This window comes from Biomaibacter sp. TOL, from assembly GCF_059717795.1.
This window is the reverse complement of sequence record NZ_AP046092.1, coordinates 820001-935343: the sequence shown is the minus strand read 5'-3', so window position 1 is coordinate 935343 and position 115343 is coordinate 820001. Positions and strand designations below refer to the sequence as shown.

125 protein-coding genes, 5 pseudogenes and 2 riboswitches (2 of these 132 running past the window's edge) are annotated in these 115343 nt (G+C 43.4%); of the genes and pseudogenes, 123 read left to right on the top strand and 7 right to left on the bottom strand.

From position 1 onward, the window contains the following. The 26 genes from AC6I1H_RS04710 to AC6I1H_RS04585 form a co-directional block, all read left to right on the top strand. Positions 1–1040, top strand: the 3' portion of a protein-coding gene (locus AC6I1H_RS04710) for an ISLre2 family transposase (protein WP_497739052.1). 370 nt of this gene lie to the left of the window's left edge; only the last 1040 of its 1410 coding nucleotides appear in the window; its start codon lies off the left edge, out of view; it ends in the stop codon at positions 1038–1040. Between the two features lie 309 nt (positions 1041–1349). Continuing rightward, a riboswitch (SAM riboswitch) is annotated at positions 1350–1463 on the top strand. A gap of 102 nt (positions 1464–1565) precedes the next feature. Beyond that, on the top strand, positions 1566–2765 hold the full coding sequence (locus AC6I1H_RS04705) for a homocysteine biosynthesis protein (protein ID WP_497739821.1): 1200 nt from the start codon (positions 1566–1568) through the stop codon (positions 2763–2765). A 15-nt stretch (positions 2766–2780) separates the two neighbouring features. After that, a complete protein-coding gene (locus AC6I1H_RS04700) occupies positions 2781–3182 on the top strand; it encodes an NIL domain-containing protein (protein WP_497739820.1) in 402 nt (133 codons plus the stop codon). After that, the gene (locus AC6I1H_RS04695) at positions 3183–3923 is read left to right on the top strand and encodes a UPF0280 family protein (protein WP_497739819.1); all 741 of its coding nucleotides are present in this window, start codon (positions 3183–3185) and stop codon (positions 3921–3923) included. A 188-nt stretch (positions 3924–4111) separates the two neighbouring features. Next, entirely contained in the window at positions 4112–4825 is a 714-nt protein-coding gene (locus tag AC6I1H_RS04690; protein ID WP_497739818.1) for a ComFC family protein, read from the top strand. A 14-nt stretch (positions 4826–4839) separates the two neighbouring features. After that, entirely contained in the window at positions 4840–5244 is a 405-nt protein-coding gene (locus AC6I1H_RS04685) for a TIGR03826 family flagellar region protein (protein ID WP_497739817.1), read from the top strand. A gap of 140 nt (positions 5245–5384) precedes the next feature. Continuing rightward, positions 5385–5684 carry a flagellar biosynthesis anti-sigma factor FlgM gene (gene flgM, locus AC6I1H_RS04680; RefSeq protein ID WP_497739816.1) on the top strand — a complete coding sequence of 100 codons (300 nt, stop codon included), beginning with the start codon at positions 5385–5387 and terminating at the stop codon, positions 5682–5684. Between the two features lie 35 nt (positions 5685–5719). Beyond that, a complete protein-coding gene (locus tag AC6I1H_RS04675) occupies positions 5720–6229 on the top strand; it encodes a flagellar protein FlgN (protein WP_497739815.1) in 510 nt (169 codons plus the stop codon). 12 nt (positions 6230–6241) lie between these two features. Further along, complete coding sequence (gene flgK, locus AC6I1H_RS04670) at positions 6242–7669, top strand: flagellar hook-associated protein FlgK (protein WP_497739814.1); 1428 nt, start codon at positions 6242–6244, stop codon at positions 7667–7669. 9 nt (positions 7670–7678) lie between these two features. Beyond that, complete coding sequence (flgL, locus tag AC6I1H_RS04665) at positions 7679–8890, top strand: flagellar hook-associated protein FlgL (RefSeq protein WP_497739813.1); 1212 nt, start codon at positions 7679–7681, stop codon at positions 8888–8890. A 38-nt stretch (positions 8891–8928) separates the two neighbouring features. Further along, positions 8929–9504 carry a DUF6470 family protein gene (locus tag AC6I1H_RS04660; protein ID WP_497739812.1) on the top strand — a complete coding sequence of 192 codons (576 nt, stop codon included), beginning with the start codon at positions 8929–8931 and terminating at the stop codon, positions 9502–9504. Between the two features lie 103 nt (positions 9505–9607). Then, positions 9608–10063 carry a flagellar assembly protein FliW gene (fliW, locus tag AC6I1H_RS04655; RefSeq protein ID WP_497739811.1) on the top strand — a complete coding sequence of 152 codons (456 nt, stop codon included), beginning with the start codon at positions 9608–9610 and terminating at the stop codon, positions 10061–10063. Continuing rightward, the gene (csrA, locus tag AC6I1H_RS04650) at positions 10057–10275 is read left to right on the top strand and encodes a carbon storage regulator CsrA (protein WP_497739810.1); all 219 of its coding nucleotides are present in this window, start codon (positions 10057–10059) and stop codon (positions 10273–10275) included. Before fliW ends, csrA begins: the two co-directional genes overlap by 7 nt. A gap of 121 nt (positions 10276–10396) precedes the next feature. After that, positions 10397–10747 carry a nucleotidyltransferase domain-containing protein gene (locus AC6I1H_RS04645; protein WP_497739809.1) on the top strand — a complete coding sequence of 117 codons (351 nt, stop codon included), beginning with the start codon at positions 10397–10399 and terminating at the stop codon, positions 10745–10747. Continuing rightward, the gene (locus tag AC6I1H_RS04640; RefSeq protein ID WP_497739808.1) at positions 10728–11126 is read left to right on the top strand and encodes a nucleotidyltransferase substrate binding protein; all 399 of its coding nucleotides are present in this window, start codon (positions 10728–10730) and stop codon (positions 11124–11126) included. Before AC6I1H_RS04645 ends, AC6I1H_RS04640 begins: the two co-directional genes overlap by 20 nt. A 60-nt stretch (positions 11127–11186) precedes the next feature. Next, on the top strand, positions 11187–11549 hold the full coding sequence (locus tag AC6I1H_RS04635; RefSeq protein WP_497739807.1) for a nucleotidyltransferase family protein: 363 nt from the start codon (positions 11187–11189) through the stop codon (positions 11547–11549). After that, positions 11546–12016, top strand: a complete 471-nt coding sequence (locus AC6I1H_RS04630) for a ribonuclease toxin HepT-like protein (protein WP_497739806.1) — start codon at positions 11546–11548, stop codon at positions 12014–12016. Before AC6I1H_RS04635 ends, AC6I1H_RS04630 begins: the two co-directional genes overlap by 4 nt. Positions 12017–12263: 247 nt before the next feature. Continuing rightward, complete coding sequence (locus AC6I1H_RS04625; protein ID WP_497739805.1) at positions 12264–13226, top strand: DNA adenine methylase; 963 nt, start codon at positions 12264–12266, stop codon at positions 13224–13226. A gap of 19 nt (positions 13227–13245) precedes the next feature. After that, positions 13246–14169, top strand: coding sequence for a type II restriction endonuclease (locus AC6I1H_RS04620; RefSeq protein ID WP_497739804.1), 924 nt, complete (start codon positions 13246–13248; stop codon positions 14167–14169). Beyond that, entirely contained in the window at positions 14157–14930 is a 774-nt protein-coding gene (locus AC6I1H_RS04615) for a TRM11 family SAM-dependent methyltransferase (RefSeq protein ID WP_497739803.1), read from the top strand. The genes AC6I1H_RS04620 and AC6I1H_RS04615 overlap by 13 nt, the downstream gene beginning before the upstream one ends. Before the next feature lie 734 nt (positions 14931–15664). Then, positions 15665–21019 carry a glycosyltransferase gene (locus tag AC6I1H_RS04610; protein ID WP_497739802.1) on the top strand — a complete coding sequence of 1785 codons (5355 nt, stop codon included), beginning with the start codon at positions 15665–15667 and terminating at the stop codon, positions 21017–21019. Positions 21020–21152: 133 nt separating this feature from the next. Beyond that, positions 21153–21584 carry an IS200/IS605 family transposase gene (gene tnpA / locus AC6I1H_RS04605; protein WP_497739801.1) on the top strand — a complete coding sequence of 144 codons (432 nt, stop codon included), beginning with the start codon at positions 21153–21155 and terminating at the stop codon, positions 21582–21584. Positions 21585–21812: 228 nt separating this feature from the next. Beyond that, positions 21813–21980: a hypothetical protein gene (locus AC6I1H_RS04600; protein WP_497739800.1), complete on the top strand. Its 168-nt coding sequence runs from the start codon at positions 21813–21815 to the stop codon at positions 21978–21980. A 9-nt stretch (positions 21981–21989) separates the two neighbouring features. Next, complete coding sequence (locus tag AC6I1H_RS04595; RefSeq protein ID WP_497739799.1) at positions 21990–23039, top strand: site-specific integrase; 1050 nt, start codon at positions 21990–21992, stop codon at positions 23037–23039. Then, positions 23036–23800, top strand: coding sequence for a tyrosine-type recombinase/integrase (locus AC6I1H_RS04590; RefSeq protein WP_497739798.1), 765 nt, complete (start codon positions 23036–23038; stop codon positions 23798–23800). Before AC6I1H_RS04595 ends, AC6I1H_RS04590 begins: the two co-directional genes overlap by 4 nt. After that, positions 23800–24840, top strand: a complete 1041-nt coding sequence (locus tag AC6I1H_RS04585) for a tyrosine-type recombinase/integrase (RefSeq protein ID WP_497739797.1) — start codon at positions 23800–23802, stop codon at positions 24838–24840. The genes AC6I1H_RS04590 and AC6I1H_RS04585 overlap by 1 nt, the downstream gene beginning before the upstream one ends. Here AC6I1H_RS04585 and AC6I1H_RS04580 read toward each other — a convergent pair. Next, the gene (locus AC6I1H_RS04580; protein ID WP_497739796.1) at positions 24837–25649 is read right to left on the bottom strand and encodes an IS3 family transposase; all 813 of its coding nucleotides are present in this window, start codon (positions 25647–25649) and stop codon (positions 24837–24839) included. The genes AC6I1H_RS04585 and AC6I1H_RS04580 overlap by 4 nt on opposite strands. Positions 25650–25842: 193 nt before the next feature. On the opposite strand from AC6I1H_RS04580, the pseudogene AC6I1H_RS04575 reads away from it, so the two are divergent. The 6 genes and pseudogenes from AC6I1H_RS04575 to AC6I1H_RS04550 all read left to right on the top strand — a co-directional run bounded on the left by AC6I1H_RS04575 (position 25843) and on the right by AC6I1H_RS04550 (position 31496). Next, positions 25843–27100, top strand: a pseudogene (locus tag AC6I1H_RS04575) (IS110 family RNA-guided transposase). 448 nt (positions 27101–27548) lie between these two features. Next, positions 27549–28379 carry a flagellin Hag gene (gene hag / locus AC6I1H_RS04570; RefSeq protein WP_497739795.1) on the top strand — a complete coding sequence of 277 codons (831 nt, stop codon included), beginning with the start codon at positions 27549–27551 and terminating at the stop codon, positions 28377–28379. A gap of 168 nt (positions 28380–28547) precedes the next feature. Further along, positions 28548–29735, top strand: a complete 1188-nt coding sequence (locus tag AC6I1H_RS04565) for an MBL fold metallo-hydrolase (RefSeq protein ID WP_497740709.1) — start codon at positions 28548–28550, stop codon at positions 29733–29735. 448 nt (positions 29736–30183) lie between these two features. Further along, positions 30184–30627 (top strand): hypothetical protein, encoded by a 444-nt coding sequence (locus tag AC6I1H_RS04560; protein WP_497739794.1) that lies wholly within the window; start codon positions 30184–30186, stop codon positions 30625–30627. A 42-nt stretch (positions 30628–30669) separates the two neighbouring features. Further along, positions 30670–31035, top strand: coding sequence for a helix-turn-helix domain-containing protein (locus AC6I1H_RS04555; protein WP_497739793.1), 366 nt, complete (start codon positions 30670–30672; stop codon positions 31033–31035). Then, positions 31032–31496, top strand: coding sequence for a preprotein translocase subunit SecB (locus tag AC6I1H_RS04550; protein ID WP_497739792.1), 465 nt, complete (start codon positions 31032–31034; stop codon positions 31494–31496). The genes AC6I1H_RS04555 and AC6I1H_RS04550 overlap by 4 nt, the downstream gene beginning before the upstream one ends. Before the next feature lie 156 nt (positions 31497–31652). On the opposite strand, the gene AC6I1H_RS04545 is transcribed toward AC6I1H_RS04550, so the two are convergent. After that, complete coding sequence (locus AC6I1H_RS04545; protein WP_497739791.1) at positions 31653–32390, bottom strand: hypothetical protein; 738 nt, start codon at positions 32388–32390, stop codon at positions 31653–31655. Between the two features lie 207 nt (positions 32391–32597). Here AC6I1H_RS04545 and brxF point away from each other — a divergent pair, with 207 nt between their 5' ends. The 6 genes from brxF to AC6I1H_RS04515 all read left to right on the top strand — a co-directional run bounded on the left by brxF (position 32598) and on the right by AC6I1H_RS04515 (position 38820). Then, a complete protein-coding gene (gene brxF, locus AC6I1H_RS04540) occupies positions 32598–32804 on the top strand; it encodes a BREX-3 system P-loop-containing protein BrxF (RefSeq protein WP_497739790.1) in 207 nt (68 codons plus the stop codon). A 105-nt stretch (positions 32805–32909) separates the two neighbouring features. Continuing rightward, positions 32910–33116, top strand: a complete 207-nt coding sequence (locus AC6I1H_RS04535; RefSeq protein ID WP_497739789.1) for a hypothetical protein — start codon at positions 32910–32912, stop codon at positions 33114–33116. Positions 33117–33144: 28 nt separating this feature from the next. After that, positions 33145–33609, top strand: a complete 465-nt coding sequence (locus tag AC6I1H_RS04530; protein ID WP_497739788.1) for a PglZ domain-containing protein — start codon at positions 33145–33147, stop codon at positions 33607–33609. Further along, the gene (locus AC6I1H_RS04525) at positions 33594–33836 is read left to right on the top strand and encodes a hypothetical protein (RefSeq protein ID WP_497739787.1); all 243 of its coding nucleotides are present in this window, start codon (positions 33594–33596) and stop codon (positions 33834–33836) included. Before AC6I1H_RS04530 ends, AC6I1H_RS04525 begins: the two co-directional genes overlap by 16 nt. Continuing rightward, on the top strand, positions 33791–34276 hold the full coding sequence (locus tag AC6I1H_RS04520) for a hypothetical protein (RefSeq protein ID WP_497739786.1): 486 nt from the start codon (positions 33791–33793) through the stop codon (positions 34274–34276). Before AC6I1H_RS04525 ends, AC6I1H_RS04520 begins: the two co-directional genes overlap by 46 nt. A 44-nt stretch (positions 34277–34320) precedes the next feature. After that, entirely contained in the window at positions 34321–38820 is a 4500-nt protein-coding gene (locus AC6I1H_RS04515) for a PDDEXK-like endonuclease domain-containing protein (RefSeq protein WP_497739785.1), read from the top strand. Positions 38821–38928: 108 nt separating this feature from the next. Here the strand turns inward: AC6I1H_RS04515 and AC6I1H_RS04510 are convergent. Together AC6I1H_RS04510 and AC6I1H_RS04505 are read right to left on the bottom strand one after the other, a co-directional pair. Continuing rightward, positions 38929–39213, bottom strand: a pseudogene (locus AC6I1H_RS04510) (type II toxin-antitoxin system PemK/MazF family toxin); the annotation flags it as partial. After that, positions 39210–39380, bottom strand: coding sequence for a toxin-antitoxin system protein (locus AC6I1H_RS04505; protein WP_497739784.1), 171 nt, complete (start codon positions 39378–39380; stop codon positions 39210–39212). The pseudogene AC6I1H_RS04510 and the gene AC6I1H_RS04505, both read right to left, overlap by 4 nt. A gap of 422 nt (positions 39381–39802) precedes the next feature. Between AC6I1H_RS04505 and AC6I1H_RS04500 the strand changes: the two genes are divergently transcribed. The 8 genes from AC6I1H_RS04500 to AC6I1H_RS04465 all read left to right on the top strand — a co-directional run bounded on the left by AC6I1H_RS04500 (position 39803) and on the right by AC6I1H_RS04465 (position 45903). Next, positions 39803–40177, top strand: a complete 375-nt coding sequence (locus AC6I1H_RS04500; protein WP_497739783.1) for a flagellar protein FlaG — start codon at positions 39803–39805, stop codon at positions 40175–40177. A 33-nt stretch (positions 40178–40210) separates the two neighbouring features. Further along, positions 40211–42091, top strand: a complete 1881-nt coding sequence (gene fliD / locus AC6I1H_RS04495) for a flagellar filament capping protein FliD (RefSeq protein ID WP_497739782.1) — start codon at positions 40211–40213, stop codon at positions 42089–42091. Positions 42092–42111: 20 nt separating this feature from the next. Beyond that, positions 42112–42486: a flagellar export chaperone FliS gene (gene fliS, locus AC6I1H_RS04490; RefSeq protein WP_497739781.1), complete on the top strand. Its 375-nt coding sequence runs from the start codon at positions 42112–42114 to the stop codon at positions 42484–42486. A 9-nt stretch (positions 42487–42495) separates the two neighbouring features. After that, the gene (locus tag AC6I1H_RS04485) at positions 42496–42939 is read left to right on the top strand and encodes a flagellar export chaperone FlgN (RefSeq protein ID WP_497739780.1); all 444 of its coding nucleotides are present in this window, start codon (positions 42496–42498) and stop codon (positions 42937–42939) included. A 201-nt stretch (positions 42940–43140) separates the two neighbouring features. Beyond that, positions 43141–43446, top strand: a complete 306-nt coding sequence (locus tag AC6I1H_RS04480) for a zinc-ribbon domain containing protein (protein ID WP_497739779.1) — start codon at positions 43141–43143, stop codon at positions 43444–43446. 130 nt (positions 43447–43576) lie between these two features. Beyond that, positions 43577–44473: a basic amino acid ABC transporter substrate-binding protein gene (locus AC6I1H_RS04475; RefSeq protein WP_497739778.1), complete on the top strand. Its 897-nt coding sequence runs from the start codon at positions 43577–43579 to the stop codon at positions 44471–44473. Between the two features lie 55 nt (positions 44474–44528). Next, on the top strand, positions 44529–45188 hold the full coding sequence (locus AC6I1H_RS04470) for an amino acid ABC transporter permease (protein WP_497739777.1): 660 nt from the start codon (positions 44529–44531) through the stop codon (positions 45186–45188). After that, complete coding sequence (locus AC6I1H_RS04465) at positions 45181–45903, top strand: amino acid ABC transporter ATP-binding protein (protein WP_497739776.1); 723 nt, start codon at positions 45181–45183, stop codon at positions 45901–45903. Before AC6I1H_RS04470 ends, AC6I1H_RS04465 begins: the two co-directional genes overlap by 8 nt. A 93-nt stretch (positions 45904–45996) precedes the next feature. On the opposite strand, the gene AC6I1H_RS04460 is transcribed toward AC6I1H_RS04465, so the two are convergent. Continuing rightward, complete coding sequence (locus tag AC6I1H_RS04460; RefSeq protein ID WP_497739775.1) at positions 45997–46581, bottom strand: Uma2 family endonuclease; 585 nt, start codon at positions 46579–46581, stop codon at positions 45997–45999. Between the two features lie 266 nt (positions 46582–46847). On the opposite strand from AC6I1H_RS04460, the gene AC6I1H_RS04455 reads away from it, so the two are divergent. The 4 genes from AC6I1H_RS04455 (at position 46848) to AC6I1H_RS04440 (ending at position 49893) form a co-directional block, all read left to right on the top strand. Continuing rightward, on the top strand, positions 46848–47675 hold the full coding sequence (locus AC6I1H_RS04455) for a histidinol-phosphatase (RefSeq protein ID WP_497739774.1): 828 nt from the start codon (positions 46848–46850) through the stop codon (positions 47673–47675). A gap of 5 nt (positions 47676–47680) precedes the next feature. Next, entirely contained in the window at positions 47681–48163 is a 483-nt protein-coding gene (trmL, locus tag AC6I1H_RS04450; RefSeq protein WP_497739773.1) for a tRNA (uridine(34)/cytosine(34)/5-carboxymethylaminomethyluridine(34)-2'-O)-methyltransferase TrmL, read from the top strand. Positions 48164–48350: 187 nt separating this feature from the next. Then, positions 48351–49505 carry a homocitrate synthase gene (nifV, locus tag AC6I1H_RS04445; protein ID WP_497739772.1) on the top strand — a complete coding sequence of 385 codons (1155 nt, stop codon included), beginning with the start codon at positions 48351–48353 and terminating at the stop codon, positions 49503–49505. 100 nt (positions 49506–49605) lie between these two features. Further along, positions 49606–49893: a hydrolase gene (locus tag AC6I1H_RS04440; protein ID WP_497739771.1), complete on the top strand. Its 288-nt coding sequence runs from the start codon at positions 49606–49608 to the stop codon at positions 49891–49893. A 40-nt stretch (positions 49894–49933) separates the two neighbouring features. Here the strand turns inward: AC6I1H_RS04440 and AC6I1H_RS04435 are convergent, their stop codons facing one another. Beyond that, positions 49934–51904, bottom strand: a complete 1971-nt coding sequence (locus tag AC6I1H_RS04435) for a methyl-accepting chemotaxis protein (RefSeq protein WP_497739770.1) — start codon at positions 51902–51904, stop codon at positions 49934–49936. Positions 51905–51973: 69 nt separating this feature from the next. Next, positions 51974–52065, bottom strand: a riboswitch (cyclic di-GMP riboswitch). Positions 52066–52257: 192 nt separating this feature from the next. Here AC6I1H_RS04435 and rlmD point away from each other — a divergent pair. After that, a complete protein-coding gene (gene rlmD, locus AC6I1H_RS04430) occupies positions 52258–53634 on the top strand; it encodes a 23S rRNA (uracil(1939)-C(5))-methyltransferase RlmD (protein ID WP_497739769.1) in 1377 nt (458 codons plus the stop codon). Between the two features lie 31 nt (positions 53635–53665). On the opposite strand, the gene AC6I1H_RS04425 is transcribed toward rlmD, so the two are convergent. Further along, a complete protein-coding gene (locus AC6I1H_RS04425) occupies positions 53666–53875 on the bottom strand; it encodes a hypothetical protein (RefSeq protein WP_497739768.1) in 210 nt (69 codons plus the stop codon). Between the two features lie 143 nt (positions 53876–54018). Between AC6I1H_RS04425 and AC6I1H_RS04420 the strand changes: the two genes are divergently transcribed. The 72 genes and pseudogenes from AC6I1H_RS04420 to AC6I1H_RS04065 all read left to right on the top strand — a co-directional run. Then, complete coding sequence (locus AC6I1H_RS04420; RefSeq protein ID WP_497739767.1) at positions 54019–54561, top strand: RNA polymerase sigma factor; 543 nt, start codon at positions 54019–54021, stop codon at positions 54559–54561. Next, complete coding sequence (locus AC6I1H_RS04415; RefSeq protein ID WP_497739766.1) at positions 54551–55246, top strand: DUF4367 domain-containing protein; 696 nt, start codon at positions 54551–54553, stop codon at positions 55244–55246. Before AC6I1H_RS04420 ends, AC6I1H_RS04415 begins: the two co-directional genes overlap by 11 nt. A gap of 185 nt (positions 55247–55431) precedes the next feature. After that, positions 55432–56985 (top strand): amidase domain-containing protein, encoded by a 1554-nt coding sequence (locus tag AC6I1H_RS04410; RefSeq protein WP_497739765.1) that lies wholly within the window; start codon positions 55432–55434, stop codon positions 56983–56985. Positions 56986–57116: 131 nt separating this feature from the next. Next, complete coding sequence (locus AC6I1H_RS04405; RefSeq protein WP_497739764.1) at positions 57117–57701, top strand: hypothetical protein; 585 nt, start codon at positions 57117–57119, stop codon at positions 57699–57701. Further along, complete coding sequence (locus AC6I1H_RS04400) at positions 57686–57973, top strand: DUF4367 domain-containing protein (protein WP_497739763.1); 288 nt, start codon at positions 57686–57688, stop codon at positions 57971–57973. Before AC6I1H_RS04405 ends, AC6I1H_RS04400 begins: the two co-directional genes overlap by 16 nt. After that, entirely contained in the window at positions 57970–58527 is a 558-nt protein-coding gene (locus AC6I1H_RS04395) for a DL-endopeptidase inhibitor IseA family protein (RefSeq protein ID WP_497739762.1), read from the top strand. The genes AC6I1H_RS04400 and AC6I1H_RS04395 overlap by 4 nt, the downstream gene beginning before the upstream one ends. 261 nt (positions 58528–58788) lie before the next feature. Continuing rightward, on the top strand, positions 58789–59091 hold the full coding sequence (locus tag AC6I1H_RS04390) for a hypothetical protein (RefSeq protein WP_163193675.1): 303 nt from the start codon (positions 58789–58791) through the stop codon (positions 59089–59091). Positions 59092–59747: 656 nt separating this feature from the next. Then, complete coding sequence (locus tag AC6I1H_RS04385; protein ID WP_497739761.1) at positions 59748–61328, top strand: hypothetical protein; 1581 nt, start codon at positions 59748–59750, stop codon at positions 61326–61328. Between the two features lie 11 nt (positions 61329–61339). Further along, positions 61340–62218, top strand: a complete 879-nt coding sequence (locus AC6I1H_RS04380; RefSeq protein WP_497739760.1) for an ATP-binding cassette domain-containing protein — start codon at positions 61340–61342, stop codon at positions 62216–62218. Beyond that, positions 62199–63008, top strand: coding sequence for a hypothetical protein (locus tag AC6I1H_RS04375; RefSeq protein WP_497739759.1), 810 nt, complete (start codon positions 62199–62201; stop codon positions 63006–63008). Before AC6I1H_RS04380 ends, AC6I1H_RS04375 begins: the two co-directional genes overlap by 20 nt. Beyond that, positions 62998–63678, top strand: a complete 681-nt coding sequence (locus tag AC6I1H_RS04370) for a hypothetical protein (protein ID WP_497739758.1) — start codon at positions 62998–63000, stop codon at positions 63676–63678. The genes AC6I1H_RS04375 and AC6I1H_RS04370 overlap by 11 nt, the downstream gene beginning before the upstream one ends. A gap of 241 nt (positions 63679–63919) precedes the next feature. Next, positions 63920–64351: a hypothetical protein gene (locus tag AC6I1H_RS04365; RefSeq protein WP_497739757.1), complete on the top strand. Its 432-nt coding sequence runs from the start codon at positions 63920–63922 to the stop codon at positions 64349–64351. Positions 64352–64717: 366 nt separating this feature from the next. After that, complete coding sequence (locus AC6I1H_RS04360) at positions 64718–64987, top strand: CPCC family cysteine-rich protein (RefSeq protein ID WP_497739756.1); 270 nt, start codon at positions 64718–64720, stop codon at positions 64985–64987. Positions 64988–65187: 200 nt separating this feature from the next. Further along, complete coding sequence (locus AC6I1H_RS04355; RefSeq protein WP_497739755.1) at positions 65188–65508, top strand: hypothetical protein; 321 nt, start codon at positions 65188–65190, stop codon at positions 65506–65508. 1362 nt (positions 65509–66870) lie between these two features. Continuing rightward, positions 66871–68127: a group II intron reverse transcriptase/maturase gene (gene ltrA / locus AC6I1H_RS04350; protein ID WP_497740708.1), complete on the top strand. Its 1257-nt coding sequence runs from the start codon at positions 66871–66873 to the stop codon at positions 68125–68127. Positions 68128–68278: 151 nt separating this feature from the next. Beyond that, entirely contained in the window at positions 68279–68680 is a 402-nt protein-coding gene (locus AC6I1H_RS04345) for an RNA polymerase sigma factor (RefSeq protein ID WP_497739754.1), read from the top strand. A gap of 81 nt (positions 68681–68761) precedes the next feature. Next, positions 68762–68953 carry a hypothetical protein gene (locus AC6I1H_RS04340; protein WP_497739753.1) on the top strand — a complete coding sequence of 64 codons (192 nt, stop codon included), beginning with the start codon at positions 68762–68764 and terminating at the stop codon, positions 68951–68953. After that, the gene (locus tag AC6I1H_RS04335) at positions 68916–69086 is read left to right on the top strand and encodes a hypothetical protein (protein ID WP_497740900.1); all 171 of its coding nucleotides are present in this window, start codon (positions 68916–68918) and stop codon (positions 69084–69086) included. The genes AC6I1H_RS04340 and AC6I1H_RS04335 overlap by 38 nt, the downstream gene beginning before the upstream one ends. Continuing rightward, positions 69034–69582 carry an HNH endonuclease gene (locus AC6I1H_RS04330; protein ID WP_497739752.1) on the top strand — a complete coding sequence of 183 codons (549 nt, stop codon included), beginning with the start codon at positions 69034–69036 and terminating at the stop codon, positions 69580–69582. The genes AC6I1H_RS04335 and AC6I1H_RS04330 overlap by 53 nt, the downstream gene beginning before the upstream one ends. Positions 69583–69634: 52 nt before the next feature. Beyond that, positions 69635–70960: a DEAD/DEAH box helicase gene (locus AC6I1H_RS04325; protein WP_497740707.1), complete on the top strand. Its 1326-nt coding sequence runs from the start codon at positions 69635–69637 to the stop codon at positions 70958–70960. A 4-nt stretch (positions 70961–70964) separates the two neighbouring features. Continuing rightward, positions 70965–71366 carry a gp33 family protein gene (locus AC6I1H_RS04320; protein ID WP_173571575.1) on the top strand — a complete coding sequence of 134 codons (402 nt, stop codon included), beginning with the start codon at positions 70965–70967 and terminating at the stop codon, positions 71364–71366. A 121-nt stretch (positions 71367–71487) separates the two neighbouring features. Further along, the gene (locus AC6I1H_RS04315; RefSeq protein ID WP_497739751.1) at positions 71488–72240 is read left to right on the top strand and encodes a hypothetical protein; all 753 of its coding nucleotides are present in this window, start codon (positions 71488–71490) and stop codon (positions 72238–72240) included. A gap of 56 nt (positions 72241–72296) precedes the next feature. Continuing rightward, on the top strand, positions 72297–74219 hold the full coding sequence (locus tag AC6I1H_RS04310; RefSeq protein WP_497739750.1) for a bifunctional 3'-5' exonuclease/DNA polymerase: 1923 nt from the start codon (positions 72297–72299) through the stop codon (positions 74217–74219). Between the two features lie 4 nt (positions 74220–74223). Next, entirely contained in the window at positions 74224–75045 is an 822-nt protein-coding gene (locus AC6I1H_RS04305; protein WP_497739749.1) for a phage antirepressor, read from the top strand. A 15-nt stretch (positions 75046–75060) separates the two neighbouring features. Next, a complete protein-coding gene (locus AC6I1H_RS04300; protein WP_497739748.1) occupies positions 75061–75486 on the top strand; it encodes a DUF7768 domain-containing protein in 426 nt (141 codons plus the stop codon). Beyond that, positions 75483–77117 carry a phage NrS-1 polymerase family protein gene (locus AC6I1H_RS04295; RefSeq protein WP_497739747.1) on the top strand — a complete coding sequence of 545 codons (1635 nt, stop codon included), beginning with the start codon at positions 75483–75485 and terminating at the stop codon, positions 77115–77117. The genes AC6I1H_RS04300 and AC6I1H_RS04295 overlap by 4 nt, the downstream gene beginning before the upstream one ends. Positions 77118–77138: 21 nt before the next feature. After that, the gene (locus AC6I1H_RS04290; RefSeq protein WP_497739746.1) at positions 77139–78038 is read left to right on the top strand and encodes a hypothetical protein; all 900 of its coding nucleotides are present in this window, start codon (positions 77139–77141) and stop codon (positions 78036–78038) included. Between the two features lie 300 nt (positions 78039–78338). Next, positions 78339–78626, top strand: a pseudogene (locus AC6I1H_RS04285) (VRR-NUC domain-containing protein). Between the two features lie 106 nt (positions 78627–78732). After that, positions 78733–79188: a hypothetical protein gene (locus AC6I1H_RS04280; RefSeq protein WP_497739745.1), complete on the top strand. Its 456-nt coding sequence runs from the start codon at positions 78733–78735 to the stop codon at positions 79186–79188. A 238-nt stretch (positions 79189–79426) separates the two neighbouring features. Next, the gene (locus tag AC6I1H_RS04275; protein WP_034844757.1) at positions 79427–79837 is read left to right on the top strand and encodes a hypothetical protein; all 411 of its coding nucleotides are present in this window, start codon (positions 79427–79429) and stop codon (positions 79835–79837) included. A 39-nt stretch (positions 79838–79876) separates the two neighbouring features. Beyond that, positions 79877–80875, top strand: a complete 999-nt coding sequence (locus AC6I1H_RS04270; RefSeq protein ID WP_497739744.1) for a type II TA system antitoxin MqsA family protein — start codon at positions 79877–79879, stop codon at positions 80873–80875. 145 nt (positions 80876–81020) lie between these two features. Continuing rightward, on the top strand, positions 81021–81251 hold the full coding sequence (locus AC6I1H_RS04265) for a hypothetical protein (RefSeq protein WP_497739743.1): 231 nt from the start codon (positions 81021–81023) through the stop codon (positions 81249–81251). Positions 81252–81384: 133 nt separating this feature from the next. After that, the gene (locus AC6I1H_RS04260; RefSeq protein ID WP_497739742.1) at positions 81385–81744 is read left to right on the top strand and encodes an HNH endonuclease; all 360 of its coding nucleotides are present in this window, start codon (positions 81385–81387) and stop codon (positions 81742–81744) included. A 223-nt stretch (positions 81745–81967) separates the two neighbouring features. Beyond that, positions 81968–82519, top strand: a complete 552-nt coding sequence (locus AC6I1H_RS04255; RefSeq protein ID WP_003515999.1) for a P27 family phage terminase small subunit — start codon at positions 81968–81970, stop codon at positions 82517–82519. Positions 82520–82675: 156 nt separating this feature from the next. Continuing rightward, positions 82676–83974 carry a site-specific DNA-methyltransferase gene (locus AC6I1H_RS04250; RefSeq protein ID WP_497739741.1) on the top strand — a complete coding sequence of 433 codons (1299 nt, stop codon included), beginning with the start codon at positions 82676–82678 and terminating at the stop codon, positions 83972–83974. Positions 83975–83979: 5 nt separating this feature from the next. Continuing rightward, positions 83980–85233: a site-specific DNA-methyltransferase gene (locus AC6I1H_RS04245; protein ID WP_497739740.1), complete on the top strand. Its 1254-nt coding sequence runs from the start codon at positions 83980–83982 to the stop codon at positions 85231–85233. A 116-nt stretch (positions 85234–85349) separates the two neighbouring features. Then, the gene (locus AC6I1H_RS04240; RefSeq protein ID WP_497739739.1) at positions 85350–86042 is read left to right on the top strand and encodes a virulence factor; all 693 of its coding nucleotides are present in this window, start codon (positions 85350–85352) and stop codon (positions 86040–86042) included. Beyond that, entirely contained in the window at positions 86035–86370 is a 336-nt protein-coding gene (locus tag AC6I1H_RS04235; protein WP_125475701.1) for a DUF6329 domain-containing protein, read from the top strand. The genes AC6I1H_RS04240 and AC6I1H_RS04235 overlap by 8 nt, the downstream gene beginning before the upstream one ends. Continuing rightward, on the top strand, positions 86367–86597 hold the full coding sequence (locus tag AC6I1H_RS04230) for a DUF4314 domain-containing protein (RefSeq protein WP_004400071.1): 231 nt from the start codon (positions 86367–86369) through the stop codon (positions 86595–86597). The genes AC6I1H_RS04235 and AC6I1H_RS04230 overlap by 4 nt, the downstream gene beginning before the upstream one ends. Before the next feature lie 141 nt (positions 86598–86738). Continuing rightward, entirely contained in the window at positions 86739–87638 is a 900-nt protein-coding gene (locus AC6I1H_RS04225) for an amidoligase family protein (RefSeq protein ID WP_497739738.1), read from the top strand. A gap of 61 nt (positions 87639–87699) precedes the next feature. After that, a complete protein-coding gene (locus AC6I1H_RS04220) occupies positions 87700–88167 on the top strand; it encodes a gamma-glutamylcyclotransferase family protein (RefSeq protein ID WP_004400073.1) in 468 nt (155 codons plus the stop codon). A 3-nt stretch (positions 88168–88170) separates the two neighbouring features. After that, the gene (locus AC6I1H_RS04215; RefSeq protein ID WP_028992635.1) at positions 88171–88365 is read left to right on the top strand and encodes a DUF5049 domain-containing protein; all 195 of its coding nucleotides are present in this window, start codon (positions 88171–88173) and stop codon (positions 88363–88365) included. Positions 88366–88419: 54 nt separating this feature from the next. After that, positions 88420–90072, top strand: coding sequence for a terminase large subunit (locus AC6I1H_RS04210; RefSeq protein WP_014256685.1), 1653 nt, complete (start codon positions 88420–88422; stop codon positions 90070–90072). Then, the gene (locus tag AC6I1H_RS04205; protein ID WP_497739737.1) at positions 90069–91391 is read left to right on the top strand and encodes a phage portal protein; all 1323 of its coding nucleotides are present in this window, start codon (positions 90069–90071) and stop codon (positions 91389–91391) included. The genes AC6I1H_RS04210 and AC6I1H_RS04205 overlap by 4 nt, the downstream gene beginning before the upstream one ends. After that, the gene (locus AC6I1H_RS04200) at positions 91330–92055 is read left to right on the top strand and encodes a head maturation protease, ClpP-related (RefSeq protein WP_213997491.1); all 726 of its coding nucleotides are present in this window, start codon (positions 91330–91332) and stop codon (positions 92053–92055) included. Before AC6I1H_RS04205 ends, AC6I1H_RS04200 begins: the two co-directional genes overlap by 62 nt. Before the next feature lie 13 nt (positions 92056–92068). Beyond that, positions 92069–93271, top strand: a pseudogene (locus AC6I1H_RS04195) (phage major capsid protein). Between the two features lie 20 nt (positions 93272–93291). Beyond that, a complete protein-coding gene (locus AC6I1H_RS04190; protein WP_497739736.1) occupies positions 93292–93600 on the top strand; it encodes a head-tail connector protein in 309 nt (102 codons plus the stop codon). Positions 93601–93602: 2 nt separating this feature from the next. Beyond that, entirely contained in the window at positions 93603–93938 is a 336-nt protein-coding gene (locus AC6I1H_RS04185; protein ID WP_497739735.1) for a head-tail adaptor protein, read from the top strand. Between the two features lie 17 nt (positions 93939–93955). Next, on the top strand, positions 93956–94387 hold the full coding sequence (locus tag AC6I1H_RS04180; protein WP_497739734.1) for an HK97 gp10 family phage protein: 432 nt from the start codon (positions 93956–93958) through the stop codon (positions 94385–94387). Beyond that, positions 94384–94728, top strand: a complete 345-nt coding sequence (locus AC6I1H_RS04175) for a hypothetical protein (RefSeq protein WP_003516028.1) — start codon at positions 94384–94386, stop codon at positions 94726–94728. The genes AC6I1H_RS04180 and AC6I1H_RS04175 overlap by 4 nt, the downstream gene beginning before the upstream one ends. Before the next feature lie 5 nt (positions 94729–94733). Then, complete coding sequence (locus AC6I1H_RS04170; protein ID WP_013782353.1) at positions 94734–95333, top strand: major tail protein; 600 nt, start codon at positions 94734–94736, stop codon at positions 95331–95333. Then, positions 95333–95716 carry a hypothetical protein gene (locus AC6I1H_RS04165; RefSeq protein WP_003516030.1) on the top strand — a complete coding sequence of 128 codons (384 nt, stop codon included), beginning with the start codon at positions 95333–95335 and terminating at the stop codon, positions 95714–95716. Before AC6I1H_RS04170 ends, AC6I1H_RS04165 begins: the two co-directional genes overlap by 1 nt. After that, on the top strand, positions 95713–95904 hold the full coding sequence (locus AC6I1H_RS04160) for a hypothetical protein (RefSeq protein ID WP_003520671.1): 192 nt from the start codon (positions 95713–95715) through the stop codon (positions 95902–95904). Before AC6I1H_RS04165 ends, AC6I1H_RS04160 begins: the two co-directional genes overlap by 4 nt. 27 nt (positions 95905–95931) lie before the next feature. Next, positions 95932–98118: a phage tail protein gene (locus AC6I1H_RS04155; protein WP_497739733.1), complete on the top strand. Its 2187-nt coding sequence runs from the start codon at positions 95932–95934 to the stop codon at positions 98116–98118. 13 nt (positions 98119–98131) lie between these two features. After that, positions 98132–98905 (top strand): distal tail protein Dit, encoded by a 774-nt coding sequence (locus tag AC6I1H_RS04150; RefSeq protein ID WP_497739732.1) that lies wholly within the window; start codon positions 98132–98134, stop codon positions 98903–98905. 4 nt (positions 98906–98909) lie between these two features. Continuing rightward, positions 98910–101432: a phage tail spike protein gene (locus AC6I1H_RS04145; RefSeq protein WP_497739731.1), complete on the top strand. Its 2523-nt coding sequence runs from the start codon at positions 98910–98912 to the stop codon at positions 101430–101432. Between the two features lie 10 nt (positions 101433–101442). Then, positions 101443–101637, top strand: a complete 195-nt coding sequence (locus AC6I1H_RS04140; protein ID WP_003520677.1) for a hypothetical protein — start codon at positions 101443–101445, stop codon at positions 101635–101637. Between the two features lie 76 nt (positions 101638–101713). After that, positions 101714–102592 carry a helix-turn-helix transcriptional regulator gene (locus tag AC6I1H_RS04135; protein WP_497739730.1) on the top strand — a complete coding sequence of 293 codons (879 nt, stop codon included), beginning with the start codon at positions 101714–101716 and terminating at the stop codon, positions 102590–102592. Positions 102593–102664: 72 nt separating this feature from the next. After that, positions 102665–103099, top strand: coding sequence for a DUF3788 domain-containing protein (locus tag AC6I1H_RS04130; protein ID WP_497739729.1), 435 nt, complete (start codon positions 102665–102667; stop codon positions 103097–103099). A 1-nt stretch (position 103100) separates the two neighbouring features. Beyond that, entirely contained in the window at positions 103101–103646 is a 546-nt protein-coding gene (locus AC6I1H_RS04125; RefSeq protein ID WP_497739728.1) for a ClbS/DfsB family four-helix bundle protein, read from the top strand. Positions 103647–103743: 97 nt separating this feature from the next. After that, positions 103744–104328 carry a hypothetical protein gene (locus tag AC6I1H_RS04120; RefSeq protein ID WP_497739727.1) on the top strand — a complete coding sequence of 195 codons (585 nt, stop codon included), beginning with the start codon at positions 103744–103746 and terminating at the stop codon, positions 104326–104328. Then, positions 104325–106793, top strand: a complete 2469-nt coding sequence (locus AC6I1H_RS04115; RefSeq protein ID WP_497739726.1) for a glycosyl hydrolase family 18 protein — start codon at positions 104325–104327, stop codon at positions 106791–106793. Before AC6I1H_RS04120 ends, AC6I1H_RS04115 begins: the two co-directional genes overlap by 4 nt. Positions 106794–106880: 87 nt before the next feature. After that, complete coding sequence (locus AC6I1H_RS04110; RefSeq protein ID WP_433436443.1) at positions 106881–107300, top strand: phage holin family protein; 420 nt, start codon at positions 106881–106883, stop codon at positions 107298–107300. Further along, entirely contained in the window at positions 107297–108301 is a 1005-nt protein-coding gene (locus AC6I1H_RS04105) for an N-acetylmuramoyl-L-alanine amidase (RefSeq protein ID WP_497739725.1), read from the top strand. The genes AC6I1H_RS04110 and AC6I1H_RS04105 overlap by 4 nt, the downstream gene beginning before the upstream one ends. Positions 108302–108354: 53 nt before the next feature. Further along, complete coding sequence (locus AC6I1H_RS04100) at positions 108355–108573, top strand: SHOCT domain-containing protein (RefSeq protein ID WP_012208274.1); 219 nt, start codon at positions 108355–108357, stop codon at positions 108571–108573. A 61-nt stretch (positions 108574–108634) separates the two neighbouring features. Continuing rightward, on the top strand, positions 108635–110203 hold the full coding sequence (locus AC6I1H_RS04095; protein ID WP_497739724.1) for a recombinase family protein: 1569 nt from the start codon (positions 108635–108637) through the stop codon (positions 110201–110203). Continuing rightward, a complete protein-coding gene (locus AC6I1H_RS04090; protein ID WP_081743197.1) occupies positions 110167–110658 on the top strand; it encodes a recombinase in 492 nt (163 codons plus the stop codon). The genes AC6I1H_RS04095 and AC6I1H_RS04090 overlap by 37 nt, the downstream gene beginning before the upstream one ends. Beyond that, positions 110621–112189 (top strand): recombinase family protein, encoded by a 1569-nt coding sequence (locus tag AC6I1H_RS04085; protein ID WP_497739723.1) that lies wholly within the window; start codon positions 110621–110623, stop codon positions 112187–112189. Before AC6I1H_RS04090 ends, AC6I1H_RS04085 begins: the two co-directional genes overlap by 38 nt. A gap of 76 nt (positions 112190–112265) precedes the next feature. Beyond that, positions 112266–112489 (top strand): annotated as a pseudogene (locus AC6I1H_RS04080) (recombinase family protein); the annotation flags it as partial. Between the two features lie 316 nt (positions 112490–112805). Continuing rightward, positions 112806–113180 carry an ArsR/SmtB family transcription factor gene (locus AC6I1H_RS04075; RefSeq protein ID WP_005584884.1) on the top strand — a complete coding sequence of 125 codons (375 nt, stop codon included), beginning with the start codon at positions 112806–112808 and terminating at the stop codon, positions 113178–113180. 114 nt (positions 113181–113294) lie between these two features. Further along, on the top strand, positions 113295–114581 hold the full coding sequence (locus AC6I1H_RS04070) for an IS110 family RNA-guided transposase (protein WP_497739722.1): 1287 nt from the start codon (positions 113295–113297) through the stop codon (positions 114579–114581). 421 nt (positions 114582–115002) lie between these two features. After that, positions 115003–115343, top strand: the beginning of a protein-coding gene (locus AC6I1H_RS04065; protein ID WP_497739721.1) for a heavy metal translocating P-type ATPase. 2257 nt of this gene lie beyond the right edge of the window; the window shows 341 of its 2598 coding nt (coding positions 1–341); it begins with the start codon at positions 115003–115005; the stop codon falls past the right edge of the window.

Below are 115343 nucleotides of genomic sequence, written 5' to 3'. Positions count from 1 at the left end.
ATATAACAGATCTTTCCACGATACTCTCATACCAAAAGAGCACCCAGGAACTCAAAAGGGGCGGGGCAAACTGCAACATCAGCCGTCAAACAGTAATGAACACATTAAGAAAAATCGACAACCTTCAAGCCTACGAAAAACCGAAGAAGAAGAAACAAATACAGACTCTATACATAGAAGCCGATGAAGATCACATTCACCTTCAAAACGGCAAAGCCGGCATGGTCAAACTAATATACGTTCATGAAGGAAAACAAACAATAACAAAAGGCAGAAATGAATTAAAAAATCCCGTATACTTTTCCGGAGTTTACGAGAAAGAAAAAATAGAAGACCTATGGAAACAGGTCTGGGAGTACATCACAAACACCTATGACGAAGACCAAATAAAGCGCATATACATATCGGGAGACGGAGCCGAATGGATAAAATTCGGAGCAAAATACCTGCCCAATGCCATATACGTATTAGACCTTTTCCACCTTCAGAAATACATAACAGCGGCTCTAAAAGACGACAAAAACTCCAAAAAAGCATTATGGAAAGCCATTTTAAAAACAGATAGAGAAAAAGTCAATGAAATATTAACACAAAAATATAATGAACTCGGGCTAAAAAACCCTGAAAACCCCGTAACAAAATGCCAGGCCTATATCAATAACAACTGGAATGGAATATGTTCATACAGCCTTTACAAAAATGAAATAGCAGGCTGCAGTGCAGAAAGCCATGTAAGCCATGTACTTTCAGAAAGACTCTCCCGAGGACCCATTGCATGGAGCAAGGACGGAGCCCACAAAATGGCCCAATTAAGAGCAATAAAAGCAAACGATATATCACTCAAAGATGCCATATTAAAACAGCAATATGAAGCCTTAAAACCGATTGAACTACCAAAGCAAACCCTATATAAAGCAAAACAGCAGCTCAAAAAGATTCAATCAATATATGGGACCATAACAAACCTGCCCATTCTGTTAAACAAAAAGACATTTACAAGCATGGCTATAAAATCTTTATTGTCGCAATGCATGATTTAAAGGGCCGTTCATCGTAGCGTAGCGAAGACCCTTGACATGGAGAATGCCCATGTTAGCCTTCAACGGCTCGGGCCACTAAAGCGAAGCTGGGTGGCCCTCTGGCCCCAAGGAAACATGGGTGCGAGGCTCCATGTCAAGGTCGGCCCTGAGTTTAAGTTAAATACATTCTCATCCGCAATATGATGGTGAGTCTTTTTCAAAAAAAACCTAAAAATACTTGACACGATCGACTTTCGAAATATGTATTGACAACAATTTCTTCTGTTGATATAATTTAAAAAACTGAATACGATAAAGGTTTATTATGACCTCTTATCAAGAGTGGTGGAGGGACTGGCCCGATGAAACCCGGCAACCTTCAGGAGCTTTGTTCCTGAAATGGTGCCAATTCCTGCAGAAGCATCGTCTTCTGAAAGATAAGAGACGCGATGATTAATTTTGGGCCTCTTGACTTTCAGAAGGGGCCTTAAATTTTTTATGGCGTTATTGCCGAAATAAAGTTTGCGAAAGGAGAAATTTTTTAAAATGAGTCTGGAACGCAGTTATAAAGAAATCAATGAACGCATCAAAAAAGGGAAAGCGGTGGTCCTGACCGCCGAAGAAGTCATCGAGAAAGTAAAGGAAAAAGGATTATCGGCCGCAGCCAGGGAAGTTGACGTGGTCACTACGGGGACGTTCGGCCCCATGTGTTCCTCGGGAGTATTTTTGAATTTCGGCCATTCCGCACCGAGAATCAGGATGCAGAAGGTGTGGCTTAACAATGTACCCGCCTATTCCGGCATTGCCGCCGTTGACGCGTATCTCGGCGCCACGGAACTTGCGGAAGACGATCCGTTAAACAGCAATTACCCGGGCGAATTCCGATACGGCGGAGGCCATGTGATAGAAGAACTTGTGTCTCGAAAACCAATCAAATTGAAGGCGGTAAGCTACTGCACGGACTGCTACCCCCGCCGCGAGATTGAAACGACAATCACTCTCGACGATATTAACGAAGCTTTTCTATTCAATCCGCGCAACTGCTACCAGAATTACAACTGTGCGGTTAACCTGAGCGACAGGACAATTTATACCTACATGGGCACTTTAAAACCCAACCTGGGCAATGCACATTTTTCAACGTCGGGGCAGTTGAGCCCGCTGCTGAAAGATCCGTATTTTAGAACGATTGGTATTGGTACCCGCATATTTCTGGGAGGCGGTATAGGATATGTGGCATGGAATGGCACCCAGCATTTCCCATCCATGATGAAGGACGAAAGCGGCAGAGAATTGACCGGCTCGGGTGGGACCCTTGCCCTCATAGGCGATCTCAAGCAGATGAAAGCGCGATGGCTTATGGGCACGAGTTTTCGGGGATATGGGGCCACTCTGACAGTGGGAGTTGGAATACCAATTCCCATATTAAACGAAGAAATTTTGTATTATGCGGCTAAAAGCGACGAAGAACTGTTTGCCCCGATAGTGGATTACGGCGACGCTTATCCCAACCGCAAACCCGGAAACCTGGGCATCGTAAGCTACGCTGAACTGAAGAAAGGGACCATTCGTGTGCTGGGGAAAGATGTCCCCGCTGCTCCTCTCAGCAGTTATCCCAGGGCCCGCGAAATCGCCGGTATTTTGAAAGAATGGATACAAAAAGGGGATTTCCTTCTGGGAGAGCCCGTTCAAAACCTGCCCGGTCCCGAAGCGGGTATAAAAGCCAAGCTGCTCGAAGAAAAATGAGAGGAGGATTTTATTATGACAAGCAAAAAAGTCGTTTTAAAATTCAGTGCCGAAAATGCGGATAAACCCATTATTTATCATCTTGTCAAAGATTTCGACCTTATCATAAACATATTAAAAGCATCCATAAACCCGCACAAAGAAGGGACTATGGTGCTGGAAATATCGGGAGACAGATATGAAGAGGGAATTTCTTTTCTTGAAGAACAAAGGGTTTCCGTTTTGCCCCTGAACCAGGAGGTTGTGCGCAACGAGGAGCGCTGCACCAGCTGCGGAGCATGCACGGTCCATTGCCCCACTCAAGCCCTGTATATCGACAGGCCTTCTATGGAAGTGAAATTCGATGACGACAACTGCATACTGTGCCTGATGTGTGTAAAAACCTGTCCCGTGAAGGCCATGGAGGTAAGAATCTGAGTGAAATACGAACCCCGCACTTACCGAAATATGTATAATCAGGAGGATCTTCGACATTTTAAGGTCATGGTGGAGGAAACGGATCTCGACATTGCCGTAAGAAAAGATAGGTTCGACGAAAAAATAAAAAACCTTGCTTATGCTATTGTCCGCGAGGAGCGAGAACTTCTGAAAGAATATATAAAGCGCGATCCCGTTTTTCTTTCCACCCTGGAACCGTACCGACCGCTCCCGGGTGCGCCCTTTTCGGCTGAGAAGATGAGCGAGGCCGCAGGACTCGCCGGCGTGGGTCCGATGGCGGCGGTGGCGGGGTATTTTTCGGAGGCGGTGGGCAGGAAGCTTTCGGCTTATTCCAGCGAGGTCATCGTGGAAAATGGCGGAGACATATGGCTCAAGACAAAAAAGATCCGGCGGGTGGGGATATTTGCCGGCGATTCCCCTTTTTCGAACCGCATAGCACTGGAAGTATATCCTGTTCATTCGCCGCTCGGTATATGCACATCTTCCGGCACGGTGGGCCACAGTTTGAGCTTCGGCAGAGCCGACGCCATGGTGATTGTATCTGAATCGGCAATCCTGGCGGATGCGGTGGCCACCGCCGCCTGCAACATGGTGAAGACCGAAGAGGACATGGAGGCAGCCGTAAACTTTGCCCTTGATATTCCCGGCATTACAGGAGCCCTGTGCATTTTGGGCGAAAAAATGGCCGCTGCTGGAAACATCAAACTTGTTCCCATCTAAAGTGAGTCAGGGGACGGTTCCTTGACTCATTTTTGAGTCAAGGAACCGTCCCCTGACTCACCTGACTCACACCTGATTTGTTCAAAGACCTATGAAAAATAGGTCTTTTTTATTAAGGGCAAAAAAAGGGAAAACGGCATTTCTGGTAGAATATTGTAGATGATATCAAACAGTTCAGGAAGATAATCATGGATATTTTCAAAAAGATAACCGGCGGCATTCTTGATTTGCTTTTCCCGCCGGAGCCCTTCTGCATAGTATGCGCAAAAAAACTTGAGGCGGGAGAACGTACTATTTGCGCTGAGTGCGAAAACAGGCTGGTTCCCATTTTGCCGCCCGTCTGCAAAAAATGCGGCAGGCCCCTGGGCGCCGCTGCTCTATGCCAGGACTGCCGCTTGAAAAACCGCTCTTTTGTGGAAGCCCGTTCTTTCGGGCATTATGAGGGTGTTTTAAAACAACTCATTCATCTTTTTAAATACGGCGGAAGGCGGGAACTGGCAAGCCTCCTCGGCGGCAGGATGGCAAGGACGCTGGAGGGGCTTTCCTGGCCTGCTTTCGACTATATTGTGCCGGTGCCCCTGCATGCCATAAGGGAGCGGGAGAGGGGGTTCAATCAGGCGTACCTGCTGGCATCCGCAGTATCCCGCAGCACGGGCGTTCCCATTTACAGCGGGCTTATAAGGGTAAAGCCCACCGAACACCAGACTTTTCTTGACAAAACATTGAGAGAACAGAACCTTGCAGGAGCTTTTAAAGTTAAGGATAAAAGCAGGATAAAAGGAAAAACGCTGCTTTTGATAGATGACGTTTATACCACCGGCTCCACGGCGGATGAGTGTTCCCGAACCCTGATGAACGCCGATGCCGAAAATGTATTTGTATTAACCTGCGCCCGGGGATGAGAGGAGGTGGAACAATGGAGCTTCGAAATTGCCCTGTCTGCGGCAAGCTTTTCGTATATACCGTGAGAAACATGTGCCCGCAGTGTGCGAAAAAGGATGAAGAGAATTTTGAAAAGGTGCGGCAGTATCTCTACGACGTTCCTCAGGCGACACTGGAAGAAATAACGGAAAAAACCGGCGTACCTGCGAAAAACGTGCTGGAGTACTTAAAGGAAGGCAGGCTCATGCTGAAAAAAAGCAACAGAAACATTTTAAGCTGCGAGAGATGCGGTGCTCCAATACTAACCGGCAGATACTGTGACAAATGCGCTGGAGAAATAAAAAAACAAATGGATCAATTAAAGAGCAAGGCCATCGGGATAAATGAAGACATGAGAGGAAAACTTCATCTTTCAAAACTACAAAAACGTGAAAAATAGAAAAACAACCCGTAAAGTCAATGAAATAAAGAGATAAATAAGTATAATCAAGCTCACGCTTCAATTACCACAGTTATTTTTTTGCGGAGTAATATCGATAAATATAACGACTGAAAGAAATAAAACCAGGGGGCAGATTTATGAATATTTCCCGAAGTCAGCTGGACAGTTACATCAGAATTTACAAGGAGCAGAGCGGAAAGATCCGCAAAGACAGCGAAAAAGAAAAACCCAGAGGGGCCGGTACCGACAGCATAAGCCTTTCTGCCGAAGCGCTGGAATTGATGAATGCCGTAAAATCTGCGGGCGCCGACCAGGATGTGAGGGAAGAAAAGGTAGCCGCATTAAGAGAAAAAATAAACAGCGGCACATACAACATCGATGGGGAGTTGGTGGCTGAAAAGTTGCTGGAGGAGCATTTCGGCGATCTGTTTGTTTAAAAGCATAGAGAATTAAGGGGATGGGGGCTTTTTCGATGGAAACCGAAAAAAACATATATTTTTCGGAACTCATTGAAGAATTGAACAATGAACTTTCAATATACAAAGAATTTCGGTCTTTAGCCGAGAAAAAAACCGGGGTGCTTGTAAAAGGAGATGTGAAAACTCTTTCCGAAATAACCGGCATCGAGCAAAATCTGGTTTTGAAACTGGGCAGGATAGAGGAAAGGCGGCTGAACATCGTAAAGAAAATAGCGGCTTCATCCGGCAAAGATATAAATGATATTAACACCGAATTTTTTGAAGAAGTCTTATCCTCCGATGAGCTGGCGCAATTTAAACGTGCGTTTGGCGAATTGAAAAGCGTTTTATCCGAGCTCAAGCAAAAAAATAACACGAATGAAAAATTGATAAAGCGGGCTCTCGACTATATCAAATTCTCACTGGAGGTTATAACCGAAGCTGGCAAAGATATGTCGGGATATGACGCCCGGGGGAATAATTCCGGGCAGGGAGCCCTGCGCGTCATTGATAGAAAAGCATAAGGCGGTGAATCCATGTATTCCAGCTTTTTCGGCATTGAAATCGCAAAAAAAGCCCTGTTCACACAGCAGGCGGCCCTGAACAACGTGGCGCACAATGTGGCCAACGCAAATACCGAGGGCTACTCCCGCCAGAGGGCGGTGATGGAAGCCACATACATGACGCCTTACGGCGGGGCGGGCTTTACCGGTTTGGGCTTAAAGCAGCTGGGGACAGGCGTCGAAGTCCAGGATATAGCAAGGCTAAGGGATGCTTTTAAAGATATGCAGTACCGCCAGGAAAACTCGGACCTGGGCTTCTGGGAATTTCAGGCGGATTCTCTACAGCAGATCGAATCTGTTTTCAATGAGCCGTCCGATGACGGCATATCCTCGGTGCTTTCGGAGTTCTGGGATTCACTGGAGGAGCTTTCCAAAAATCCGGAAGCCTCAGAAGTGCGAGAGACGGTAAAAGAACAGGCAGTTAATTTGGCTGATTTGATAAACAGCACTGTAAATCAGCTCAAGGAAATATATGATGACGTAAATTACAGAATATCCGTCAAGGTGGATGAGATAAACACCATTGCAAAACAAATATCCGAGCTGAACGCCCAGATACAGAGGACCGAGATTACGGGAATTACGGCAAATGACCTCAGGGACAAGCGTGACCTCTTGCTGGACGATTTGTCGAAACTGGTAGGCATCAATACTTATGAAGATCAGAACGGCAACTTTACTGTGACAGTAGGCGGAGCCATTATGGTCAAAGGCTCGAGCTACGAAACGATGACTTTTGATGCACAAAATCCTTCAGACGGCGTAAGATGGCAAAATTACGGTACAAAAGTGAACATGTCAAGCGGCGAGTTGAAAGGCCTGGAGGACCTGAGGGACAACAAGATTCAGGTTTACATAGACAAACTCATAAATTTCGCCACCACCTTTGCAACCGAGTTGAACAATATACATACCGCTGGATATGACCTTGACGGCAACCCGGGCGTGGAATTTTTTAAAATATCAACGGACGGCGATGAAATCATTTCGGTAAACGAAGAAATAGTAAACGATACGGACAAAATCGCCGCATCGGGAACGAGCGACGGCGTGCCCGGGGACAACCAGAATGCGCTCGCTCTGGCGAATTTGAGGTACAAAAAAGTGAATATTACCGAAAATGGCAGTACCATCACCTGCACGCTGGACGATTACTACGGCACGCTCATATCGAAGCTGGGCGTGGATTCCCAGGAAGCCCAACGCATGGTCGACAGCCAGGAGGTGCTGGTGAGCCAGTTGGACGAGCAGAGGCAGGCGGTTTCCTCTGTATCCATCGACGAAGAGATGTCTAAGATGGTTATGTACCAGCATGCATACAATGCAGCGGCGAGGATGGTCACCGCCATGGACGAAATGCTCGACAAGATAATCAACAGTATGGGCGTAGTGGGAAGGTAGTGATGTGTTATGCGTATTACCCAGGGAATGATAACCGAAGCTTTCATGCGAAATCTTACCAATAACCTTAAAAGGATGAGCGACAGAGAGGATATGCTTTCGTCGACAAAGAGGGTGAGGAAGCCCTCCGACGATCCTGTTGCCGCAGTGCTGGCAGTTAGGCTGAGAAATACCCTTTCGAGCATCGAACAGTACACCAAAAATGTGAACGACGCCCTCACGTGGCTAAAAAGCACGGAAACGGCCCTGACAAATACAAACGACATTTTGCAGCGCATCCGGGAACTGACCGTAAAGGCGGCCAACGGCACCCTCACCAGCGATGACAGGCAGACCATCCTCGACGAGATATCTCAGCTCAAACAGCAGCTACTGCAGGAAGCCAACACCAGCTACAACAACAGATACCTTTTCGGCGGATATATCACCGATGAGAAACCTTTCGAAATGGTGGACGGCAAAATTGTATCCAATGCGAAATTGTCAGCGCCGTATTACGCTTCTGTCATAACGAGCGGAGGTACCGGTATATCAAAGGCAGAGCAAATAGGCGTAAATTCCCTCGGCAGCAGCGTCAAAGTCGGCACATACAGCATAGTAATATCGAATTATGATTCTGCTGCAGGCACCGCAGACATTGAGATAATAGACGCAGATGGCAATACCGTGGCAAAAAGCACAGGCATTTCGACAGACAGCGATAATCAAATAATCGCCGGTGAAGTAAACGGCACACCCGACAGCTCCTGGGACTTCGTGCTGAATCTATCCTCCAATCCCATCACTGGCGATGGCACCTGCGAGATTAAACTCTCTTCTGGCAGCATAAAATACAACCTGGGGCTGAGCAACGACCTGGATGTAAATATAATCGGCACCGACTTTTTTTCAAAAATTTTTTCCACTATAGAATCCATCGAAACCGATATCAACAACGACGACGCCGCGGCGCTGTCGGAGAGGCTCACGGATATCGACGGCAACATAAGCGATGTGCTCAAATACCTGTCCCAGGTGGGAGCCAAGACCAACCGCCTGGAAAATACCAAATCGCGGCTTGATACAAATTACAACGACTATACTGAACTTTTGTCCAATACGGAAGATGCGGATATAGCAAAGACTATAATGGAATTAAAAATGGATGAAAATGTTTACATGGCTTCGCTCGCGGTAGGCGCCAAAATCATACAGCCGACCCTAGTGGACTTCCTCAGCTGACGCCAGCCTGCGCATAAAGCCCGATAAAGAGTGATAATATGCTTTCTTACGAACTTTATATAAAAACAGAATTCGGCCGGATAGGCATCGAAACATACAGGGGCGACTTCTCGCTGATTAAAAAAGACCCGGGCTTTGACATGAAGGTAACAAAGCCCGAACTTTATATTTCTACGACATACCCCGAAATTGACATAGATTCCTCCCGATGCAGGGCGGAGATGGGTAATCCGTCGCTGCCCGAGGCGGCTCTGAACTGGAGGGACGAAGGTAAACAGACAGTGGTGGAGTATATCGACAAAAAAGTTGCCGAAGGAAATCTGCTGGGCGATATAAGAAAAAAAGTTTCCATCGGCGACATTGCCTACAAAAACGCATTTCCCGAGCCGCCGGAGTTCAACATCGACGCCATCCCCAAATCAAGACCCCGCATAACCGTGCGGGAGGGACGCACCGACATCGATTTTGTTCCGGGAAACGTGGAGGTTTTCATAAACGCATCCCGCGCAAGATTCCACTACGAAAGAGCGCGGGTGAATATTTTTCTCGAAAAAGAGCCGTATATTGAAATTAAAGCCGTTTACGTGGGAAAACATCTGGATGTAAAAGCGTAACGTTCAGTACCTTCCTGCCGGAGATGGCCCGGCAGCGGACCTGGTTTCTATAATTTCTATAATAAGAATTAAATGTAGATTATTATAAATGGGGGCTTCAAAAATGTTCATAGACAGCAAGAGATTCGGACACCTGGAAGTGGATGCTTCAAAAATAATCATATTCGTAAACGGCCTCATGGGCTTTGAACACTTGAGGAAATACGTCATACTGGACCATCCCGGCAGTGATGTGATAAAATGGCTGCAGTCCGTTGACGATCCCGATATTTCCCTGCCTGTCGTCGACCCCACGCACTTTTATCCCGATTATTCTCCTCGCATCCTTGCCGATGACCTGGATCTGCTCGGGATAAAAAATATTGAGGACGCAGTTATCCTCAGCATCGTCACAGTCCCCGCGGATATTGAAAGAGCCACCATAAACCTCAAAGCTCCGGTAGTTTTGAACCCCGCCTGTCGCCTGGCGGATCAGCTTATCGCCGAAAACCCCGAATATCTCGTGAGACACCCGCTCAAACTAAATAAAAGTTCGCAAGGGCGGTGTTCCGGATGCTGATACTGTCGAGAAAGACCGGCCAGAGTTTCTCCATCGGCAAACACATAACCATAAAAGTCCTAGAAATAGAAGGCGACAGAGTGGGGCTCGGAATAGAGGCTCCGAAGGAAATGAAAATCCTGCGCACGGAGCTTTATGAAGAAATCATAAATGAAAACAAACAAGCGGTGAAAGTTTCGGACGACGCGCTGAAAAAATTTAGAAGTACGTAATTCGCAACCCTGAGACGATGATATTCCACGGCATGGAATTTTTTGTGCTTTCGCCATGAATATTGATATAAAATTTTAAAATGTGGTATGATAACAAAAGAGACATATTGAGGTGATACTTATGGCTTCAATAAAACCTGCAGCCTGTCAAGAGGATATAGCGAAAACGCCTTTGGAAGGCGACATACTGGACAAACTCGTGAAAATCTTTAGAAAATATACCTCTATTGAAAAAGTATTGCTTTTCGGCTCAAGGGCAAGAGGCGATTTCAGCAAAACATCCGATATAGACATTGCTGTTTTTTCAGAGGATATTTCTGATAGAGACTTTAATCTTCTGATTGATGAAATAAATCAAATAGATATCGCATTATCTTTTGATGTCGTTCATTACGATAAACTGACCAAAGCGTCTTTAAGAAATGAGATACTGAAAGATGGAGTGGTAATGTATGAAAGAGAGAATCATTGAAAGATATGAGGATTACAGGAAAGCTCTCAAAAGCCTGGAAGAAGGGCTGCAAATCGAGCCGTATGATGATATTATCGTCGATGGTGTCATTCAGAGATTTGAATTCACTTTTGAACTGGCATGGAAACTCATGAAAGACTACCTGGAATATGAAGGTATTGAAGCAAAAAGCCCCAGATCTGCTATCAAGGAAGCTTACCGGATTGGGATGGTAAGTGATGGCGACGGCTGGATAGATATGATGATCGATAGAAACAAAACGTCTCATATTTATGATGAAAATGAAGCAAAGGCGATATATAAAAAAATAAAAGTAAATCATATACATCTGTTAAAAGAGCTTTTGAACAAAATCCAGCAGAGATTGGAAGGATATTAAATGGTATAATAATACTGCAGGTAATTATTGAGAAAATATTTAAAAAACGGAGGAATATACATGCCTTCGACAGAAATGACAGACTATAGAGAGTACATGAAAAAGATGTTAGAGATGGAAAAACAAAAACTGGATAAGCGATATGAAAAAGCCTGGGGAGTCGCAAAGCAAATTGCCTATCTTCTTCGCCAAAAATACGGTGCAAACAAGGTTTGGGTTTTCGGCTCTCTTACGAATAAAGAGATGTTCAACCAGTGGTCCGACATTGATATTGCTGTCGAAGGAATACCAAGCGAATATTATTATAAAGCCGTGGCTGAAGTTATCTCATTCTCACAGGAATATAAAATAGACATGGTAGACATTTTTGAGTGCAGCCCCTTGATGCAAGAAAATATTAAGAGAGAGGGGATATTGATATGATTAACAAATATCTAACTCTATCCGCCAGAATAAAACAGGAATTATCAGAAATAAACTTAAGCCTTGAGCGGGCAAAAAAAGCATGGGAAAAAGCTCATCTTCAGTCAGATTCGTTATTTTTGGACAGTGTGGCTTTAAATATTCATGACTTTTACGGCGGGCTTGAGCGAATCTTCGAACTGATAGCTGAAAGCCTCGACGGAATAAAACCGTCAGGAGCAAACTGGCATCAGGAATTGCTCCGTCAGATATCTGCCGAAATACCCAAAATAAGACCTGCAGTCATAGATATCGATTTAAGAAAAGAGCTGGATGATTACAGGGCATTCCGACATATCGTGAGAAATGTTTATGCCCATAATTTTCTCCCCGAAAAAATGAAACCCTTAGTAGAAAAAATAGATGAGATTTACAGCAAACTCAAAGAACAGTTGGAAAAATTCTGCGATTTTTTGGAGAAGATGTAGATGAAGCATTATCCTTTGCCGCCAGAGCTTATAAAATAGATAAAATGGACGCCGATAATTATACGTTTATATATAAGATCTACAAAGCCATGGGAAAAGATAACGAAGCCTAAGAAGTCAATATGGAAGTCAATATGATAATAAAAGAGATATATCCTGAAATAGATCTTGCGGAGATGGTTATCTAAAAGAATGTATGATATAATGATTTAAAAGGATTTGTACAAGTTTAAGGATGGGATCTAAGATGCAAAGCAGTGAACTAAAATCATGCGAAAATATAAGCATAATTGAATCCATAAAAGCAAAGCCGTTTTTGAAATGGGCTGGAGGCAAAACACAGTTATTAGACGAATTGGATAGTAGATTGCCGTCACATATTAAAACAAGCAGGATTATTGATAGGTATGTGGAACCATTTGTTGGCGGTGGTGCGTTTTTCTTTTTTTTAAAAAGGAATTATATTATAAAAGAATCATTCTTATATGATTCAAATAAGGAATTAATAATAGGCTACAAAACTATTCAAAACAATGTATACGATTTAATATTTGAACTTGATAAGATTGAAAACAAATATCTAAAGATGTCGGAGGCTGAAAGAAAAAAGTATTATTACCAGATAAGAGACGAGTATAACAGGCAGCGGGATACGTTTAATTATGAAAATTATAATGGCAGCTGGATAAAAAGAGCTGCGTATTTAATATTTTTAAATAGGACATGCTTTAATGGTTTGTTCAGGCAAAACAAAAAAGGGGAATTCAATGTGCCGTTCGGTAGATATAAAAAACCCAGCATCTGCAATAAGGAAAACTTACTGGAGGTTCATGAAGCCTTAAAAAACACTGAAATATTTTCTATGGATTTTGAAGAAAGCAAAAAAGTCATTCAAAAAGATACATTAGTTTATCTTGATCCTCCATATCGACCCTTAAACCAAACATCGAATTTTACAAGTTACGATAAAGATGGTTTCACTGAACAGGACCAGATCAGGCTGGCAAATTTCTTTAAGCAGATGGATAGAAATGGTGCTTTTTTAATATTGAGCAATTCTGATCCTAAAAATGAAGATGCAAATGACGATTTTTTTGATTTGCTTTATGCTGGGTATAAAATAGAACGAGTAAATGCCAAAAGAAGTATCAATAGTGATGCCGAAAAACGTGGGAGCATCAGTGAATTGATTATAAGAAATTATGAGTGAATAAAAGGCGGGGAGCAAAATGGATTCAGTATATTTTGAGATATTAAAGGTCAATGATGTGGAAGATGTTATAAACAGATTTCATGACACATTAATAGATACAAACAGAGGTTATAACTTTTTCGTGGATTGGCCTAAGATCAAAAAGAATGTAGAAAAGTATAAAATCGAATTGAACATTTTAAATACCCTGATTGGTAGTAAAGATTTTGAATCTGACTTAAGAAACATATTAACAAAATATCCTCAGGTTGTCCCGGCTATTCCGATTTTAATTGCAATACGGGAACAGAAGTTAAAGGTTGTTAAAAATTTTATCGATGAAAATTCTGATATAGTAAATTACGATTTTGGTAAAAAGAAATTATCATCTAAAGATATAGACGAAATTGTGGAATTTTTTGATAAAACGGGATTAAAACAATTCTTTCTTGAGATATCATCGAAAAGCATCCAGGATTATGTGACAGGTGTTGAAGTTGGCATGGACACTAATGCTAGGAAAAACAGAAGCGGCAATGCCATGGAATTGGTTTTAAAGCCTATTATTGAAGGCATAATTTCAAAACATAAATCGTCATACATAATGTTATTTCAAAAGAATTTTAAGTATTTGGAGAAACAGTATGGTATCAAAGTAACACCTTCGATAGCAAATAGAAAAGCAGATTTTATTATTATTAAAAATGCTAATAAAGTCATCAACATCGAAGTGAATTTTTTCTCAGGGTCAGGTTCAAAACCTCAGGAAATCGTCGATTCTTATATAGAAAGGCAAAATGAATTAAAGGAAAATGGATTTGAGTTCATATGGGTTACGGACGGTATTGGATGGAAAGAACAGAAAAATCAATTGCATAAAGGGTTTGAAAAGGTTAAATATCTGCTAAACCTTCATTTTGTCCGCACAGGGTTACTGGAGGAAATTTTATGGAGGATATAGCTTTTAAAAAAGAGATTACCACCGTCTGGTCATTTCCTGAAAGGGGCCATTGGAAGACACATAACGGGAAATACCGGGGAAATTTTGCACCACAGATACCTAGAAATGTTATATTAAGATATTCCCACGAAGGGGACGTAGTCCTTGATCCTATGGTGGGGAGCGGGACAACTCTCATAGAAACGAAAATATTAAACAGGCGCGGAATTGGATACGACATAAATCAAGATGCTGTTGAAATAGCAAAAAAGAATCTGCATTTTGAAGGCGATTATAAATATGAACCGACTATAAAAACAGGTGACATAAGGAACCTGAGCGAAATCAGTGATGCAAGTATTGATCTTATAATAACACATCCACCGTATTTGAATATCATAAAATATTCAAATGGTATTGATGGGGACTTATCAAATATATCGGGAGTTAGAAAATTTTGCGATGAACTGGAAAAAGGGGTAATGGAGTTATACAGGGTATTGAAAGAAGATAAGTACTGCGCAATTTTAATAGGAGATACCAGAAAGAGCAACCATTATGTGCCCCTTGCATTTTATGTAATGAATCTTTTTCTTAAAAATGGATTTATATTGAAAGAGGATATTATAAAAGTTCAGCATAATTGTAAATCTACTCCATACTGGGAAAGTCGGGTTGAAAAATACAATTTTTACATGATAATGCATGAACACCTCTTTATTTTCAGAAAACCCAAAAAAGGCGAGGATTTAAGCAGGGTTAGATATAGTATGGGATTATAGGAAAGTTCAAGATTATATGGTGACATGAGAACAACATTGATGTATTGTAGGTTGTATTATTTTAGTATAGAGGTAGTAGATATGAAGACTACAGCTCTTCATTACGGAAAAATATTCAAAGGGGGAGTATTTATCCTAATTGATTATGATGAAGGATCAGTCTTTTTCGCGAATTTTTTTTAAATCTAATATTTCGGCTCATTACAGTGTAACCTCCATGGTTGTAATGCTTTAATGTTTTATCAGATTCTTAAGAAATAATATCAATGGCTTTTCATTGGGAACAACTTTAAAATACCATAACCTTGTGAATACACGATATTATAAGATGTTATACAAATTTGCAATGTAATGACCAGGTAACCTTTTCCAATTACGCAAGCTTTAAAAACAGGCTACGAAGGCAATATGAGAGTGAAATTAGATAAGTATAAAACAAAGATAAATATGAGGGTAAATTTTATTTATTGTGCAACAATCAGGTGAAAAAAGGGGAATCCGTTTTTTTTCGCCATTAATTTTATTTGGATATATAGCGATATTTTATAAATGAAAAGACGATTTTATTAAAATTCCGTTTTTAGATAGGCTGCAGATCAAATGCATGGAAGCCATCAAAAACCGGCATAGATAAAAAACGGCATAGATTTAAAAGGATAAGTTAAACTCATAGACCAATAATCTAGTTTGTAGATCATAATTAGATAAATATCTTCATAGTTGAGGTGAACGACTTGATAAAAGTCTTATTAAAAGAAAAGTTAGCTATGTTAAATTCAAATGATGACCCATCAATTTTGAAGGATTTGGCATTACTTAATGCCTCGGTTGGAAATAATGAAGTTTCAAAACTTTATCTGAATGAATATAGAAAGTCATGTAAATGTAATGATAATATTCAGGTTCCTAATGACATTTTTAATGCTATCATTGATGATAGGTTTCATAATAAATGGGCCAACTATAGAAGAAATAGAAATCAAAATGAAAAAAAGAGATTTACTGTGACTGCCTCTTTATGTAAAGGTGATGTACTCGAAATCGGTTGTGGTAATGGCGACTTGTCATCATATATATCGATGTATGGGCATCGGCTTTTCGGCATTGATTTGGATCCTGTAGCCATTGAGCTAGCCAGATATAAAATATGGGATTTCGGCTTGGGGGATTGCTTTTTTAAAGTTGATGATGCAAATCATCTTTCTGTTCCGGATAGTTCTTTTGATACAGTGATAATGGCAGAAATTTTAGAGCATGTACAAAATCCCCAGAGGGTTATAAATGAGGCTAGACGTGTTTGTAAAAACAATGGGATAATTATAATCAGTGTGCCGAGGGGATATAGAATTCCTTCACCCGATCACTTGCATATATTTAATACAGACAAAATAATAGGGCTATTAAAAAGTGTCGGCATAGATGAGAATGATATCCACTGGAATACTTATATTCCTGATGAATGGATACTGTGTTGGTTTTACAACGATAAAAAAGAAGACAAGCCAATAAATAATGATATTTCTATGCAAGAATATTTTCTTCCACCACATCCTCTGGAACCTTTAGGCAATGCAGGTATGGTTTCTATCATTTTACCTACATATAATGGAGAAGCCTATATAAACGAAGCAATAGACAGTTTATTAAAACAAACATATAAAAATTTTGAGTTAATAGTCATAGATGATGGTTCAATAGACAGAACCCATGAAAAAATAAAACCGTACATAGAAAAGGGACAAATTAAATATTTCTATCAACAAAACCATGGTAAACCTTTTGCCATAAACGAAGGTATAAAAATATCCAAAGGTGAGTATATTTGGATATTTGATGATGATGATACGGCTTTGCCCCGCAAACTGGAAGTACAGATGAGACATTTTCTAAGGAATCCGAAAGTAGATATATTGCATACCGGGGCAGTGTATACAGATTCTAGTAACACGGTGCCTTTACTTGTTTGGGAACCATCTAAAGTCGATAAAAAGGATATTTTAAAGAATGAACTCCACAACTGTCCATTTCACGGTGGTTCAGTAATAGTAAAAAAACAATGTTATTCGAAGGTAGGTAAGTGGGATGAACGATTAATTAGAACCCAGGACTATGATATGTGGATAAGATTGACAAGAAATTTTGAAAGTGACTGTATTTTGATACCGACTGTTACCTATAGGCAACATAATAAAGTCAGAGGATCAAAAGATAATCCTATACCCCATGATAATGTTGTTGTAGCCGCAAAACAATACGAAAAAATTATCATGGAGAAGGTTTATAAAGATATCCGCCTAGGGGAAATTTTCCCAGAAATAGATGAACACCCCGGTGATAAGAGTTTAAAGGTTTCTGCACTGATTGAAAGAGCGTATGCTATGGCAGAAAGGGAATTATTTGATTATGCGTTAAAAGATCTAAAAAAAGCCTTCGATTTGGCAGTAATTAATTATCCGATTAATCTTACTCAGCGTGCGTTATTTTTTATCAACAAGTTTAACCAAATGAAAAAAAATATATTTAACAAATATATAACCGATATAATAAATTATTTTATGCTGTTAATAAATATTGAGAAAAAAACTGATTTAGAAAAAGGCAAGAACGTTATAGATGGCGACATGAGTAGTTTGCATAGTCTGAAAGATATAAATCAAAATAAACAGTTATGGCCTATGATAATAAATGATTCGGTCAAAAACATCAATAATAAGATTAGATTGTTAGATAACGAAACAAGTAAATATATCCGTATAACTACAATGATCATAGACGGTAAATATGATGATGCATTGTTAGAAATAAGTAAATTAGATAAGAATTTTATTGAAAACTACACTGATGTTTTTAATTATATTTATTCAATGATATATCTTAAACTAGAAGATGTAAATGGTGCACTATATCATATAGAAAAGGTAAAACCGTTTAATAACGATAATTATAGCTTGCTATATGGAGATATATTATTGCTAAATGGCGATTGTTTGGAAGCTATTAAGATGTATGACAAAGTAAATGATGTCAAGTTAAAGGAAATTCGACAATCTCTGTGTGACTTTGTTTCTCAAGGATACATAACACTAAAAAACCATGATGATTTAGTAAAAAAGTGCGCAGAGATTTTCAAAGAGAATAAATATAAATTAAAGATTACGTATTTACCGATAGTGAACGGTGTAACGGGTGGCATGAGGATTATATATGAACAAATAAATAGATTGCATGATAGGGGCCATGAAATAGATGCCATTAGTCATTATGGCAATCCGGATTGGTTTGATTTAAAGGTGAATGTACAAAAAGTAAATATAAATGATAATATATTAAGATATATAAAAAACACCGATGCTATTATATATACTTTTTGGAATCAATGGTATGAGATAAATAATTTAGATAACACTTTATTTTTAATCCAAGGAGACGAATTCCTTTTTGATGACAGCAAACAAAATGCTGTTTTAAAGGAGGCTGTTACTGATAGCCATTTATATTCTGAAAGTAAGTTTTTAGCCGTATCCAAGTTTTTAAGTGAAACTATACAAAAAAAATATAGTAGGAATTGCACAGTGATTAAAAATGCAATAGACAATGAAAGGTTCCATTATGTTTTTGATAAAAAGAACGATAAAATAAAGATAATAATTGTCGGCAATGCGATGCTTAAATTCAAAGGATTTGAGGATATCTTAAAGGCTTTTGACATTGTTAAAAATAAAGGTTACGACTTTGATGTAATATGGGTTACCCAGACCCAACCGGGAAATTGTCCTGAATATATTAATCTGGTAATAAATCCACCCCAGGATAAAATACCGGAGCTATATAGAAATGCCGATATTTATATTTGCGGCTCACATTATGAGGTATGTCCGCTGCCACCTCTGGAAGCCATGGCTTCGGGGTGTGCCGTGATTACCACAAAAAACGGCGGGGTTAGTGAATATGCAATAGAAGGATATAATTGTTTGATGTCCGAAGTAGGGGATTATAACAGCATTGCTGAGAATATAATAAAGCTCTTGACTGATAAAGAATTAAGAATGAAACTTATTAAAAATGGTTTGGAAACAATAAAAGAGTTTACATGGGATAAAGCAATAGATAAACTTGAAGATGTATTAATATACAATTATCTTGATGTTAAACCCATTAAATATTCTCAACTTACATCAAATACCCTCTCCCTCTGCCTCATCACAAAGGACGAGGAGAAAAATATCGCCCGTTGCATAAACAGTGTCAAGGATATTGTGGATGAGATCGTGGTGGTGGATACGGGCTCGAAGGATAAGACAGTGGAGATAGCAGAAAGCTTTGGTGCAAAGATTATACATGTGAAGTGGGAAGATGATTTTGCCAAGGCCCGGAATATTGCCATAGAAAATGCCAAGAGTGACTGGATACTTTTCCTTGATGCCGATGAGGAAATAAAGAAAGAAGATGTGGGAAAAATACGACCGTTGCTGAATGATGACACGGTTGAAGCATACATATTGAAGTTTGTAAACTACGGTGGCACCAATGTTTCTAACGGCATGAAAGAGATACATTATAACTTTAGGATCTTTAGAAACAATGGCAAACTCAAATACATTTACCCCATCCATGAAAATCTCAGAAATATTGAAGATGACCGAGTCCCGGTATTTAAAAATGCTGACATTACGATATTGCACTATGGCTATTTAAATGAAACCAGGATCGAAAAGAGAAAGACCGAAAGATATATAAATATCCTGTTAAAATATCTCCTGGAACACCCCCAGGATAAGTTCCAGCATGGCAACCTTGCGGTGGAGTATTTCAATGCCGGGGATTATCATAAGGCACTGAAGCATCTATTGATAGCCACAAAGGGTATGGATGTAAATTCATATGCCGCCACGAGGCTTTTGAGATATTTAATATCAACATACACGGCTTTGAAGGATTATGACACGGCACTGAAGATTATAAATGACGCCAAGGCATATTATATGGATGTGCCGGATTTCAAATTCTTGGAAGGCATGATTTATATAAATCAAAAAAGGTATGAAAAAGCTATTGAAATGTTTAAAGAATGCCTTGCCATGGGTGAATATAACGGCATATTTGTAACCATGGGCGGGACAGGCAGCTATAGGGCAAGATATATGATCGGCATCTGTTATGAAAAATTGAACCGCCTAAATGATGCTGTAAAAGAATATATGGAGATATTGAAGGAAAATCCAAATTACCAGGAGGTCTTTATAAAGCTTTTTGATATTTTTGTGAAAAATGAAAAGCCCGAGGATGTAAAAGAGTTTTTTGACAAATATGTAGATAAAAAGTCTCCTGTAAACTATGCAATCCTAGCAAAGCTTTATATGAATGTGGGCAGATTCGATATTGCAAAGGAATATCTCGAAAATATAAATATAGACATTGAAGGGTTGAATAATTTAAGAGGTTTGGCATGTATTGGTATGAATGACTATGAGAATGCTATAAAGTATTTTGAGATGGAGTTTGGCAAAGCTAAGGAAGAAGCCCTATACCATGAAGTTTTATGCCATATGATATCGAAAAATATTGATAAGGCAAAGGAATTGTTGTGGAAGATACCAGATTCATCGGATAAGAAGCTCTATATGACGATGATAGGCGAAATGAGAGCAAAATATGATGATGTCAAGGACAGTTTCTTCAATCTGCTGGATGTCCTCATTAAGATAAAAGAATATGATTTGTATAATACTGTCTTAAACCTGTATGTCCCGCAATTTGCAAGAGAAGATTTTGAAAGATACGGGCAAATGATGATAAATTACGGCCTGGAGGAACTGGCAATAGAAGCTTATGTTAAAGCTGCTGGTTTAAACAGCCAGAATCCTGAAGTCTACAGATACCTTGCTCAAAAGGCAATGGATAAGAACATGTTTGATGAAGCATTATCCTTTGCTGCCAGAGCTTATGAAATAGATAAATTGGACGCTGATAACTATACGTTGATATATAAAATCTATAAGGCTATGGGAAGAGATGGTGAAGCTGAAGAAGTAAATTTGATGGTAAAAGAGTTATATCCTGAAATAGATCTTGCAGAGATGGTTATATAAATATGATAGCGATCAACATTTTTTAGTTAATAAACGCTTGGTTTAAACCCACGGGCTTTCAGCCCGTAAATCCTTTCAGGACTTGCAGATACTTCAGTATCATCTGTATAATCTAAGATAGGGGTGATACTGAATGGGAGATCTAAAAAAAGGAAGTCATACCGTATATGATATACAGTATCATGTGGTATGGACAACGAAATACAGATATAAAGTATTGACAAAAAACATAGCTGAAAGACTAAGGGAACTATTAAAGCAAGGATGCGAGGCACGAGGAATTAAAATTATCCGTGGTGGCATAGGAAGCGATCATGTACATATGCTAATATCCTGTCCGCCTACACTTGCACCATGTAAAATAATGCAATATTTAAAGGGAAGATCATCAAAGATAATGCAAGAAGAATTTGCAGAGTTACGAAGGAGGTACTGGGGTCAACCTCTATGGTCGGTAGGATATTTTTGCAGAACAGTTGGGACAGTGACAGAAGAAATGATAAAACAGTATATAGAAGGACAAGGAAATGAAAACATTGAAGAAATCTTTAAGATAACGGAATGAGTTTCAGTCATTATCTTCAGCTTGCTTAAGCAAGAGGGCATTTCAGTAAACTTAAGTTTATAGTATGATTTTCAATCAGGTTCTTAAGCTGGCTTCAGCCTGAAAAGCGACTTTCAGTCGCAAATAATTCCCTGCACTTCAGTGCAGGGTGGTTCAATTGTTTGCAGCAACCATATATCCGGTATAATTATTTTGGATTACCAAAATAATTATGCAAAGGGGATATGCTTGATAATGGAATATTTAAATCTCGAAGAACTTATTGAAAACTTGCTCGACAGCATGCACGAGCAGGGTTACATGGAATCAACCATCAGCATGTACCGGCGTCCATTCAAAAAGCTGCTCAATCTATCAAAACAAATGAGTACTAACAGACTGACTCTGGAATTGTAAGGTGCATTTGTGAACGATACGCTTAATGAAAGTACTGGTCAGTACAGCTCAGAAAAAGTCCGGCTACGAACAAGATATATAAAACTGCTGGAAGACTATCTTGCTAATGGAACGTTTGTTTTTAAAATCTACAAAAAAAGCAAGAAGCAACCGTTTTGCTCGAAGTACAGCGATGAAATCTATTCTGGATTTGAACAATTCCTGAAAACAGAAAATATCGGTGATTCAACAACATATTGTGCTCTCTTTATTGCATACAGGTTTCTTCATTATCTTGAAAGCGTTGGTATCGAATCAATAGACGATGCTCCTCATTGGGTTATTCCAGGTTTTTTCGCTGAAATGTCGAAAACATGGAGCCGCAGAGGGATGCATATCATAATTGACGGCCTGAAAAGATTCCTGAAATTTGCTGATAAAGATAGTCACCTTTTGCCATGTGTCCCAAAGGCCAGAAGAAGCAGGCCTATTATTCCGACGCTGACCGAAGATGAGGAATCGGCTTTATGGCGCATAATTGATTCAGGGCTTGTTGCGTCAAGAGACAGAGCAATCATATTGCTTTCGATGCTGACAGGTTTACGGGCGTCTGATATTGTCAACCTGGAAATCAAAGATATTGATTGGACAAACGATACCATAAGTGTTATTCAAAGGAAAACAGGAACTCCATTGATGCTCCCACTGGTACCTGTTGTTGGCAGTGCAATAATGACCTATCTGCTGAATGACCGGCCAAAATCAAGCAGTCCGAAACTTTTTCTGCGTTATGATGTGCCATACAGGCCGCTTGAAGGGCACTCGTCATGTTATGCCATAACCAAAAAGGTGTTTGCCTTGGCCGGCATCCGCGAAGGAAACCAACGGAAGGGATTACATCTTTTGTGGCACCATACAGCTTCCAAGATGCTTTCAAAGGGTGTTGCAATACAAACTATTTCATCTCTCCTGGGGCATACGGATCCTGATACAACAAAGCTTTATCTCTCGACAGACCGCGAAAAACTTCTTGGCTGCTGCCTGCCGCTTCCAGCAAAGGTTAAGGAGGCGCTGAGATGAAAAGGAACTTGACAAGCAGCATCGGCCCTCAAATAGAACGGTTTCTGGAATTTAAACGCTCACAGGGCTTTAAATACGACACAGCAGAATATTATCTCTCCAATTTGGATGACTACTGGGCTGCAAACGGATACGATAATAATTTTTCAAAAGAGCATATAAAAGGCTGGTTCATAAGAGGGGAACATGAAAATCCAGATACGCATAATTTCCGCACTTCATATTTGAGAGAATTTGGCCGCTTTCTTCAATCACAGGGATACCACGATGCATATATTATTTCAACTGGCTTGAGCAAAAGAGTGCCCAAATATATGCCCTATCTCCTCAGTGAAGATGAGATTGAAAAATTTTTTGAGACATGTGACAGGATAACGCCACAAAAAGAGAATCCCGGTAAACCTTTGGTGTTGCCTGCATATTTTCGCTTTTTGTATTGCTGTGGCGTCAGAACGGGCGAAGCAAGACTGCTTAAGACAGATGATGTAAATCTCGTTCAAGGCTATGCGGACATCATTAATACCAAAGGAGGCAAATGCCGCAGGCTGTTTCTCAGCAATGAGCTGATAAAATTACTTGACGAATTTGACAGCAAAATCAGCATTTATTACCCCAGCAGAACCTATTTCTTTCCCTGTAATGATAATGATCCCTACAGCAGTCAGGCAATTTCACGTGCTTTCAACAAAATCCCCGAATTTTTCGGAGTATATTCCGAAAAGACAAAAGCTCTGGAAAGTATGATTCCGGAGGTGGGATAATGGCGGGAACAAAAAGAAACAACGGCAATTTTTGGCCATTAGCACATAAATTCCTCGGTAGCTATCTTCCACACGTACGCAATCTAAGTCAAAATACGATTGACGCCTACAAACAGTCATTAAAGGATTTCGTGGACTATCTCGAAAAGCAGAAAGGCATTAAACGAAAAAACATTTCTATTGGAGCCTTTAATAGAAACACGGTTCAGGAATATATGGCATATTTAAATACCCAAAGGAAGCTCGCTCCAAAAACCTGCGGTCTGCGTCTTACGGCTATTAAATCATTTCTCAAATATTGTTCCGATGATGACCTTCTATTTGAAGCACGTTTTCATGAGGTCGACAGCATAAACGGAATGAAATCAGCGAAGAAACCGGTCAATTACCTTCCTGAAAACGCGATGAGCACACTGTTAAAAATGCCGAAGAACGACATAGATAAAGAACGCCGCAATCGGATGCTGCTCATATTTTTGTATGATACGGCGGTCAGGGTTCAGGAACTAGCGAACATGGAGTTAAGAGATTTACACCTTAACAGAACAAGCCCGTTTGTTACCGTCAGAAGCGGCAAAGGCAATAAGCTTCGCAACATCCCGCTGATGGCTAAAACAGTCAATCATCTTAAACATTACATTGCAGAGTTTCATCCCGGCAGAACACCGAATTCAAACAGGCCGTTGTTTTATTCAACAAGAGATAACTTACCTCATAAATTGACGACAGATGCTATCAGAATCATTCTGAGCAAATATGTGGATATGGCAAGAGAACTTTGCTCGGATATTCCTGAAAAAGTCGGTTGCCATACGATAAGAAAAACCAGAGCCATGGATTTATACCGGAACGGAATTCCGCTTCCATACATAATGGAACTGCTTGGCCACGAAAGCGAAGCAACAACCAAAACATTTTATGCTTTCGCTACCGTCGATATGCTGCATGACGCTATAGCCAAATCAAATCCGGAAATCGCCAACGATAAGCCACAATGGAAAACTCCAGAAATATTATCCGGCCTCTATAGCTTTGACTAAAAAACTATGCCAAATTTTTCGAAGAAATCCTTAGTGACACAGCACCTTCTAACATTTTTCGGCATAGTTTCTTTTTCAACATAGTCGCTGTTTACAGCTACAAGATACAGCCAACCGTTCTTAAGGGGAATATAGGTTATATCTGTGCCCCAGATATGATTTGGCTGGCCTGCCGTAATGCCACGAAGAAGATAAAGGTATATTTTATGCTCATGGTTACGGCGTGAAAGGTTCGGCCTGGGTCTGATTGCCGATATCCCCATTTCCCGCATATATTTTTGTACCGTTGGCCTGCTGATTTTAAAGCCATTGCGGTTGAGTATGGCTGTAATTGGCCTTGAGCCCATATATGGGTCATCTGTGTATATACGGTCAATTTCGTGCTTTATAGCGATTTCCTCAGGTGAAGGTGGTACAGGCTTGTAGTAAATACTTGAACGGTTTAATGAAAGAAGTTCTGCCTGGACCGTAAGTGGCAATTTCCGGTTTTCAAAGTCCACAAGTTCAATTCTTTCAGCTCTAGTCGAGCTTGATGCCAGATTTTTTTTTGAGCCAGTTGAGCTTAGTTTAAGCTTTCCGATTTGTGTGTAAAGTTCTTGAATATGGTTTTTTAATGCCTCTTTTTCTTTATCCCTCTTTCTGCGGCCATCTTTAAGAAGTTGAGGAAGAGCTTCTAATGCCTCCTTTTTCCATTTTAACCTCCATTCCGCCGCTACCGCTGGCGGCACAAATAGTAATGAAAAAAAATGGTGCGCGGCTTTCACCACTTTGTTATTATTAGCTTGAGGAGAAGATACACTACAAAGCACGGTGAGGTGAGTCGTAGACTGCTCTTTGCGGCTTAAATCAGTAGTTTAACCAGTGTAAGAACCATCTTTCAAGCACAAATAAGTGGTTCTATAAGACCGCAAGCTAATCATTGTTTTAGCTCTTTGTTAATTGTGTGATGGTTCAGTCAATGTCTTCCTCCTCAACTACTAAATTAGCAAAGGAGGCTGTGCAATGAAAGTTGTTTATCCCATTTGTTGTGGTGTCGATGTGCATAAGACTTTTCTCGTCGCCACACTCATTACTTCAGAGGGGATAATTCCCCATTACTCTAAAAAGAGGTTTTCAACTTTCAACAATTCCATCCTCAAGTTCAAGCAGTGGCTGATTGATAACAACTGCTATGATGTGTGCATGGAATCCACGGGAAAGTATTGGGTGCCCATCTACAACCTTTTGGAAGATACTATCCATATTACCGTCGCCAATCCCAAATGGGTGAAGGCTGTAAAGGGAAATAAGGATGATAAAAAGGATTCCAAGTGGATTGGCGATCTTTTCCGCCTTGGTTTAGTTCCAGGTAGTTATATCCCAGATAAGCCAATTCGTATTCTTCGTGAATATACTCGCTATCGATCTAAACTTGTTTCTTGCAGAACCAGTGAGAAGAACCGTTTCCAGAATGCCTTCACCGTCTGTAATGTAGCCCTTGATGCTGTCGTTTCCGACATGTTTGGCAAATCTGCCTCATCCATCACGGACTACTTGATTTCTTCTGATACCTTCGACCCGGATTACTGTACTTCTCTTCTTCAAAAATCACTGAAGAAAAAAGCGGATGCTGTGGTTGAATCTATCGAAGGATATCAGATGACCAGGGAACAAAAAGAGCGTATGGTAATGGTTCGTTCTCATCTTGAATACGTAACTAAATCCATTGCTGAATTGGATGAAAAGCTTGATAAAATGGTTAAACCTTATGAAAGTGCTATCAAACTCCTTTGTACCATTCCCGGAGTTGATAGGACATCTGCCATCACTATCATCTCCGAGATTGGCACCGATATGTCTCAGTTTTCCAACTCCAAGGGTTTGTGCTGCTGGGGGGGGACTTACACCTGGCAATAATGAATCTGCCGGTAAGAAGAAATCTGTCCGTATAACACGTGCCGGTGTCTACCTCAAACCTGCATTGGTGCAAGTTGTCCATGCAGCCGTGAAGTCGGATAAATCTTCTTACTACAGAATCAAGTATGAACGCATTTGCAAAAGGAGAGGCAAGAAAAGAGCCATTATCGCTATCGCAAGGATGATTCTCACCGCTATATATCATATGCTTGTTACTGGTGAAGTATGGAATCCAAGCGATTTGTATAAGATTGATATGCCACAAGAAATATTAGAAAAGCAGAAGGACAAGGCTATTAAACAAGCAGTGAAACTTCTGATTTCCAATGGTGTCATAAAAGCTTCTGATATTTCTGTGGCGTAAATTATAGCTTAAAACTGAGATTTAATTTTTTGGGCTTTCAAAGGCCTTGGTTTAGTGCGCCCTTTTTTACCTTATGTTGTGTTATTTTTCAAGCTATCACCTTAAAGGAAGTCATTTTTTTGTCTGAATTTCTTTATCCATTATAAAAAGTGAGGTGATATTGTAGTGGGCAGCGATAATATTGTTATTTTATTGTATATCTTAGGTTTTATATCAATAAGGTTAAAGTTTAATTTTGAAATAAAGATAGAAAAAAGGCAATATTAATATTTAAATTTGACTTAATGGCATAAGACATGTAATACTGGCGAAAAAAACGTCATTTTTCGCCATTAATTTATGTATGTTTGTTTCGATAATATTTATGAAAAGAAATTTTCGATCCGGCCGGTCGAAATAATTATCCTGCATGGAAGCGGGAAAATAAAAAATCAGGGAGGATGATTATATGATTATCAATCACAATGTCAGCGCTCTTAACGCTTACAGACAGCTCAGCATCAATAATTCATCAATGCAGAAGTCTCTTGAAAAGTTGTCATCCGGTTACAGAATCAACAGAGCAGGCGATGATGCAGCAGGTTTGGCAATAAGTGAAAAGATGAGAGCACAGATCAGAGGATTGAATCAAGCCCAGAGAAATGCTCAAGACGGAATATCGCTTATTCAAACGGCTGAAGGTGCATTGAATGAGACTCATTCTATATTGCAGAGAATGAGAGAACTCGTCACACAGGCTGCAAATGATACATTAACATCGGAAGATAGAATGAATATACAAAAAGAAATAACTCAATTAAATGCAGAAATAGATAGAATAGCAAATCAAACACAATTTAACACGAAGGTGTTACTAAGTGGTTCATTTGCTACTACTGGATTAGAATTCCAAGTTGGAGCAAATTCTGGTCAAAGTATTTCTTTAACATTAGGTATTATGACTAGCACTTCTTTAGGTGTTGCTGGTCTAGATGTTTCAACTTCAACATTATCTTCAGCAAGCATATCAGCTTGGCTGACTACTATTGATGCCGCCATAAATACAGTTTCTGGAGAAAGAGATAAGCTTGGTGCCCTCCAGAACCGCCTCGAGCACACCATCAACAACCTGGGAACAGCCTCAGAGAACCTCACCGCAGCTGAGTCACGTATCCGCGACGTAGACATGGCGCAAGAGATGATGGAATTCACAAAGCAGAACATCCTGAGCCAGGCGGCAACAGCAATGCTGGCACAGGCAAACACGTTGCCCCAGTCGGTCCTAAAGCTTTTGAGCTAAGGCGAGGTGGACTTAAGCGGCCCCGGCAATGCCGGGGTCATATTTTTAATTTTTTTAAAACCCAGCCTTTTATATATTGTTTATTAAGCGCCTGTGAGTGATAGATTTAAGCCTATATAAGGTGGTAAAAATGTGTAGTGGTAAGCTGGTTAAAACAGTCCGCGTTTTATCGCATTAGCTGTAGGTCAGGGGGATGCCTTCTTCTTCGAAACACGATCTATTTCAGTTCTTGTAGATGGGGGAAAGTCTTCTAAATTCTTTGATAACATTTTTCAAATGTATACAAAAAGAAAAGATGTAGACATTTTAATCTGCACTCATAATGATGCTGATCATGCAAATGGAGTTTTGGGGTTTATTGAATCCGGCCTTGAATGTGGTGAAATTTGGCTTCCTGGCAGATGGGCTGCTGTTTTGCCTCATTTGAATCAACCGTTTGAGGAAGTTGTAGAAGAACTTTATAGGCAGTCTGCAAGGATAATGGAAAAAATGGGGGAATCTTTTTTACGCAATGAGCGGAAGCTTGATGACTCGTTGTTTGAAGCTTATGGAGATTTTTTTTCGAAAGAAAAATCATATGAATTAGTAGGCCAATATGAAGATTATGATATGACTTTTAAAGAAAGGCGGTCTGAAGATTGGGACACTGGATTGAAATTCATAGAAACCTGGCCGGAATGGGAGGATATCAAATGCCAATTGTTGAAATGGGTTGTAACATGGGAATTGTCAAGCTGGCAGAAAAGATTTTTATGGCAGGCTTTAGAAGCTGGTGAACGCATCCGCGGGATTGCGGAGGCGGCATACAACAGAGGCATAACTGTTCGCTGGTTTGAGTTCTGTCATAACTCTCAAAAGCATTTACAGGGTCATTGTAAAATCATCAATCCCTTGAATTCAAGGGAGATTTTACGAATAAAACATTGTAGGAAAGAAAACCTACTCGATTTTTTAGCACTGACTACCTCAAATTGCGAGAGCTTAGTATTTTTTGTCCAACCAACCGATGAATATCCGGCCGTTCTCTTTACCTCAGATTCAAACTTGAGAGGTGTCAATCTAAAGAATTTAGATCTAAAAAATGCTATTATTACAGCGCCGCACCATGGCTCAGAAAACAATGCATGTGTATACAAGCAGGTAGCTAATGAGGTATATCCATATGAAAATTCTCTTATATGGGTAAGAAGTGATGGTAGATTTATTAACAGACCAGGGGACTCTCTTTTAAAAAATGCAACTGGAATAAAATATTGCACAATATGCCGTAATTCAAGGCGACAAAAGCAGCCAGTTATATTAGAAGCGATAAAAAGTCATTGGATATCTTGCTCCAAAAAATGTCCTTGTCGATAGGTCATGGTCTGTTATTACGGCGGTGCCATGATGATTGAAAAGTTAATCACTATAAAGGAAAAGGTATAGGTTTGCTTCATAACGCGCTTTCTTCTGGAGCGCTCGCCATAAAAAAATCAATGCGATATACATCGAGAACGGAACGAGGAAAGTCGACATTTGCAGCCATGTATTGTTCTTGTACAAAGGCAATGCCCAGACATCCTTGTAAAGAGGTCGTTGACTTTGCTGGAGATTATTCTCCAGATTTTTTATTTAAAATCTTCCTCCGCATGAAGGAAAATGTTGAGAAATATCGAATCATAAATTATGTGAAAAATCGATGTAAAACCTACGGTATGAATCAAAACGATGAGGAATCACAATATTAGACCGAAAAATATATCTTGATTTAAATAAATTGGCCTTGACTAATATAACTTATAAGTTATATAATAGGGGTGCAAGGATGACGGAGAAAAAGCAGACAAAAAGCAAAATTATTTATCCGGAAGAGTTTAACTCAAATTATATTTTTACTTATTTTTCATTTAACGAGGAGTTAAAAGTCCTATTAGAAGAGAGCGGCCAAAAGAAAAATTTTTCGCGAAAATATAAAATCAAATTATCGTTTTTAGAAAAACTAAAAAAACAATGTATTTACCAGAAATCATTTGAGCAACTAAAAGATAATGGAATAATATATTCTATGAGGTTTGTTGATAAACTGAATATACGGATATTATTTTCTTTCTTTAACGATAGAGGAAGAGAAATTATAATATTATTAAATTGTTTCCAGGAAAAGGATAACAAAAAGAAACAAAGCAGCAAAAGTTATGCTAAAGCGATGATCGAAGTTGCAAAAGAAAGAATAAATGAACTTGTCAACTCAGGTCTAAAACTCAGTTAAAGGGGAATAATTAAAAAGTAAAGGTTAAATGGAGGGTTGAATATGGATTATAAAAAAGCACTGGGAAATCCCTATGAATTAATCGATGAAATAGCTGATGATGAAGAAAAAAAATATTTTGAATTAGATGATATATTGGTTGATATTGCAGTTACTTTAATAAACTATAGAGTAAAAAATAATTTAACACAGAAAGATTTAGCACAAAAATTAGGATGCACCCAGGCGATGGTTTCCAAACTGGAAAGCGGAGAGTATAATCCAACTATTGAACAATTATGGAAAATATCATCGGCATTAGGTCTGGAGTTTAAAGTCATTTTTAGAGAAAAAGAGCAAAATGTAACTGTTTGGGATGTGCCTGAAGATAATATTTTGACTTTTAATTTTGTAGGTGAAGCAGCATGATAGACTCAAACAAAATAATTGCAAGTTTCCAGATGATTTCAAGCAGAGTTGTAAAATTTGTACTGGAAACTAAAGAAGTGAGTAATAGCAAGGAAAAAGTAAATATAAAGAATGACTTCGATTATGAGGTTATAAAAAACGAAGAACATGATGAGGCTTATTATGGTGTAGTTCAGTTTAAATCTAACTTTGTTGCAAAAATGGGTAAGAGCATTTTATTTAAAATAAATATTGTCTACGAAGGGAAGTTTATAGGCGATAAAAATGCGTTAAAACAAGAAGATTTTAAAAAAATGCTGGAATTGAATGGGGTTGTTGCTCTTTCCCAGTTCACGAGATCATATGTCTTGTCTGCCACAGCACTGGCAGGAATTAACCCCCCTGTAAGAATGCCAATGATAAATATTCATCAATTAAGAAAGCTGAAAGAAGAAGAAATGAAACAATCAGAAAAAGCATAAATCTACATAATAAGGAAGCCTATATAAGATTCAGAGTTAATAGATACTGCCAAGATGTTGGATATTCCGGTGGCAGCGATTGACTAAGTAGTTACCATTGAATTTTAAACGGCATAGAATGAATTCCATCTATTCCATATCGTGTCATGGACGTATTCAGCTACCTTTGAGTGCAAGAGTCGATAAATTAAAACTCTTAACTCTTTCCAAAATATCGTCTACCCTTTCCACGTATTCTTTCAGCTCCTGCAAAAAACGGCTCAGTTTTTCCCGGGTGTACCCCTTGAAGCTTTCAGTAAAGATCTGTTCAAAGCGCTTTTCTATGAGCTTTTCAGAAAGATTTTTTATCTGAAGTATAACCTGGGGTTCTAGTAATTCGGTGACAAAGCGCCGCCTTACATTTTCTACGTCGATGCTCATCGAAAGGTCGATGTCCTTTTCTTTGCCGGAAAATTTGTTGAAAAGGGCGAAAATAGTTCCTACTATAAGTCCTATGGGGAGGAGTGTGCTTAAAGCTCCTATAAAAGTAACGGACAGCAGAATGGAGAGAAAGGCAGAAAAAAGGTTTGCTCGCCTTTTTTCGTCGTTTTCTAACCTTTTTTGATATTCGTCGGTGATTCTTACGACCTCGGAGGTAAATCCTTTAAATCCGAGAAGCTTGGATTTTTTTTGAAGATGCAGGGCTTTTGATAGGAAGTTTTTTTCTATGGATTCCAAAAGGACAAAGTAGCCGCTCTGTCTTAGCCCCTCTGTATCGCCGCTTTCTATGGATAAAAGAGCTTGTTTTGCGGAAAAAGCCACGATATCGCAAAATACATTTCCGAAAATGCGATGGACTTCCTCCAATACCAGTTCCCTTTTTGAGGAATTTATAAGGTCTATCCTGTTTAACACGGCGAGAATGTCTTCGGTTTTCCCTCCGATTTCCTTTAAGTGCGTCTTCTAGGCTTTTAATCTGATGCTGGCTCAGATAGACCGAGAAATTGCGAAGGTGAAGGAAAGAATAAATGTGACGGAAAAAAGCTTGAAAGATTCGAGCCGCGAGATGGAGCAGTCTATAGAGCGTTTAAAAGTTGAATTCGAAGGTAGGTTGCAAGGCTTGTGGACAACACGGAGATTTTATTTGAAAAGCATTTGAAGTTGAATCCTATCGGAACATTAAAAAACATAAGCAGGTACAAGAAAATAATTGCTTCGACAAGAGGAATTATAAAAGATGATTGTTTGGTCTACGCAAGGCCTGGCGAGGAATTTGGATGTCGAGGTTTTGATGGAGATAGAAAGGGAATATTACGACGTGATATATGAGAGATCTTCAAAGCTCAAAAAAAGCTAGACTTTGATGAAACCTGCGCTTTTATATTAAAAAGCGTTTTTCAAGTCGATGCGGCTTTAATAAATTCACTGGGAGATTTGGTAAAAAAACTGTTGAAGCTCTACTACAAAGGAATCGAGCTTCCACCTGTATTGCGGCGCTATATTAGAAAGAGTTTAAATACTGTAAACGAGAAGGATATCGTAGAAAAAATTTTAAAGGGAAAGGAAGCGTTTTTCGATTTTTTGCAGGAGCAGTGGAGAATATTTCTTGAAAGTTTTGGCGGAGACTTAAGAAAACCTTAGGATAAATGAAAAGTTTAAAAATTGGCTTATGGACAACTACGGCAAACTTACCTTCTTGTCTTTTACAAGTTCGCCGGTCATGGTGCATCATGTTCAACATTACATCGTAAACTTGTTAAGAAGAGAAGGGAAGGATAAGGTAATTTTGATTGTCTTTGACGGCATGTCGGAGTTCAATTGGTGTATCATAAAAAATTTCTTAAAAGAGCGCAGTTTTCTTCTGGAGGATAAAGCTTGCTTTGCCTGGATTCCCACCATAACTTCTGCTTCGAGGCAGGCTCTTTTTTCGGGAGAGATACCGGTCAGCTTTAAGGATACGTTATTTTCGACCGATCACGATGAAAAGCGGTTTAAGAAATTTTACATCGAGCACGGGTATAAAGAAAGTGAAATCGCTTATTTGAGGAGTATAAAGACATTTAAAGAGGAGGCCTTGCTGGAAAGTATAAGAAGCGGTATAAAAATAAAAACGGCTTTTTGGCGGAGTTCTTAGAAGAATCAGAGCAAAGGGGCTATGAGATTTTCATAACTTCGGACCACGGAAACATATCGACGGTGGGCCAGGGAGGCGAAAAAGAGGAGGTTGTGTTGGATACATTGTCAAATAGGATTGCGGTTTACCAAAATAAATACGGCGATTTCGGTGATTTATTGAGAGAAAAACAGGTTATAGAGTGGAAGGGAGATGGACTGCCCAAGGAAATGCCGAAGAAAAAATAGCGCTGCACTACGGTTTGATGATGCTAAGCTTCCCTATTTTTAACGATATCATCTATCTAATCGGTAAAAGCCTGTATTTGGATGAAAAATTCAAACTGGAAAACATAAGGAGAAAGATTTTCGAAAAGTGGGGAGAAAGGCAGACGATTTTATATTCGATTAACAATATTATATTCAGCTTGAAAGAGTGGAGACTGATAATAAGCGAGGGAAAAGGACTCTATACGTCCGGCATGGAGATATATATCTCCCACAGCTCCATAAAATGCTTTTTGATTTTGTGCTATTTAAAGCCATCGAATAGAAGTTACCTGGATTTTACCGAAATAGATAAACTTTATTCGCTTTTTCCATTTGAATTTGATTTAAATTTGAACATAACATCATCAAAAATGTTGAACATTAACAGAATCGGAACTGATATTGTGGTAGGTGTGTAGTTACTTTTATTGAGTAAATAATGGCCACTAATGGGGGTATATTCATGAGCGTAAATGAAAAACTCCAGACGGCAAGAGAACGCCTGATAAGATTATATAGCTTTCTTCGTGAATTTTCCCGTATTCGCTATTCTTTTCCAACAAATATAAAGGAACATAGCTGGCGGCTTTGGTTTTCCGAGCTTCCCGATCATCCTTCTATTAGCCGTACATACTTTTTTACTTCAGAAGAAGGGGAAAATTCAGCATCCGAAACAGAAGGAAATGGATTTATCCTTAGAGTCCGGCGGCCCAAGCTCACAAAACCGCCGGCACCTCCCGAATCCATCAAGGAATGGCTCCAGCCCAGTTGGGAAGATCCTTTTAAGCAGGATGTATTTACGATAGCAAGTAAAAATGTAGAATTACCAGACGGGGCTTCCGCTGTGGAACGATTCGAAGACGATAAAAAACGCGTGGAGGAATTCGAACGCTGGAGGAAATTGTGGACAGAATGGGCGGCAAATGAGCGGCCGGCAAGGCAGGCCATGAAGGTTTTCGAAACCCTCTACGAATTGTACGGGTATATCCAGCGTGAAGGTGAACGCGTAGAGTTGATGCTAGGGGATGGTATTTTAAGTTGGCAAATTGAAGGGAGAGAAATATATTATCCTGTGCTTTTGATGCCGGTGCAATTGGAATTTGACACCGATGTACCAGAATTTCGCATTATTGATACAGGAGCAAATCCACAGCTTTATACTGCCGCATTTCGCTATGGGACAGAAATTGACTTGAACAATTTAGCAAGTGTACAGGATGAATGGAGCAAGAGTGGATTTCATCCGCTGGGAGGGGACGATGCTTCAGGCTTTCTCAGACGACTTGTAGTAACTCTTTCGCCCCACGGTGACTTTATCGGGGAAAAGTTACCACAGGAAAGGTCATCACATCCGGTTATAGGAAGGTCAACCTTAATTTTCTTAAGACAACGGACTTTAGGATTTGCCCTTGCGCTGGATAAGATTTTGGAGGATTTGCAGGAGCGTAAAGACCCGCCATCATTTTTGTCGAGGATCGTCGGAATAGATTTGTCGGACGGGAAAACTGAGGCGACGGAAACAGAATATACCGGACTTCCGGGGAGCGAACCTGAAGAAATTCTTTTTAGCAAGCCTTGGAATAAGGAACAATTGAAAATAGCCGAAAGATTGGAAAGTTACGGTGCAGTTCTGGTCCAGGGCCCCCCTGGGACCGGGAAAACGCACACAATTGCAAATCTCATCGGCCATCTCCTCGCACAGGGCAAATCAGTCCTTGTCACCGCCCATACCTCAAAAGCATTAAGGGTGCTTCGAGACAAAATAGTCGAACCGCTGAGGCCCCTTTGTGTTAGCGTACTGGACAACGATTTGGAGAGCCGAAAGCAGCTAGAAGAGGCCGTATGGCATATCAACGAGCAGCTAAGTCGAGGCGATGCAAGAACTTTTGAAGAAAAGGCAAAAGATTTATCTATCCAGAGAAATCAGTTGAAGAGGGAAATTCAGACTTTGCAGCAGCGCCTTTTAGATGCCGTTGGCAGCGAGTACAGGCCCATTGTATTAGGCGGCGAGTCGTATGACCCAAGTGAGGCGGCAAGGCTAGTTGTGAAAGGTAAAGGGGTCCATGACTGGATACCAGGCCCCGTCGAGACGGGCCAACCTCTACCCCTTTCTATTCCAGAATTAGTAGAGCTTTATCAAACCAATGCCGCTATAACGCCCGAAGAAGAGGGTGAGTTGCTTTTTGGACTCCCTTCTCCGGAAAACCTCATGTCTCCCAAGCGTTTTTCCGAATTGAGTGGAATTTTGTCGCATCCGGTTAATTCGCTCAGTTCGGAGTTTTGGGATGATGAGAAAAAAGGGCAAGAAATTGTTGGGTATTTGGATGAACTTGCAAAGGAAGCAAAAGAAATCGGAAAGGAACTTTTGGAGGCTGAAGATTGGGAACTTGCAGCTGTAGATTCTGGAACTAAGGGCAAAGCCTATTGCGAACCGTGGAATAATCTCATAAAATTGCTGGGAGATATTGAGGAATTGAAAGCGAACTCGCAGGAGCTTTTCATTCTCCATCGCCCGCGGTTGGCCGAAAATATCTCTTTTGAAGAACAAGAGCGATTGGCTATTGAGCTGGTGGAGGAAGCGTCGCGCCGTGGTAGTATAGGCGGCCTTTCCCTAATTTTTCGTCCCGCATGGCGAAGATTCATTCAGAATGCCAAAGTAGCGTCGGAACAACCAAGCAAGATCCAGCACTTTCAGGCTCTGGCGGCACTGGCAAGACTATCAAGATTGCGCAGTGAACTCATATTGCGCTGGGATTACCTTGTGGTAAGGCATGGTGGTTCCAAACTTGATAAACAGAGTGAAGAACCTGAACGGGCTGCCGTTCAGCGTTTGGGCCGAATCCAGAGGTTGCTCGAATTTAGCGACAAAAGACTTTCGCCATTGATTGAGAAATTAAAAAGCTACGGTTTTGATTGGGAAGCTTTTATAAAGCAACGTGAACCCGAAAGTTCTCCTTTTGAAGAACTCAGAACTTTGGGCAAAGTGTTGATGGAAGAATTGCTTGAAATTATCGAATCGAGGATATCGAGTATCCGCCATTATTGGGCGCGCGTCGAAATTGAAAACCTGGAAAAAGTGTTAAGAGAGATTCTGAAATTGAATAAGAGTACAATTGTAACTCGTTTGTATAAGGCTGTTAAAAATTTGGATGCAGAAAACTATTCAACGGCCTATGAAAAGCTTTTGGACCTTTATAGGCGTAAGGTCCACCTTAAGAGAAGAGAACAGCTTTTAACGAAGCTAGAGCAGTTCGCACCTGGTTGGGCAGCGGCTATTCGCACACGGCAGGGCGTCCACGGCAAGGCGGAATTGCCGGGGGCCCCCGTGGAGGCATGGCGGTGGAGGCAGCTCGAAGAGGAACTTAAAAGGCGCACATCGGTTTCGGTATCGGAATTGCAGGGGCTTATAAACAGGCGAACCGAAGCTCTAAGGCAGATCACAGCTGAGCTTATAGAATGCAAGGCCTGGGCAGCGCAGCTGAAAAGGACGACACTTGAACAGCAGCAGGCTTTGATGGGATGGTTGGGTATTGTGAAAAAACTTGGTAAAGGATACACTAAACTTGCTCCCTATTTGAGGGCGGAGGCGGCCAGGAAGTTAAACATTGCCCGTGATGCTGTGCCGGTGTGGATTATGCCGCTTTCCCGCGTGGTAGAACAGTTCGAACCAGAGACGACGCGCTTTGATGTGGTTATCATCGATGAAGCAAGCCAGTGCGATTCGTTGGCCCTTGCTGCGCTGTATTTGGCTGAAAAAGTAGTTGTTGTGGGTGACCATGAACAGGTAAGCCCGGAAGGAATCGGACAAGAGTTGGAAAAAATAAAGAATCTCATAGCGGAATACTTAAAGGATATTCCAAATGCCATACTTTATGACGGAAGGCGCTCGATTTACGATATTGCCCGGGAGTCCTTCGGCGGCACCATCATGCTGGTAGAGCATTTCCGATGCGTACCGGAAATTATCCAGTTCAGTAACCACCTTTCTTACAACGGCAGTATAAGACCTTTGAGGGAATCTGGCAAGGTACCGCTCAAATCTCATGTGGTACCCTACCGGGTGCAAGGTGCAATCGTTGAAAGAAAGATAAATAAAAAAGAGGCAATAGAGTTGGCGTCACTGTTGGTAGCGGCGGCGAAGCATCCGGCTTACGAAAATAAGACCTTTGGCGTAATATCTTTGGTGGGAGAAGAGCAGGCTCGATACATAGATTCATTGCTTCGAAGGTATTTGTCCGAACAAGAATACAAGAGCCGAAATATTTTGTGCGGCACCGCTGCTCAATTTCAGGGCGACGAAAGGGATGTGGTATTTTTGTCCCTTGTAGACGCTTCGACTGGAACTCCTCTTCCCTTGCGCGAAACCGACCGTTTTAGACAGCGGTTTAATGTAGCTGCCAGCAGGGCTAAAGACCAGATGTGGGTGGTGTATTCCTTAGATCCATATAATGATTTAAAAGAAGGCGATCTCCGCCGCCGTTTAATCGAATACGCTTTAGATCCGGAAGCAGTTACTAGGGCTTTAGCCCGTGAAAGTGCTAGAACACAATCTCCTTTTGAACAGGAAGTTTTAAAGCGCCTTATAGCAGCAGGCTACTACCGCACCCATGCGCAGTGGCAGGTCGGCTACTATTTTATAGATCTGGTTGTAGAATGGGCAGACAATAGAATAGCGATAGAATGCGACGGCGACAGATGGCATCCCATAGAAAAATTGCCGGAGGATTTGGCTCGCCAGGCTGTCCTGGAACGCCTGGGATGGAAATTCATCCGAATCCGCGGCAGTGAGTTTTACAGGGATCCTGAGGGAACCATGAAATGGGTGTTTGAGCAGCTTAATGCTCACGGCATAAAACCTGAAGGCTATCTACCAGAAAATAATACGAATGATACCCGAAGCGAACTGGTAGAAGAAATTATAAGGATGGCCGCACTGCTTCGCAAGGAGTGGGAGGAGATGTAAAGATTTTACGGTGTGTTTACAAAAAGTCTGAAAACTGATATTATCTAAGTGAACATCCTGGGGAAAGGGGTAACTTTTATAATCGAGATTACCTCGCCTTCTTCGGTAAGGTATCGTGCCTATTCTTTTTATTAGCCTTTCTTTTGAAATTAACCTTATATCTTCTGTTTTCGCGTATGATACAGCATGAATCCCACTTACTTTAGGTTGTATTTCTACATGCAAAGGGATATTTTTATTCTTGCTTGTTATTGGCACAGCGACAACTAAATAAGCAGGATATGAATTGAATTCATCAACTGATACAATCACAGCAGGTCTCACACCTCGCTGTTCATGATCACGCGTAGGGTTCAGGGCAACGAGCCAAATCTCACCTTTTTTGGGGTTCAATTTTCTTCCTCCAAATCATGTAAAGTGTTGTCCCAAAGCTCCCTTTTTTCTATCTCTTCTCGCCAAAATTCCTTATTAGCTTTAAGTTTTGCAAAAGCCTTTGCTGTATTTTCCAATATAACCTTTCTTTGATACTCTTTTATAGCCTTTTCAATTACACTTTGCATAGTTTTTTAAGCTCAGTTGATAGTTTTTTGATTGTCTCATATGTGGTCTTATTAATTCTAACTGTGGTTGTTTTGTTCATGCTTTTATCATCTTCTTATTGTAGATTATTTTATTTAAATTATAGTTTACATTATAGTTTACCACATTTCGATGATCTAGTCATTATGAAAACTGTCGCTGTGGGTAATCTGGCAGTAAAATTTTTGGCAGATATTTTCAAAAGATTTTAGAAGGAAGAAAGCATTTATGGAAAGAAAATTCGAGATATATTGATTTAATACCGTGTAATTCTCAAAACGGAGGATATTTCAGTTTAACTTCTGCAGCAAAAAATCCGATAATTTTAATAAAGAAAAGTTCGATGCGGAACAAAGGATGAAGGCGAAAAGCTGCAAAATTATTTATTAAAGGGTGGATTTTTGTGCAGATAGGAAGTGTTAAAAGTTCAAGCCTTCAGGTGGAGAGAGTTTTGCCGGGGCTGGAGGCGGAAGGGAAATTGCCGGCAGGAAACGGCAGGATTTCTTCTGAAACGGTTGCGGTAGATGAAAGGGATTGCAGCAGCCTGGCTAAAGATGGGGAGTTCGGAGAATTCATCGGTGATCTGAAGGATTTTGCCTTGGAGATAAAAAACACCAGGTTTGAATTTTCCATCCATGAAGATACAAAAAGGGTCATCGTCAGGATTTACGACATGAATACTGATGAGCTTATAAGCGAAATCCCACCGGAAAAATTTTTGGACCTCATTGCAAATATATGGAAGCAGGTGGGGCTTATAATCGACAAAAAGGTTTGATAGTCAAACAAACATTAATGGGAGGTGTGGCAAGTGGCAAGTTCGAGTTCAAGCTCCAGTTATATATCCAGCACGCTTCGCATGAGTGGACTTGTTTCTGGTCTCGATGTGGATTCGATTGTATCAAGTCTTATGAAAGCCGAACGGACGAAGGTGGATAAACTTTATCAGCAAAAGCAGCTTGTAGAGTGGCAGCAGGATATGTACAGGGATCTCAATCTTAAGTTGAAATCTCTGTATGACAATGTATTTAATATGAAGCTTCAAGGGACATATCTGAAATACAAGGCTACCGGGACTCTATCTTCCGGCACAACAGCGGACGCGTATTTTACGGCTACGCCCGGTTCCGCTGCATCCAGCGGTGACTATACCGTACAGGTAAAAGCCCTGGCGACGAGCGCCCAGCTTACCAGCAGCGATTCTATAACAAAAGCCCTGACGGGGGATGTTATAACATTTCCTGTGACCGTTGATTCAACTAAAAATAAATTTGTGATGTCCGTCGGCGGTGTAGAGAAAACCGTAACCGTTGCTGAAGGGACATATAACGATGCAGCCTCTCTGGCAGCAGCGGTCCAGTCGGCTGTAAATGATGCTTTTGGAGCCGGGAAAATAACTGTCGGTTCGGATTCGGGCAGCCTGACTTTTTCCCCAGCAGACGGCTATAATCACAACATAACAATAACTTTGAAAGATTACAGCGATAGTGCACAAAGCATCCTTGGGGCTCTCGGATTTTCCGATGGAGACTCGTATTCGGAAATTAACATTTACCAGTCCATAGGCTCTCAAAGTTCGAGCTTTAAAAACACGCCGGGAGAACAGTTCAAATTTACTATATATAACGGCGACAAATCGGCAGAGTTCACATTTGACAGCAGCGCCACAATTAATGATATACTGAAGGCGATATCCTCCAATGAAAACATCAATGTAACTGCAACTTACGACACCCTGACCGATAAAATAGTCATAAAGACCAAAGATACTGGAGAAAGCGCTTCTATAAAAATAGAAAATACTGAAGGAAACCTGTTCGGTCCCAGCAGTGCTTTCAACATAGCATCGGGGGAGATTAAAAAGGGCACCAACTCCAAGATAGTATTTAGCGACATTACGGTGGAGAATCAGTCCAATTCCTTTACGTTAAACGGTATACAGTTCAACCTCAAGCAGGTCATGACGGAAACGGCTACTTTGAAAGTGGAATACGATACCGACACCGTAGTGGATACGATAAAAAACTTTATTTCACAGTACAACGACACCATCAGCGCTATTAACGAAAAGCTTTCTGAAGAGCGCTATTATGATTATTCTCCGCTGACTGATGCCCAAAAAGAGGAGATGACCGAAAAACAGATTGAAGCTTGGGAGGAGAAAGCAAAAAGCGGTCTTCTGCGCTCCGATACGCTGCTGATGGGCATTATCAATAAAATGCGGCAGGCTATATACACTCCGGTAAGCGGGCTTTCGAGCGATTTTGATACGTTGAGCGAAATAGGCATAACCACCGGCACGTATCAGGAAAAGGGGAAGCTTTATCTTGATGAAGACAAGTTGAAGGAAGCCCTTGCGAAAGATCCTGAAGCCGTAATGAAATTGTTTACCGCATCGGATGACAGCGATTCTTCAAAAAACGGCGTGGCGGTAAAGCTTTACGACATATTGAAATCAGGCATTGACAGCATTACCGACAAAGCCGGGGGCGGGGATTACGAGCTTTACGACAACAGTTCCCTGGGCAAAAAGATAAGCGACCTGAGCGACAGGATAAGCGATATGGAGGACTATCTGGACGATCTTGAAGAGCGTTACTATGATAAATTTACAGCACTTGAGGAAGCGATATCTTACTACAATCAACAGAGCCTGTGGCTGTCGCAGCAGCTGGGGCTTGGAAGTTCATAACAAGAGAAGTGGGGGTAAAAATGATAGACGCATATAGACAGTATCAGCAAAATTCCATAATACTGGCGTCGCCGCAGAAGCTGGTGCTGATGCTTTACGACGGTGCAGTGCGGTTTATAAAAACCGCCAGGGAAGCCATGTTAAAAAGGGACTTTGAGGGGTCGAACCAAAACCTGATCAGGGTGCAAGATATTATTTCAGAGCTGAACTGCAGCTTGGATATGAATTATGACATATCTAAGAATTTAAGAAGCCTTTACAACTTTATAAACGAAAAACTCATCGAAGCTAATATTAAAAAGGACGTGGCGATCCTAGATGAGGTGGAGCCGCTGCTGGAAGATTTGAGGCAGACATGGTATGAGGCGTCAAAAAGAATGAAATCGCAAGTTTGAGGGTGTAAAATGGCTGATGATTTAAAAATGCTGTTGAGTTCAAAAAAGAATATCCTCGAAGAAATCAGGGAAACGACTTGGAAGATAGGAAAAGCGTTTGAGGAAGAAGATATCGAGCAGGCGTTAGAATTGTTAAAACTCCGGAAACAGCAAATGGACAGGGTGGATGACCTGGACGGCAAAGCCTTGTCCGCCTGTTCCGGAGATTCCGCTGTTCTTTTAAGAAGCATCGAAAAAGATGGAGAGTTAAAAAAATTTTTTGAAGCCATACGGGTTATTTTAAAAGGAATTAAAGAAAAAGACGACGAAAATATTAAAAAAGCTAGGGAACTTCAATTACAGCTTTCGGATGATATAACAAATTTGAAACATACAGAACGCGCCCTGAGGGGGTACGGAGCCATAGAATCAAGGCCATCCCGGTTTGGTGCCTTTATTGATACAAAAAAGTAATTTTTTTCTTGCATTTTTTAACAAATGAGTGTATAATGATATATGGCATAACTTAGGTCTGTGGTTGAAAGTCGATGCCAGTGCCGTAGGCGAAGCGACTCCCAGCGGTGGCGTTCCACTCGCAGTATGCGGCGTTTGTTGGGAAGACCAGGTCAGCTAAGGAAGTGCCGATAAAATCATTTAAAGTGAGGGGTTTTTTTAATGGCATTTCAGGACAAAACATTGGTATGCAAAGAGTGTGGGAACGAGTTTGTTTTCACCGCCGGCGAGCAGGAATTTTACGCGGAAAAGGGTTTTGAGAATGAGCCCACCCGCTGCAAAGCCTGCAGAGACGCCCGCAAGAAGAGAATGAGCGACGGCGGTTCAAGAAAACAGCCGAGGCAGATGTATGATGCGGTTTGCGCCGACTGCGGAGCACCCACACAGGTTCCCTTTAAGCCCAGAAACGACAGACCCGTATACTGCAGCGCTTGCTACCAGAATCACCGCATGGTCCAGAACGCTTAAAAAAGGGAAATTAAGGTCCGGGTTACACCGGGCCTTTATTTTTTTGATATAAATTACATATTGAAATAATATACTTTATAATGTATAATTATACCTGACTTTAAATTTGACGTTGAGAGAGGGGAACAAAATGATAAAATTAAAAAGGGCGGCAGTATTCGGGTTGATAATTATTATGGTTTTAAGCGTTCTGGCGGGCTGCGGAAATAAAGCGGCTTCAACTGAACCGAACCAAGACCAAGCTGCTCAGAGCAATGAGAATCAGTCATCCCAGCAGCCGGCGGACAACGGCAATGGAGCTGGCGAAGAAGACATAGTTCAGAAGATAAAGAATTCGGGCAAGCTGGTGATGGCCACCAGTGCCGATTATCCTCCGTATGAGTTCCACGACATTTCCGGCGGCAAGGATGAAATCACGGGTTTTGACATAGACATTGCGAAGGCTATTGCGAAAGAGCTGGGCGTTGAACTTGAAATAAAGGACATGGCGTTTGACGGCATACTTCCGGCTCTGCTCGCCAAGAAGGTGGATATAGCCATTGCGGCTTTTACCATCACGGAAGAACGAAAAAAGAGTGTGAATTTTTCTGATCCATACCTGGACGGCGGTCAGCAGATAGTGACCTACAAGGGCAGCGGCATCAAGGGCAAAGATGATTTAAAGGGCAAGACCATAGGCGTACAGCTCAGCACCACTGGCGAGGCGGAGGCCAAAAAGATTGAAGGAGCGAAACTGAAACAGTTTGATAGAGTGGATGCGGTGATGCTGGACCTCATGAATAAGCGCGTTGATGCGGCCATTGTGGGCAGTGTTGTAGCCGACGCCTATTTAAAGCTGAATCCCGACAAATTCGAGAAAGCCGGGGATAAGTTGAATTCCGAGCAGAACGGCATCCCCATAAGGAAGGAAGACACCAAGCTCCTGGAAGTCGTGAACAAGGTTTTAAAGGATCTGAAAGACAGCGGAGAATATGACAAACTGGTACAGAAATGGTTTGTAGACTTTAAACCCGTCGAAAAGAAGTAAGGCGCATCAGGGCTCTTTGCGGAGCCCTTACTCTTTGAGAGGAGCAGCTTTTGACATGAATCTGGACTTTTCCATAATAAAACCATATTTCAATCTGTTTGTAGTGGGAGCCTTTGTAACCGTCAAAATAACGGCGCTGGCTGTACTGATGGGCATTGTCATAGGCCTTTTTGTAGGGATGGGCAAGCTGTCACACTTCTGGCCCGTCAGAGTTTTGTGCGGCGCCTATGTGGAGGTCATCAGAGGAACACCGCTGCTGGTGCAAATATTTATTTTCTATTTCGGCCTTCCACAAATCCTGGGCGTAAATATTCCCGAATATCCTGCAGCCGTAATGGCCCTTGGCATCAACAGCGGCGGGTATGTCGCCGAAATTATCCGCGGTGGCATTCTGGCGGTGGAAAAAGGCCAGATGGAAGCCGCCAGGTCCCTGGGCATGAGTCATACCCAGGCCATGAGGTACATCATACTGCCCCAGGCTTTCAAGAAGATGATTCCGCCTCTGGGCAATGAGTTTGTGACTCTTTTGAAGAATTCGTCCCTGGCTACAACCATTGGGTTTTCCGAGCTCACCCGAGCGGGGCAGATTGTGGCGGCTAACACCTATAAACCCTTTGAGCCGTATATTACTGTGGCGGCTTTTTATCTCGTCATGACCATAGGCTTTTCCAGGCTGCTGGGCATTCTGGAGAGGAGGCTGGCCGTCAGTGATTGAAGTCAGGGATCTATATAAGAATTTCGGCCGGCTGGAAGTTTTAAAAGGAATAAATAATAAAGTGGAAAAAGGCGAAGTGGTGGTAATAATCGGGCCTAGCGGCTCCGGCAAAAGCACGTTTCTGCGCTGCCTGAATCTTCTGGAGGAGCCCACGCGAGGAGAGGTGTATATCGAGGGGAAAAACCTCATGGATCCGAAAACTGACGTGAACAAACTGCGGCAGGACGTGGGGATGGTCTTTCAGCACTTCAATCTTTTTCCCCACAAGCGCGTCATAGAAAATATTACCCTCGCCCCAATTAAAGTCAAAGGTGAAAGCCCGCAGGAAGCCCGAGATCGGGCCATGCAGCTGTTGAACCGTGTGGGGCTTGCGGACAAAGCCTACAGTTTTCCCGCTCAGCTTTCCGGCGGCCAGAAACAGCGGGTGGCTATAGCCCGGGCGCTGGCCATGAATCCCAAAATAATGCTTTTCGATGAGCCCACATCGGCCCTCGATCCGGAGATGATAAAGGAAGTGCTGGACGTCATGAAGGACCTGGCGCGGGAGGGCATGACCATGGTGGTGGTGACCCATGAGATGGGATTTGCCCGGGAAGTGGGCGATAGGGTGATATTTATGGATGAAGGCAGGATACTGGAAGAAGGGACTCCCGACGATATATATAACAGGCCTCAGAATCCGCGCACAAAGGATTTTCTCAGCAAAATACTGTGACAGGCAAAGCCTGCTAAAGGCTGCGCCTGCTCATTTAAATCCCCCTCCCATAAAGGCCCGGTTTTACCGGGCTTTTTAACTGCGGAAAAACAGTCATGCAGAAAAGACTGTTTTTAAATCGATGCACAAATCATCGAAGATGCCGACTTTCACCGTATCTTCGTCGGAATACATTTCCGGTCTGCCGTAGCGGGAGGCGGCAGAATCTAATTTTAATACCATGAGGGTTTTATTTTCGGGAGAGATTATCCAGTATTCTTTCACACCGGCTGTTTCATACTTTGCAAATTTTAAGACCATATCCTTTTTTGCGGTGTTTGGAGACAGTATTTCTATTATGAGATCGGGGGCGCCGATGCAGCCTTTTTCGTTGAGCTTGGCCGGGTCGCAGACTACCACTATATCGGGCTGAACCACCGTCTTTATATCTCCCTCCTTTTCGCCTGCTGCAGGCAGCAGGACATCAAAAGGCGCTGCATACACTTTGCAGGGTTTGCCTTTTAAATAGTTGTGAAATTGGGCAAATAATTCTCCGGATATATCCTGATGAAATCGCGAAGGCGCCGGCGTCATATTAAAAGCGATGCCGTCTATCAACTCCCATCTTTCATCATCGCCCCAGCTTAGATAATCCTTATAAGTATATAGTCTATTCTGTCTATTCAACTGAAACGCCATTTAAATCCCTCCTTACCGTAAACTATTTTATCATAAAATTGAGTCAGATAAAAGTAATATTCAATATTTTTAAGTATTAAAGTAATTTGCCGCTTGTGCTATAATCAAAAAAAGAGAATCTTTGATTCTAAATCCCCGAGTACAAGGCGAAAGGTTTAAAAGCGGCAGATTCTCTTGAAACTTTGTGCGGCATTTGCCATTATAAAGTATCGATGCCGACGGTTTCATGCTACTGACACTACTAATTCTAGTTGAGGAGAGATTTTATGAAATTCAGAGATTATCATGTGCATCTTGAACAGGGTCCATACACTATTGACTGGATAAAAAGATTTATAGAGGAGGGTGAAAAAAGAGGAATCGCTGAAATCGGTTTTTCCGAACACGGCCACAGGTTTGTCCAGGCAATTTCCCTGTACAGAAGCCCGGGATTTCGAAGCCGGTGGGTCGCTAAAGAAGCCACAAAAAACATAGAAGAATACATCGATATAGTGGAAAAGGCTAAAAGTATGGGTTTTCCTGTAAAACTCGGCATAGAGATGGACTACATACCCGAATATGAGGACGAAATACGGGAATTTTTGCATAATTACCCCTTCGATTACGTTCTGGGTGCCGTCCACTGGATTGGAGATTTCGGCTTTGACAACCCTGAGCTCTTGGAAGAATGGAATTTGCGGGATGTAGACAGAACTTATCTCGAATACTTCGATATTTTATTGAAAGCAATAGATTCGGGGATATTTGACTGCATAGCCCATCCTGATGTGATAAAAGTATTCGGCCACAGAGCCGGGTGCGACATGAGCCGGACATACGAGCGGGTGGCTGAAGCCATGAAGAAGAGGGGGCTCTGCGCGGAAGTGAGCACCGCGGGACTCCGCAAGCCAGTGGGCGAAATATATCCTTCGCCCCGGATGATGGGGTATTTTGCCGCATATAATGTCCCCGTCATGATAAACTCTGACGCCCACAGACCCGAAGATGTGGGCAGGGATTTTGACAGAGCCCTGGATTTTGTAAAACACTACGGTTATGAGTCAGGGGACGGTTCTCTGACTCAACCGGAAAATAGATTCGTTTTTAAAGGATGATGATTATGTTCAATATTGTGCTGGTTGAACCCGAAATACCGCAGAACACCGGAAACATCGCCAGGACCTGTGCCGCTACCGGCGCTACTTTGCATCTGGTGGGGCCGCTGGGGTTTTCTCTGGAAGATAAGTTTTTGAAGAGGGCGGGGCTGGATTACTGGCATCTGGTGAATGTCAAATATTATGAGAATTATCAAAGGTTTGAAGACGAAAATCCCGAAGCTGTCATGTATTTTCTTACCACCAAGGCAAAAAAATGCTACACGGACATGAGTTATGAACCCGGATGCTATCTTGTATTCGGCAGGGAAACCGCCGGCCTGCCACTGGATATACTTGCGGCTCACTGGGAGAGCTGCGTCAGGATACCCATGATTGACGACGCCAGGTCTTTGAATCTTTCCAATTCCGTTGCCATAGTTGTATATGAAGCCCTGAGGCAAAATGGATTCAGAGGTTTGAAGATTCAGGGCCCATCCAGCAAATGAGTCAGGGGACGGTTGAGTCAGGGGACGGTTCTCTGACTCACTTTCAGTGAGTCAGAGAACCGTCCCCTGACTCAACCGTCCCCTGACTCATTCCTCCGGCTATTGGATCAAAAATAAATTCTTGACAAAAAAATAAAACGCAAGTATAATTGTATACAATAATACATAAAAGCAGGGAGAGATGAATATGGCGGCGGAATTGATGGGTAGGAAAATAAAGTTCGTGGATACCACTCTAAGAGATGGAGAGCAGACGGCAGGAGTGGTGTTTGCAAACCATGAAAAGCTGGAGATTGCAAAGATGCTGGATGAACTGGGGGTAGACCAACTTGAAGTCGGGACGCCGGTAATGGGGGGAGATGAAAAGGCGGCCATAAAGGCAATAGCAAAATCGGGACTTTCAGCCAGCATTATGGCATGGAACAGGGCCAGCGTAGAGGATATAAAAGAGTCTCTGGATTGCGGCGTGGATGCAGTGGCCATATCAATTTCCACTTCCGACATTCACATAAAAAACAAGCTGAAAAAGAGCAGGGAGTGGGTTCTGGAACAGATGGCTAAAGCCGCGGAATATGCCAAAAGCCAGGGGGTATACGTTTCCGTTAATGCGGAAGACGCATCCAGGACGGACATGGATTTCCTGGTAAAATTCGCTCTGGAGGCCAAAAAAGCTGGAGCCGACAGGCTGCGGTTCTGTGACACTCTGGGCATATTAAATCCGTTCAAAACAGTAAAAATGGTTGAAGAGTTAATAACAAAAGCGGGTATCGAAGTGGAAATGCACACCCATAATGATTTAGGGATGGCCACCGCCAATGCGCTGGCGGGCATTGAAGCGGGAGCGGCGTATGTTGGCGTTACGGTAAACGGCTTGGGGGAAAGGGCCGGTAACGCCCCTCTGGAAGAAGTGGCTATGGCTATGAAATATTCTTTGGGTTACAATGTGGATATAAAAGTAAATTTGCTAAAGGAAATATGCGAATACGTGGCAAAAGCTTCGGCAAGGCCCCTTTCCCTCAACAAGACAATAGTGGGTGACAATATATTTGCCCATGAATCGGGTATTCATGCCGATGGCGTAATAAAAGACCCGTCTACCTACGAGTTTTTAGACCCTGTAGAACTTGGCCTTAAAAGAAAAATCATCATAGGCAAACATTCCGGCACTGCTTCTGTAAAAGCCAGATTAAAAGAGTACGGTATCTTTATAGATGAAGAAATGGCAAAAGACATCCTGGAAGAAGTGCGAAGCATGGCCGTTGCCCTTAAAAGGCCCCTTATTGACAGGGAACTAATTTCAATTTATAAAAATATATTGAATTTGACTCGAAAAGCCGTGTAAATGTATGAGTTTAGAAATGAAAATGGATAACAAAGTTTTCCCCCATTTTTTAAAATATGTGTTATAATAGACATGAGTTTGGTAAAGGGGGACTTGCTAAATGGAAGAAATTTTAAAAAATATTTTAGAAAAAATCAATGGAATTGAAAACAGTATATCGGACTTAAGGGAAGGCCAGAAGAAGCTGGAGGAAGGCCAGAAGAAGCTGGAAGAAGGCCAGAAGAAGCTGGAAGAAGGCCAGAAGAAGCTGGAAGAAGGCCAGAAGAAACTGGAAGAAGGCCAGAAAGAGATAAGAAAAGAATTAAGGTATATCTGGGATGATATTAAGAAGCTGGACAACAGACTCATTGCTCAGGAAAAGATAACATCAAATTTGAACAGCAGATAGAAATTCAAAATTAGAAAGCCCGGCATGCACCGGGCTTTTTTTATACCTTGAATTTGTTGACCAACGTAGTCAGATTTTCCGCCAGTTTTGCCAGTTCCTGAGCCGATGCCGCGATATTTTCCATGGTAGCCGTCTGTTCTTCTGATGTGGCTGAAACTTCTTCGGTGCCGGCGGCGGTTTCCTGGGAGATACTGGATATATTCTGAACCATTTCCACAATGTGTTCCACATTTTGATACTGCAAGGAAAGTTCGGAGGAGATTTCTCTGGATCGCACCGCAGCCGCATCGATTTGCTCCATCAATCCACTTATCCTCTCATTGATTTCATTGATGAGAGCCTGACCTTCGTCCACCTGTATATTGCTTTCTGCCATGGCGTTTACGGCAATCTTGCTGCTGCTCTGTATCAATTTTACAATCTGGGATATCTGCTTTGCGGCCTCTCCGGACTGCTCTGCCAGTTTTCTCACTTCATCCGCCACCACGGCAAAACCCCGGCCGTGTTCGCCCGCCCGGGCTGCTTCTATGGATGCATTCAGCGCGAGAAGATTGGTCTGATCGACAATGTCGCGGATTATCCCGGAGATCTTGCCTATTTCGGTGACCTTCGAGTCCAGTTCCAGCATTATTTTATTGGCCCTATCTACCGTCGATTTGATGATATGCATCTTTTCTGTGGCAGTCTCTATTCTCTGCTGGCTCTCTTTAGCGTTTTTAGCCATTTCTTCGGCTGAAGAAGCCGTTGATTGGGCGTTTTCCTCAACCTTGCCGTTGGAAACCACCAGTTTGTCCATTATGTCTGAGATTTCAGCAAGCTTTCTGACCTGTTCGTTGGCTCCGGCAGCAATCTGCTCGATGGCCCCCGCTACCTGTTGAGTGGCTTGGTTGCTCTGCTCTGCTCCCGCGGCCAGTTCTTCTGCGGATGCGGACATGCTTTCCGCCGCCTTGATAACTTCCTTTACGAGATTTCTAAGGTTTGAGACCATCGAATTGAAAGATGAAGCAAGAATTCCGATTTCTGTAGAGTCTTTTATGTCTACATTTTCCGTCAAGTTCCCGGACGCGACGGTATTTGATACTTTTACTATGTGTCTCAATGGCTTTACCAGTAAGCTTCCTATGAAAAAGCTCATGCCAAGACCGAGCAGCGCCATAAAAAGAGCAGATATGTATATGGTGCCGGTTACTTTATTAACGTTTGCAAAAGCCTCGCCTACCGGCTGCTGCACGAATATGCCCCATCCTATGGATTTCTGTTTACCATATGCTACGAATCTTTTTACTCCTTCTATTTCATATGTAGTAAATCCGGATTTCCCCGCCAGCGCGGCCTTGACAAAATCATATTTTGAACGGTTTTCACGGGATTTTACGATTTTATAATCCTTGTGGGCTATGACATAACCGTCGCTGTCGGTTATGTACGCATATCCTTCCTTGCCGACTTTCATGTTCATGACTATTCTCGTCAGACTCACCAGGGAAACATCCGCACTGATGACGCCCACGGGCTGGCCGGTGTCGGATAAAATGACGTTAGATATGGATATGATAGAGTTACCCGATGTCTGGTCAACTTTTACTTTGGTCACATAGAGGCCTTTTGCATCCATGGCTCCGGTGTACCACGACTCACTTTTTACATCATAGTTGTCAGGAAAAGATGCAAAAGGCACCGCGAAAACCTTGCCGGCTGTATCGGCCACATATATCCGCAGTATCTGGGGATTTTGCTGAGTCATGTCATACAGGAAAGGAGTGATCTGGTCCTGATCCATGGTCCTTACCGTTTTAGTGGTGGCGAGAAATGTGATAATGTTTTTGTTCTGCTCTAAGAAAAGGTCGATATTGTCATTGAGGTTGTTTACTATAATGCTGACTTTATCCTGCACTTCATGCATCATGGAATCTTTTACAAAATAGTTGATAATGATTCCCATAACAACGAGAGGAATAAGGGCCATTGCGGTGAGATATACGGCTAGACGAGTCTTTAAGCTTTTTTTCACATGAAAACCCCCCTGAAATATGTTGATAAATTGGTTATAATAAAAAATGCCCTTTCGGGCGATTGGTTATGATGCAACCTGGCAGCCATAGCATAGCACAGCTTTACCTTAGGCCCATGGCTTTGCGCCCGCCCCTTTCGGGGAGTTTGCCAAAAAAAAAGACATGTTTTATCTAATTATATCTAATTTTGTAAAAAAATGCAACTAAAAATTAGGAACATTTACCATTTTATTTATTATTACCCGATCGATTTTAATGATAAGAGTAAAGATGATATAATAGCGGTTGAAAGCATATGTATAACTTGAAATCTTTGCGGCATATTGCCGCCCGGATTAATCGGAGGTTGAATATGAGACAATGCGGCGGAATTAAAGTGGGACAGGACATCGAACTTGATATTGACTCCATGGCCCACGAAGGTCAGGGAGTGGGCAAAGTAAATGGTTTGGCGGTTTTTGTGGAGGGAGCTTTAAAAGGTGAAAGGGTAAGAGCGCGGGTTGACAAAACGGTAAAAAATTACGCCATAGCTCATGTGGAAAGTATCCTGGTTCCTTCCCCGGAAAGGATAATACCTCCATGCCCGTATGCCGACCGATGTGGCGGATGCACGCTCCAGCACTTATCATACGAGGGGCAACTGGAGTTTAAAACCCAAAAGGTGAAAGACAGTCTGGAAAGGATCGGTCGCATCAATACAATAGTCCATGATACTATCGGCATGCCCGATCCTTGGAGATACCGCAATAAGGCCCAGTATCCGGTAGGGGAGGAAAGGGGCCAGGCTGTGCTGGGGTTTTACGAAAAGAGGACTCACAGCATAGTTCCTTCCAATTCATGCATGATACAGCACGGGATCAATGATGATGTAGCCGCAACGGTAAAGGAATGGGCCAACCGTTGTCGTGTGCCAGTTTATAATGAGGAAAAGCATACCGGCCTCCTGCGACATGTAGTAACGAAAGTTGGGATGAAGACCGGCGAAGTAATGGTCATTCTGGTGGTAAACGGGGATGAAATCCCCCATGAAAGAGAGTTGATAGAGCTTCTGCAAAAAAAGATAAAGGGATTTAAAAGTTTATTCCTTAACAAAAATGACAGAAAAACCAATGTCATCATGGGCAGCAAGAATACAGTGCTTTTCGGCTCCCCTTATATTTATGACTACATCGGTGAGATAAAATTCAGCCTGTCTCCGCTATCTTTCTTTCAAGTAAATCCGGTGCAGGTGGAAATACTCTACGAAAAAGCCCTGGAATATGCCGGCCTGACCGGGGAGGAAACGGTCATAGACACCTACTGCGGCATAGGCACCATCACTTTGTTTTTAGCTCGAAGAGCCAGGAAAGTATACGGCATAGAGATAGTCGGGGCGGCAGTAAAGGATGCTCGGCACAACGCCGAAATAAACGGGATAAGCAATGTTGAATTTATCGAGGGAGCCGCCGAAGAAGTAATGCCTGAGCTTGTCAGGAAAGGGGCCAGAGCCGATGTCATAGTGATGGACCCTCCCCGCCGGGGCTGCGATGAGAAACTTCTTAAAGCCGCTGTCGATATGGCACCCCGAAATATGGTCTACGTTTCATGCAACTCAGCCACTTTGGCCCGGGACCTGAGGTTCCTGGAAGACCGCGGCTACCAAACAAAAGAAGTCCAGCCTGTAGATATGTTCCCGCACACTGCACATGTTGAGTGCGTGGTATTGATGACAAATGTAAAAAACAAATAAGCGCCTGAAAAACGGCCTGAATACAGGGCTTTCAGGTGATTTGCCATCTGCCGAAAATGTGCTTTTTGGCGGCTGGGATGCCGGAAAGCCCTGTATTTTTATGTGCGTGATTGTTCGCGGAAACACATCCACAGCCTTTCAGGGCGGCTTCCGGCGGACGGGGTTGTGTAGACGGAAAAGACGGCGGTTGATTGTATGAGGGAACATGTCTGCCGGAACCATCGGCGGCAAAAAACGTCAAATGATATGCCGCCGCTTGATATTATTTTCCAGTAAGTATACGATGTTGCTGCCAGCGGCTGCATTTATGCACTGTTTACCGCCGCGGGATCCATGCAAAACATGCATTGGAAAACACAGGTCACGAAGGAGGGATGGGCGGAGATGCTCCCGATATATCTGTCGATGCTTGATGGCGATGACGAAAAGAGCAAATTCGAATCGCTTTACCTTACATACAGAAAGCTCATGTTCCACGTCGCAAACGGCATATTGAACGACGAGGGCCTCGCGGAGGACGCCGTGCATCAGGCTTTTCTAAAAATACTTGAGAATTTCGATAAGGTGGGCGAAATTTCCTGTCACAAAACAAGGAGCTACGTTGTTATTATTGTTAGGAACGCCGCCATCAATATGTATAACCGCCGTAAAAGGCATCCCGCCGTTCCGATTGAAGAGGCCGCGTTCTGCGCCGCCGGAGAAAAATTGGAACGAACCGATGATTTGGATAGCCTCGCAAAGGCCGTGCTGAAGCTGCCGGCAATATATAAGGATGCGCTGAAGCTGAAATACGTCCAGGAATTTTCGAACGCGGAAATAGCGGGGATGCTTGACATTTCCGAGGCGGCGGTCAGAAAGCGGCTCGAGCGCGCAAGGCGCATGCTTGAGGAGATTCTGGGAAAGGAGGATTTTGACAATGACGATTAATTTCACAGACGACATGCTAAGGGAAGCCGTCATCAAGGCGGACATCTGCGAACTGGAAGCCCTGCCGGCGGATCATGAGATAGAGCATGAATTCTCAAAAAGGTTTGAGCGGAGGATGAGAAAGCTTGTACGCCGCAGCAAAACGGGAAGCCCGGCCGGCGGAGCCGTATTTCTCCGCAGGCGGGCGGTCGCCTTGGCTGCTGCGATCGTCATCCTGCTTGCTACCGCGATGAGCGTATCGGCCGTGCGCGCCGCGGTGTTCGAATTCATAACCGATGTGTACGAGAAATTCACCCATATATTCTTTGAGGAAAGCCCGCCGTCTCAGGAATCGGCCGACGAGTTCTTCATCCGCAGGCCATCCTTCATACCGGAAGGCTTCGTGCTTGTCAGCGAAAAAACGGCCGGCCCCGTCCTGCTGGTATACGAAAAGGGCTCCGACTATATATCCTACAGCCAGCAGCGCCTTGAGGACGTTTCAATGGATATTAATACAGAGGGCGCCGCGCTTGAGGAACTTGAGTTCAAGGGTCTTCCCGCAAAATACTACTCCAACCGGGGCGTTCAAAACCTGCTATGGTACGACGACGAATACCTATATATGGTATCCTCGACGCTGGACAGGGACACCGTGTTCAGGGTCGCCGGAAGCGTTGAAACCGCGGGCGCGGACACAAGCCCATAGGGAGTCAAAAATTTTTTTGAAAAATTCCTTTTTTCCTGTCACAAAAGCCTCTTCTGATTTGTTTTATTAGTGAGAACAAAAAAGAAAGAGGTGAGTCCAATGGGATAAACAGCAGTCGAACTATTCAGTCGTCATACATTATGTGTAATGGTAAAAAGTGCAATTAAAAAGGAGGTCTTTAAATCATGAAAAAAATCTTTGACGTGTTCATATTGATGTGCTTTGTATTTTGCATCGCCGCTGTCCCGGCATATGCAAATGCTTCTCAGGAATTGTCAAGCGACGATGCCACTGAAATCAAACAGACAGTCCAGGAGTTTTTTGAAGCCTATTTGGAAAACGCGTATTTGTACACAAATAACGATTTTACCCAGCAAACCGTCATTTCCAAAGAAACAGCCCAAAACGCAAAAAGTACGTTTGTAATCGACGGGGAAAACAAATCATTGGCCGATCTTTGCGACAATATAAGCTATATTCGCGATAAGGTCGCCTATTGGCAGTATATGAGGAAAGATGCCGGGATTGAGCGCACCGATTTCAAAACGGAATTCAGCTTTGATTCCGTGAACATCAATAACAATACTGCGAACGTTAAGCTTGCGGCATACATGTCGTTCCAGTATGCGGATTCCGATCTTCCCAGCTATATGGAGGCGATATATTCAGCAACTCTGGTCAAGCTGGATAACAGATGGCTTATAGCGGATGTTACCGAGGCCAATGACTGGTTTGACGCCACATATAAAAACGACGATTCGTTTGATGTTGACAGAATCATCAGGGATTATGAAGCGGAAAAAGCCTCGTCTTCCGAAGGAGGCCTGGATTATGAGGCCGCATCGGTTTCCCGTGTGGGAACATCCCTATCCTATAATCAGGCAAATGCGGCGGCCTATGCTTATACGTACACAACCTCAACAAGCGCCACGCCCACGGATTTTTACAACAATAATTTTCAATATTTCAGTAGTGACTGCATGAACTTTGCCTCGCAGTGCGTTTGGGCTGGTTTCGGCGGAAGTAATGATGTTACTTCCATCAATAATCATGGTGTCCCAATGGATGCAATCGGATCTTACAATTGGTTCAGTTCAAAGACACAGAATGATCATTCTGCTTCGTGGTCGTCTTGTTCCAGTTTTCGTACGTATGCAAGCAACTCGAATAGTGCGACATCAGAGACAGGGCTTCGGACAACAAAATACAGCCTTGGTTCCACAGACTCTTTTTCTGTCGTAACAAACTACTCAACAGTTCTATTGGGCGCTGTCCTGCATGTTCCTGGCTCGTCGGGTGATTATGGCCATGCTGTAATCGTTACAGACGTAACTGGCTCCAGCCGAAGCAATGTATATTACTGCGCGCACACCAATATGGCCAAAAACATAAAAATCAGCGATAGCTGGAACACAGGCAAGATCTATGTCTACATACCCACTTCTTTTTATTCGAGCACAACGTTGTCTTCACCGAGAATAAGCGTTGACATGTATAGGCCAGTTGCACAGAATACGACGCAAACCTTGACAGCAACGACTGATGTTAGCTGTTACAGAATTGCGACAACAGTGACTACGCCCGGCGGCTCATCTTCCACATCAAACACTTACAACGCTTCGTCAGCGACAAGAAGCTATACATTCAGCTCGACAGGGCTATACACGATCAAGGTTTCGGCATACCTGACGTCTTCTTCCTCTGCCGTCGATCACTACTATACCATAAGAGTGTACTAATCGCCGCTTTCAAACGGGGAAAATTGTATGCCCGATCATTGCATTTATTGAATTGATGGGACAAAGATCTCTATGCGGGTATTAGTCCCATCTTTGGTAAAAATTTTATGATGTAGGCGAGGGATTATATTATGAAAAAATATTTCACGGCAATCCTTTTTGTATCCATATGTTTTTTAGCCGCTTGTGGTCGGAACTCTCAAGCCGATTCCGAGATTGCCGTCAAAAACCTGTCGAAGGACACCGGCGTTGGGATAGGTGGATTTATCGACTACGCGGATGATGATGTGCTTGTTTTTCACGGCGAGTTCGGACTCTTTGTCTATGACCTGAAGGCGGAAAAAATCACCTTCTCGGCGGATCTTGAAAAAGCGATCGGCACGACGAACATTCAGGGTAGTGAAACGGGCGGGGCCGTAATAAGGGTCAGCGCCGATGGCTCGACAGTCCAGTTGTATAATTCGGACGATCCGGACGTTACATATTATATCGACACCACCGACGGCACATATTCTGTCGGTAAGTATAAGGAGTTGGAGGATTACTTTGAATATGGAGCGTTTAACGGTTATGAGTATATTCAATTTGACGATGGTACAAAGGGCGAGATGAGCTGCAACATCGAATCACCGGTTGGAACGGTTGGAAACCTGCGGTATCTGCGTGGGGATAGAGAATGGCGGTTGTTTGAAAACTGGAAATGGGCGGCAGAATAAAGGCGCAGAGAAATATTCTGCCGTTTCTGATTAGAAAATTGAGATGTAAGCAAAGGGTTGAAATCAAGGGTCTTCCCGCAAAATACTATTCCAACCGCGGCGTCCAGAACCTGCTATGGTACGACGATGAATACCTGTATATGATATCCTCACTCTGGACAGGGATACTGTGTTCAGGATCGCCGGAAGCGTCGAAGCTGGAAGCGGTTCATAATGTAGGTTTAGCTCAGCGCAAAGCCAATTTATTGTCAACTTGGGGGATGTCAAGATGAAAAACAAAATGCAAATAATTGCCATCATTATCGTGTTTTTAGCTGTTATTTCAGCCTCCTGCGCCAAAACAGCCGGTAAGGAGCTGACAGATGATGAGGTTGTCGAGCTGTACAATAAAGCAAAAGAAGCGTACGGCTGGTTTGACCTGACAACGATACCATATGACGCTGAAAAATACATAGAAATCGACGGCGAAAGATACTTCGAGGTCGCTCAGCCAGGCATCACTTCAAAAAGAACGCTTAGCGATTATCTTAATGAAGTTTTCTCAGACGACATAACGGAAGGATTAATGGAAACATCATCCTATCGTTATGTGGAGAGCAAAGGCAAACTGTATGTCTTGCCAATGGACAGGGGGACTGACATTTTTAAGGGTGCAGAATCCTATGAGGTGGTCAGGGTATCGGAGAAGCAGATAAAGTTTACGGTAACAGTGGAAATATACGAGGACCCTACGCAGAAAAACGTAACCGAATACAAGCAATATGACTTCTTCCTGGAGTTTTCAGACGGCCGATGGAGATTTAAAAATTTCGAGCTGGTAAGATAGTTGTATCCGGGGGAAATTTTGAGTTAAAATTCATTTTTCCCAGTCAGTTGCCAAAGCGTTGAAACCGCGGGCGTAGGCACAAGCCCGCAGGGTTCGAAAAATTTTTCTAAAAAATTTCGTTTTTCCTGTCACAAAAACCTCTTCTGATTTGTTTTATTAGTGAGAACAAAAATCATAGGGGATAATTCCGAATACTGAGTACAATAGTTGCCGCTCAAGAAATGAGAATGATATAAATTTAAGGAGATGAGGGATAATTTAATGAGAAGAAAATTGTTATATATTACATTTTTAATCTTTTGTATCATTGGAATAATTGGTTGCTCAAAAGAAGGCTCTGTAACTAAAACATCGCCTAATATTAGAGAGCAAGTAATAGGCACTCTCCAGGACGATGTACATCGAATACTTGGGGAACCGTCAGGAAAATTGTCCGGCTTTTCGGGAGAGATCTATACATTTGACAATGGCACGCAAATGATTTTCTATTATGATAATCAAATGAAGGTAGAAAAGGTCAAGATAAATGACAAGGATGGAACAAATACACTTAGTATTGAGTAGCAAATTACTGCCAACTCTGCATAGAAACACTGGAATAAAGATTGCGGAAAGCGTTGAAATTACAGGCACGGACTTAAGTCCATAAAGTTCAGAAAATTTTTCTAAAAAATTTTTTATTTCCTGTCACAAAAGCCTCTTTTGATTTGTTTTATATTTAATGAGAACAAAAATTATAGGGGATAATTCCGAATACTGAGTACAATAGTTGACTAATCTCATTAAGGCAGGAAAAAAGGAGCGTGGATATTTTGAAGAACAAAATATATCCGATATTAACGACCGTCTCGCTTATGTTGTATTCCATCCTAAATTATATTAAAGAAATTATTGAAAAAAGTATTATTGCAGGGTTATATACAGGTAAAATCGGTTTTGAATACGATACATTCCAACTAGATACATCTGTCGCTGACACTATATTAATTGGCATAGCTCTCGTATGTGCCGCTATCTCAATAAGCTCGTTTTTCCTCAACAGGAAAAATCGGAATTAAAACGGAAATGAATAGACACGAGCGGCGTCAACGGAACCGTCAGCGCTTACAACTGATGTTGCCAAGCAAATGCGGCGGTGCAGCCGCGGTATGTATGACAAGGGCGGCTGAAAACCGCCCTTGTCATACATAAGTAAATACTTGGATCGGCAGGGATAAAAAATGCGTTTAATCCGCTTAAACTTAAAAATACTATTTTCGTCGGTTATCCTTTATCTGTTTTATGCGTTTATCGCTTTGTTTTTTCTGTTCTTCCTTGTCATGATGAATCAAACGCGATTCATCAACTATGCCGTATTTCTCGATTCGCTGGCCTATCTAGAGATCGCCGTTTTTATTCTGGCCTTTTGCCTGGCGGTATATTTCGCGCATCAAGGGTATGCTCTGGAAGAATCGTGTTTCGTTTCAAAACCCGCATGTTCGCTGGGCAGGCTTTCGGCGGTGCTGATCGCGTCGGGTTGCGTCTGCGCCGTTCCGCTCATATATATTGCCGCCGCGTCGGTGTCGGAAGGAACGGAGCTGTATTTCAGCTGCCTGGCTATAGCATATTTTATTTTGCGGTGGCTCTCCCTGCTTTTGATATCCCAATCCCTGGGCTTTCTGGCGGGATCTCTGCTAAAAAAGACCTTCGTGTATTTGCTGGCCGCGCCGTTCGCGATCATATTCAGCCACCTGAACGGCAGCTTTCTTTCCATGTTCTTGAATGCGGACAGGATAATTGTCGTCTCCAACCTGCTGTCCCTTCAGAAGCCGCTGATTTTCGGGGTGGACATCGATTACGCCGGACCCCGCGTCGATCTGCTGTTCGCGGTGAAGTGCGCGCTCGTTCTGCCGTTTGCGCTGTTTATAGCCTCCGCCACGGTCGCGGCCGCGCAAAAAAAGTTCGCGCCGAAAACCGCGGCTGCAATGTGCTCATGCCTGGCGGCCATAGCGTTATTTTGCCATATTTACATATCCATATTTCCAAAGGGATATTCGTACGAAGATAAGCTGTACGTCACGGCGGACAGGAGCGGCGGCTACAGGGTCGCTTCCTATGAGGGGGATATCAGGCTTTCCGAATGCGGCGATTACGAATGCCTCGTGACCGTGGAAAAAGGGCGCGGCGACCTGACGTTCAGGCTGGACGGCGCGTTTGAAATACGGAAACTGTCCCTGGAAGGGCGCGACGTCCGATACAGCCGCTCGGGGGATTTTATCGTTATCCCGGAGAATGAGATTCCCGACCGGGACTCTTTCTCCGTTGAGCTTTTGTATGGCGGGAGGGTGCGGTACAGAAGCGACGCCGACAGCCTGAATATATACACATCCTGGTTTTCTTCGGCGCTTCCTCCGAATTTTGCCTTTATCCCGATTATCGACGGCGACCTGTCGGTAAAGGCTTACAATTTTCATGTGACGTGCGCGAATACCCTGATATCCAACCTGGCGGTGGAATCAGGAGGCGGGTATACGGTCAGCGGAAAGTCCAATACGTTCTGCCTGTTCTGCGGGTTCCTGACGCAGTTTGAAAAGGAAGGCGTCATATTCTACAGGGCTAAGTACAACAAATCGACCGACTATTGGGGCGAGTACCAAAGCGCCCTGACAAGAAGATATCTAAATCCGCATACATATGAGATTGCAAGCGGCGCGATAGTTAAGCCTCAAAAGGTGTTCATGATTTACTATCTGTACGGAATAGTCGGGAATCCCGTTGTTTTTAACGATTATATCATGCTCAATTACGGATACCCCGGTTAGGAGGGAGCAAAATGCTTAAGATTAGCAACGTGACCTATTCATACAAAAAGAAACATCCGGTTCTGCGGAATGTCAGTTTCGCTTTGCCCGACGGGATCGCTTTTCTGATTGGGGAAAACGGCAGCGGCAAATCCACCCTGCTCAAGGTGTTGACCTCGATTCTGCCGTCCGAAGGCTCCGTAAGCATCAACGGGATCGATTCCCGGTCGGACGAATACAAAAGCATGATAGCGTATCTGCCGCAGGAATTCGATATCTATCCCGACCTGAAGGTGGCGGATATCCTGCGCTTTGTCGCCCTGCTCAAAAACGTGGACAAAAGCAATGTGAGCCTTGAAGTCAGGAAAGCCGCCGGACAGGTCAATATCGAGGGCATCTTGGACAAAGCTTACAAGAAGTGCTCCGGCGGCATGAAGCGCAGGGTTGGCATCGCCACCGCGCTCATAGGCAATCCGCAGATGGTAGTTCTGGACGAGCCCACAGCCGGAATCGATCCAAAGGAAAGGATCTCGTTCTACAAGACGATCAGGGAATGCTTCGCGGGCAGGAACGTCCTGATTTCCACCCATATTCTTGACGACATCGAGATTCTGGCCGACAATGTTGTTATGCTCGCTCGCGGCGAGGTCACTTATTCCGGGAGCTACGCGGAATTCCGGGATTCGCTCAACGGCCGCCTGTTTCAAATAGCGGCGGAAGCCGGGGATCCGCCAATCGATCTGAGCGGCTGCCGCGTCCTGTCCGCCGAGAAACAGGGGGCGACGGTGTATTACAGGGTGGTCGGGGATGCCGATATGATGCCCGTCGATGCTATCCCCGTACAGCCTTCGACCGAAGATATCTGGCTGTACTATCAGGGAGGTGCGGATAATGTGGGACAGGCGGGTTGACGTCCTCAGCGTCTGGAAATATTATGCCACATTTCTGGTTTTCCTCGGCGCGACGCTGCTATTAAAAGACGCGGCGTTCTCGTCGGTTTTGTGGAGGGACGGACAGCCAGCCGTGAGCAATAAGGCGTATTTTTATCTGCAATACCTTACCTGCATCTTTGTCGTTATGATAACGGCAAGGATGTTCGGGGAAAGCTTCAGGCCTCCGGCATGCGAATACCTGAAATCCTTCCCCCTCTCAACCCGGCAGGTTATCTTTTATCGGTATGTCCGGCTGCTTATGTGCCTGTTTGTTCCCCACGCCGCCGCCGTCGCAGTCATGTTCGGCAAGGTCAACGCCTCCATCTCGGAATATCTGGCCGCTTTCCCGGAATACGCCCCGTTTCCGGCCGTAAACATCCTTATCCCTTTGACGCACTGCGCCGTCGCGCTGAATTTCTACATAGCAATGACCCTGTTTCTTATGCTTCTGTTCAGGGATGCAGTCATACCCATTGTGTTGATTATGGCCTGGTGCGCGTTGGAAGCCGGGCCTCTCAACATCATTTTCCAGCGGTACGATATGTTCGCCGGGGCTTTTGGCCCGCAGGATTTTTACAGCTATCTTCCCCCAAACATCCTGTGGATGCTGATCGCGCAGCCCATATTGCTGTGCCTTGTATTTGTTTTTTACGGAAAGCGAAGCTTCCTTGGCGCTCCTGTGCAAAGCTTCCGCCGCGTGTTCAGGAAACATTCAGGGTTGGAATTTGCTCATTTTGATAATGAAAGGCGGAATGATTATGAAAATTAAACTTGCACTTCTTGCTGCCGCAGTTCTCGTTTTAGCTTCCTGTTCAGCCAGCCAGAATCCATCAAGCGAAAACTCTTCCGTTGTTGACGCAGATATGAACGGTTCTTCGGTCGCTTATGAAGTGGATTACAATACTATGTCGGCGGACTGGCCTATCTACAAGGATGTCACGGAATTGACAGAGGCGGCCAATGTAATCCTGTTGGGAAAGGTAACAGATATATCTTTTCAAGTATTGGATGATCGGACAGCCCGGCCTCCTTCAGAGGAAACAGAGGAGTGGAATCGCAGCCTTAATACCATATATGACGTTGATGTTATAACATCGTATAAAGGCGATTCTCTTGAAAACATCAAAGTAAGGATGTTGGGCGGACAAAAAGGTGTGCGTGTGGAAGAACAACTCGCGGCACTTGGAGAGGACGCCGAAAATGGAATTCCCATAATGGAAGGTATGCCTGAAATCAAAATTGGCGAAACGTATTTGTTTGTATTGTATCAATACAAGGATACTATGCCGACATTGGTAAACGTGGGACAAGGTGTTTATGAGCTCCATGACCCTCTTGCAAAAGACCAATATTCCTTTGTTTCACCTAAAGACATTATATCTTATTTCGGCAAAGACAAATGGGATGAGTTTCAAGAAAAAGGCATGGTTTCCGAATGAAAGTAAATTGAATACCTCTTCAGCATGCATAGCTTATTCAAGGGCGGGGCGGCATTTTAGTGACAGTTCCCGCGGTTGGCGGATCGCCAGTCATAGCAATCGCCGAAAGCGTTGAAACGGCGGGCGTGGACACAAGCCCATAGGGAGTCAAAAAATTTTTTGAAAAATTCCTTTTTTCCTGTCACAAAAGCCTCTTCTGATTTGTTTTATTAGTGAGAACAAATTAAGAGGAGGTTTTTTCATGTCAAAGAAAAGGTTTTTATCCGCAGCATTGGGCGTGTTGCTTCTTCTGACCGTGTCAGCGCCTGGAGCGCTGGCTCTGGGGGAAACAAGCGCAGCGCCGGAGTCGGAAATGTCCGTCAAGTATACCTACATCAACCAGGCAAGCACCTCTCTGAGCATTTCGGCAGGCGGAACGGCCACCGTATACGGGTTCGTACAGAAAACGCCCGCCGGTAAAAGCATTTATCTCTCGTCAACCTTGCAGCGAAACTCCAACGGCACATGGTCGAACGTAAAAAGCTGGTCTGCATCCTCGACGTCCTCGTCGGCCTCCATCCTCGAAACATATCAGGTGTCAAGTGGCACTTACAGGGTTGAGACGTATTACTATGTATCCGGCGACGGCGGATACGAGTCCAGCACAGTCTATAGCAAGACTGTAACTTATTAACATTTGTAAAGGAAGTGATTCCATTGGGCTAACAAGTTTAGGTAAGGCTGTAGATTGCTATAATGATACGCTGGTGAATCCCGATAACTATAATATTATTCAACAAACACCAAGGCCAGGTTATGAAGCTGCCCACAAATACACCCACAAGACCACGGGACTATTTATTATTGTTGCCGATAGCAGTCAAGATATCCTGTCTTTTGGGGGTAGAACACCGTAAATGTCATAGATAGGTAAAGAAACAGCAGCGGGACATATTATTTATAGTCATGTCCCGTTGCTGAAAGGTAGCCTCCAAATTGATATCTAATGACAATGTGTATAATGTGTTAAAAATAACATCAAAAAAGGATGCGAGATATTATGAAATATAAATGTTTATGCTGCGGTAATTATACTCTGCCCGTTGAACCAGAAGCTGCGGTAGCATTTATTTGCCCTGTTTGCTACTGGGAAAATGACGTATTCATTTCAAGCGAAAATGAGCCAAGTGACGAAAACCGTAGCTTAACGCTGTTACAGGCAAGAGAAAATTACAAAAAATATGGTGCATGTCGAATTGAATTAGTTCAGTATGCAAGGAAACCAACTGAGGAGGAAGTGACCGGGTCAAGTAAAATGTCAGCTGATTAAATCCCTTATACAATCAACAGCGATCTTGAAAAGAGTGCTATTATTTATAAATTTTTAATACTCTACAAACGGGTATCAGATAATTTGAATACACAGATCTTCTTTCATGTCTTGATGCCACTATACAAACTAATTGCTTGCTATTGTTACAATTTTCCATATAATTACTATTGAAATAAATTTAATTAGGAGGGAAATAAATGCCTACACTACTTATTACGGGATTAATATTAATGGTATTATGCATTTGTTTTGTTGTGTTCTACATAAAAAAGACAGGGAAAGACGTCGAACTTGAAAAAAAGGGCCTTGGCCTTAATATAGTAATCTTTACCTTGAGCTTAATCTCTTTAATCATTTCTTTGAAGCTATTTTGGAATCTGGGTGAGTATGCAGATGAATATGGCTCATCCCCTGTCCTTGTGTCTGGCGGGGAGTTTTGGCTTTGCATGGATTGGATCAGGCAGGGGTTACTTTTCATTCTCTGTGTAATTTCCGGATTAAAATTATTTAAGCGGTAAAATTAAGTATATACAGGGTAAGCGAAGGATTAATGTAATATCTGAACAAATGCAATTTTTCGAAGCGTAGCGAAACATACCAGCTATGATGGATAAAGAACTGGGCGGCAACAGTTGACATAATATTTAATCTCGCAAAACAAGCACAGCAGTAATAAACACAGTCATTGTAATTTTCACTAATTATAACAGTAAATATATGCAGTAGTACTTTAGGACAAGGAAGTACTGCTGCTTTTTATTTTGTATTGATACCGTATTAATTGCCAGGAAAAGCCTGAGGCATTGTAATAAGTGTGTTAATTGTCACAAAATAGCCCTTCATATTGTTTTTATTGATAGAGAGAAATATCTGGTTGTTAGCCTATGGAAAAGCCTCAAGGTTTTTTTCTTCTGAATATTTTAATAAAACGCGACAATGCCAGTTAAATCGATGGGCGGTAATCACGTTGCACTACATAAAGGCGGGAGTGTTCTTGATAAAAAACAAAATAAACAACCAAAAGAAAAATTCGGCATGACAACACCTGCCGAACTTAAATAGAAGCTGAGCGTATGGCGGGTGCTGCCGTGTAGGTTGGAGCTGACGAGGTTGATATTGTATGGTCTGGACTTCATACAATATCAAGCGGTTCTCTGCCAATATACATAAGGCAAAAGCTATACGCCGGAAAAGCTTCCATCCCCGTATAAAAAGACAATACAGCGCAAAAAGCGACGACGACCCTTAGGCAGGGCGCTGCTTGATAGAATAGTTTTTGCGGCCGAGTTTACGAATTTCAGTAAACTCGGCCGCTTTTGGTGTGCCCGGCATGGGTAATAGCTCGGCAGTGAAAGTCTGCTATGGGGCTGGCAGCGGCGACCATTAGCCAAACAGCAAGGGTGTCTATCGTGAGATAGAATCTGAAGGAAGCTGTAAGCAAAGCCACGGCCTGAGGAACACGAACCGCATATAAGGCTATACAGTTCGGATGAGTTTGCCAAACAAAACGAAATCCAACACTGCCAAGGGGCTGTGTAGTAAATGCGGCAGGTATACGGGGCGAAGGCTATTGCTCTTACCCGGGGAGGTCTGGCGGAAACGTTAGGGAAACTAACAACCCGGGCCGAGAGACCCGGCTGAACCGTCAGAAGTCAGCAGAGGCCATAATAGTCGGCATAGACGTCATGCCGACGAAGGGCCGAACACGAAGCGAGGGATAAAACTTGGCAAGTTCGAGAAACATACAACGACAGCAGAAAACCCCGCAAGGGGCCTACCCTGGGAAAGAAGCGGTGAAGCCGCAAGGGTCCCAGGGAGGGCCGAGTATGTATCCGGCACAACCCGAGAAGATATCCCCGAAGGACCATGATATCCACCTGATGGAGAAGGTAGTATCAAGAGAGAATATGACAAAAGCACTGCGACGGGTAGAAGAAAACAAAGGAGCGCCAGGCGTAGACAGTATGCCGGTAGAATCCCTCCGGACATACCTACGAGAAAACTGGCCTCACATAAAAGAACAACTTCTTACGGGGACCTACAAGCCTCAACCAGTGCGCAGGGTCGAAATCCCGAAACCCAGTGGAGGAGTGAGACTGTTAGGAATCCCCACCGTCACAGACCGCCTAATCCAGCAGGCTCTGTTGCAAGTACTAACACCCATCTTTGACCCGGAATTCTCAGAATCAAGCTACGGATTCAGGCCCAACCGAAGAGCCCACGACGCAGTAAGGAAAGCACGCCAATACGTAAACCAAGGATATAACTGGGTAGTGGACATGGACCTTGAGAAATTCTTCGACAGAGTAAACCATGACATACTCATGGCCAGAGTAGCTCGCAAGATAAAAGACAAACGCATATTAAAGCTCATACGCAGCTATCTTGCGGCAGGAGTAATGATAAACGGAGTAATCATGATTACCGATGAAGGAACACCTCAAGGCGGGCCCCTAAGTCCACTTCTTGCAAACATAATCCTTGACGACCTAGACAAAGAACTAGAGAAAAGAGGACACAAATTCGTAAGATACGCAGACGATTGCAACATCTACGTCAAAAGCAAAAGAGCCGGGCAACGGGTAATGGAAAGCATAACAGCTTTCCTGAAGAATAAACTAAAACTCAGAGTAAACGAACAAAAGAGCGCAGTGGACAGACCATGGAAGAGGAAATTCCTTGGCTTCAGCATGTATATCGCCAAAGATGGAACAACCAAAATAAGAATCGCACCACAGAGCATAGACAAAGTCAAGAATAAAATCCGAGAAATAACCTCAAGAAGCAACGGACACGGAATAACACAGAGAATAGAAAGACTAAACACATACCTTGGCGGATGGCTGGGGTACTTCGCGCTATCAGAAACACCCAGCAAACTTGAAGAACTCGACGGATGGATAAGAAGAAGACTACGCATGTGCCTGTGGAAACAATGGAAGAAGGTTAAGACAAGATACCGGGAACTGAGGAATCTGAAACTTCCGGAATGGGCGGTCCATAAACTTGCCAACGCCCGAAAGGGATACTGGCGTATGTCGGGGGTATTAAACACAGCCCTCAACAACGCCTATTGGCAGGGTCAAGGACTCATGAGCTTAGCAAAGAGATATCATGAAATTCGCAAAGCTTGGTGAACCGCCGTATACTGAACGGTACGTACGGTGGTGTGAGAGGTCGGGGGCTAATCGCCCCCTCCTACTCGATTCTTTGTGCCTTTTTGCCTGGGTGCCGCAGTCCTCCATCCCTTCCTTTCCCTTGAACTTTCGGGAAAGGAGGTGGAAACGGATGGACAAGGAGTATTTCATTGAACTAAACGGCAGGCAAATTCCGGTCAGCAAGGAAGTATATTATGCCTTCAAGCGCCCTGCTTGGAGAGAGCACAAGCGCAGGCAGGTTCGCGCGGAAAAGGAGCTCTCGCTTGAAGCGTTTGCGGACGCCGGGTTTGAGATTCCTTCCGGTCAGGCGCTTGTTGACGAGATCGTCGAGGACAAGCTGTTATTGGACATGCTGTCCAAGGCGCTTTCGGAACTGACCGACGAGGAGCGGTTTCTGATTGATGAATTATTTTATCAGGAGAAGCCGGAACGCATGGTTGCCAAAGAAACAGGGGTTTCGCAAAACACAGTAAATTACCATAAAAATAGGATATTGGAAAAACTCAGAAGGCTTTTGGAGAAAAAATTTTAGCTTTTTCTCTATCACCCGCCCCTTCACTTTCCTTTGGATTGTGAGGGGGTTTTTCTTTTCCTTGAAACGGAGGTGAAGGACATGAGAAAAAGTGTGAATGCCGCTTTGATACAAAGCGAGGAAACGACGGAAGAACTGGTCGGCATCCTGACCGCCATCAGCATAGTGTCAAAGCGGCTGGCAAAGAAGCTGGCGACGCTTGAAAAGCCGCCTGACGAAGGGAGGGACAAAACGGATGGAACAGCCGAAACCGCTGCTGCCAATGCCGATTAAAGCCGCGCCGTATAGGCATCAGATTGAAGCGTTCAATTTTGTTTGCACGAAATTCGGCCTTGTTCATGGAGGTGAGGCAGTTGAAAACAAAGTGCCGCAGATGCGGGAAAGTGATCAGCCGAAAGCCAAGTGAAGCAAAGAAAAGAAATAATCTGTTCTGCTCAAAGGAATGCCACAGGCTTTTTATGCAAAACGGCAGAGAGATTGCCTGCGATTGGTGCGGAAAAGCTGTATACAAGCCGCAGTCTAAAATCAATGCGCATAATTTTTGCAGCGCGGCTTGCCGCAATCAGTGGCTCGGCAAATATAACGCCGAGGTTATCAACGTTGCAGGCCATTCAAAAGGCCATAAAGCGCGTCATCTCACCGAGCTTAACGCGCGGCGCAACCCTCTGTGCAGGATAGCGGAAAATCCGAAAACCGTCAAATCAAGCGCATACCGCAGCATTATTGAAAAACACATTGGGCGGAGGCTGAACGGCAGCGAAATTGTGCACCACATCAACGGGAACCGGTCGGACAACAGGATCGAGAATTTAAAAATAATGCCTCCCTCAGAGCATACGCGGCTTCATATGCAAGCGGCAATCAAGAAGTATCGGGAGCTTTTTGAAGGGGGTGGTGGTTAATGTCAAAAGAAAACGCTTTGTCAAGGGGCGTCGCTCTTTTGATGGAATAGACATGGGCACCGGAAAGAGTTTGACAAGCATCGCGGTCGCCGGCGCTCTGTATCAGGCGGGTAAAATCCGCAGGGTTCTGGTGGTGGCCCCGCTCTCCATCCTCGGCGTATGGGAAGAGGAATTCACCAAGTTCGCGGATTTCGATTACAGCCTTGCGGTTCTTGAAGGCAGCGCCGCAAAGAAGATCGATACCCTGCGGCACATGCGCGGCTCTCCCCTGCAAGTCGCGGTGATCAATTATGAATCGGCATGGCGTCTGGAAAAGGAACTTGCCGCATGGAACCCCGACATGATTATTGCCGACGAAGGCCACAAGATTAAAACCCATAACATTGCGGCTTCCAAGGCCATGCACCGGCTGGGCGCGCGGGCAAAGTACAGGCTGCTGCTCACAGGGACGGTCATTACCAACAAAGCCATCGACGTATTCAGCCAGTATAAATTCCTCAACCCGGCAATATTTGGCCAGAGCTTCTATGTATTCCGCAATAGGTACTTTGACATGGTCGGCTACGGTCAGCACACGCCAGTGCTGAAAAAATCAATGGAACAGGATTTGATGAAAAGGATTCACAGCATTGCATTCCGGGCGACCAAAGCGGAGTGCCTGGATTTGCCGGAAACCACCGATATTATTCGCCATATTGAGCTTGAGCCTGTCACTTTAAAGAAATATAAAGAGCTTGTCAAACAAAGCTATACTGAGCTGTCAGCAGGAGAAGTAACAGCTACAAACATACTGATACGCTTGCTTCGTCTTTCGCAATTAACCGGCGGCTTCATCGGAAGCGATGACGGTGGGAAAATCGAGCAAGTCAGCGATGCCAAGTTGAAAGCTCTTGAAGATATCCTTGAAAGCAGTATTCAAGAAGGACATAAGCTGGTTGTTATAGCAAGGTTTATCCCTGAAATTCATGCCATATGCAGGTTGCTGGAGAAGAAGAACATCGGTTATGCGTGTATTTATGGTGCAACTAAGGATCGCCAAGGGCAAGTAAACCGGTTTCAATGTGATCCCGACTGCATGGTGTTCGTAGGCCAGATTGCAACTGCTGGCCTCGGTATTACACTAACCGCTGCAAGCACAATGGTATTTTACTCACTTGATTATTCCATGTCGAATTTCGAACAGACAAAAGCCCGTATCCATAGAGTTGGACAAAAGAACGGTTGCACATATATCTACCTTATCGCCAAGGGTACTGTAGACTCAAAAATCCTGACTGCTCTGCGCAATAAGGCAGATCTTGCAAAAATGCTGATAGACGACTACCGCAAAGGAGCAAATCCTTTTGCCCCAGAGGGAGGTGAAAGCTGTGAGCAATAATGCGATGTTTGAACTTGCTGATCGTCTTAAGGAGCTTCGCGATGCAAAAAAGGCCGCGGAAGAGGAAATGAAAAGCATAAATGCGGAGATTGACGATGTCGAATACCGTCTGTCTGAGCTGATGATCAGCAGTGAGACGCAAAACTTCACAAGAGCAGGAACAATGTTCTGCCTTTCAACGACAACAAGAGCCAGTGCTGCCGCAGGCATGAAGGAGGAACTGTTTGACGCACTACGCAGTAAAGGCTTTGGAGAACTCATCTATGAAACAGTAAATGCAAATTCCCTGTCAGCATTTGTTAAAGAACAGATTGCGGAGAATGGGGACGAGCTTCCGGACTGGCTGAAAGGCCTTGTGAATGTCTTCGAAAAGACAACAGTAACTGTGCGGAAAGCAGCAAGGTAAATAGCTTCAGAAAGCAATGCTCCAATATCAATGTTCAAGGAATAACTGTTCGAAGAACAATGCTTCAAAGAACAATGATATAGATTACATTCCAAATTCATAATTACGGAGGTATAAAAGCATGAAAAACAATGAGCTCGTAACTATTAACGAAAATACAGGTTTTCTTCAGCTCGCTGATTTCAATCTTGACGAGGCAATGGCATCAGAACTTGATGGTCTTGATTTGACTTTTGAACGCATAAAAATCCCGTCCGCAGGCAGCACAGTATTTGAAGTACCTGGGGAGAATCCCGGAGAGCCGGATACTGTGAAAGAATTCTCAGCGGTAATCCTTTATCATCATCCACTTTATGCATATTACAAGGACAAGTATACCGGAGGCAGTAACCCGCCGGATTGTGGAAGCTTTGATGGTGTAACCGGTGAAGGCGACCCCGGAGGAAGCTGTGCCAAATGTCCATATAATCAATTCGGTTCAGGGGAAAACGGCAGTAAAGCCTGTAAGAACCGTCGTAGGATATATGTCCTGCGTGAAGGGGAGATTTTCCCGTTGATACTCTCTTTGCCCACAGGATCGTTGAAAGAGTTTTCTCGTTACATCAAAAGACTGCTCTCTAAAGGCAAAAAATCAAACAGCGTAGTTACTCGCTTTTCTTTGAAAAAGGCGACCAACTCAAGCGGTATCACCTATTCCCAGGCTCAGTTTGCCGTAGATCGGGATCTGACCGCTGACGAATATGCGTTGATATCCAAGCTTTCCGAACAGGTCAAAGCATTCAGTACCCGCGTTGGCCATGACACTGAACCTGCCGGTGAAGAGGTAATAAATGTAGACCCTGAATCAGGTGAAATTACTGAGCCGCTTAAGTGATCAAAGGCCCTATCGGAGGAACTTTCTATCTCCGATAGGGCGGAAAGGAGAACCGCATGGGATACAAATGTGTTTATACGCTGTCTGAAATACAAGAGTATCTGAAAAACACTGGTTTATTTGCTTTCGATTTTGAAACCTCGCCGCGCGATAAATGGAGGAACGATAAAAGTGCAGCTCTGGATGCTCATAAAGCAGATATTACAGGGATCAGTTTTTCAGTATCAGAAGGGACTGCTATATATGTTCCACTTAAACATCGTAGCGGGCGAAATGCAGAGAACCAGGCGGCAATATGGGATTATCTGAAATTACTATTCGAATCAAAAGATGTAATAAAAGTTGCTCATAATCTGGCTTTTGAGTCTATGTTTCTTTACGCAAGAGGCATTGTCCTTCAAAAGCCTTGTTATGACACTATTGCAGCGTCACAGCTTACCTTGAAGAGCAAGTGGGAGTTCAGAAGTCTTGCTGACAGCGGACTTAAGACGCTTGCACCCGCACTATGTAAAGCGGAAATGACAGAATTCTCAACGGTTACTGACGGTCGCCTTTTCGATGAATTGAATCCCCAAGATGAGCAGACCATCCGCTATGCTTGTGCTGACAGTGATTATACTCTTCGCTTGTATCATGTTTTCAATCAGTGGTTTGATAGATTTTTACCCAAACACAGAACTATTGTGGAAGAGGTAGAATCGCCTACATCAGTATATGTCGGGATAATGAAGTATAACGGCATATTGGTGGATAAGTCAGCCATGCTGAAGAAACAAGCGGAAGCCGCAGAAAAGATTGTCAGTATCAGAAAAGAGATTGCCGGAATTATCGGCAATGTAGAGATTGGGGCAAATGCTTCAACTTCAGCATTTAAAAAATATCTTTTTGTGGATCTCGGTCTTCCGGTAATGAAAACGACCGCAAAACATCAGGAAGCTGCCGATGATGAAACCATGATCCTATTAAAAGAATGGTGTGAATCCAACAGGCCTGAACTTGCTCGCTTATTTGATCTGGTGCAAGAGTACCGCAAATGGGGCAAACTCAAATCCACCTATATAGACGGTTATCTTCGATTTATTGATGAGGATACCGGCAGGATTCATCCGGACCTTATGCCACTGGGGACAGAGACAGGTAGATTTGCGTCAAGAAACCCGAATATGCAGAATTGCCCGCAGAAAGATAATGACCCAATAGGCGTACGGAAATTTATCATTTCGCCAGCCGGAAAGGTTCTTTTATCCCTTGACTTGTCGCAGATAGAACTGCGCGTCGGAGCATTTTATTGCAGGGACAAACGTATGCTGGAAACCTATCGTACTGGCGGTGATATCCATGCTCAGACCACTTCTGTTATTTACCGCATTCCTTTTGAGAAGGCAGCAGACAAAAATGCTCCACATTATAAAGAGCGCAGAACCATTGCAAAGAACTGCAATTTCGGTGTGTTCTATGGCCTGTTTCCTACTGGCTTACAGAGAACACTTAAATTTAAAGCTGGGCTGAACCCAACTTTGTCCGAATGTGAGACCATCATTCAAAACTTGAAATCCGGATACCCCGGTCTTGCCAAATGGCAGGATAAGGTTAAAAAGCGGGCTGCTGTAAGCTGCTATACAGAAACATGGCTGGGCAGGCGAAGATACCTGCTGGGAATTCGGTCATCAGATTGGGGCAAGAAGTCCTTTGCCGAGCGGTGCGCATTAAATACACCTATTCAAGGTACAGCGGCAGATATTCTAAAGCTTGCCTGTGGGCGCATCATCAGTGGACTTCCCGAAAGGCTCTGGCTGAAACCTATACTGCAGATACATGACGAGCTGGTTTTTGAATTACCGGAAGACAAGGTGGACGAAGCAGTTGCTTTTATAAAAGAGTGTATGGAAACACAACCCTTCCCTGAATTTGATGTACCTATTGTGGCAGAGGCTTCGGTAGGAAGAAATTTTGGAGAAATGAAAGAAATGGAGGATTGATGTTATGAATAACTTACAGGTTTTTAAGAATACAGAATTTGGAGAACTTAAAGTACTCGTTATTGATGGAAAGGAATACTTTCCTGCAACAGATTGTGCGAGGATGCTTGGATATAGTAATCCTCGTGATGCGATACAACGCCATTGCAAACCAGACGGGGTCGTGAAACACGACGGGGTCACCTTAACTACAAATCAATATGGTGTCTCGTCTGAACAGCATGTTGAACGGACTTATATTACAGAAGGAAATCTATATCGTCTCATTATACGTAGTAAACTTCCTGCAGCTGAACGCTTTGAGAAATGGGTCTTTGATGAAGTGCTGCCCACGATCAGAAAATATGGAGTTTATGCTACAGATAAAGTTATCGAAGAGATGATTTCTAATCCGGAGTATGGTATCAGGATTTTCTCTGAACTAAAGGCAGAACGCGACAGGCGGAAATCTTTAGAAATAGAAAATGCAAAGAATAAACAGATTATCAGTGAGTTGAAGCCCAAAGCGAGCTATTATGATCTTATATTGCAAAATAAAAGCCTTGTGCCGATCAGCAAGATTGCCAAGGATTACGGAATGTCTGGCCGCGCTTTCAATAAGCTGCTTCATGAGCTTGGAGTACAGTACAAAATGGGAAACTGCTGGCTTTTATATCAGGAGTACGCCGATCAAGGATACACGCAGTCCAAGACCCACGCTATTGATGCAGAAAGAAGCGTAATGCACACATATTGGACACAAAAAGGAAGGCTATTTATCTATGACCTTCTTAAAAACAAGAAAGGTATATTGCCTGTAATCGAACGTGAACAAAAAAGCGCATAGGCAGGGGGTAATACCATGAGTATCAGCAAGTTTAACGCGGAAGGATATTACGACTCCACACCTTATGAAGCACTGCTTAGGATTGAGCGAGAGGCCAGGAAAGCGCCTTACAGACCGATGGTATTTATCTGCAGCCCATATGCTGGTGATATAGAACGTAATATCCGTAAGGCTCAGGGGTACTGCCGCTTTGCAGTGAGCAGGAATTGCATACCTATTGCTCCGCACCTCTTGTTTCCGCAGTTTATGGATGACGATGATGAACAAATGAGAAATCTGGGATTGTTCTTTGGCATGGTACTGATGTCAAAGTGCTCAGAAGTGTGGGTATTTGGCAGAAAAATCACTAACGGGATGTCCATTGAGATTGAAAAGGCAAAGCAGCGCAGCATTCCGATTCGGTATTTTAATGAACGATGCGAGGAGGTGCAGTGTAAGTGAGCATCTCATTCCCTAAAGAATTAGCAAACCGGAAGCAATGGATCTGCTGGCGTCTGGAACCAAACACAAAGGACGGAAGAGACAGTAAAATCCCTTACAATCCCTTAACCGGTAGAAAAGCCTCAAGCACTAACCCAAACGACTGGTCGACCCTTGACGATGCGATTGCGGCAAAAGAACAATATCTCTATACCGGATTAGGTTTTGTATTCGCAAAAAGCGGAGGTTTAGTAGGGATAGACATAGATCACTGCCGCGACAAAAACACTGGGGAATTAAGCGATACCGCCAAGGATATCCTTGAGCGGTTTCCGTCCTATACGGAAATCAGCCCTTCAGGAACTGGGCTTCATATTTTCTATAAAGGGGAGATGCCTGCCAAGGGCAATAAAAACACTAAAACCGGCGTTGAAATGTATGCCCACAGCAGATACTTCACAATGACTGGCGAGCGACTGCCAGGGACTCCTGATTACATTACTGAAGATAACGGGGCACTGGCCTGGATACATGAGAATTATATCAAAAGTAAAAAACGGAGAGGAAAAAGCAAGAAAGACAGTAAGGCGGTTAAGCTAGAGCCGCTTACAGATGAAGAAATTCTGGAGAAAGCCCGGACAGCCGAAAACCATAAGGAATTTAATCTGCTATGGGAAGGAAAATGGCAGGAAGCAGGGTATCCGAGCCAGTCCGAAGCCGACCTTGCTCTTTGCTGTATGCTGGCTTTCTGGTCAGGCAAAAACAAAGAGCAGATGGACAGGCTGTTTAGAAATTCCGGGTTATTCCGGGAAAAGTGGGATACGGTACATCATGCAAGTGGAGCAACATATGGGCAGGAGACACTGGATAAGGCCATTGAAGTTACAGAGAACGTATACAGCCGCGAAAGCGACTCGGTTATCTTTGAACATGAGGGCAGGTATTACCGCACCAGAGGCGAAAGTGTGTATCCTATAACAAACTTTATCATTCAACCGGTGGAGATGATTGTATCAGAAGATGAAACGCAGATGACTGCTGATCTTATTACAATTCGTGATGAAATATACCGCCAGACATTTATGACTACCGACTTCAATAACATCCAAAAATTTAAAAATATCTTGAACCGCCGGACGATATCCTTAGGCTATTTTGGCTCAGAAGGAGATTTGGAACTGCTGAAAGGTTATATATCTGAAATGGAGTGGGTAAGGAAAACAGGGGTCAAGGCTCTTGGGATTTATGAGCATGGCGGGCGGATGGTATATGTTTCAACGGATGGTGCCATTGAAGCAGGAGGCAACATTGTTGAAGATATCGTGCAGCTTGATAAGTATAAAAGCATAACAACCGATATCCTAACCTTTGAGCCATTGACAAAGGAACAGCTTATTATGCTTGGTGAATGGCTCCTCAGCTATAACGAACCCATAAAAACGGTGTCAGTGATGGCCTGGGTAGCCGGATGCTTTATTAAGCCGCATCTTAAAAAATCAGGCATTAAGTTTCCGCACTTATTGCTTGTCGGAGAACAGGGCAGCGGAAAGAGTAATACATTGGAGCGGATTATTCTGCCGGTATTTTCATGCAGCAAAATTAGAGCGGCTACACAGGTTACCGCATTTACATTGATGAAAGAATCTGCATGATCAAATCTGATACCACAGCTGATGGATGAGTTCAAACCTTCAAAGATAGACAAGCTAAGGCTAAATGCCTTATACAACCATCTTCGTGATGCATATGACGGGCATGAAGGTGTCCGCGGCCGGGCGGATCAAAGCGCTGTTACTTATGAACTGTTGGCTCCCATCATTGTAGCTGGTGAGGAATCGCCGGACGAAGCGGCTATTAGGGAACGAAGTATAGAATTGCTTTTCAGTAAGAAGGACTTAAAACCGGCCAGCCATAAGCAAGCATTTTATAAGTTGTGTGCAAAAGCTGATCTGCTTGGCAGCTTCGGCCGGAGCCTGTTGGATATAGCACTCAGAGTATCGGCCGCAGAGGCAGAGAATTGGTATGAGGAGGCAAAGTCAGAGATATCTGATGAGTTTCCATCCCGTATCGTCAATAACCTTGCCTGTTGCTATGCCGGATTGAGCCTAGTAAACAAACTGTGTGAATTCCTTAATGTAACGTGGGCTGAAGTATTTCCCATTAACAAAGGGGCATGTATTCGATATCTTCGGAACGGTGTGCAGGAGTACTTGCTGGATGGCGGCAGCAATAACAAGACTATTGTAGAACAGACACTGGAAATCATGGCCCGGATGAAACTTGCTCCAAATCAGGATTACACTTTTGATAAAGGCGGCAAGGTTATCGGGATACGTTTCTGCGATGTATATGACCGCTATACCAAGTACAGACGCGATTATGCAATCACAGGGGAATGTCTTCCGTATAACCAATTTCTGAAGCAGTTGAGGCAAAGTGACTTTTTTCTGGAGAGCAATAAAACGATGCGTTTCGGGAATGAAACAAAGAAAGCGTGGGCTCTTGATTTTTCGATATTGAAAGAGCGATGCGATGTGAGCGGCTTTGAAATCACAGATATTGAGCCTCTTTAGTATTGAAAAAGGTAACAAGGTAACAAAAAGGTAACACCCGAAACGCTGATGAATAGCCACTTGTTACCGATGTTACCTTTGTTACCTCAACTTTATATATACGCGCGAGAGAAACATTGCTTTTCTGAAATAAAAAATAAAAAAAATAAAAAATATTTGTGTATACACCTACCCAAGAAAGAGGTAACAAGGTAACAAAATCCGCAAATGCGCTTGGGAAGCTGATTTATGAGATGCCTTTTTTGGATGTTACGAGGTTATAAGAGGGAAAAAGGTAACATTTTTGGAGGATGAGCGGTTATGTCTGAAAAAAGTATTGTGACTAAAGTACTGCGGTACTTAAAGACAGTACCAGGGTGTTTCTGTTAGAAGGAACATGGTGGTATGTACGGGACAGCGGGAATACCAGACATTATTGCCTGTGTAAATGGGCGGTTTATAGCTTTTGAAGTAAAAACCCCATCGGGAAAGACAACAAAACTGCAGGAAGCAACCATCAAAAAAATCCTCAATGCCGGAGGGGTGGCAGCGATTGTCCATTCGGTAGATGAGGTGAAGGCTATTCTGGAAAAGCATGGCCTTCTATAAAGAACGAAGACATAACGAACAAGGAAACAAGCACTGCAAAGCAACGCAAATAAGCACACTGCTTCAAAGATCAAGGTTTTTTATCTTGATTTTTTGGAGGTGCGATATGCTGATTGCATGGCAGTATTTAGATAAAAAAGCAGCTGCTGTTGAAGCTTTGAAAGATTACAGCAGCATGCAGTACATTATTGAACACAGTGATGAGGATATATATGAAGTTGAAACCCGTATGACAAGCCCTCACAGTGCAAAGATTACCGGAGTTCCGGGCAAACACAATCCCAAAAGCGGCGAAGAACGCCTTGCTGTTTGTCTTGACGAGATTGATGTGTTGAAAGAACGTTATAGACGGGCATTAGAATATATGGAGTGGTTCAAGCCTGCTTGGGAAGCCCTGTCGGAGGAAGAACAGTTTATACTGACAGAATTTTTTGTTAATGATGTGAGCAAGACAGAAGCTGTAGCAAACATCGGAGAGAAGCTGTTTCTTGAAAGAGCACAGGTGTACCGCAGGAAGGACAAGGCACTTAATCATCTGGCACTGCTTTTATACGGGAAGTAGTTTAAGACAACATTAGCAACATGTTAAATAGGAAACCCACTTAGATAGAACGAACTACCTAAGTGGGTATTTTTAATGGCCTACTGTATTGCGCTTAAAATAAGCTCGTAGGATCTGTTATCTTTAGTATACTTATTTTAATATAAAAATCAATAAAATAAAAATGCACTAATTGATGCATAAATCTTGACAAAAGGCATATAATATAGTATCATTGTATCACCAAAGAGGTGATGCAATGAATCAGCACTATAATCAGAATTATACCTGGGAACAGATTGATGAGATTTTGGCAATGATACATGACTGTATTAGAGAGGGCAGATTCATTATATCAAAAAATGAGAATAGACAAGAAAACATAGATTTTATAAATGAATATAATCTAAACAGCAGAAGGCAAAAGGAGATTTTACTGAAAATAAAAACAGAAGATTTTTGCCATTCATTGCAAAATACGAAAGTAGGATTTGAACATGAGGTTTTATATGTATTTTGTCCCCAGGTTACGTTATTTAACTTTGATGGCATCGAGGAGTTAGTTGATATATATACGAAATTTAATCTAATTGATAGTGAAAGTGGAAAACGAGTGGTTGTTATATCGTTTCATAAGCGAAACAAGCCGATTGATTATCTTTTTCGATGATCAATCAGAAAGTTTGAGAGTTTGAAAGGAGGCCGCCTTATGAATAGGAATAAGACATTTTGCGAGGAATGCAGAAGAGATGTCGAATACATGGTAGAAACAGCAACAATTAAGGGTAAACTTAAAGGCGAAGAATATGAGTATACTGGAAAGAAGGCTGTTTGTACGGAATGTGGGAGCGAAGTCTATGTAGCGGATATAGAGGACGAAAATCTAAGGGCTTTGTATGACACGTACCGTCAAAAAAACGGCATTATTTCGCTGGAGAAGATATTAGAAATACCTCAGAAATACAATATTGGAAAACGTCCCCTATCATTGCTTTTAGGTTGGGGAGAAATGACTTTTTCGAGATATTGTGAAGGTGATATGCCTACAAAACAGTATTCAGATATTCTTCAAAAGATTTATGATGATCCAGCGTATTATAAAGAATTACTGGAGAAAAATAAGGACAATTTAAAATCTCTGCAGGCATATGAAAAAAGTAAGCGGAAGGTACAGGAACTGCTTGGGGAAGAAAACAAAACGGGTTCAAAGCTGGACTCAATTATCCAATATCTGCTTTATAAATGCGAGGACATAACTCCTTTAGCTTTACAAAAGGCGCTATATTATGTCCAGGGTTTTTATTATGCTTTTGAAGGACGGTTTCTTTTTGAAGAAGACTGTGAGGCGTGGGTTCATGGACCGGTTTACAGAGATATATATAACAGGTATTCATCTTATCGGTTTGACCCCATTGAGAGTGTTGAAGCTTTCGATGAATCAGTTTTTACAACTGCTGAAAAAGCGATATTGGATAGCGTTATTAAGAACTTCTGCTGTTATAGCGGAAAAACGCTAGAGAAGTTTACGCATCTGGAGAAACCATGGCGGCATACTAGAGACGGTTTGCCAGTGGATGCGCATTCTAATCGTGTAATACCCAAAGAATTGATCGGGAAATATTTTGTAGCTGTGAAAGAAAAATTCAACATGCTTACTCCTGGGGATATAGAAGTATATTCGAAAGCTATCTTTGAACAAATAAACTAATATTTTTAGCTTCCTTTAAGGTGAGATTTTCATGAGATGAAAAACACAGATATCCCATATATAATGATATCGTGAAAAAATGACATTTAAAACGCATAAGCCCTTCGGGGCTTTTTCTTATGACATAAAACGGGAGTGAAGAAAGATGTACGATAATTGTTTTGGCGGTAACGGAAGGAATGGCTGCAATATCCTGACTGTACACAAGTGCTTGCAAGATAAATGTTCCTTCTATAAAAGCACCCAGGAGTTAGAGGAAGATAGAAAAAAGGCTTATCTTTTGCTTGCAGCTTTACCACCCGATATGCAGAGATATATTTCAGATAAGTATTATAACGGTAAGATGCCATGGGCAAAAAGTAAATGTTCTGTTTAGTATTCCAGATGAGATTTCTATGAGATGAAATTCAGTAAAAAACCAAATATAATGGTATTGTGAAAAGTTATGGATAAGCCTTCATGGGATGAACCTGTGAGGGCTTTTTTATACGCGTAAAGGAGGTGGCCAGATGCCAAGAAAACCAAAAAGGCCTTGCTCCTTTCCTGGCTGTCCTGAACTGACGGACGGAAGGTACTGTGACATGCATCAAAGGCAAATGGATGCTTATTACAACAAATACGAACGAGATCCCCAAACAAGAAAACGCTATGACCGGAGATGGAAACGCATCAGGAACAGATATATCTCAGAGCATCCGCTTTGCGAGGAGTGCCAAAAGTACGGAAGGCTTACACCAGCCGAAGAGGTACATCATATTATCCCTTTATCCAAAGGCGGAACCAATGCAGACAATAACCTTATGAGTCTGTGCAAACAATGTCACTCATCGATCACTGCCCGCGAAGGGGAGAGATGGGCAAGACGGTAGGGGGGTCAAAATCTCTGGTGAAGCAGTTTTGTGCAACGGGCGGGGGGTCACGCGCGAAAAATCGCAGTTTCAAACGGGGTATATCCCTCGTCGTCGCAAACTGCGCTTTGCTCGTTTTGACGCCAGCGTCAAAAGCTCGCCTGCTCCGTTGCTCCTCCTCTCCCCGCAAAGCCTGCGGCTTTGCGGGGGGCCCCAATTAATTACAGGAATCGAGGTGATGTGTATGGCAAAGGACGGTACCAACCGCGGCGGGGCACGTATCGGTGCAGGACAGAAGAAAAAACCTCTGGCGGATAAGATTTTGGAAGGAAATCCCGGCAGACGAAAGCTCATGGTAATGGAGTTTACGGATGCTGCGGAACTGGAAGGAGAGAGCATGCCGCCACCGAGGGATTATCTTGCTGCAAAGCAGAAGAACGGAAAAACAACACTGGCGGTGGAAATATACGAAAAAACATGGCAGTGGCTTAAGGAACGCAGGTGTGTTCACCTTATCCCTGCGCAGCTTATAGAGCAATATGCCCAGAGTGTGGCGCGGTGGATCCAGTGCGAGGAATGTATCACTGAATTTGGCTTTCTTGCTAAACATCCGACAACTGGCAATGCCATCCCGTCACCTTATGTGGCTATGAGTCAAAGCTTCATGAAACAGGCCAATAACCTGTGGTATCAAATTTATCAAGTCGTGCGGGAAAACTGTGCTACCGAATACAAGGGGGCCACTCCCCACGATGATGTGATGGAAAAACTCCTGACAGCCAGGAGGGGTGGCTGATGCATAAAACAAATTCAATCTTTCTTAGGGAACTAAGAAAATATAAAGACCATTTAACGAAGCAGCAGTTTAAGACTCTGCGGGGACAAGTAATAAACGGAGATTGTGAGGGCGCAAAAAAGGGTCTTAAGAAAATATTGAACAGGAGAATGCAGCATGAACATACAAAAAATATCTGTTGAAAAACTTAATCCAGCAGCATACAACCCGCGCAAGGATTTAAAACCCGGCGATAAGGAATATGAAAAGCTAAAACGGTCAATAGAGGAATTTGGCTATGTGGAGCCTGTTATCTGGAACCAAAAAACAGGTAAAGTGGTAGGCGGGCATCAACGCTTAAAGGTTTTGCTGGACTTGGGACAGACTGAGATAGATTGCGTCGTTGTAGATCTAGACCTGCAGAGAGAAAAAGCGCTTAATCTTGCTCTTAATAAGATTCAGGGAGAGTGGGACGAGAATAAACTGGCTGAACTGATGGCCGAGCTTGACGCAGGTGCATTTGATGTTTCGCTCACAGGATTTGACGCTTCTGAAATAGACGAACTGCTCAACCGATGGTATGCCAAGGAAGCGGTGCAGGACAGCTTTGACATAGATAAAGCGCATGAGGAAATTGTGCAGTGCGAGCCGGTAACGAAGCGGGGCGATATCTGGCTTCTCGGGAATCATCGCTTGATGTGCGGCGACTCTACTAAGGATGAGGATTTTGAGAAGTTGATGGAAGGGTGTCACGCACAGATGGCAGTGACTTCCCCTCCATATGGGGTAGGCAAAGAATATGAAAAGGCCGGGATTGAACCATGGTTCGAGACAGTACGCCCAGTGATTAGAAACCTGTGCAGGTATGCAGATATTGTCTGCTGGAACTTAGGTGATCTCTATGCCACCGGCTCTCAGTTTATTGAACCCACCAGTGTTTACAGCGTGAATATGTTCTTGGACAACGGTTACCGCCCTATCTGGATCCGCATTTGGAAAAAACAAGGGCAAAATTTCGGTGTAGGACCTTATCATCTTGTTTCAAACAAGCCGGTTCAGCAGTATGAGTATATTTCAGCCTTCAGCAATAAAGGAGAAGTTGAGGAATATAACGATCAGGAATATGTATGGCTTTCAGCCTTTGCGGGACACAGTTATAAATTTGTGAAACGGCTTACAAAGGAAGAACGCAAGAAATGGGGCTATGCTGGGATATGGGAGATGACCACTGTACGGGCAAACAAGGAGCATCCTGCAATGTTCCCTGTGGAGCTTCCATGGCGGTGCATCAAAATGCACAGCGACAAAGGCGGTATTGTGCTTGAGCCGTTCTCTGGTAGCGGAACTACTATAATTGCGGCTGAACAGACCGAGCGTAAATGCTACGCAATGGAGTTATCCCCTGTTTACTGTGATTTAGCTGTTAAGCGCTGGGAGGAATTCACCGGTGAAAAAGCCATCAAACTGGAGGGTTAAGATTTATGGATATACTGAAAATACCAACAGAAAAACTAAAACCATCTAAATATAATCCGCGGAAAGATTTAAAGCCTGGTGACCCTGAATATGAAAAATTACGTCGGTCTATTGAAGAGTTTGGATATGTAGAGCCGGTTATATGGAATAAACGCACCGGGAATATTGTCGGTGGTCATCAGCGATATAAGGTATTGACAGCTTTGGGGTATAAGGAGATCGACTGTGTTGTAGTTGATTTGGATGAACAGCGGGAAAAGGCGCTCAATGTTGCACTGAATAAAATCAGTGGCGAGTTTGATATTCCGCTTTTGACCGATCTGCTTATGGATTTAAATGAAGATGGTTTTGACGTTTCTCTTACCGGGTTTGATGCTTCGGAAATTGATGAGTTGTTCCGTGATAAAACAACCGCTAATGTCAAAGAAGATAATTTCGATACAGAAAAGGCAATTGCAGAGATTAAAACTCCGGTTACCAAAAAGGGCGACATATGGGTACTTGGCAGCCACCGTCTGATGTGCGGTGATAGCACCATGCTTTCAGATGTGCAAAAGCTGATGAACGGACAAAAGGCGAGATTTGTTTTCACCGACCCACCCTGGAATGTTGATTACGGTTCAGATACCAGGCATCCAAGCTGGAAGCCAAGACAAATTCTAAATGACAATATGAGCACCGAAGAATTCGGTGCTTTTTTATTGCGCGCTTTTAAATGCATGAAAGAGGTTTCTGAAGCCGGATGCATGACCTATGTGGTAATGAGTGCTCAGGAATGGGGCAGTTTGATGAACGTCATGCGGGAGGCAGGGTATCACTGGTCGAGCACAATTATATGGAAAAAAGACAGCTTGGTACTGTCAAGAAAGGACTATCATACCCAGTACGAGCCGATCTGGTATGGTTGGCTTGAAGGAACACGCCTTTGCCCGCTTAAAGACCGTAAACAGTCAGATGTTTGGGAGATACCCCGTCCTAAAGTATCGGAGGAGCACCCTACCATGAAGCCGGTATCGCTTGTAGCAAAGGCAATGCTCAATAGTTCCCATATTGGAGATTTAACTCTTGACCTGTTCGGTGGTTCTGGTACGACAATGATTGCGGCACAGCAGACCGGGCGGGTTTGTTTTATGATGGAGCTTGACTCGAAATACTGCGATGTGATTGTAAAGCGCTATGTTTCACAATTTGGCGCAGATTCAGTATTCTTGGTAACAGGTAGTGAAAAAATACCTTACGCGGAAACACAGATTGATTAAAAATGTCCTTGCTTTCCCCTCAAAACAGAGCGTTAATGTACTCCACCAAAAAGGAAAGGTGGGATTTTTTATGGGAATCAAAAATGTTTTAGCTTATTTGAGGGGAGGTGTATGGCATGAGCAATAACAGCTTTCGCTTTTCACAGAAGGTTGTCGGTCAGGAGAGAAAAGCCATTGCCTCGGTCATAGCTGAAGCCCTTGAAGGCCAGGTGCGCTATGCCGGAGCACCGGAGTTTTTGTATGAGATTAAAGACGAAAAATCTGCTGGCAGTTGGACGATTGACAGGGACAGTGTGGTTCACTCACCGAAAATTAGTCTCAATGAAATAAAAACCATCCGTTCAGTTATTGACACGTTGAATGTGGAGGGCTTTTCAGCAGAGGGGACCATGACAATTACTCTTTCGTTGGAGGGCTTTAGCGCGATTAGCCTTGAAAACCTAAATAATATGCTGGCCAGCAAAGAGACATTGATAAAGAAGGCAATGTTGATTGAGGGGGAACTTGCAGTCTTAGCTGAAAATGATGATATTTCCTTCCCTTTCTGGAACGCGACTTTAAATGCTGATGAAGTGCAGACCTATATAACGCTGGCAAAGCAGATGGCAGAACAGGCAAAATTACAGAAGCGAGTACTACGAAAAGAAAAACCAACAGATAATGAAAAATATGCTTTTCGCTGTTTCCTGCTTAGGTTGGGGTTTATAGGTGATAACTTCAAAACTGAACGCAAGGTGTTACTTTCAAGGCTGTCCGGTAACGGGGCGTATCGGAAAGGCAGAGCAAAGGCGGTGGACGAAAATGAATGATTTTCATAGCACCGCCTTCTTTGTCAAGCATCCGTTTAGAATAGAGGATTTAAAAGTGCCGCATCGGTATGAGACGAGGAAACGATTTGTAGTTGTAAAAACTATCGAGCTATCAAAGATTGATTATGATAACTTCGTTGCCGACCTATGTGTTGATCGCATTTTCATTGAGGAAAATAAAGGGCTTTGTCATGTTAATGAGAATGGAGTGTGGCGTTGCCTGCTGGTTAAGCAGCGGGGACGGTCTGATGGAGTGTTGGTAATGCCGGATGGTAGAGATTACCCAAAGTATGCCGCATATTATCCTGGAGAGGAGGACGAGCTATGAGTGCAAGAGGCTTTCCTTCAAAAGAAACAGTCCTTCGCCTTAAAGAGCAGTATCCGCCGGGAACACGCGTTGAGCTTATCTACATGGATGATCCGTATTCTAAGCTGAAACCGGGAGACCAAGGAACAGTCTCTTATGTGGATGATATCGGAACTGTTCATATTGACTGGGACTGCGGTTCTTCTTTGGGTGTAGCTTATGGTGTAGATATGATCAGAAAGCTGTAAATGTACACAAATTAAGATGCGGAAAATCGTCCAAAATCCAGCGGAAACTCATGCAGAATTGCCTTGCTATCCTGTGTTTTCAATGGCCTAATGTACACTGCCAAAGGGCAAAAAACACAGAGAAAGCGAGGAGAAAGCGCAATGCTTACAACGAGATTTGGAATCGAGGTAGAATTGACGGGGATTACAAGAAAACAGGCGGCAAAAACTGCATCAGCTTTTCTTGGAGGAAGGATTGAATCCAGCGGAGATTATTACGATACCCAAAAGGTTATTGCACCGGATGGACGGATATGGAAATTCATGAGCGACGGGAGCATCCGGACTCAGAAAAAGGAAAGCGGCCGGATTGCAGCGGCAGGCCGGGAATACAGTGTCGAGCTGGTAAGTCCGATACTGACATACCGCGAGGACATTGAAACCCTGCAGGAATTGATAAGGAGGCTCCGCAAGGCGGGAGGTTTTGCAAACACAAGCTGCGGAATCCATATCCATATAGACGGGGCAAACCACACGCCGCGAAGCATCCGTAATTTTATCAACATTATCGCCAGCAAGAACGACCTTTTCTATAAGGCACTGCAGATTGAGCCGGATAGGATGCGGTTTTGCAAGAAGATGGATGAGACTCTGGTTGAAAAGATGAACAGGCGTAAGCCCAAAACCATGGCTGCGATTGAGAGCATCTGGTACGAGGGTTACAGCGAAAGCCGAAGCACCCATTATCACAATAGCAGGTACCATTTTCTCAACCTGCACAGCTTTTTTAACGGCAATGGAACAATTGAGCTTCGAGGCTTTAACAGCGAACTTCATGCGGGAAAAATTAGAAGCTACATAGTGCTTGCCCTTGCGTTAAACCATCAGGCATTAACCCAAAAATGCGCTTCCAGCAAGAAGCCACAGGTTGAAAATGAGAAGTTTGCCATGCGGACATATCTCAACCGCATTGGACTTATTGGTGATGAGTTCAAAAACTGCCGGGAGCATCTTTGCAAACACCTTGATGGTAACGCAGCATGGCGGTTTCGGGCAGCATAGATAGACAAGCGCAGGGGTGGATCTCCGCCTCTGCCTTGGTAAATACAAGGAGGATGATACGATGAGCAAAGAAAAAGGAACCATATATTTAGCATACGGAAGCAATCTGAACTTAAGGCAGATGGCATACCGCTGCCCAACGGCAAAAGTGCTGGGGAGTGCAAAACTCACAGGATACCGGCTGTTATTCAGAGGAGGGAATGGCGGCGCAGTAGCGACAATAGAAAAACAAAAAGGTGAAAGAGTACCAGTACTGCTTTGGAGAATCATGCCTAATGATGAGAAGGCGCTGGACAGATATGAAGGTTATCCGCATCTATACCGGAAAGAAACGGTTAAGGTACGTTTCAAAGGGCAGTGGGTACCCGCAATGGTGTATATCATGAATGAAGGTAGACCTTTGGGAGCACCGGGTCGTTACTATTACGAGGTGATTCGGCAGGGCTATATAGATGCGGGTTTTGATATTTCATTTCTCAATAAAGCGGTAAGAGATTCAATTTCAGCGGCAGAGAAGTCAGAGGTGTAGGACATGGGTAACGAGAATCTGATAACTGATAAGATTTATCGGCAGATTATGGCCATGCGGGACAGCGGTGCCTGTAATATGTTTGACTTGCCAAGAGTACAGGAAGAGGCATATAAAATGGGGTTTTATGAATTAGTAGTATTTCTTAATGAACACAAGAAAGAATATGCCGAGTTTATCCTGACAGGCAAACGATAACGTTTATAACGTAACAAGTTTCATAGAAATCCACTAAGGAGAGGAACTTCATCCATGAGGTTCCTTTTTTCTTGCTCAATTTTAGGAAAGGAGGCGGCAAAGCTGCGGAAGTTAAAACGATATAAACCAACCAAGTTTATGGCGGAAGGTTCTCGATATGACAAGGAAGCGGCGGATGCCGCTGTTACTTTTATAAACTGCCTGAAGCATACCAAGGGTGAATGGTATGGAATGCCTTTTGAATTAATTGACTGGCAGGAACAGATTGTCCGGGATATATTCGGAATCTTGAAACCTAACGGATACAGGCAGTTTAACACTGCCTATATAGAAATTCCAAAAAAGCAGGGTAAGAGCGAACTTGCAGCGGCAATTGCTTTATATCTTACCTGTGGTGATTTCGAGCATGGTGGCGAGGTTTATGGATGTGCGTCTGATCGTCAGCAGGCATCCATTGTTTTCGATGTTGCAGTAGATATGGTGGAACAGTGTCCGGCATTAAAATCTCGAATTAAACCAATGCTGTCACAGAAGCGGCTGGTTTATAAACCGTTAGGCAGTTTTTATCAGGTGCTTTCAGCGGAGGCATATACGAAACATGGGCTAAACGTCCATGGTGTGGTATTTGACGAACTTCATGCTCAGCCAAACAGGGATCTTTATGATGTAATGCTTCACGGATCTGGCGATGCAAGAAAACAACCGCTGTTTTTCCTGATCACAACTGCTGGCACAGACCGCAATTCCATCTGCTGGGAAGTACATCAAAAGGCTGAGGATATTCTTCAAGGGCGTAAGATAGATCCGACTTTCTACCCTGTTATCTACAGCGCAGCCGATACCGATGACTGGACAAGTGAAAAGGTATGGAGAAAGGTTAACCCGTCACTGGGCATTACAGTCGACATCGAAAAATTGAGGGTGGCTTGTGAAAATGCCAAGCAAAATCCTGCAGAGGAAAATTTATTCCGTCAGCTCCGCTTAAATCAGTGGGTGAAACAATCGGTGCGCTGGATGCCAATGGATAAATGGGATAAGTGTGCGTTTCCTGTTGATGCAGAAAAATTGCGCGGCAGAACCTGTTACGGAGGACTTGACCTGTCATCTACTACCGATATTACCGCCTTTGTGCTGGTGTTTCCACCGCTTGATGAATCTGATAAATATCAGATTCTACCTTTTTTCTGGATACCGGAGGAGAATATTGATCAGCGTGTGCGGAGAGATCATGTGCCTTATGATGTCTGGGAGAGGCAAGGCTTTTTATATACCACTGAGGGTAACGTCGTGCATTATGGCTTTATCGAAACCTTTATTGAGGAACTCGGAATGAAATATAACATTAAGGAAATAGCCTTTGACCGCTGGGGCGCAATTCAGATGACGCAAAACCTCGAGGCTTTGGGGTTTACGGTTGTTCCATTCGGTCAGGGTTTCAAGGATATGTCGCCGCCTACAAAAGAGTTGATGAAGCTGACATTGGAAGAACGCATCGCCCATGGTGGTAATCCAGTACTGCGGTGGATGATGGACAATATCTATGTCAAAACCGACCCCGCCGGAAACATTAAGCCGGATAAAGAAAAATCCACCGAGAGAATAGATGGTGCGGTAGCGTTAATTATGGCGCTTGACCGCGCATTAAGGCATGACGGGGATGAACGCAACGGATCAATTTATGATGAAAGGGGGCTGTTGATCATATGAGTGTATTTTCCCGTTTGTTCAAAGCAAGGGATAAGCCGAAAAACAGTCTGTTCGGTAATGCATACAGCTTTTTCTTCGGTGGTACATCCAGCGGAAAGACTGTCAATGAGCGGACGGCCATGCAGACAACGGCAGTGTATGCCTGTGTAAGGATACTTGCAGAAGCCATCGCCGGGCTTCCGCTTCATGTATACCGGTACAAGGAAGACGGTGGCAAAGAAAAAGCGTTGACCCATCCGCTGTATTACCTGCTCCATGACGAACCAAACCCTGAGATGACTTCATTCGTGTTCCGGGAAACACTGATGAGTCATCTTCTTTTATGGGGAAATGCTTATGCCCAGATTATCAGGGACGGTTCCGGACGAGTGCTGGCACTTTATCCCCTTTTGCCAAACAAAATGACGGTAGACAGGGCTCCAAATGGAGAGCTGTTTTACACTTACCGACGCGACAGTGATGAAAGCAGGGTAAATCCGAAGGCAGGCCTTATATACCTGCGAAGTGACGAGGTGCTTCACATCCCCGGACTCGGTTTTGACGGACTGATCGGATACTCCCCTATTGCTATGGCCAAGAACGCCATAGGCATGGCTATTGCCTGTGAAGAGTATGGTGCATCCTTTTTTGCCAACGGTGCGAATCCGGGTGGTGTTCTGGAACATCCCGGCGTATTAAAGGATCCGGCAAAGGTGCGTGAAAGCTGGAACGCTGTTTATCAAGGAAGTGCCAATGCTCACCGCATTGCAGTTCTGGAAGAGGGTATGAAGTTTCAGCCAATCGGCATTCCACCCGAACAGGCACAGTTTTTGGAGACAAGAAAGTTCCAGATAAACGAAATTGCCCGGATATTCCGAGTACCTCCCCATATGGTAGGAGATCTTGAAAGGTCAAGCTTTTCAAACATCGAACAGCAGTCTCTGGAATTTGTCAAATACACGCTTGACCCATGGGTGGTGCGCTGGGAACAGGCTCTCCAAAAAGCGCTGCTTTTACCATCGGAGAAGCGGAAATACTTCGTCAAGTTTAATGTAGACGGTCTTTTGCGCGGGGATTATGCAAGCCGCATGAACGGCTATGCTGTAGCTCGCCAGAACGGCTGGATGTCTGCTAACGATATCCGCGAGCTTGAGGACATGAATCGGATCCCAGCGGAGTTGGGTGGTGATCTGTATCTTGTCAACGGTAATATGACCAGGCTTGCTGATGCAGGTGCATTTGCAGGCAAAACCAATGCTGAAACGGAGGGATCAAAAGATGAACAAATTACAAAAACCAAAACCGGTTCGCCGCTTCTGGAACTGGATACAAAACGATGATGGCAGCCGGACATTATATATTGACGGGCCAATAGCCGAAGAAAGCTGGCTTGGAGACGAAGTAACTCCAAAACAGTTCAAATCAGAGCTGTTATCCGGAGAAGGTGATATAACGATCTGGATCAACAGCCCGGGCGGCGATATATTTGCAGCCAATCAAATTTACAACATGCTGATGGATTACAAAGGCAAAGTAACCGTAAAGATTGACGGTATTGCGGCCAGCGCCGCTTCGGTCATAGCCATGGCCGGAGGCGACGTCTTTATGTCACCTGTCAGCATGATGATGATTCACAACCCAATGACAATAGCCATCGGCGATACAGAGGAAATGGAAAAAGCTATCGCAATGCTGGAGGAAATAAAGGAATCCATTATCAACGCTTATGAGCTGAAAACCGGACTTTCCCGGGCAAAAATATCGCACCTTATGGATGCGGAAAGCTGGTTTAACGCAAGAAAAGCGGTGGAACTTGGCTTTGCCGATGGCATCCTGTTTATGGAGGATGAATCATTCCCATCCGAATTTGAAGTATCAGGAGGAATGATCTTCAGCAGGCAGGCAGTGACAAATTCCATCCTGCAAAAGCTTAAACCAAAAGAAAAACCAAAAGGAACCCCGATTGAGTCGCTTGAAAAGCGGCTTTTTTTATTAAAACCATAAGGAGGATTTGATTATGAGCAAAATACTGGAACTGCGTGAAAAACGCGCGAAAGTATGGGAAGCTGCTAAGGCTTTCCTCGACAGCAAACGCGGGAACGACGGACTGCTTTCACCGGAGGATACCGCAACTTATGAAAAAATGGAAGCCGATGTTATTGCGCTGGGCAAAGAAATAGAACGTCTCGAGCGTCAGGCTGCCATAGATTTGGAACTGTCTAAACCGTTGAATATTCCTATTACAGACAAACCCACTTCCATATCTGGCAACAATGAAAAAACCGGACGTGCCAGCGATGAGTACAGGCAGTCTTTCTGGAACATGATGCGCGGCAGGCGCAAATATGACGTGCATAACGCGCTGCAGATCGGAGAGGACACCGAAGGTGGATATCTTGTCCCCGACGACTTTGAGCGTACTCTTGTGGAAGCGCTGGAGGAGGAGAATATTTTCAGGCAGATTGCCAATGTCATTATAACTTCCAGCGGCGACAAGAAAATCCCGGTAGTGGCAAGCAAGGGTACCGCGTCCTGGGTGGACGAGGAAGGCCAGATTCCCGAAAGCGATGACTCCTTTGCACAGGTATCCATCGGCGCATATAAGCTGGCTACTATGATCAAGGTGTCCGAGGAACTGTTAAACGACAGCGTATTCAACCTTGAGCAGTATATCGCCAAAGAGTTCGCCCGCCGAATCGGAGCAAAAGAGGAGGAAGCATTCTTTATCGGCGACGGCTCTGGCAAGCCAACCGGTATTTTGGCAGATAACGGCGGTGGCGAAATAGGAGTAACCGCGGCAAGCGCGACAGCCATTATCCTTGACGAGATCATGGACTTGTTCTACAGCCTAAAGTCTCCGTATCGCAGGAACGCTGTATTCATTATGAACGATTCGACAATTAAAGCTATAAGGAAACTTAAAGACAACAACGGTCAGTATCTCTGGCAGCCTTCTGTAACTGCTGGAACACCGGACACTATCCTCAATCGTCCAGTTAAGACGTCTGCATTCATGCCTGCCATTGCCGCTGGAGCAAAAACGATTGTATTCGGCGATTTTTCTTATTAGTGGGTGGCAGACCGCCAGGGCAGGGTTTTTAAGCGGCTCAATGAGCTGTATGCTGCTACCGGACAGGTAGGATTCATGGCAACCCAACGTGTAGATGGCAAGCTGGTGCTGGCAGAAGCAGTCAAGATACTGCAGCAGAAATCAGCTTAATGAAAACGGAGGGCTGCGGCATGGAACTTTTGGAGAAGGTTAAAGCAAACCTCATATTGCAACACAACGAAGATGATGCACTTTTACAAGAGTATATCAAAGCCGCAGTGGCCTATGCAGAAAGTTATCAGAAAAAGCCGGAAAGATATTATGCCGAAAACCCAATGCCGCCTACTACTGAGCAGGCTGTCATTATGCTGTCGAGCCATTTCTACGAAAGCAGGGATGGCTCGACGGCTGGCTTTTTTGGGGATAGTGTGCAGGCAGGACAGCAGGTATGGAATACAGTTAACCTTTTGTTGCGGCTTGACCGGGATTGGAAGGTGTAAATATGGGCTTTGGGAAAATGAGAACTTTTGTGGATATTATCTCAACCAAGCCGGTTAAGGACAGTGAGGGTTTTGCTGAAAAAGGTGATGTCATCCTTGCCTCTGTAAGGGCATACAAAGAAGACAAGCATGGCAGTGAAAAATGGGCAAACAGGGCGACGTTTTCGCAGGCGTCTGCCCTGTTCCGCTTCCGTAGGATCCCTAACCTTGAAATTACTACAGATCTTGTACTCGTTTGCAGCGATGGCAGGTACAACATTATCAGTGTAGAGGATGTGAAGGGACGCGGAATGTATATTGAGGTGCTTGCGGAAAAAGTGAAATCAAGCAAAGCATAAGAGGAGGTGGCTGCAACGTGGCTAAGGTGGAAGTTAAGATGCCGGAAGAGTTCTTGCTCAGGCTTTCCAGACTTGGAGAAAGGACAGATGAAATTATACCCAAGGTGCTGGAAGCAGGCGGGGAAGTGGTTCTTTCAAAAGTGAAGTCCAATCTTCAGTCAGTTATCGGGAGCGGCACTAAATATCCGTCCAGAGCAACCGGTGAATTGGTAAATGCTTTGGGACTCTCTCCTGCCAAACAGGACAGGGATGGAAACCACAACATAAAAATCGGCTTTACTGAACCAAGGAAGGATGGGGTAAGCAATGCGAAGATTGCTAATATTATTGAGTACGGCAAGTCCGGGCAGCCTCCAAGGCCCTTTTTGAAACCGGCAAAATCAGCTACAAGGAAGTCCTGCATCGAAGTAATGAAGTCAAGACTGGAACAGGAGCTGGGTCGTATATGAGCATATTGTCAGAATTAAACTCGTTATTGGATGGTTTGGGTATCCCCATTGAAACCGGGGTATTTAGCGGTGTACCGCCAGATGAGTACCTTGTCATTACTCCGATGACAGATACATTTGAAGTTTTTGCAGACAACCGGCCTCAGGTAGAAACCCAGGAGGTAAGGTTGTCTTTATTTATAAAGGGAAACTACACTGCCCGTAAAAACGAAATAGTGAACACATTGCTCCAAGCAGGCTTTACCATTACCGACAGGCGGTATATAGGCCATGAGGACGATACCGGCTATCACCACTATGCCATTGATGTGGCAAAAGAGTATGAAGTAAAGGAGGAATGAAAAACATGGCCACAATCGGACTGGACAGGTTATATTATGCCAAAATAACTGAGAATGAAAACGGAGAAGAGACATACGACACGCCTGTTCCGCTGGCTAAGGCTATTACGGCAGAGCTTTCTGTGGAGCTGGCAGAGGCGACACTTTATGCCGATGACGGGGCGGCAGAAGTGGTCAAGGAATTTCAAAGCGGCACCCTGACTCTTGGTGTTGCAGATATCGGAGTAGACGCTGCTGAGGTTTTGACGGGAGCCACTCTTGATGACAATAAGGTGCTGATTTCTGCCAGTGAGGATGGAGGCGCACCTGTGGCAATCGGCTTTAGAGCCAAGAAAGCTAACGGCAAGTACAGGTATTTTTGGCTTTATAGGGTAAAATTCGGCATTCCGGCGACAAATCTGCAGACGAAGGGCGACAGCATTACCTTTTCGACACCCACCATTGAAGGGACAGTCATGAGACGTAACAAACCAGATGGCCAGGGAAAGCACCCTTGGAAGGCGGAGGTCAGCGAAGACGATCCCGGTGTATCGCCTGAAACTATTACCGGCTGGTATACGGAAGTTTATGAGCCGGTATTTGCTGTGGGAGGAGGCAGCGAATAATGCAGGATAATGACAGAAGCGCAATTATCAAAATAGGCGATGAAGAATATCAGCTTATTCTAACCACTAAAGCGACAAAGGAGATTGCAAAAAGGTACGGCGGTCTTGAAAACCTCGGCACGAAACTGATGAAAACCGAGAACTTCGAGATGGCTCTTGACGAAGTGGTATGGCTGATTACACTGCTGGCTAACCAGAGCATTTTGATACACAACCTCAAAAATCAGGATAAGCGTGAACTCCTGACTGAAGAGACAGTGGAACTTCTCACATCTCCCTTGGAACTGGCAGCATATAAAGACGCTATCATGGAAGCAATGTTCAAGGGTACCAAAAGAAACGTTGAAAGTGAGGATGACTTAAAAAACACACCGGCCGAGTGAGCGATGAGGAATTGTTCACTCGGCTTCTATATTACGGCACTGTCCAGCTCAACCGTTCAGAGGATGAAGTATGGCTAATGCCTATTGGGTACCTGCTTGATTTATGGGAGTGCCATAAGCAGTTTTTAGGGCTGGCGAAACCAAAGCGGATGCTGACCATTGATGATGTGATACCTTATGGAATTTAAAGATTTTGCAGGAAAGGAGGCGGTTATGTGGCAGATAATTTTGGCTTAAAGATCGGGATTGAAGGCGAAAAGGAATTTAAAAACGCCATTCGTGAGATCAACCAAAGTTTTAAGGTACTGGGTAGCGAAATGAACCTGGTCGCATCTCAGTTCGACAAGCAGGATAAGTCAGTTGAAGCTGTTACTGCAAGAAACAAGGTGCTTAATAAAGAAATCGAATTGCAGAAAGAAAAAATAGCTACTTTGGAGAAAGCCCTTGCCAATGCCGCCTCATCTTTCGGAGAAACCGACAAGCGGACGCAGTCCTGGCAGATACAGCTCAACAACGCCAAAGCCGAGCTGAACAAAATGGAGCGCGAACTCGAACAGTCTGCTGAAAGTGCAGATGAACTTGGGGACGAATTGAAGGAAAGTGGAGACAATGCCGAAAAATCCAGCTCGAAATTTGAGAAGCTGGGCAGCGTTCTTAAAGGTGTTGGCGCGGCTATGGGTGCTGCAGCGGCCGCAGCGGGCGCGGCTGCCATCAAGCTGGGAAAAGAGGTCGTGGAGCAGTTTGGTGAGCTTGAGCAGAACCTTGGCGGTTCTGAAGCTGTGTTTGGAGAATATGCTGCACGTATCCAAAAAACGGGAGAAGAAGCCTACAAGAATCTGGGCTTGTCCCAATCCGAGTACCTTGCCACCGCCAACAAAATGGGCGCACTGTTTCAGGGTGCTGGTGTCGATCAGCAAAAAAGTCTGGAGCTTACTGAGAAGGCCATGCAACGGGCGGCAGATATGGCTTCGGTTATGGGCATTGACATGCAGACTGCCATGGAATCCATCGCTGGCGCAGCCAAGGGTAACTTCACCATGATGGATAATCTGGGCGTCGCCATGAACGCCACTACCATCGAAGCTTATGCTCTTGCAAAAGGGCTGGATTTTGCCTGGAATAGCGCAACCAATGCCGAAAAGGCCGAGATCGCCATGCAGATGTTTTTTGAAAAAACCGAACAGTATGCTGGCAACTTCGCAAGAGAGTCTACCCAGACCATCAGCGGTTCCATTGGTCTTTTACAAGCCTCTCTAAGTTCATTTATAGCAGGACTTGGCAATGCGAACGCTGATATGACGAACCTAACACAAAATCTTGTGGATGCCTTTCAGGCTGTAGTTAAAAATATTGTACCGGTTTTGGAAAATATAGTGGCTGCTCTGCCGGAGGCAACCGGTGCAATTATCTCAGCAGTCAAAGATCTGCTTCCCGTGCTGTTGCAAACTGTAACTGAATTGTTCTCTCAGGTGCTTCAAACTCTCTTGAGCCTGCTGCCGGAGCTGATCCCGGCGGCAGTAGATGCAGTCATGACCATTGCAGGTACACTCATTGATAACCTGCCTTTACTCATTGATGCAGCGGTGCAGCTAATCACAGCGTTGGTAATGGGGCTTGGAGAAGCATTACCGGAGCTAATTCCAGCAGCAGTTCAAGCAGTGATCACCATTGTGCAAGGGCTGCTGGATAATATGGACAAAATCCTTGAAGCTGCTTTTACATTGATTCAAGGACTGGCGCAGGGACTTTTAAATGCATTGCCAGAACTAATTGAAGCACTGCCGAGGATAATTACAACAATCATTGACTTTGTGACGAACAATATGCCGAAGATCATAGAATTGGGAATTACGCTTATCGTACAGCTTGCTGCCGGGCTAGTGAAAGCCATTCCAGAACTAGTAAAGTCTTTACCTCAGATTGTTGCGGCTATTATAGAAGGTTTGGGCAAGGCGGTTGTTTCAGTGGTTGAGATTGGTAAGAACATTGTAAAAGGCATCTGGGAAGGTATTAAAAGCCTTGGTAGCTGGATTAAGGATAAGGTTTCCGGTTTCTTTTCCGGTATTGTTGATGGAGTAAAGAATTTTCTTGGAATCAGATCTCCGTCCACTGTTTTTGAAGGTATTGGCGGCAATATGGCACTGGGTATTGGTGAGGGATTTGACAAGGCTATGGCCAGAGTGGCAGACGATATGCAAAATGCAGTGCCGACAGATTTTAATATATCTCCTGATATTAATGTAAGTGGAAGAGGTGGATTTAGCGATTTAGCTTCTGGGCCGCTTGTTGTGGTGCAGCAGATGATTGTTCGTGGTGAAGAAGACATACGTAGGATTTCACAGGAGTTATATAACCTGATGCAGACAGGTTCAAGGGCGCAGGGACGTTTTATAACAGCGTAATGGAGGGAAGCATATGGGATTTATCTACAATGGAATATCGTCGCAAAGTATGAAAATACGAGCAAGACTTACCAAATGGCAGGTCTCCCCTGCCCTGCGCAATTCCTTTGAAACTGTGCCGGGCAAAGCAGGTATTGCAGATTTTGGCTGCGACATATCAGAACGAAACATAATAATTAGCTGTAGTGTGCTTCCCCAGCGCAGTTTTGCTGAGCTTGTATCGGTTCTTGATAATGTTGCAGAATGGTTAAATCCGGAAAACGGGCTTAAGCAACTTGTTATAGATGATTTGCCCGACCGATATTTCATGGCTCGCTTATCAGAAGCGGTTGACTGTGAGCGGATATTGCGGACAGCGGGCAGCTTTGAACTTCGGTTTGTTTGTCCCGACCCGTATGTTTACGCGTTGGAAGATGAGATATTTGTTCTTTCTGAAACAGGTCTGCATGAGTTGGAGAGGGTTAAAGGAAATACGGATTCCAATCCGGTTTATCTCTTGAAGGGTTTGATATCAACGTCTTCATCAAGCTATATTTCGCTTATTACAAACGGAGATGAATTACGGATTATCGGCTCATTATCTGATGGAGAGACTCTTGTCATTGACTCCGGCCTGGTAACGGCTAAGATTATTGATGAAACAGGCAGCACTTTGAGAAATGGTCTTCCCAGCTTGCAGGATCTGAATTTTCCAATTCTCAGGAAAGGTGTTAATAATATTGAGATTGCTGCAGAAAACGCGACCTTTACTGAGTTAAAAATACAAGCAAAAAGCAGATGGAGGTGATAACATGGCGATAAAATCAATTCTTACGAGCCAAGAGGATTTTACCGGTGAGTTTCCTGTAACATCAAGGACGTCTGCTTTATGGCGATTTAATGAAAAAACACCAGACGAAAATCTTCAACTTATAGACTCATCGGGACATGGCAGGCATTTTACCATCTCCGGCTGGTCAGGGACATCGGCAAACCTTATTGCTGGAAGATTCGGAAGATACTTTAGGCAAAATATTGTTAACCCGACTTCTGAAAAGACCCATCTTATAGCAGAAAATGATGGGAGTTTCTTTAGCAATCTGGGCGAAAAGATTGTTGTAGGCGGTTGGATTAATCCTACCACCTATTCGGTTGGCCAGACATATATACCCATATTCAATACCCGCCAAGGACCTGGTCAGCCAATTTTTTATGTTTCACTTTATCAAGGAAGACTTAGGCTGATGTTGTATAACTCCTCCGGCACACTAATTTACGACCAGAGTGAAACGTCTACCATTACCTTGAAAAATGGCGGCTGGTATTTTATCGCTTCCATCATTGAAGTAAACAACAAAAAGGTACAGAACATCATATGCGATCGCAGCGACAGGGCAACCTGGGTGTCGCCTGTGCGTTCCTTTTCGGGAGAGCTGAATCGGGAATGTATAGCAGACATTATTATGGGGATGCATGCAAATACCTACTACTATGCCGGAGGCTTCGACGACTGGTTTCTGGAAACGGACTCACAGCTTACAGCTGATGATTTGCTGTTATATTTTAAGTCGTCTTTACATGCAAACGGTGGGGATGCGTCTTCGGATGTAGATGCTTTGGCAGAGCCTGGCGCAGTCACCCTCAAAGCAACAGATGGCGAGTATCCTGCAAGTGGCGTACTTTATACAAGGGCGGTTCCATGTGCTTTATCAGGCAGCGGTCGTGTAGCTGTGACAAGCGAATATACTGCAGGTGTTACTTCAGTGTCTCTAGTAGAGACCAGCACAAGCGATGATCTTGAAGAATGGTCTGCATGGCAGGCTGTGGGAACCAGCGGTGAACTTCAATCGCCAAATCGGCAATATATAAGGTTCCGTGTTACCCTTACCAGCAGCGATCCGTTGAAGACGCCAAAACTTCTGGAAATACAGCTTCATGATATACCGAAAGCGCCCTATGAGAAATTAGGCTTTGCCCGTCCTGTGATTTTGGACAAAAACGGAGCATGGGAAGCTGTTCTTGAAAATGCCTTTGATATCATTGTCACTGGTGAGGTGAACGGCGCGGGTACGCTGGAATTCAAGCTTCCGTTCCATGATCCAAAAAGAAGCACACTGGAAAATGAAAAACAAGTGCAAATCGTAAATGACATTTACCGGATCCGAACCTTAACGGACAATAAAAGCGAAGATGGGCGTGTTATTACGCAAGTATATGCTGAAGCGGTATTTTACGATCTGTCTTTCAGTGCGGAAAAAGAACCTAGGGAATTCAATGCAGATACTGCAGATGTTCCGATGCAATATGCACTTTTGGGTACAGGTTGGACAGTAGGAAATGTTACTGTCACTACGAAACGGACATGGCAGTGTACAGAAAAAAATGCCTTATCCATCCTTCGCACCGTACAGAATATTTATGGCGGCAATCTGGTGTTTGACAGCGCCAACCGCCAGGTACACCTTTTGACTTTTAGTGGTACTGATAGCGGAGCGCTTTTTTCATATAGAAAGAATTTGAAAAGTATTCAGCGGGTAGTCGATACACGTGAATTAGTGACAAGACTCTATGCTTATGGAAAGGACGGATTGACCTTCGCTTCAATTAATGGAGGTAAGGAATACGTGGAAGATTACAGTTTTTCCAATGAAGTGAGGGTGTCGACGCTTGACTGTTCGTCGTTTACGAATCCGTATCAGATGCTGGAATATGCAAAAATGCGGCTTGCAGAATATTCGAAGCCTCGCGTTTCTTATGTACTGTCTGCAATGGATTTATCTGCGCTAACCGGTTATGAGCACGAAGCATGGAAACTGGGTGATATTGTTACAGTGGACGATAAAGAACTAGGCCTTTTGGTAAAGACTCGTGTTGTGAGAAGGCAGTATAACTTGCAGGAGCCATGGAAAACAGTGATTGAGCTTTCAACTAAACTGCGGGAACTTGGCGATTCTTCAGCACAGTGGGACAAGGCAGCGGATGCGCTGTCCTCAGCAGAGTTGATAAACCGTCAGGAAATTAAAGATATGGTACCATTCAACCATCTGCGCAATTCCAGAGCGGATGATGGTTTTGCCTACTGGGTCAATTCCGGCTTTGAAGTGGATACTGAGAATGGTGTTTCTGGAACTGCTTCCTTCAAGGCTGTTGGTGTACCTGGTATGACAAAGAGCCTGTCACAGACGGTATACCCAGCAACACGTAAAAGTTATACATTTTCAGCGCAGATTGCTTCCGAAAACCTTGAAAAGGGCGAAAACGGCCAGGTTGGTGCTGAGATAGTCATTGAATACGAGGACGGTACAACAGAAACAAGATTTATAGACCTGATTTGAGGGTGATGATATGGCATATTTCAATCAGATTGCACACAGTATTTCTCCCAAAAGTATCAGCAGAGTCAAATCTATCACCATCAGGCTGTGCGTCACTGACTGCACCGGCACAGTGTACTTTACAGACTTATTGCTTCAGGGCGGTTCGGTTTCCACTGGATGGATCGGGCATGTGTGCGAGATACAGTGGACATTGGACGGCTGACAGTAAAAATAATTATATAACAGGACACGCTTTTGTCATGTTTTAGTGGTATACTAAAATATGGGGAGGTGGTGCAATGCAGACGGCACGGTTATTCGAGATCATATATCTGCTGATCAATAAGAAGAAGATGACGGCAGAAGAGCTTGCCGGGCATTTTGAGGTTTCAAAAAGGACAATACTTCGGGATATTGACGCGCTGGCGGCGGCCGGAATACCCGTTTATACCGCGCAGGGCAAGGGCGGCGGCATTTCGATTATGGACAGCTTTCTGCTGGACAAAGCCGTCCTCAGCGAGGATGACAAAAATCAAATTCTCTTTGCGCTCCAAAGCCTGTCCGCTACGAAGACCATCGATACAAAGCGCGTTCTGAACAGGCTGCAGAACTTTTTCGACAGCACGGATACACACTGGATTGAAGTCGATTTTTCCCGCTGGGGAGGCGATTCGGACAAGCGCAAGTTTGAAGTCCTGAAAAATGCCATACTGGGCAAACGTGCAATTTCCTTCCGCTATGTCAGTTCATACGGTCAGGAAAGCGAACGCAAAGTCTATCCGCTAAAGCTGATATTCAAATCAAAAGCGTGGTATCTCCAAGGATTCTGCACAGGCAGGCAGGATTACAGGACATTCAGGATAAACCGAATGCTGGATGCAACTATGACAGATGAAGGCTTTGACGAAAGCTGCTATTCCCCTCCGCCTATTGAAACCCTGCAAACAAACCCGGATTCGCTTATATCGCTCACCATTATTATATCGCCGCGGGCGGCCTATCGGGCCTATGATGAATTTGATGAGAGCTGCATTGAAAAATGCGATAACGGATGGTTCCGGGTTACAGCAACGCTTCCTGAGGATAACTGGCTGTATGGCTTTTTAAGGTCGCTGGGCGAGGATGTTCGCATTGTCAGCCCGGAGCACCTGAAAGAAAAATTCAAAACGGAAATATAACATGACACACTGTTGTCATCTTTATAATGGTATACTTAATAATGGTATACTTAAAAAAAGGAGTTGGTGAGAATGGAATGGGCAGGGCTTTATGGCGCGGACAGGCAGCCGAGCGAGGCGCAGATTGCCGAATACATAGCAACCCCGTTATGGGAGAATCTGAATGGTTTTTTGCGCGAAAGCTACGGCGTGCAGCCAAGCTATGACTACAGCACGTGCAGCGGCCAGCCGGGATGGAACGTCAAGTATAAAAAAGGCGGACGGGCGCTCTGCACGCTTTACCCGATGCCGGGATTTTTTATCGCGCTGGTTGCCATAGGCGCTAAGGAGGAAACGGAAGCGGAGCTTCTCGCACCGACTTTTACAAATCATGTGCAGGAGCTGATGAAAACCGCGGCCAGGGTGATGGGAGCGCGCTGGCTGATGATCCATGTTACAGACGAACAGGTGCTTGATGATGTCAAGCGTCTTATCCAGATACGATATAAAATAAGGGGAGTGAAATAGCATGCCGAGACCGGCAACGAAAACAGATTTAATTGCCGCCGCAAACGAGCGCTTTGATAAAATGTGGGCTCTCATAGAAAGCATGACGGAAGATGAGATGAACATGCCTTTTGAATTTGGCGACGACCCGAAGGATAAGGAGGCGCACTGGAAGCGTGATAAGAATTTGCGGGATATTCTTGTTCATTTGTACGAATGGCATCAGCTATTGTTAAATTGGATCGACTCCAACCGGAATGGCAATCATATCCCTTTCCTGCCGGAGCCGTATAACTGGAAAACATACGGCGATATGAACATGAAGTTCTGGGAGAAGCATCAGTCCACACCATATGAGGATGCCAAGAAGATGCTGCTGCAAAGCCATAAGGAAGTGCTGGCGATCATCGAAGGCTTTTCCAACGAGGAACTGTTTGAGAAACAGCATTTTAAGTGGAGCGGCACAACCAATATCGCCAGCTATTGCATCAGCGCAACAAGCAGCCATTATGACTGGGCGATTGACAAGATAAAGCGGCAGATAAAAAAGCTGCGTACCCGTTCGTGAAAGAAGGCCGATTAAAGTAACAATGAATTCCATGTGCCGAATATGAAAGATCGCTGCGGCGGTCTTTTTTCTTGCGCATTTTCAGGGAGTGAGCAGTATGGGCGACAAAAATTTTATCCGCTTCAGTGAAAGCGTCAAGATCAAGAAAGAAATGCATGTGGCGGGCGTAACCGTGCGCCTTCTTATTGCGGACTGCACCGGAACAATCTATTTCACCGACCTGCAGCTTCAGGAGGGCGACCGGCTGACAGGGTACACCGTTCACACGAGCAAAATGCTAACGAAGATGCAGGAAAACGGGCAGCCAGTTCCGCCCCGGCATTATAACGGTGTGGTGCGAACAGCGGAGACTGTAATTTTATTCAACCTGGGTAAAACTTCTGCTGGCCTTGACTGCTATATTTATCCTATACAGGATATGGCCGCAGGGAGTATTGAACTATCCCAAGGTGTAGGTGCGCATAAGGTAAAGTTTCTTGACCCGGTTAATGCAGGCGATGAGCTGGCGCTCAAGGCTTCCACCCGCCAATGCCTTAAAAACGGAAGCCCTACTCGTAAGGATGGATTTTATCAATACTCTGCGGCATGGGATAGCAAACATATGGTGAAGCTGGAAGAGAGAAAATCGGCGCGGGTGCTCTTTGAATTTCAGGAGATGCAAGAAGGCGGTGACCGGTTGTGAGGGATTATTTAAAAGGTAAGCGGTGCATGGTGTGGAGTTTTATGGGAAATGCCCGAATGTATGAAGCACTTAGAGACTACGGCGACCGATTTGATACGGTAGGCATTTTTACTTTTGAGGTTGACGCAACAGGCACAATCACTGAAACCGGTACCAGCATCAGCAGCATGCTACCGTATATTCAGAAATGGCCTCATATTAAGTGGCTGCTCACTATTATGAATCATGGAATAGCCAATATTTTTACTGCACTTCGCAACAACGAAAACGGTGCAAAGGATAAGTTTCTTACTGAAATCATCCGAATCATGAACAAGTATCCATGGTGCGCTGGGGTAGATATTGACCTTGAGCGCGGTGGAGGTTATGAAAACAAGGATGCGGCGAATGCACTATTTAGGGATATATACAATACAGTTAAGTCTTATGATGCAACAAAGCTTGTCAACATCTGCCTGCCTGGTATGACCGGCGTTCAAGGCTCGGTGGGCGGTGAAAACTGGTGTGTTTATGCCGATCTTAACGACTATTGCGATACCGCCGCCATCATGAGCTATGGCATGGCATGGGCGGGCTCTGCTCCCGGCCCAGTATCTCCTCGTGACTGGCTTGAGGGCATATATGATTATGCTGTTTCCGTTATGTCACCCGATAAGATATTCATGGGGTTGCCTGCTTATGGCTGGAACTGGAGGATTCATGATACACCTGAAAACCTTGGAATAACCTATCGAGGGGTGTCTAATACCTACTATGCGGCAAAATACTGGATGACTGGGGTTTACAATTTCACAGGCGATGCACCGCCCCAGCCGTTTATTCCAATTGTGGCTTACTGGGATGACTATAACAAAGTACCTTGGGCTCTTCCTCATGTATATGACTATATGGAAGGGTGGGATGCTATATCCTGGGAATATCCGCTGCTAAAAGGGGTTTGTAACAGGCGAAGATATTTGACAAGCTATGGCAAGGAGCAGAAAGCGGAGTTCGGAACCATTTATATTGACAGGAACGGAGTTCCGGATGAATACGAAGGAAATGTCATTATTACTGATGAGATGGCCTCACTTGGAGATGACCAGGCGTCAGCAGAGTACCGTTTTGAGATAAGAGAAGCGGGATATTACGATATTGCAGTACAGCTTTGCTTTCCTTACTGGGACAAAAATGCGATTATCGTTTCCCTTGATGGTATATCAAAGACTTTCAGCGAGAACCGTTTATGGTGGCCATACTGGAGAAGAGTTTGCTGGTTGACACTTGCAAAAGGTGTATTTCTCCAAGAGGGAACGCATGCTGTCAGCATAAGTGGTGGTGTGCCGGGAGTCCAGTTTTACGGTTTTAGGGTTTGCAGTGGATTTTCGGAGTATCCCTTTGCCGGTGAAGCCAGCTTTATGCTCTCTCCTCGTCGGTTCAAGGATGTAAATGGTGTGATGGTTGAGCCGGATCGAGGGTTTAAACTGACCTTTGAAATGTTGCGAAGAAAACCCGACTCGGCGCTTATTTGGTATGAGGATTTTCGAGACAGGAACATCCTGCCTGAAAACTACTGGACTGTGCTGGATGGCGAATGGGATGTTTGGCAAGACCCAGACAGCACAGAAAACCGTCCATATTCCCAGCTTGAGGGATATGGCAAACTTGCATGGAAATACGACGGGTTTTCCGATATTCATATCCGGGCAAGGCTGGCCTTCCCTCAAAATAGCAGCGGAAGGGCTGGGGTATTCCTTGGTGATATTTTCTGCTGCTTAAATTATGACACGCAAAGAGTCGAGCTTTATCAAGGTACTTCCTTGCTTGGCAGCTACTCCGCCAGTTTCTCAAAAACTGCAGATGCCGATCTTCGTGCTAATCCGAATATGTATACTATAGAGATGCGAAAACGCGGCAATAAGGTAAGAGTATATTCCGGTGCAGCTTCAACCCTGCGCTTCACAGTGAATGTAAACGGTGGAAGTGGTTATGCAGGGTACTGCTCGGACAACCGGACGGTATGCGAGCTGCTGCGGCTGGGCGATGCGTGGGCATATGAACCATACGAGCGTTTTGATGTGGAGCTTCCGGACGGAACTATAACCAGCTTTGGCAGGCTTGCTCGCACTGGTGTCACGTGGGATGATGAATTTCAGGTGTTTTCAGTAAATAGCGATGTGGAGGAATCGGCAACTCGCAATGAGGACATTTCGATGGATTATGATTTTTTCCACTCGCAGCTTTTGACGCTTTCCTGCGGTAATGACTATGAAGTAAAAGTTATACCGAAAGACATCAATATCTGGATATCCCGTCTCTTCCTCGGAGATGCGGATGGTTTTTCTATTCTGTATTACCAGGATGTGGATAGCCTTGTTTACTGGGCAAACGAAGCGGCTTATCGATGGAAATTGCGAGGTATAGCCATCTGGTCGCTTGGGCAGGAGGATATGCGGCTGTGGGAAGCGCTTCCGAAGCAAATATAGATTAGAAGTTTTATATATTCAGCGCTTTGCTTTAAGGCAGGGCGCTTTTTTATATGCAAAATTCAAGTTGAACGGAGGGTTAAGACAATGAAAACAGTATGGAACTGGGTGCAGGCGGTTTTTACTGCTATTGGCGGATTTCTTGGCTGGTTTCTTGGAGGGCTGGATGGATTTTTATATGCGCTCATCGCTTTTGTGGCCATTGACTATGTGACCGGCGTGATGTGTGCCATTGTAGACAGAAAGCTTTCGAGCGAAGTCGGAGCCAAGGGCATCTTTAAGAAGGTACTTATTTTTGTACTTGTGGGTGTGGGACACATAATCGACAGCCAGGTTCTCGGCAACGGCGGGGCAATCCGGACAGCGGTGATTTTCTTTTACCTGAGTAACGAGGGAATTTCAATTCTTGAGAATGCAGCACATATAGGACTGCCCATTCCTGAAAAGCTGAAGAACGCATTGGAACAACTGCATGGCCACTCAAATGAGGAGGATGAAAAGAAATGAAGCTTTTTACAAAATACATGACGCGAAACGATTGCTATACAGCAGGCCGCAAAATCACGCCTAAAGGAATCATGGTACATTCGACGGCTGTGCCGGGTGTAATGGCGGCTGAGTGGTTTTCCTGTTGGAACAAATCTTACGAGGCCGGCGAAATTAATAGGCAGGTATGTGTTCACGCTTTTGTAGACGATAAAGAGGTTTGGCAATACCTGCCTTGGGATCATCGCGGGTGGCATGCGGGAGGAGCAGCCAACAATACCCATATTGGCTTTGAAATCTGTGAGCCTGCCGGGTTTTCGTATAAATCCGGGTCGGTAATGGTGGGTTATGATGCTGCAAAACAACAAGATTATTTCCGTAAAGCGTGGCAGAATGCTGTTGAACTCTGCGTTATGCTCTGCAGGAAGTACAGCCTTAATGAGAATGACATCATCTGCCACTCCGAAGGATATAAGCTCGGTATTGCCAGCAACCATGCTGATGTGATGCACTGGTTTCCCAAGCATGGGGAGAATATGGACACTTTCCGTAAAGCAGTAAAAAAAGCGCTGGAGAACAGTACAGATATCAATACTGATATTGGAATTGGAGATATGGTGGAGTTTAAGGTCAGTGTAAAGAATTACTACCCCGGCAGTGTGGAAGTTCCAACGTGGGTCAAAAATGACTATTACCACAGGGTCACACAGACTTTATACAAAGGCAAGCCGGTCATAAAAGGCGGCAAAGAATGTGTATTGCTTGGCAAAAAGGTTAAGAAATCCGGCGGTCAAGAAATCGCAGGCATAAACACTTGGGTAGCAAAAGAAAACCTTGTAATTGTAAACAGCATTCCTGATAACAAGGGCAATAGAACCTATACAGTGCAAAAAGGCGATACCTTATGGAGAATAGCGGAAAAAGAACTCGGTAGAGGAACAAGATTTCCGGAGATTAAGAAACTCAATGGCCTGACTTCAGATACTATTTACCCCGGACAAGTTCTCAAATTGCCGGAATAACGATAAAGGACAGCCAATCGCGGCTGTCCTAAGTCTTTATAGGAGGTGCTTGAATGATAGAGGCGGCTAATCATTTACCATATAACCCGCAGGAAACGAACTATACAAAGATAACACAGGAGGAAATTCAAAGAGAGGTTGATTACTGGCGGGCATACAAAATTCTGCAGAGGATGCTTAAGGCGGGACTGATTTCAGAAGAAGAATTCAACAAAATCGACAAATTGAACCGCAAAACTTTCTCGCCGATGTATGCACAGCTTATGGCCTAATTGGCTTGCTATTAGCGGCACACAGAGGTAACATGTCACATACCCAAAGGAGGTGAAAACAGTGAGAAAGGTAACAAGGATTGATGGAAACAATGCTCTCCAAGCTTTCAAGCCAAAGGTGAGGGTAGCGGCTTATTGCAGGGTTTCAACAGACAGTGATAAACAAATGGCAAGCCTGGAAGCACAAAAAGACCATTATGAATCCTATATAAGAGCAAATCCTGATTGGGAATTTGCAGGGATTTACTATGATGAAGGCATTTCAGGTACAAAAAAGGAGAATCGGACTGGACTTTTAAGGCTGCTTGCAGATTGTGAAAACAAGAAAATTGACTTTATTATAACCAAGTCAGTCAGCAGATTTGCCAGAAACACAACCGACTGTATTGAGATGGTGAGAAAACTTACCGATCTCGGTGTTTTCATCTATTTCGAGAAAGAGAATATAAACACACAGCGCATGGATGGCGAATTAGTGCTGACAATTCTGAGCAGCCTTGCGGAAAACGAATCCTTATCCATTGCTGAAAATAGTAAGTGGTCTATCAGGCGCAGATTTCAAAACGGAACATACAAGATTTCATACCCTCCCTATGGTTACGATTATGTGGATGGAAAGCTATTTATCAATAAAGAACAAGCTGAAATCGTAAAGCGGATTTTTTCTGAGGCATTGGCCGGTAAAGGCACACAGAAAATTGCAGATGGGTTAAATTCGGATAAAATCCCAACAAAGAGAGGTTCACATTGGACAGCGACCACTATCCGCGGTATTCTTAACAATGAAAAATATACCGGGGATGTCCTTCTGCAAAAAACCTATACAGATGAGAATTTTAAGCGGCATTATAATCATGGGGAAAAAGATCAATACATGATAAAAGATCATCATGAAGCCATTATATCCCATGAGGAATTTGAAGCCGTCAAAGAAATATTGAAGCAAAGAGGTAAAGAAAAAGGCGTAATCAAGGGAAGCAGTAAATATCAAAACCGCTACCCTTTCTCGGGGAAAATCAAATGCGCAGAATGTGGCAGCAGTTTAAAGCGTCGAATTCATGGCAGCGGTGACCGTAAATATATTGCATGGTGCTGCACAAAGCATATAAAGGACGCATCAAGCTGTTCCATGAAGTTTGTCAGAGAGGATGCGATCCATCAGGCCTTCGTTGTTATGATTAATAAGCTTATTTTCGGTCATAAGTTCATTCTAAGGCCATTGTTGCAAAGCTTAAAGAAGACAAATTACTCAGATAACATAACAAAGATTCAGGAGATGGAAACAAAAATCAAAGAAAATACAGAGCGAGTTCAGGTGATTATGGGACTTATGGCCAAAGGATACCTGAACCCCGCTCTTTTTAATACACAGAAAAATGAGCTGCTCAAAGAAGCAGCCATATTAAAAGAACAAAAAGAAGCCATAAAACGCGCAATCGATGGGAGTCAGACTATCCTTGTTGAGGTTGAGAAGCTTCTTAAATTTGCAACGAAAGCTGAAAAGCAGATTGATGCATTCGATAGCGAAATATTTGAGGATTTTATTGAAGAAATCATTGTGTTTTCACAAGAAGAAATAGGTTTCAAAATGAAATGCGGGTTGAACTTAAGGGAAAGGTTGGTGAAATGATGAGCCATATACCTTTTGGATATACCATTCAAAACGGCAGGGCTGTCGTTAATGAAGAGGAAGCGGTTAAGATAAAGGAGCTGTTTGGGGCTTATCTTTCCGGGCTTTCTTTAACTGAAGCGGCCAAAAACGCGGGTATTAAGCGCTGCCATACATCTATTGCAAGAATGCTGACAGATAAACGGTATGTAGAGGATAAATTCTATCCGCCCATTATCAGCAGGGATACATTCGAAGAAGTACAACTGGAAAGACGCAGGCGAGCTGAGGCGCTTGGCAGGATTTATGAACATAAAGGAAATGAAAAGAAATGCCTGAATTTTAAGTTTCATGCTTCAATGCCGGATAATCTATACGATGATCCGTTTCAGCAGGCAGAGTATGCTTATAGTCTTATTAAGAGCGAGGTGATTTTAGATGACAACCAGGAATGTTACGGTGATTCCTGCCCGTAAGCGAATCGGGAATAGTGCAAAGGCCGAGGAATTGCCAAAGCTTCGGGTAGCAGCCTATTGCCGCGTATCTACGGACAGCGAGGAGCAGGCAACCAGTTATGAAGCGCAAATTGAGCACTACACAAACTACATTAAAAGCAATCCGGAATGGGAGTTAGCTGGCATATTTGCGGATGAAGGGATTACTGGAACCAACACGAAAAAGCGTGAAGAGTTTAACCGGATGATAGAAGAATGTATGCAGGGCAAAATCGATATGATAATTACGAAATCTATCAGCCGGTTTGCAAGAAATACGCTGGACTGCCTAAAGTACATAAGGCAGCTTAAAGAAAAAAATATTCCGGTTTACTTTGAAAAGGAAAATATAAACACATTGGATACCAAAGGAGAAATCTTGTTGACCATTATGGCATCTTTGGCACAGCAAGAAAGCCAATCGTTAAGCCAGAATGTAAAACTGGGTATTCAGTACCGATATCAGCAAGGAAAAATCCATATCAATCACAACCGGTTTCTTGGCTATACAAAGGATAAGGATGGCAATTTAGTTATCGTTCCTGAAGAAGCAGAGATCGTCAAACGCATTTACAGAGAATATCTTGAAGGTTCCAGTATGCTACAGATAGCTAGGGGTTTGGAGGCTGACGGAATTCTGACGGGTGCAGGCAATCCCAGATGGCATACCAGTACCATCAATAAGATTTTGAGAAATGAAAAATATATCGGTGATGCGCTGCTGCAGAAAACCTATACGGTAGATTTTTTATCAAAGAAAAGGGTACCCAATAATGGTATTGTTCCACAATACTATGTAGAAAACAGCCATGAGCCCATAATCCCGCGTGAAATTTATATGCAGGTTCAGGAAGAGCTTGTCCGCAGAAGATGTGTGCATATAAGTAAGAACGGAAAGAAGAGAAACTACAGCAATAATCATCCCTTATCCCAAATGGTGTTCTGCGGCAAGTGTCATGAAGTATTCCGCAGGGTTCATTGGAATAACCGAGGGAAAAAATCCATCGTTTGGAGATGCGTCAGCAGATTGGAAAACACCGGTTTGTTTTGTACCGCTTCCACTATACTTGAAGATACTCTCAAAGAGAAGATTGTAGAAGCTATCAATATAGCCGTCAGCGGGAAAAACTCTTTCCTGGCCATACTGAAAAAGAATATTGAAACCGTATTAAACGAGGATTTGGACGAGAGTACGGCAGATATTGATAAAAGGCTGGAAGAGCTTCAAGCCGAGTTGATCCAATTGGCAAATTCAAAGGAAGCATATGATAATATTGTCAATGAGATTTACCGCTTACGGGACTTAAGGCAAGAAACCCTTTCAAGAAACGCTCTCCGTCAAGATAAGCGGGATCGGATCGCTGAGATGACGGACTTCCTTAATATGCAAACCGGTGGTATTACGGAATTTGATGATAAACTGGTTAGAAAACTAATTGAAAAGGCAACTGTATATAATGACAGGCTAGTGGTAGAGTTTAAGTCAGGGTTAGAAATAGAAGTAAACCTATAAGCTCGTATTAAGATAGCCGCCAGTAGGGGAAGAGTACTTATACTATTATAAATAACTACAGGAGACATAATTGGATTACCGATTGCGGGAGCAGAAGCAAAATGCGCTGGTTAAAAATGCAGAGCGTGAAGGAAGAAGCAGCGAATAGCTGAAATGACAGACTTCTTGAATGAACAGTCCTATGAGCTGGAGGAATATGATGAGCAACTGGTAAGGCGGCTTATTGAAAAAGTTACGGTATTTGATAATAAGCTGACCGTTGAGTTTAAGTCTGGAGTAGAGATTGATGTATTAATTTAAAATGAACTTGACCGCCGATTGAGGAGAAATACTTCTTGATGGGCGGTTCTTTTCTATTTATACTTGGGGATAATCTAATAAGTGAACTCGTTTCAGCAAGCTGAAACATCGGGGAATCAGATGGAGAGTCTACTCCACCTGATTAAAACCCACCTACGCTGCGCTTAGAGGTGGCGGTCTTGACCGTAAAGCTAAAAGATAAACACACTTGAACAATTACTCATATGTTTTTATTGACAAACGGAGAATTGAGGTTTATAATATATATGAAAGATTATTCAAGTGTTCAATTGAATGATAAGGAGGTGATATAGATATGGCAAAAAAAATTCAACCAATTGAAAGATGCGACTGTGATGTAATACATGAGGAAATTGTAAATAAAGTGCGAGAAAAAATGCCTCAAGAAGAAACTCTATATGATCTAGCAGAACTATTTAAAGTTTTTGGAGATTCAACAAGAATTAAGATACTCTGGGCATTAGATGAATCAGAGATGTGCGTTTGCGATATTGCATTCTTATTAAATATGACCCAATCAGCAATTTCACATCAGCTAAGAGTCTTAAAGCAGGCTGAACTAGTAAAGAGCAGAAGAGAAGGAAAGATTGTATTCTACTCTCTTGAAGATGAACATGTAAAGCAAATATTTGACCAGGGATTAATTCATATTTCAGAAGAAAGTAAGTAAAGGAGCATTCCTGTAATGAAATAAAGTAACTTTTGAAAAAAGAAGAGCCTTGAAGTAAAATTTGAAATGTGAGTTGCAAAACCACAAATCAAATTTTACAGGAGGCCCTTCAACATGAAGTATACACAAAACTACAAAATATCGCAAGTAACGGAAACCACATTAATCATTGGAGTTGACATTGCAAAGAAAAAACATTACGCCCGAGCCTTTGATTGGAGAGGCATTGAATATGGCAAATTAATAAGCTTCAGAACAGACAAAAGAGGATTTAAACAATTCCAGGAATGGGCAAAAAAGACCGCCATAGAGGCAGGAAAAGACAACATCATAGTTGGCATGGAACCTACAGGCCATTACTGGTTCACCTTTGCCTCTGAAATAAGCAATAACAACATGAAGATGGTCCAAGTTAACCCATACCATGTCAAAAAAACAAAAGAACTGGATGACAACACACCCAGCAAAAATGACCGAAAAGACCCCAAAACAATAGCAATGCTTGTAAAAGATGGAAGATACCTGATACCATACTTCCCTAAAGGCATATATGCTGAAATACGGAAAGCATATGAAATAAGAGAAACCCAGCTACAAAAAATATGGGCAATAAAAAACAAAATACAAAGATGGCTAGACATATACTTTCCAGAATTTGCACAAGTCTTTAAAAACTGGGAAGGAAAAACAGCGCTGATAACCCTGGAAAAATTCCCAACACCAAAACAAATAATAGAACTTGGAGCAGAAAACATACTTTTAGTCTGGAGAGAGCAAGTCAAACGCGGTGTAGGGATAAAAAGAGCACAAACGCTCTTAAAAGCGGCGGAAGAATCAGTAGGTATACAAGAAGGCCTTGAAATGGCAACATACGAATTACAATATATCCTCAAAGAATATAAAGCAGAGCTAAAAGCAAAGCAAGCTACGGAAGCTAAAATAAAAACAATAGCAAACCTAATACCTGGAATAAACAAGATACTAAAAATAAAAGGTATAGGGATAATCACAGCAGCAGGATTTATAGCAGAAGTAGGGGACCTAACCCGCTTCAGCCATCCAAAGCAAATAATAAAACTAGCGGGATTAAATCTACGAGAAAACAGCTCAGGAGAGCATAAAGGACAAACTACAATCAGCAAACGCGGCAGAAAACGATTAAGAGCCTTGCTATTTAGAGCAATGCTCCCATTAATAGCAAAAAACGAAGAATTCAAGCAGCTTCACAAATACTATACCACTAGGGCGGTAAACCCCTTAAAAAAGATGCAATCAATTACAGCCTTATGCGGAAAACTCATAAGAATACTTTACGCCATAATAACGAAAGACATAGAATATGATCCAAATAAAATGCTTCAAGATATTCACAGACCTGAAGTTATGACTCAAGCATCATAAGAAGCATATTAAAAAGGGCTTTCAGTAAATGCAATATAAATCATAATATCCAATTCTCTATTAGAATTGAACCTTGATAACAGTGAGCCGGATGAGTCAGCAGGAATTTTAACCGTTAGGGCATGACCCAGTAAAGGAGCTTGGCTGACGTCCACCTCATGGGAAGGCTGAACGAAGGAATTTAGGCTACGAGCCAGTGAGACATGGGAGGTTTCGCCCCCTGAGAGGAAGTGGATTCCCTAGTGCCATAATATGGAAGATGAACGCGTCTTTATTTCCGCTACCGCATACCTTCCATATATCAACAGAAATGTTATATTCAGCCATATTCCCTTATGAGCGCTCGCTGATACCCTGGTGAAATTCTAAGAATGAGTGAGAAATATCAAGAAAATAAAAGATTATAGAGGGAGGGTCAGTAATGTTAAAGAAGGAAGTAATTTTAGAAGGTTTAGATTGCGCAAATTGTGCAGCTAAAATTGAAGATGAGGTTAATAAATTAAATGGAGTCAAAGCCTATATGAACTTCATGAACAAGACATTGACTTTAGAAATTGAATCAGAGCAAGAGTATAAGAATATATTACAGCAAGTTAAAACCATAGTGCACAAGCACGAACCGGATGTGGTAGTGAAAGAAAAATCCGTTAACAAGAGCAATAAAAAAGTATTAATACTTGAAGGACTTGACTGTGCGAATTGTGCTGCAAAGATTGAAGCTCAAACACAAAGCCTTGAAGGAGTAAATAGTGCGACCGTTGA

Coding starts and splice junctions, on each gene's coding strand:
- AC6I1H_RS04440 (WP_497739771.1), top strand. CDS start 49,606: ATGGAAGAAATTTTAAAAAATATTTTAGAAAAAATCAATGGAATTGAA.
- AC6I1H_RS04200 (WP_213997491.1), top strand. CDS start 91,330: ATGAACAAATTACAAAAACCAAAACCGGTTCGCCGCTTCTGGAACTGG.
- AC6I1H_RS04590 (WP_497739798.1), top strand. CDS start 23,036: ATGAAAAGGAACTTGACAAGCAGCATCGGCCCTCAAATAGAACGGTTT.
- AC6I1H_RS04460 (WP_497739775.1), bottom strand. CDS start 46,581: ATGGCGTTTCAGTTGAATAGACAGAATAGACTATATACTTATAAGGAT.
- AC6I1H_RS04315 (WP_497739751.1), top strand. CDS start 71,488: ATGAAAAACAATGAGCTCGTAACTATTAACGAAAATACAGGTTTTCTT.
- fliS (WP_497739781.1), top strand. CDS start 42,112: ATGATAGACGCATATAGACAGTATCAGCAAAATTCCATAATACTGGCG.
- AC6I1H_RS04205 (WP_497739737.1), top strand. CDS start 90,069: ATGAGTGTATTTTCCCGTTTGTTCAAAGCAAGGGATAAGCCGAAAAAC.
- AC6I1H_RS04250 (WP_497739741.1), top strand. CDS start 82,676: ATGAACATACAAAAAATATCTGTTGAAAAACTTAATCCAGCAGCATAC.
- AC6I1H_RS04485 (WP_497739780.1), top strand. CDS start 42,496: ATGGCTGATGATTTAAAAATGCTGTTGAGTTCAAAAAAGAATATCCTC.
- AC6I1H_RS04070 (WP_497739722.1), top strand. CDS start 113,295: ATGAAGTATACACAAAACTACAAAATATCGCAAGTAACGGAAACCACA.
- AC6I1H_RS04280 (WP_497739745.1), top strand. CDS start 78,733: ATGCTGATTGCATGGCAGTATTTAGATAAAAAAGCAGCTGCTGTTGAA.
- AC6I1H_RS04310 (WP_497739750.1), top strand. CDS start 72,297: ATGGGATACAAATGTGTTTATACGCTGTCTGAAATACAAGAGTATCTG.
- AC6I1H_RS04170 (WP_013782353.1), top strand. CDS start 94,734: ATGGCCACAATCGGACTGGACAGGTTATATTATGCCAAAATAACTGAG.
- AC6I1H_RS04230 (WP_004400071.1), top strand. CDS start 86,367: ATGAGTGCAAGAGGCTTTCCTTCAAAAGAAACAGTCCTTCGCCTTAAA.
- AC6I1H_RS04395 (WP_497739762.1), top strand. CDS start 57,970: ATGAAAAACAAAATGCAAATAATTGCCATCATTATCGTGTTTTTAGCT.
- AC6I1H_RS04355 (WP_497739755.1), top strand. CDS start 65,188: ATGCCTACACTACTTATTACGGGATTAATATTAATGGTATTATGCATT.
- AC6I1H_RS04120 (WP_497739727.1), top strand. CDS start 103,744: ATGGGCGACAAAAATTTTATCCGCTTCAGTGAAAGCGTCAAGATCAAG.
- flgL (WP_497739813.1), top strand. CDS start 7,679: ATGCGTATTACCCAGGGAATGATAACCGAAGCTTTCATGCGAAATCTT.
- AC6I1H_RS04220 (WP_004400073.1), top strand. CDS start 87,700: ATGAGCAAAGAAAAAGGAACCATATATTTAGCATACGGAAGCAATCTG.
- AC6I1H_RS04385 (WP_497739761.1), top strand. CDS start 59,748: ATGCGTTTAATCCGCTTAAACTTAAAAATACTATTTTCGTCGGTTATC.
- AC6I1H_RS04270 (WP_497739744.1), top strand. CDS start 79,877: ATGAATAGGAATAAGACATTTTGCGAGGAATGCAGAAGAGATGTCGAA.
- flgK (WP_497739814.1), top strand. CDS start 6,242: ATGTATTCCAGCTTTTTCGGCATTGAAATCGCAAAAAAAGCCCTGTTC.
- AC6I1H_RS04375 (WP_497739759.1), top strand. CDS start 62,199: ATGTGGGACAGGCGGGTTGACGTCCTCAGCGTCTGGAAATATTATGCC.
- AC6I1H_RS04075 (WP_005584884.1), top strand. CDS start 112,806: ATGGCAAAAAAAATTCAACCAATTGAAAGATGCGACTGTGATGTAATA.
- AC6I1H_RS04615 (WP_497739803.1), top strand. CDS start 14,157: ATGGAGGATATAGCTTTTAAAAAAGAGATTACCACCGTCTGGTCATTT.
- AC6I1H_RS04475 (WP_497739778.1), top strand. CDS start 43,577: ATGATAAAATTAAAAAGGGCGGCAGTATTCGGGTTGATAATTATTATG.
- AC6I1H_RS04645 (WP_497739809.1), top strand. CDS start 10,397: ATGGCTTCAATAAAACCTGCAGCCTGTCAAGAGGATATAGCGAAAACG.
- AC6I1H_RS04245 (WP_497739740.1), top strand. CDS start 83,980: ATGGATATACTGAAAATACCAACAGAAAAACTAAAACCATCTAAATAT.
- AC6I1H_RS04685 (WP_497739817.1), top strand. CDS start 4,840: ATGGAGCTTCGAAATTGCCCTGTCTGCGGCAAGCTTTTCGTATATACC.
- AC6I1H_RS04365 (WP_497739757.1), top strand. CDS start 63,920: ATGTCAAAGAAAAGGTTTTTATCCGCAGCATTGGGCGTGTTGCTTCTT.
- AC6I1H_RS04140 (WP_003520677.1), top strand. CDS start 101,443: ATGGCATATTTCAATCAGATTGCACACAGTATTTCTCCCAAAAGTATC.
- ltrA (WP_497740708.1), top strand. CDS start 66,871: ATGGAGAAGGTAGTATCAAGAGAGAATATGACAAAAGCACTGCGACGG.
- AC6I1H_RS04690 (WP_497739818.1), top strand. CDS start 4,112: ATGGATATTTTCAAAAAGATAACCGGCGGCATTCTTGATTTGCTTTTC.
- AC6I1H_RS04515 (WP_497739785.1), top strand. CDS start 34,321: ATGAGCGTAAATGAAAAACTCCAGACGGCAAGAGAACGCCTGATAAGA.
- AC6I1H_RS04105 (WP_497739725.1), top strand. CDS start 107,297: ATGAAGCTTTTTACAAAATACATGACGCGAAACGATTGCTATACAGCA.
- hag (WP_497739795.1), top strand. CDS start 27,549: ATGATTATCAATCACAATGTCAGCGCTCTTAACGCTTACAGACAGCTC.
- AC6I1H_RS04420 (WP_497739767.1), top strand. CDS start 54,019: ATGCTCCCGATATATCTGTCGATGCTTGATGGCGATGACGAAAAGAGC.
- AC6I1H_RS04560 (WP_497739794.1), top strand. CDS start 30,184: ATGACGGAGAAAAAGCAGACAAAAAGCAAAATTATTTATCCGGAAGAG.
- AC6I1H_RS04625 (WP_497739805.1), top strand. CDS start 12,264: ATGCAAAGCAGTGAACTAAAATCATGCGAAAATATAAGCATAATTGAA.
- AC6I1H_RS04400 (WP_497739763.1), top strand. CDS start 57,686: ATGGGCGGCAGAATAAAGGCGCAGAGAAATATTCTGCCGTTTCTGATT.
- AC6I1H_RS04345 (WP_497739754.1), top strand. CDS start 68,279: ATGGACAAGGAGTATTTCATTGAACTAAACGGCAGGCAAATTCCGGTC.
- AC6I1H_RS04150 (WP_497739732.1), top strand. CDS start 98,132: ATGGGATTTATCTACAATGGAATATCGTCGCAAAGTATGAAAATACGA.
- AC6I1H_RS04090 (WP_081743197.1), top strand. CDS start 110,167: ATGCGGGTTGAACTTAAGGGAAAGGTTGGTGAAATGATGAGCCATATA.
- AC6I1H_RS04660 (WP_497739812.1), top strand. CDS start 8,929: ATGCTTTCTTACGAACTTTATATAAAAACAGAATTCGGCCGGATAGGC.
- csrA (WP_497739810.1), top strand. CDS start 10,057: ATGCTGATACTGTCGAGAAAGACCGGCCAGAGTTTCTCCATCGGCAAA.
- AC6I1H_RS04550 (WP_497739792.1), top strand. CDS start 31,032: ATGATAGACTCAAACAAAATAATTGCAAGTTTCCAGATGATTTCAAGC.
- AC6I1H_RS04325 (WP_497740707.1), top strand. CDS start 69,635: ATGGGCACCGGAAAGAGTTTGACAAGCATCGCGGTCGCCGGCGCTCTG.
- AC6I1H_RS04185 (WP_497739735.1), top strand. CDS start 93,603: ATGGGCTTTGGGAAAATGAGAACTTTTGTGGATATTATCTCAACCAAG.
- AC6I1H_RS04235 (WP_125475701.1), top strand. CDS start 86,035: ATGAATGATTTTCATAGCACCGCCTTCTTTGTCAAGCATCCGTTTAGA.
- fliW (WP_497739811.1), top strand. CDS start 9,608: ATGTTCATAGACAGCAAGAGATTCGGACACCTGGAAGTGGATGCTTCA.
- AC6I1H_RS04380 (WP_497739760.1), top strand. CDS start 61,340: ATGCTTAAGATTAGCAACGTGACCTATTCATACAAAAAGAAACATCCG.
- AC6I1H_RS04630 (WP_497739806.1), top strand. CDS start 11,546: ATGATTAACAAATATCTAACTCTATCCGCCAGAATAAAACAGGAATTA.
- AC6I1H_RS04700 (WP_497739820.1), top strand. CDS start 2,781: ATGACAAGCAAAAAAGTCGTTTTAAAATTCAGTGCCGAAAATGCGGAT.
- AC6I1H_RS04320 (WP_173571575.1), top strand. CDS start 70,965: ATGTTTGAACTTGCTGATCGTCTTAAGGAGCTTCGCGATGCAAAAAAG.
- AC6I1H_RS04635 (WP_497739807.1), top strand. CDS start 11,187: ATGCCTTCGACAGAAATGACAGACTATAGAGAGTACATGAAAAAGATG.
- nifV (WP_497739772.1), top strand. CDS start 48,351: ATGGCGGCGGAATTGATGGGTAGGAAAATAAAGTTCGTGGATACCACT.
- AC6I1H_RS04585 (WP_497739797.1), top strand. CDS start 23,800: ATGGCGGGAACAAAAAGAAACAACGGCAATTTTTGGCCATTAGCACAT.
- AC6I1H_RS04390 (WP_163193675.1), top strand. CDS start 58,789: ATGAGAAGAAAATTGTTATATATTACATTTTTAATCTTTTGTATCATT.
- AC6I1H_RS04215 (WP_028992635.1), top strand. CDS start 88,171: ATGGGTAACGAGAATCTGATAACTGATAAGATTTATCGGCAGATTATG.
- AC6I1H_RS04190 (WP_497739736.1), top strand. CDS start 93,292: ATGGAACTTTTGGAGAAGGTTAAAGCAAACCTCATATTGCAACACAAC.
- AC6I1H_RS04130 (WP_497739729.1), top strand. CDS start 102,665: ATGGAATGGGCAGGGCTTTATGGCGCGGACAGGCAGCCGAGCGAGGCG.
- AC6I1H_RS04410 (WP_497739765.1), top strand. CDS start 55,432: ATGAAAAAAATCTTTGACGTGTTCATATTGATGTGCTTTGTATTTTGC.
- AC6I1H_RS04290 (WP_497739746.1), top strand. CDS start 77,139: ATGGATGAGTTCAAACCTTCAAAGATAGACAAGCTAAGGCTAAATGCC.
- AC6I1H_RS04340 (WP_497739753.1), top strand. CDS start 68,762: ATGAGAAAAAGTGTGAATGCCGCTTTGATACAAAGCGAGGAAACGACG.
- AC6I1H_RS04225 (WP_497739738.1), top strand. CDS start 86,739: ATGCTTACAACGAGATTTGGAATCGAGGTAGAATTGACGGGGATTACA.
- AC6I1H_RS04640 (WP_497739808.1), top strand. CDS start 10,728: ATGAAAGAGAGAATCATTGAAAGATATGAGGATTACAGGAAAGCTCTC.
- AC6I1H_RS04415 (WP_497739766.1), top strand. CDS start 54,551: ATGACGATTAATTTCACAGACGACATGCTAAGGGAAGCCGTCATCAAG.
- AC6I1H_RS04530 (WP_497739788.1), top strand. CDS start 33,145: ATGGACAACTACGGCAAACTTACCTTCTTGTCTTTTACAAGTTCGCCG.
- trmL (WP_497739773.1), top strand. CDS start 47,681: ATGTTCAATATTGTGCTGGTTGAACCCGAAATACCGCAGAACACCGGA.
- AC6I1H_RS04210 (WP_014256685.1), top strand. CDS start 88,420: ATGAGGTTCCTTTTTTCTTGCTCAATTTTAGGAAAGGAGGCGGCAAAG.
- AC6I1H_RS04505 (WP_497739784.1), bottom strand. CDS start 39,380: ATGCAAAGTGTAATTGAAAAGGCTATAAAAGAGTATCAAAGAAAGGTT.
- AC6I1H_RS04480 (WP_497739779.1), top strand. CDS start 43,141: ATGGCATTTCAGGACAAAACATTGGTATGCAAAGAGTGTGGGAACGAG.
- AC6I1H_RS04255 (WP_003515999.1), top strand. CDS start 81,968: ATGGCAAAGGACGGTACCAACCGCGGCGGGGCACGTATCGGTGCAGGA.
- AC6I1H_RS04100 (WP_012208274.1), top strand. CDS start 108,355: ATGATAGAGGCGGCTAATCATTTACCATATAACCCGCAGGAAACGAAC.
- AC6I1H_RS04305 (WP_497739749.1), top strand. CDS start 74,224: ATGAATAACTTACAGGTTTTTAAGAATACAGAATTTGGAGAACTTAAA.
- AC6I1H_RS04555 (WP_497739793.1), top strand. CDS start 30,670: ATGGATTATAAAAAAGCACTGGGAAATCCCTATGAATTAATCGATGAA.
- AC6I1H_RS04110 (WP_433436443.1), top strand. CDS start 106,881: ATGAAAACAGTATGGAACTGGGTGCAGGCGGTTTTTACTGCTATTGGC.
- flgM (WP_497739816.1), top strand. CDS start 5,385: ATGAATATTTCCCGAAGTCAGCTGGACAGTTACATCAGAATTTACAAG.
- AC6I1H_RS04165 (WP_003516030.1), top strand. CDS start 95,333: ATGCAGGATAATGACAGAAGCGCAATTATCAAAATAGGCGATGAAGAA.
- tnpA (WP_497739801.1), top strand. CDS start 21,153: ATGGGAGATCTAAAAAAAGGAAGTCATACCGTATATGATATACAGTAT.
- rlmD (WP_497739769.1), top strand. CDS start 52,258: ATGAGACAATGCGGCGGAATTAAAGTGGGACAGGACATCGAACTTGAT.
- AC6I1H_RS04675 (WP_497739815.1), top strand. CDS start 5,720: ATGGAAACCGAAAAAAACATATATTTTTCGGAACTCATTGAAGAATTG.
- AC6I1H_RS04335 (WP_497740900.1), top strand. CDS start 68,916: ATGGAACAGCCGAAACCGCTGCTGCCAATGCCGATTAAAGCCGCGCCG.
- AC6I1H_RS04275 (WP_034844757.1), top strand. CDS start 79,427: ATGAATCAGCACTATAATCAGAATTATACCTGGGAACAGATTGATGAG.
- AC6I1H_RS04455 (WP_497739774.1), top strand. CDS start 46,848: ATGAAATTCAGAGATTATCATGTGCATCTTGAACAGGGTCCATACACT.
- AC6I1H_RS04260 (WP_497739742.1), top strand. CDS start 81,385: ATGCCAAGAAAACCAAAAAGGCCTTGCTCCTTTCCTGGCTGTCCTGAA.
- AC6I1H_RS04240 (WP_497739739.1), top strand. CDS start 85,350: ATGAGCAATAACAGCTTTCGCTTTTCACAGAAGGTTGTCGGTCAGGAG.
- AC6I1H_RS04125 (WP_497739728.1), top strand. CDS start 103,101: ATGCCGAGACCGGCAACGAAAACAGATTTAATTGCCGCCGCAAACGAG.
- AC6I1H_RS04360 (WP_497739756.1), top strand. CDS start 64,718: ATGAAATATAAATGTTTATGCTGCGGTAATTATACTCTGCCCGTTGAA.
- AC6I1H_RS04470 (WP_497739777.1), top strand. CDS start 44,529: ATGAATCTGGACTTTTCCATAATAAAACCATATTTCAATCTGTTTGTA.
- AC6I1H_RS04300 (WP_497739748.1), top strand. CDS start 75,061: ATGAGTATCAGCAAGTTTAACGCGGAAGGATATTACGACTCCACACCT.
- AC6I1H_RS04145 (WP_497739731.1), top strand. CDS start 98,910: ATGGCGATAAAATCAATTCTTACGAGCCAAGAGGATTTTACCGGTGAG.
- AC6I1H_RS04620 (WP_497739804.1), top strand. CDS start 13,246: ATGGATTCAGTATATTTTGAGATATTAAAGGTCAATGATGTGGAAGAT.
- AC6I1H_RS04370 (WP_497739758.1), top strand. CDS start 62,998: ATGAAAATTAAACTTGCACTTCTTGCTGCCGCAGTTCTCGTTTTAGCT.
- AC6I1H_RS04135 (WP_497739730.1), top strand. CDS start 101,714: ATGCAGACGGCACGGTTATTCGAGATCATATATCTGCTGATCAATAAG.
- AC6I1H_RS04705 (WP_497739821.1), top strand. CDS start 1,566: ATGAGTCTGGAACGCAGTTATAAAGAAATCAATGAACGCATCAAAAAA.
- AC6I1H_RS04265 (WP_497739743.1), top strand. CDS start 81,021: ATGTACGATAATTGTTTTGGCGGTAACGGAAGGAATGGCTGCAATATC.
- AC6I1H_RS04085 (WP_497739723.1), top strand. CDS start 110,621: ATGACAACCAGGAATGTTACGGTGATTCCTGCCCGTAAGCGAATCGGG.
- AC6I1H_RS04405 (WP_497739764.1), top strand. CDS start 57,117: ATGAAAAAATATTTCACGGCAATCCTTTTTGTATCCATATGTTTTTTA.
- AC6I1H_RS04175 (WP_003516028.1), top strand. CDS start 94,384: ATGAGCATATTGTCAGAATTAAACTCGTTATTGGATGGTTTGGGTATC.